The 115099-nt window shown below is 71.5% G+C and carries 101 protein-coding genes and 1 pseudogene (2 of these 102 running past the window's edge); 57 read left to right on the plus strand and 45 right to left on the minus strand.

Features of this window, described 5'->3' with window-relative positions; all coding sequences use genetic code 11:
- On the plus strand, positions 1-62 hold the 3' end of the coding sequence (locus OG322_RS37505; RefSeq protein ID WP_123465180.1) for a TOBE domain-containing protein. Its footprint begins 358 nt before the window's first position; the window shows 62 of its 420 coding nt (coding positions 359-420); its start codon lies off the left edge, out of view; the stop codon is at positions 60-62.
- Between the two features lie 38 nt (positions 63-100).
- On the opposite strand, the gene OG322_RS37510 is transcribed toward OG322_RS37505, so the two are convergent.
- From OG322_RS37510 to OG322_RS37520, 3 genes are all read right to left on the minus strand, one after another.
- The gene (locus tag OG322_RS37510; RefSeq protein ID WP_123465182.1) at positions 101-601 is read right to left on the minus strand and encodes a molybdopterin-dependent oxidoreductase; all 501 of its coding nucleotides are present in this window, start codon (positions 599-601) and stop codon (positions 101-103) included.
- A gap of 155 nt (positions 602-756) precedes the next feature.
- Positions 757-3513: a molybdopterin-dependent oxidoreductase gene (locus OG322_RS37515; RefSeq protein ID WP_329307551.1), complete on the minus strand. Its 2757-nt coding sequence runs from the start codon at positions 3511-3513 to the stop codon at positions 757-759.
- Complete coding sequence (locus tag OG322_RS37520) at positions 3510-4334, minus strand: FAD binding domain-containing protein (protein ID WP_123466419.1); 825 nt, start codon at positions 4332-4334, stop codon at positions 3510-3512. Before OG322_RS37520 ends, OG322_RS37515 begins: the two co-directional genes overlap by 4 nt.
- A gap of 242 nt (positions 4335-4576) precedes the next feature.
- Between OG322_RS37520 and OG322_RS37525 the strand changes: the two genes are divergently transcribed.
- Positions 4577-6097, plus strand: coding sequence for a PucR family transcriptional regulator (locus tag OG322_RS37525; protein WP_124285864.1), 1521 nt, complete (start codon positions 4577-4579; stop codon positions 6095-6097).
- Positions 6098-6113: 16 nt separating this feature from the next.
- Here OG322_RS37525 and OG322_RS37530 read toward each other — a convergent pair whose 3' ends face one another.
- Positions 6114-6521: a TOBE domain-containing protein gene (locus OG322_RS37530; RefSeq protein WP_123465188.1), complete on the minus strand. Its 408-nt coding sequence runs from the start codon at positions 6519-6521 to the stop codon at positions 6114-6116.
- A 102-nt stretch (positions 6522-6623) separates the two neighbouring features.
- Complete coding sequence (locus OG322_RS37535) at positions 6624-7271, minus strand: TetR/AcrR family transcriptional regulator (protein ID WP_123465190.1); 648 nt, start codon at positions 7269-7271, stop codon at positions 6624-6626.
- Positions 7272-7516: 245 nt separating this feature from the next.
- Between OG322_RS37535 and OG322_RS37540 the strand changes: the two genes are divergently transcribed.
- From OG322_RS37540 to OG322_RS37555, 4 genes are read left to right on the plus strand one after another with little or no spacing between them, the layout of a single operon-like run.
- Positions 7517-8089: a 2Fe-2S iron-sulfur cluster-binding protein gene (locus OG322_RS37540; RefSeq protein WP_123465192.1), complete on the plus strand. Its 573-nt coding sequence runs from the start codon at positions 7517-7519 to the stop codon at positions 8087-8089.
- Positions 8086-9078 (plus strand): FAD binding domain-containing protein, encoded by a 993-nt coding sequence (locus tag OG322_RS37545; protein ID WP_329307552.1) that lies wholly within the window; start codon positions 8086-8088, stop codon positions 9076-9078. Before OG322_RS37540 ends, OG322_RS37545 begins: the two co-directional genes overlap by 4 nt.
- Complete coding sequence (locus OG322_RS37550) at positions 9075-11237, plus strand: xanthine dehydrogenase family protein molybdopterin-binding subunit (RefSeq protein ID WP_123465196.1); 2163 nt, start codon at positions 9075-9077, stop codon at positions 11235-11237. Before OG322_RS37545 ends, OG322_RS37550 begins: the two co-directional genes overlap by 4 nt.
- Positions 11230-12375 (plus strand): XdhC family protein, encoded by a 1146-nt coding sequence (locus OG322_RS37555; RefSeq protein ID WP_123465198.1) that lies wholly within the window; start codon positions 11230-11232, stop codon positions 12373-12375. The genes OG322_RS37550 and OG322_RS37555 overlap by 8 nt, the downstream gene beginning before the upstream one ends.
- A 68-nt stretch (positions 12376-12443) precedes the next feature.
- On the opposite strand, the pseudogene OG322_RS37560 reads toward OG322_RS37555, so the two are convergent.
- Positions 12444-12548 (minus strand): annotated as a pseudogene (locus OG322_RS37560) (hypothetical protein); the annotation flags it as partial.
- Positions 12549-13070: 522 nt separating this feature from the next.
- Between OG322_RS37560 and OG322_RS37565 the strand changes: the two are divergent.
- Positions 13071-13838: an NPP1 family protein gene (locus OG322_RS37565; RefSeq protein ID WP_123465200.1), complete on the plus strand. Its 768-nt coding sequence runs from the start codon at positions 13071-13073 to the stop codon at positions 13836-13838.
- A 38-nt stretch (positions 13839-13876) separates the two neighbouring features.
- On the opposite strand, the gene OG322_RS37570 is transcribed toward OG322_RS37565, so the two are convergent.
- A complete protein-coding gene (locus tag OG322_RS37570) occupies positions 13877-15064 on the minus strand; it encodes an ROK family transcriptional regulator (RefSeq protein WP_329307553.1) in 1188 nt (395 codons plus the stop codon).
- Positions 15065-15391: 327 nt separating this feature from the next.
- On the opposite strand from OG322_RS37570, the gene OG322_RS37575 reads away from it, so the two are divergent.
- Positions 15392-17605: an alpha-galactosidase gene (locus OG322_RS37575; protein ID WP_329307554.1), complete on the plus strand. Its 2214-nt coding sequence runs from the start codon at positions 15392-15394 to the stop codon at positions 17603-17605.
- Positions 17606-17662: 57 nt separating this feature from the next.
- Here OG322_RS37575 and OG322_RS37580 read toward each other — a convergent pair whose 3' ends face one another.
- The gene (locus OG322_RS37580; RefSeq protein ID WP_123466421.1) at positions 17663-17893 is read right to left on the minus strand and encodes a hypothetical protein; all 231 of its coding nucleotides are present in this window, start codon (positions 17891-17893) and stop codon (positions 17663-17665) included.
- 71 nt (positions 17894-17964) lie between these two features.
- Positions 17965-19632 (minus strand): IclR family transcriptional regulator domain-containing protein, encoded by a 1668-nt coding sequence (locus OG322_RS37585; RefSeq protein ID WP_124285869.1) that lies wholly within the window; start codon positions 19630-19632, stop codon positions 17965-17967.
- Positions 19633-19807: 175 nt separating this feature from the next.
- On the opposite strand from OG322_RS37585, the gene OG322_RS37590 reads away from it, so the two are divergent.
- From OG322_RS37590 to OG322_RS37620, 7 genes are all read left to right on the plus strand, one after another.
- Positions 19808-20590, plus strand: coding sequence for a CoA transferase subunit A (locus OG322_RS37590; RefSeq protein WP_123465209.1), 783 nt, complete (start codon positions 19808-19810; stop codon positions 20588-20590).
- The gene (locus tag OG322_RS37595; RefSeq protein ID WP_123465211.1) at positions 20590-21237 is read left to right on the plus strand and encodes a 3-oxoacid CoA-transferase subunit B; all 648 of its coding nucleotides are present in this window, start codon (positions 20590-20592) and stop codon (positions 21235-21237) included. The genes OG322_RS37590 and OG322_RS37595 overlap by 1 nt, the downstream gene beginning before the upstream one ends.
- Positions 21238-21358: 121 nt before the next feature.
- Positions 21359-22165, plus strand: a complete 807-nt coding sequence (pcaH, locus tag OG322_RS37600) for a protocatechuate 3,4-dioxygenase subunit beta (RefSeq protein ID WP_124285870.1) — start codon at positions 21359-21361, stop codon at positions 22163-22165.
- Entirely contained in the window at positions 22165-22767 is a 603-nt protein-coding gene (pcaG, locus tag OG322_RS37605) for a protocatechuate 3,4-dioxygenase subunit alpha (protein WP_123465215.1), read from the plus strand. Before pcaH ends, pcaG begins: the two co-directional genes overlap by 1 nt.
- Entirely contained in the window at positions 22736-24229 is a 1494-nt protein-coding gene (locus OG322_RS37610) for a lyase family protein (protein ID WP_124285871.1), read from the plus strand. The genes pcaG and OG322_RS37610 overlap by 32 nt, the downstream gene beginning before the upstream one ends.
- Positions 24230-24324: 95 nt before the next feature.
- Complete coding sequence (gene pcaDC / locus OG322_RS37615) at positions 24325-25530, plus strand: bifunctional 3-oxoadipate enol-lactonase/4-carboxymuconolactone decarboxylase PcaDC (protein ID WP_329307555.1); 1206 nt, start codon at positions 24325-24327, stop codon at positions 25528-25530.
- A gap of 168 nt (positions 25531-25698) precedes the next feature.
- Complete coding sequence (locus OG322_RS37620; RefSeq protein ID WP_329307556.1) at positions 25699-26874, plus strand: 4-hydroxybenzoate 3-monooxygenase; 1176 nt, start codon at positions 25699-25701, stop codon at positions 26872-26874.
- A 64-nt stretch (positions 26875-26938) separates the two neighbouring features.
- Here the strand turns inward: OG322_RS37620 and OG322_RS37625 are convergent, their stop codons facing one another.
- A complete protein-coding gene (locus OG322_RS37625) occupies positions 26939-28411 on the minus strand; it encodes a glycoside hydrolase family 76 protein (RefSeq protein ID WP_329307557.1) in 1473 nt (490 codons plus the stop codon).
- Between the two features lie 429 nt (positions 28412-28840).
- Between OG322_RS37625 and OG322_RS37630 the strand changes: the two genes are divergently transcribed.
- The 3 genes from OG322_RS37630 (at position 28841) to OG322_RS37640 (ending at position 32752) form a co-directional block, all read left to right on the plus strand.
- The gene (locus tag OG322_RS37630) at positions 28841-29842 is read left to right on the plus strand and encodes a DUF1259 domain-containing protein (protein WP_124285874.1); all 1002 of its coding nucleotides are present in this window, start codon (positions 28841-28843) and stop codon (positions 29840-29842) included.
- A gap of 221 nt (positions 29843-30063) precedes the next feature.
- Entirely contained in the window at positions 30064-31269 is a 1206-nt protein-coding gene (locus OG322_RS37635; protein WP_123465225.1) for a cytochrome P450, read from the plus strand.
- A gap of 427 nt (positions 31270-31696) precedes the next feature.
- The gene (locus OG322_RS37640) at positions 31697-32752 is read left to right on the plus strand and encodes a type III polyketide synthase (RefSeq protein ID WP_123465227.1); all 1056 of its coding nucleotides are present in this window, start codon (positions 31697-31699) and stop codon (positions 32750-32752) included.
- 269 nt (positions 32753-33021) lie between these two features.
- Here the strand turns inward: OG322_RS37640 and OG322_RS37645 are convergent, their stop codons facing one another.
- Together OG322_RS37645 and OG322_RS37650 are read right to left on the minus strand one after the other, a co-directional pair.
- Complete coding sequence (locus tag OG322_RS37645; protein WP_124285875.1) at positions 33022-33201, minus strand: hypothetical protein; 180 nt, start codon at positions 33199-33201, stop codon at positions 33022-33024.
- A gap of 175 nt (positions 33202-33376) precedes the next feature.
- Complete coding sequence (locus OG322_RS37650; protein ID WP_123465231.1) at positions 33377-35662, minus strand: glycoside hydrolase family 3 N-terminal domain-containing protein; 2286 nt, start codon at positions 35660-35662, stop codon at positions 33377-33379.
- Positions 35663-35854: 192 nt separating this feature from the next.
- On the opposite strand from OG322_RS37650, the gene OG322_RS37655 reads away from it, so the two are divergent.
- Positions 35855-36454, plus strand: a complete 600-nt coding sequence (locus tag OG322_RS37655) for a TetR/AcrR family transcriptional regulator (RefSeq protein WP_329307558.1) — start codon at positions 35855-35857, stop codon at positions 36452-36454.
- Positions 36455-36571: 117 nt separating this feature from the next.
- On the opposite strand, the gene OG322_RS37660 is transcribed toward OG322_RS37655, so the two are convergent.
- A complete protein-coding gene (locus OG322_RS37660) occupies positions 36572-37474 on the minus strand; it encodes a carbohydrate kinase family protein (RefSeq protein WP_185095569.1) in 903 nt (300 codons plus the stop codon).
- 169 nt (positions 37475-37643) lie between these two features.
- Here OG322_RS37660 and OG322_RS37665 point away from each other — a divergent pair, with 169 nt between their 5' ends.
- Positions 37644-38108, plus strand: coding sequence for a DoxX family membrane protein (locus OG322_RS37665; RefSeq protein WP_123465237.1), 465 nt, complete (start codon positions 37644-37646; stop codon positions 38106-38108).
- A gap of 49 nt (positions 38109-38157) precedes the next feature.
- On the opposite strand, the gene OG322_RS37670 is transcribed toward OG322_RS37665, so the two are convergent.
- Positions 38158-40215 (minus strand): SpoIIE family protein phosphatase, encoded by a 2058-nt coding sequence (locus OG322_RS37670; RefSeq protein ID WP_123466425.1) that lies wholly within the window; start codon positions 40213-40215, stop codon positions 38158-38160.
- A gap of 219 nt (positions 40216-40434) precedes the next feature.
- On the opposite strand from OG322_RS37670, the gene OG322_RS37675 reads away from it, so the two are divergent.
- The 4 genes from OG322_RS37675 to OG322_RS37690 all read left to right on the plus strand — a co-directional run bounded on the left by OG322_RS37675 (position 40435) and on the right by OG322_RS37690 (position 44014).
- A complete protein-coding gene (locus tag OG322_RS37675) occupies positions 40435-40689 on the plus strand; it encodes a WhiB family transcriptional regulator (RefSeq protein WP_123465239.1) in 255 nt (84 codons plus the stop codon).
- A gap of 74 nt (positions 40690-40763) precedes the next feature.
- Positions 40764-41081 carry a YkvA family protein gene (locus OG322_RS37680; RefSeq protein WP_123465241.1) on the plus strand — a complete coding sequence of 106 codons (318 nt, stop codon included), beginning with the start codon at positions 40764-40766 and terminating at the stop codon, positions 41079-41081.
- A 152-nt stretch (positions 41082-41233) separates the two neighbouring features.
- On the plus strand, positions 41234-43402 hold the full coding sequence (locus OG322_RS37685; protein WP_123465243.1) for a discoidin domain-containing protein: 2169 nt from the start codon (positions 41234-41236) through the stop codon (positions 43400-43402).
- Positions 43403-43504: 102 nt separating this feature from the next.
- Positions 43505-44014 carry a mycothiol transferase gene (locus OG322_RS37690; protein WP_123465245.1) on the plus strand — a complete coding sequence of 170 codons (510 nt, stop codon included), beginning with the start codon at positions 43505-43507 and terminating at the stop codon, positions 44012-44014.
- Positions 44015-44019: 5 nt separating this feature from the next.
- Here OG322_RS37690 and OG322_RS37695 read toward each other — a convergent pair whose 3' ends face one another.
- Positions 44020-44829, minus strand: coding sequence for an AraC family transcriptional regulator (locus OG322_RS37695; protein WP_124285878.1), 810 nt, complete (start codon positions 44827-44829; stop codon positions 44020-44022).
- A 131-nt stretch (positions 44830-44960) separates the two neighbouring features.
- Here OG322_RS37695 and OG322_RS37700 point away from each other — a divergent pair, with 131 nt between their 5' ends.
- Complete coding sequence (locus OG322_RS37700; RefSeq protein ID WP_123465249.1) at positions 44961-45392, plus strand: DUF2000 domain-containing protein; 432 nt, start codon at positions 44961-44963, stop codon at positions 45390-45392.
- 60 nt (positions 45393-45452) lie between these two features.
- On the opposite strand, the gene OG322_RS37705 is transcribed toward OG322_RS37700, so the two are convergent.
- From OG322_RS37705 to OG322_RS37725, 5 genes are all read right to left on the minus strand, one after another.
- Positions 45453-46499: a polyprenyl synthetase family protein gene (locus OG322_RS37705; RefSeq protein ID WP_398912470.1), complete on the minus strand. Its 1047-nt coding sequence runs from the start codon at positions 46497-46499 to the stop codon at positions 45453-45455.
- Positions 46499-47563 (minus strand): tetratricopeptide repeat protein, encoded by a 1065-nt coding sequence (locus OG322_RS37710; RefSeq protein WP_123465253.1) that lies wholly within the window; start codon positions 47561-47563, stop codon positions 46499-46501. The genes OG322_RS37705 and OG322_RS37710 overlap by 1 nt, the downstream gene beginning before the upstream one ends.
- A 187-nt stretch (positions 47564-47750) precedes the next feature.
- Positions 47751-49085 (minus strand): phosphoribosyltransferase, encoded by a 1335-nt coding sequence (locus tag OG322_RS37715; protein WP_123465255.1) that lies wholly within the window; start codon positions 49083-49085, stop codon positions 47751-47753.
- A 155-nt stretch (positions 49086-49240) separates the two neighbouring features.
- Positions 49241-49942 (minus strand): formylglycine-generating enzyme family protein, encoded by a 702-nt coding sequence (locus OG322_RS37720; RefSeq protein ID WP_123465257.1) that lies wholly within the window; start codon positions 49940-49942, stop codon positions 49241-49243.
- 48 nt (positions 49943-49990) lie between these two features.
- Entirely contained in the window at positions 49991-50383 is a 393-nt protein-coding gene (locus tag OG322_RS37725) for a nuclear transport factor 2 family protein (protein WP_123465259.1), read from the minus strand.
- Positions 50384-50453: 70 nt separating this feature from the next.
- Here OG322_RS37725 and OG322_RS37730 point away from each other — a divergent pair, with 70 nt between their 5' ends.
- The 5 genes from OG322_RS37730 (at position 50454) to OG322_RS37750 (ending at position 54343) form a co-directional block, all read left to right on the plus strand.
- Positions 50454-51086 carry a PadR family transcriptional regulator gene (locus OG322_RS37730; protein ID WP_123465261.1) on the plus strand — a complete coding sequence of 211 codons (633 nt, stop codon included), beginning with the start codon at positions 50454-50456 and terminating at the stop codon, positions 51084-51086.
- Positions 51087-51153: 67 nt separating this feature from the next.
- Positions 51154-51855 carry an alpha/beta fold hydrolase gene (locus tag OG322_RS37735; RefSeq protein WP_123465263.1) on the plus strand — a complete coding sequence of 234 codons (702 nt, stop codon included), beginning with the start codon at positions 51154-51156 and terminating at the stop codon, positions 51853-51855.
- Positions 51856-52041: 186 nt separating this feature from the next.
- A complete protein-coding gene (locus tag OG322_RS37740) occupies positions 52042-52719 on the plus strand; it encodes an ABC transporter permease (protein ID WP_123465265.1) in 678 nt (225 codons plus the stop codon).
- Entirely contained in the window at positions 52716-53393 is a 678-nt protein-coding gene (locus tag OG322_RS37745; protein ID WP_123465267.1) for an ABC transporter permease, read from the plus strand. The genes OG322_RS37740 and OG322_RS37745 overlap by 4 nt, the downstream gene beginning before the upstream one ends.
- Positions 53390-54343, plus strand: a complete 954-nt coding sequence (locus tag OG322_RS37750; protein ID WP_124285886.1) for an ABC transporter substrate-binding protein — start codon at positions 53390-53392, stop codon at positions 54341-54343. The genes OG322_RS37745 and OG322_RS37750 overlap by 4 nt, the downstream gene beginning before the upstream one ends.
- Positions 54344-54356: 13 nt before the next feature.
- On the opposite strand, the gene OG322_RS37755 is transcribed toward OG322_RS37750, so the two are convergent.
- Together OG322_RS37755 and OG322_RS37760 are read right to left on the minus strand one after the other, a co-directional pair.
- On the minus strand, positions 54357-55286 hold the full coding sequence (locus OG322_RS37755; protein ID WP_124285887.1) for a PmoA family protein: 930 nt from the start codon (positions 55284-55286) through the stop codon (positions 54357-54359).
- Positions 55283-56170 (minus strand): Gfo/Idh/MocA family protein, encoded by an 888-nt coding sequence (locus tag OG322_RS37760; protein WP_124285888.1) that lies wholly within the window; start codon positions 56168-56170, stop codon positions 55283-55285. Before OG322_RS37760 ends, OG322_RS37755 begins: the two co-directional genes overlap by 4 nt.
- 170 nt (positions 56171-56340) lie before the next feature.
- On the opposite strand from OG322_RS37760, the gene OG322_RS37765 reads away from it, so the two are divergent.
- Entirely contained in the window at positions 56341-57489 is a 1149-nt protein-coding gene (locus tag OG322_RS37765; protein ID WP_123465275.1) for a serine hydrolase domain-containing protein, read from the plus strand.
- Between the two features lie 47 nt (positions 57490-57536).
- Here OG322_RS37765 and OG322_RS37770 read toward each other — a convergent pair whose 3' ends face one another.
- Positions 57537-58700, minus strand: a complete 1164-nt coding sequence (locus OG322_RS37770; protein ID WP_123465277.1) for an ABC transporter ATP-binding protein — start codon at positions 58698-58700, stop codon at positions 57537-57539.
- A 105-nt stretch (positions 58701-58805) separates the two neighbouring features.
- Between OG322_RS37770 and OG322_RS37775 the strand changes: the two genes are divergently transcribed.
- Complete coding sequence (locus OG322_RS37775; RefSeq protein WP_123465279.1) at positions 58806-60101, plus strand: alpha/beta fold hydrolase; 1296 nt, start codon at positions 58806-58808, stop codon at positions 60099-60101.
- Between the two features lie 25 nt (positions 60102-60126).
- On the opposite strand, the gene OG322_RS37780 is transcribed toward OG322_RS37775, so the two are convergent.
- A complete protein-coding gene (locus OG322_RS37780; protein WP_124285889.1) occupies positions 60127-60699 on the minus strand; it encodes a rhodanese-like domain-containing protein in 573 nt (190 codons plus the stop codon).
- Positions 60700-60881: 182 nt separating this feature from the next.
- A complete protein-coding gene (gene argG / locus OG322_RS37785; protein WP_124285890.1) occupies positions 60882-62333 on the minus strand; it encodes an argininosuccinate synthase in 1452 nt (483 codons plus the stop codon).
- Positions 62334-62470: 137 nt separating this feature from the next.
- On the opposite strand from argG, the gene OG322_RS37790 reads away from it, so the two are divergent.
- Positions 62471-63202, plus strand: a complete 732-nt coding sequence (locus OG322_RS37790) for a PIG-L deacetylase family protein (RefSeq protein WP_123465285.1) — start codon at positions 62471-62473, stop codon at positions 63200-63202.
- A 66-nt stretch (positions 63203-63268) separates the two neighbouring features.
- Entirely contained in the window at positions 63269-64129 is an 861-nt protein-coding gene (locus OG322_RS37795; protein ID WP_241200332.1) for an enoyl-CoA hydratase/isomerase family protein, read from the plus strand.
- 1 nt (position 64130) lies between these two features.
- Here the strand turns inward: OG322_RS37795 and OG322_RS37800 are convergent, their stop codons facing one another.
- On the minus strand, positions 64131-65093 hold the full coding sequence (locus OG322_RS37800) for an SDR family oxidoreductase (RefSeq protein ID WP_123465289.1): 963 nt from the start codon (positions 65091-65093) through the stop codon (positions 64131-64133).
- A 145-nt stretch (positions 65094-65238) separates the two neighbouring features.
- Between OG322_RS37800 and OG322_RS37805 the strand changes: the two genes are divergently transcribed.
- The 6 genes from OG322_RS37805 to OG322_RS37830 all read left to right on the plus strand — a co-directional run bounded on the left by OG322_RS37805 (position 65239) and on the right by OG322_RS37830 (position 72831).
- Complete coding sequence (locus OG322_RS37805; RefSeq protein ID WP_123465291.1) at positions 65239-67917, plus strand: beta-N-acetylglucosaminidase domain-containing protein; 2679 nt, start codon at positions 65239-65241, stop codon at positions 67915-67917.
- A 175-nt stretch (positions 67918-68092) separates the two neighbouring features.
- Positions 68093-69061 (plus strand): NADPH:quinone oxidoreductase family protein, encoded by a 969-nt coding sequence (locus OG322_RS37810; protein ID WP_123465293.1) that lies wholly within the window; start codon positions 68093-68095, stop codon positions 69059-69061.
- Positions 69058-70245 (plus strand): acyl-CoA dehydrogenase family protein, encoded by a 1188-nt coding sequence (locus tag OG322_RS37815; protein WP_123465295.1) that lies wholly within the window; start codon positions 69058-69060, stop codon positions 70243-70245. Before OG322_RS37810 ends, OG322_RS37815 begins: the two co-directional genes overlap by 4 nt.
- On the plus strand, positions 70242-71360 hold the full coding sequence (locus tag OG322_RS37820; protein ID WP_329307559.1) for an acyl-CoA dehydrogenase family protein: 1119 nt from the start codon (positions 70242-70244) through the stop codon (positions 71358-71360). Before OG322_RS37815 ends, OG322_RS37820 begins: the two co-directional genes overlap by 4 nt.
- A gap of 229 nt (positions 71361-71589) precedes the next feature.
- Positions 71590-72480 (plus strand): phosphatidylinositol-specific phospholipase C/glycerophosphodiester phosphodiesterase family protein, encoded by an 891-nt coding sequence (locus OG322_RS37825; RefSeq protein ID WP_123465299.1) that lies wholly within the window; start codon positions 71590-71592, stop codon positions 72478-72480.
- 156 nt (positions 72481-72636) lie between these two features.
- Positions 72637-72831, plus strand: a complete 195-nt coding sequence (locus tag OG322_RS37830) for a hypothetical protein (RefSeq protein WP_123465301.1) — start codon at positions 72637-72639, stop codon at positions 72829-72831.
- On the opposite strand, the gene OG322_RS37835 is transcribed toward OG322_RS37830, so the two are convergent.
- Positions 72821-73222: a MerR family transcriptional regulator gene (locus tag OG322_RS37835; RefSeq protein ID WP_206432465.1), complete on the minus strand. Its 402-nt coding sequence runs from the start codon at positions 73220-73222 to the stop codon at positions 72821-72823. The genes OG322_RS37830 and OG322_RS37835 overlap by 11 nt on opposite strands.
- 26 nt (positions 73223-73248) lie before the next feature.
- Positions 73249-74010, minus strand: coding sequence for an SDR family NAD(P)-dependent oxidoreductase (locus tag OG322_RS37840; protein WP_123465305.1), 762 nt, complete (start codon positions 74008-74010; stop codon positions 73249-73251).
- A 251-nt stretch (positions 74011-74261) separates the two neighbouring features.
- Between OG322_RS37840 and OG322_RS37845 the strand changes: the two genes are divergently transcribed.
- A complete protein-coding gene (locus OG322_RS37845) occupies positions 74262-75020 on the plus strand; it encodes a hypothetical protein (RefSeq protein ID WP_123465307.1) in 759 nt (252 codons plus the stop codon).
- Positions 75021-75106: 86 nt separating this feature from the next.
- Here the strand turns inward: OG322_RS37845 and OG322_RS37850 are convergent, their stop codons facing one another.
- The 3 genes from OG322_RS37850 to OG322_RS37860 all read right to left on the minus strand — a co-directional run bounded on the left by OG322_RS37850 (position 75107) and on the right by OG322_RS37860 (position 77893).
- On the minus strand, positions 75107-75469 hold the full coding sequence (locus OG322_RS37850) for a DUF779 domain-containing protein (protein WP_123465309.1): 363 nt from the start codon (positions 75467-75469) through the stop codon (positions 75107-75109).
- Positions 75470-75599: 130 nt separating this feature from the next.
- Positions 75600-76298: a response regulator gene (locus OG322_RS37855; protein ID WP_124285894.1), complete on the minus strand. Its 699-nt coding sequence runs from the start codon at positions 76296-76298 to the stop codon at positions 75600-75602.
- Complete coding sequence (locus OG322_RS37860; RefSeq protein ID WP_329307560.1) at positions 76295-77893, minus strand: sensor histidine kinase; 1599 nt, start codon at positions 77891-77893, stop codon at positions 76295-76297. The genes OG322_RS37855 and OG322_RS37860 overlap by 4 nt, the downstream gene beginning before the upstream one ends.
- A gap of 218 nt (positions 77894-78111) precedes the next feature.
- Between OG322_RS37860 and OG322_RS37865 the strand changes: the two genes are divergently transcribed.
- From OG322_RS37865 to OG322_RS37875, 3 genes are all read left to right on the plus strand, one after another.
- Positions 78112-78927 (plus strand): ABC transporter ATP-binding protein, encoded by an 816-nt coding sequence (locus OG322_RS37865; RefSeq protein WP_123465316.1) that lies wholly within the window; start codon positions 78112-78114, stop codon positions 78925-78927.
- On the plus strand, positions 78917-79780 hold the full coding sequence (locus OG322_RS37870; protein WP_123466427.1) for an ABC transporter permease: 864 nt from the start codon (positions 78917-78919) through the stop codon (positions 79778-79780). The genes OG322_RS37865 and OG322_RS37870 overlap by 11 nt, the downstream gene beginning before the upstream one ends.
- Before the next feature lie 65 nt (positions 79781-79845).
- The gene (locus OG322_RS37875) at positions 79846-80883 is read left to right on the plus strand and encodes an ABC transporter substrate-binding protein (protein ID WP_123465318.1); all 1038 of its coding nucleotides are present in this window, start codon (positions 79846-79848) and stop codon (positions 80881-80883) included.
- Positions 80884-81245: 362 nt separating this feature from the next.
- Here the strand turns inward: OG322_RS37875 and OG322_RS37885 are convergent, their stop codons facing one another.
- A complete protein-coding gene (locus tag OG322_RS37885) occupies positions 81246-81563 on the minus strand; it encodes a hypothetical protein (protein WP_123465320.1) in 318 nt (105 codons plus the stop codon).
- 368 nt (positions 81564-81931) lie between these two features.
- On the opposite strand from OG322_RS37885, the gene OG322_RS37890 reads away from it, so the two are divergent.
- Both OG322_RS37890 and OG322_RS37895 read left to right on the plus strand, forming a co-directional pair.
- Positions 81932-83329 carry an APC family permease gene (locus tag OG322_RS37890; protein WP_124285896.1) on the plus strand — a complete coding sequence of 466 codons (1398 nt, stop codon included), beginning with the start codon at positions 81932-81934 and terminating at the stop codon, positions 83327-83329.
- Positions 83330-83407: 78 nt separating this feature from the next.
- Positions 83408-84232 (plus strand): PepSY domain-containing protein, encoded by an 825-nt coding sequence (locus OG322_RS37895; protein WP_123465324.1) that lies wholly within the window; start codon positions 83408-83410, stop codon positions 84230-84232.
- Between the two features lie 67 nt (positions 84233-84299).
- Here OG322_RS37895 and OG322_RS37900 read toward each other — a convergent pair whose 3' ends face one another.
- From OG322_RS37900 to OG322_RS37910, 3 genes are all read right to left on the minus strand, one after another.
- Positions 84300-86201 carry an ABC transporter ATP-binding protein gene (locus OG322_RS37900; protein WP_123465326.1) on the minus strand — a complete coding sequence of 634 codons (1902 nt, stop codon included), beginning with the start codon at positions 86199-86201 and terminating at the stop codon, positions 84300-84302.
- Between the two features lie 74 nt (positions 86202-86275).
- Positions 86276-87754: an ATP-binding protein gene (locus OG322_RS37905; protein WP_123465328.1), complete on the minus strand. Its 1479-nt coding sequence runs from the start codon at positions 87752-87754 to the stop codon at positions 86276-86278.
- Positions 87751-89409: an FAD-dependent oxidoreductase gene (locus OG322_RS37910; protein WP_123465330.1), complete on the minus strand. Its 1659-nt coding sequence runs from the start codon at positions 89407-89409 to the stop codon at positions 87751-87753. The genes OG322_RS37905 and OG322_RS37910 overlap by 4 nt, the downstream gene beginning before the upstream one ends.
- A gap of 189 nt (positions 89410-89598) precedes the next feature.
- Between OG322_RS37910 and OG322_RS37915 the strand changes: the two genes are divergently transcribed.
- The 4 genes from OG322_RS37915 to OG322_RS37930 all read left to right on the plus strand — a co-directional run bounded on the left by OG322_RS37915 (position 89599) and on the right by OG322_RS37930 (position 92817).
- The gene (locus OG322_RS37915) at positions 89599-89760 is read left to right on the plus strand and encodes a hypothetical protein (RefSeq protein ID WP_164494445.1); all 162 of its coding nucleotides are present in this window, start codon (positions 89599-89601) and stop codon (positions 89758-89760) included.
- A 187-nt stretch (positions 89761-89947) separates the two neighbouring features.
- Positions 89948-91780 carry an ATP-binding SpoIIE family protein phosphatase gene (locus tag OG322_RS37920; RefSeq protein WP_123465332.1) on the plus strand — a complete coding sequence of 611 codons (1833 nt, stop codon included), beginning with the start codon at positions 89948-89950 and terminating at the stop codon, positions 91778-91780.
- A gap of 118 nt (positions 91781-91898) precedes the next feature.
- The gene (locus tag OG322_RS37925) at positions 91899-92573 is read left to right on the plus strand and encodes a TNT domain-containing protein (RefSeq protein WP_123465334.1); all 675 of its coding nucleotides are present in this window, start codon (positions 91899-91901) and stop codon (positions 92571-92573) included.
- A 7-nt stretch (positions 92574-92580) separates the two neighbouring features.
- A complete protein-coding gene (locus OG322_RS37930; protein WP_123465336.1) occupies positions 92581-92817 on the plus strand; it encodes a hypothetical protein in 237 nt (78 codons plus the stop codon).
- A gap of 118 nt (positions 92818-92935) precedes the next feature.
- Here OG322_RS37930 and OG322_RS37935 read toward each other — a convergent pair whose 3' ends face one another.
- From OG322_RS37935 to OG322_RS37955, 5 genes are all read right to left on the minus strand, one after another.
- On the minus strand, positions 92936-93901 hold the full coding sequence (locus OG322_RS37935) for an ABC transporter substrate-binding protein (protein ID WP_123465338.1): 966 nt from the start codon (positions 93899-93901) through the stop codon (positions 92936-92938).
- A gap of 1 nt (position 93902) precedes the next feature.
- Positions 93903-95861, minus strand: a complete 1959-nt coding sequence (locus tag OG322_RS37940) for an ABC transporter permease (protein ID WP_329307561.1) — start codon at positions 95859-95861, stop codon at positions 93903-93905.
- A gap of 109 nt (positions 95862-95970) precedes the next feature.
- Positions 95971-97020 (minus strand): quaternary amine ABC transporter ATP-binding protein, encoded by a 1050-nt coding sequence (locus tag OG322_RS37945; RefSeq protein WP_241200333.1) that lies wholly within the window; start codon positions 97018-97020, stop codon positions 95971-95973.
- Positions 97017-98555, minus strand: a complete 1539-nt coding sequence (locus OG322_RS37950; protein WP_123465342.1) for a GMC family oxidoreductase — start codon at positions 98553-98555, stop codon at positions 97017-97019. Before OG322_RS37950 ends, OG322_RS37945 begins: the two co-directional genes overlap by 4 nt.
- Before the next feature lie 14 nt (positions 98556-98569).
- A complete protein-coding gene (locus OG322_RS37955; RefSeq protein WP_329307562.1) occupies positions 98570-100054 on the minus strand; it encodes an aldehyde dehydrogenase family protein in 1485 nt (494 codons plus the stop codon).
- Between the two features lie 413 nt (positions 100055-100467).
- Here OG322_RS37955 and OG322_RS37960 point away from each other — a divergent pair, with 413 nt between their 5' ends.
- Positions 100468-101325 carry a class I SAM-dependent methyltransferase gene (locus OG322_RS37960; RefSeq protein ID WP_123465346.1) on the plus strand — a complete coding sequence of 286 codons (858 nt, stop codon included), beginning with the start codon at positions 100468-100470 and terminating at the stop codon, positions 101323-101325.
- A gap of 132 nt (positions 101326-101457) precedes the next feature.
- Positions 101458-102195, plus strand: a complete 738-nt coding sequence (locus OG322_RS37965) for an SAM-dependent methyltransferase (protein ID WP_123465347.1) — start codon at positions 101458-101460, stop codon at positions 102193-102195.
- Between the two features lie 31 nt (positions 102196-102226).
- Here the strand turns inward: OG322_RS37965 and OG322_RS37970 are convergent, their stop codons facing one another.
- Positions 102227-103351: an MFS transporter gene (locus tag OG322_RS37970; protein ID WP_206432466.1), complete on the minus strand. Its 1125-nt coding sequence runs from the start codon at positions 103349-103351 to the stop codon at positions 102227-102229.
- Between the two features lie 734 nt (positions 103352-104085).
- Between OG322_RS37970 and OG322_RS37980 the strand changes: the two genes are divergently transcribed.
- Positions 104086-104736, plus strand: coding sequence for a fasciclin domain-containing protein (locus OG322_RS37980; RefSeq protein ID WP_123465349.1), 651 nt, complete (start codon positions 104086-104088; stop codon positions 104734-104736).
- A gap of 117 nt (positions 104737-104853) precedes the next feature.
- On the opposite strand, the gene OG322_RS37985 is transcribed toward OG322_RS37980, so the two are convergent.
- On the minus strand, positions 104854-105162 hold the full coding sequence (locus OG322_RS37985; RefSeq protein ID WP_241200336.1) for an RskA family anti-sigma factor: 309 nt from the start codon (positions 105160-105162) through the stop codon (positions 104854-104856).
- Positions 105163-105906: 744 nt separating this feature from the next.
- Between OG322_RS37985 and OG322_RS37990 the strand changes: the two genes are divergently transcribed.
- The 3 genes from OG322_RS37990 to OG322_RS38000 all read left to right on the plus strand — a co-directional run bounded on the left by OG322_RS37990 (position 105907) and on the right by OG322_RS38000 (position 110627).
- On the plus strand, positions 105907-107472 hold the full coding sequence (locus OG322_RS37990) for a DUF4331 domain-containing protein (protein ID WP_124285903.1): 1566 nt from the start codon (positions 105907-105909) through the stop codon (positions 107470-107472).
- A gap of 111 nt (positions 107473-107583) precedes the next feature.
- Positions 107584-108924, plus strand: coding sequence for a tetratricopeptide repeat protein (locus OG322_RS37995; RefSeq protein ID WP_329307563.1), 1341 nt, complete (start codon positions 107584-107586; stop codon positions 108922-108924).
- Positions 108921-110627 (plus strand): urease accessory protein UreH domain-containing protein, encoded by a 1707-nt coding sequence (locus OG322_RS38000; protein ID WP_329307564.1) that lies wholly within the window; start codon positions 108921-108923, stop codon positions 110625-110627. Before OG322_RS37995 ends, OG322_RS38000 begins: the two co-directional genes overlap by 4 nt.
- A gap of 67 nt (positions 110628-110694) precedes the next feature.
- On the opposite strand, the gene OG322_RS38005 is transcribed toward OG322_RS38000, so the two are convergent.
- Both OG322_RS38005 and OG322_RS38010 read right to left on the minus strand, forming a co-directional pair.
- A complete protein-coding gene (locus tag OG322_RS38005) occupies positions 110695-112488 on the minus strand; it encodes an ABC transporter ATP-binding protein (protein ID WP_329307565.1) in 1794 nt (597 codons plus the stop codon).
- A gap of 102 nt (positions 112489-112590) precedes the next feature.
- Positions 112591-113820 (minus strand): benzoate/H(+) symporter BenE family transporter, encoded by a 1230-nt coding sequence (locus OG322_RS38010; RefSeq protein ID WP_329307566.1) that lies wholly within the window; start codon positions 113818-113820, stop codon positions 112591-112593.
- A 157-nt stretch (positions 113821-113977) separates the two neighbouring features.
- Here OG322_RS38010 and OG322_RS38015 point away from each other — a divergent pair, with 157 nt between their 5' ends.
- Entirely contained in the window at positions 113978-114592 is a 615-nt protein-coding gene (locus OG322_RS38015) for an XRE family transcriptional regulator (RefSeq protein WP_123465359.1), read from the plus strand.
- 47 nt (positions 114593-114639) lie between these two features.
- On the opposite strand, the gene OG322_RS38020 is transcribed toward OG322_RS38015, so the two are convergent.
- Positions 114640-115099, minus strand: partial view of an ABC-F family ATP-binding cassette domain-containing protein gene (locus OG322_RS38020; protein ID WP_329307567.1) — the 3' portion only. 1226 nt of this gene lie beyond the right edge of the window; 460 of the gene's 1686 nt are visible here — the last part of the coding sequence; the start codon falls outside the window, past its right edge — the gene reads right to left on this strand; the stop codon is at positions 114640-114642.

The raw sequence follows: 115099 nt of genomic DNA on the forward strand, positions 1-115099 counted from the left end.
CGTCGGGTACGTCCGTCACCGCACTGATCAAGTCGACGGAGGTCTCCCTCGCCGCGGCCTGAGCCGCGGACCGGGCCGGCGGCCGCGCGGACCCTCTCGCCTAGGCGCACCGGGCCGGCTGTACGGAGACCGGCCACGCCCCGACCCACACGTGCGAGATGGCGCTGATGTAGCGCGCGCCGCACCGGTCGGCGGGCACCACCAGCTGGCTGCCTGCCCCGTCCAGACCCCGGCCGTCCATCCGGGTGGCCAGGAGGACCGGGACATTGCCGAAGTCGGCGTCGACCTCCGCCCACGACAGCACCGTGTGGTGTCCGTCGCCGCCGGTGACCGCCACAAGGTAGCGGGACCGGTCCTTGCGCCTGCGGGCGTCGAACACCGGGTGGGCGTCGAGAACCACCTCGCGCAGCAGGGGCCCCTCGAAGCTGTGGTGCTGCGGGCCGTTGGTGGCGCAGTCGAAGACCACCTCGGCCCGGTGCTGCTCCCATCTGCTCCGCAGGTCCGCCACGGTCAGCGTGGCCGGACGCTCGACATCCCCGAGCAGGGCGAAGGGTGTGAGCAGCGGGGGAGGCGTGCGGGGTTGCGCGCTGAGTCGGCTCATGGGGATCCCCAAATCGGACGGCCCGCAGGGCGGCTGTCAGAAGGTATGCCCAGCGGTCGCCCCGCGAAATCGCGAGTACGAGGCAATGTCCGCCAAAAGCCTGGCGTTTGTGAACCGATACCACCGATACCGAGTGTTTCTGCCGCATCCCTGGGTCACTGACCGCCCGGTCGGGCGGACTGGGCGCGGGCCTGTTCGTTCAGCGCCAGCCAGACCCGGTCCCTGGTGAGGGGCAGTTGGGTGAACCGGATTCCGGTGGCGTCCCGCAGGGCGTTCGCGAACGCCGGCGCGACCGGGTTGAAGGGGCTCTCGCTCATCGACTTCGCCCCCAACGGGCCGATCGTGTCGACGGTTTCCATGAAGTGGACCTCCGTGCGGGGGATGTCCGCGTACTGCGGCAGCCGGTACTGGCGGAACGCGGCGGTGGTGACCTCGCCCCGGCCGTTCAGCCGGACGTTCTCGAAGAGCGTGGCCCCCAGGGCCTGGGCGATGCCGCCCTCGACCTGGCCCCGGCACTGCATCGGGTTCATGACCTTGCCCGCGTCCGCCGCGTGCACGCTGCGCAGAATCCTGATCTCGCCGGTCCCCGGGTCGACGGCGAGCCTGAACCACTGTGCGTTGAAGGCGACGGAACGCGGTGTCCCGCCGAAGTGGCCGTCCGCCGCGAGTTCCCGGCCGGCCGACTGTGCCGCCGCGTGCAGTTCCTTCAGCAGGATCCGCGTGCTCGGGTGCTCGACGGCGTCCTCCGCGAGGTGGCATTCGTCGCGGCGCACCCCGAGGTGCTGGGCCGCGAAGGTGAGGAGGGTCTCGGCGAGGGCCTGGGAGGCGCGGAGCGTCGCTTTGCCGGCCACCACGGTTCCGGTGGAGCCGAAGGCGCCGGTGTCGTGCTTCACGACATCGGTGTCGGACTGGCGCACGGCGATCCGGTCGACGGTGGTGCCCAGTTCGCCGGCCGCGATCTGCCGGTGGACCGTGGTGGTGCCGTTGCCGAACTCCGCTGTCCCCACGGCCAGATCCAGGGTTCCGTCCGGCAGAAGGCTGATCCGGGCGTCGGCGATGTGCCCGCCGGGCGGCCCGGTCGCGATCATGGACAGCGCGGAGCCTTCCCCCACGAGCCACCCCTCAGGCGCCGCGCCCGCCGGCTCGGCCTGCGCGCCGCGGACGATGCCCAGGCACTGGTCGAGGCCATAGCTGGCGATGTGCAGGTCCTCCTCCTCGCCGCCCGGACTGATCATGGCCTCACCCGGGCCGATGATGTTGCGTTCCCGGAACTCCAGGGGGTCCATGGCGAGCAGGCGGGCCAGTTCGTCCATGACCGACTCCATGGCGAAGACGACCTGCCCGAGCCCGTAGCCGCGGAACGCGCCCGCCGGGACGGCATGGGTGTAGACGGCGTACGCGTCCGCCTTCTTGTGCGGGGCACGGTAGACGGCCATCGACTCGCCGACGCTGTGGAACATCACGGCCGGCCCGTGGTTGCCGTACGCCCCGGTGTTGGAGACCACCCGCAGCTGGAGCGCGGTCAGGGTCCCGTCGTGACGCGCCCCGGCCTTGACCCGGACGGTGAACGGGTGCCGGGTGGTGGCCCCGTAGAACTGCTCGGCGCGGGTGTACTCAAGCTTCACCGGACGGTGCAGGCGCATCGCGGCGAGGACGACGATGTCCTCGACGATCATCTCCTGCTTGCCGCCGAAACCGCCTCCCACTCGCCCCGCCAGGACCCGCACCTTCTCCAGGGGCAGGTCGAACAGGGCGCAGAGTGCCCGCCGGGTGAGGAAGGGGGTCTGGGTGCTGGAGCGCACCACGACCCGCTCCGGCCTCTCCTGCGGCCGCTCGAACCAGGCGACCGCGCCGTGTGTCTCCAGGCTCGCGTGCTGGACCCGCTGGGTACGGAACGTCTCCTCGTACACCACGTCGGAGGCGGCGAAGCCCTCCTCGACCGAGCCGATCTCGCCGTGCGACTCGCCCACGACGTTGTCGAGCGGCCGGGCGATCCGGGCCGCTGCGCCGTCCTTGGCGTGCACGACCGGTGCGCCCGGCCGCATCGCCTCCTCCGGGTCGAGGACCGCGGGCAGCACCTCGTACGTCACCTCGACGCGCCGGCAGCCCTCCTCGGCCGCCGCCTCGCTGTCGGCGACGACCGCGGCGACCCGCTGGCCGACGAAGCGCACGGTGTCGTCCAGGACCAGGGTGTCGTCGGGGTCCTCGGTGGGGTGCTCGTGCCGGGCGGTGGAGTAGTGCCGTTCGGGGGCGTCGTGGTGCGTGAGCACCAGGTGCACCCCCGGCACGCGCACCGCGGCGGACGTGTCGACGCCGGTGATCCGGGCGTGCGCGTGCGGGGAGCGCAGCAGCTTCATGTGCAGGAGGCCGGGGACGTCGATGTCGAAGGTGTACCGGGCGGTCCCGGTCACCACCTGGGGGCCGGCCGGGGCGGGCAGGTTGCGGCCGACCGCCGCGCCGGCGCACGGGGCCTCGACATGCTTCACGCCGCGCACGGCGTCCTCGATGGCGCGGTAGCCGGTACAGCGGCACAGGTTTCCCTTGAACGCGCGCGGCAGATCACCGAGTTGCTCGTCGTCGAGGGCAGCCGTGGTCATCAGGTACCCGGCGGTGCAGAAACCGCACTGGAATCCCTGCGCGTCGAGGAACTTCTGCTGTACGGGGTGGAGTTCGCCGTCCGTGGCCAGGCCCTCCACCGTGGTCACCGACCGGCCCTGTGCCCGTACCGCCGGATAGAGGCAGCTGTGCACCGGCTCCCCGTCGACATGGACGGTGCAGGCCCCGCAGTCCCCCGCGTCGCAGCCCTTCTTCACCCCGAACCAGCCGTGTTCGCGCAGATAGGTGCGCAGGCACTGACCCGGCCGCGGTTCGGCGTCGAAGGGCTGCTCGTTGACATGGATCCCGAAACTCATCGTGCACCGTCCGTGGTCAGTTCGCGCCGCACTTCCTCGGCCAGCCGCAACGCCATGTGCCGCCGCCAGGCGGGCAGCCCGTGGATGTCGTCGAACCAGTCGGCGTCGCCGATGGCAGCCTCCAGGGCGCCCCGCAGGCCGGTGCGGTCCGGTGGCAGCGGGAACCAGAGCCGGAAGGGGCGGACGGTGGCCGCGGTGACCGTCACGGCCAGCGAGCCGTCCTGCTCGTCGAGCACCCCGATGACCAGCGCGCCGGACCGGCCCAGACCGTAGAGCGAGGCCTGCCGGAATGCGGTGCGCGAGGCCAGCGCCCTGGCGGGCAGCGTGACGGAGCGCAGCAACTCGCCCTCGCCCAGGTCCTTGCGCCCCGCGCCGAGGACGAAATCGGCCACCCGTACCCGGCGGAGCGAGCCGTCCTGCGCCTGGAGCAGGCACTCCCCGTCGAGGGCCGCGGTGAGCGAGATCATCGGCCCGGCCGGCAGGGCGTTGCAGAGGTTCCCGCCGACGGTGGCCATGTTCCAGATCTTGAACGAGGCGAGGAACGCCCGGCAGCACTGCTCGAACAGCGGCGCCGCCCGGACGCGGCTCCGCCTCCCGTGGCGGGACAGCTGGGCGATGGTGCAGGTCGCGGCGAACTCCACGGAACCGTCGTGGTGGTGCGTGACCGGCTCCCAGCCCATCCTGCTCAGGTCCACCAGCCGCCGCAGCCGGGGCTGGGGCTCGGAGAACAGGTAGGTGCCCCCTCCCAGCCAGGCGTCACCGGGCCTCCAGGGCTCGTGGGAACGGGCGTCACGCACGTCCCGCACGGTGTTGAGATCCATGTCGTTCTCCGCTCCGGCCGCTGCGTCGTCGGCCACCGAGAAGCTCAGTGAAGCAACGCGGCGGCCCCGCGCACGACTGGTGCACCACACGGAAATACACGAGTCCCCGCCCCGCGTCCTGGAGGATCGACCAAGAGGTGTATTGATCACTTCACCTGGCATTTACGATGACAGGACTCGCAATCGCCTCGTGAATGTGAGATGCCGGGCCCGGGCCCGGCAGTCGCGCAAGGAGCCAGACCATGCACGTCGAACACCTCCTCCAGCTCGAATCCCTCGGCCTCACCCTGCTCTGGGGCGAAGAGCCCCTGCCGGCCCGGGAGATCAGCGGGGTCACCGCCACCGACCTGGAGGACCCGACCCGCTTCCTCCAGCAGGGCGAGGTCGTTCTCAGCGGCCTGGTGTGGTGGCATCCGAACGATGAACCCGAGAAGGCTGCACGGTTCGTCAGCGCGCTCCGGACGGCCGGGGCCGTGGCCCTGCTCGCGGGCGAGGAAACGCACGGCGCCGTGCCCGATGTCCTCGTCGACGCCTGCCGGACCCACGGCGTCACCCTCATCGCCGTCCCCGCGAGCACCAGCTTCCGGGCCATCACCGAGGCGGTCTACCTCCGGCATTGGGGCGATCTCAGCCGCCGTCCCACCCATCACTACGCACTGCCCGAGAACGTACGCAACGAGCTCAGCGTCCTGCTGGCGGCCGGTGCGGACCCGGACACGCTGCTCGACCGCGCCTTCGCCCACCTGGGAACCCCGGCCGCGTACCTCCTCAGTGCGACAGGACGCACCCTCGCGCGCACTCCGTCGGCCCCGCCGCTGACCGCGCCACGGGGTGCGGAATGCCTGCGCAGGCCCACCGGAGCCACGCTGCGCATCGAGTCGGACGGATCCCCCTACGACGTCTGGCACCTGCATGTCCCCGACACAGCAGGGGCGCCGCCCCGTGTGCTGCACGAAATAGCCGACGTCCTCGCCCAGCACCGGCACCGCACCGCCCCCGGAGAGAAAGCGGCACGCCGCAAGGGCGACGACCTCGTCTCGCTGATCAGCGCCCCGCACACCGACGGGACATCACTGCGCCTCGCACTCCACGGCTGCGGCCTCTTCGACCGGGGCCCCTACCAGGTCATCACGGCGCGGCCGGCCCATGAGGACGACGCGAGCGCGGCGGCGGACGCCCTGACCGAGGCCCTGCACCACGACCCCGGCCGCCCCTTCGCCGTGGGCAGGCTCGCGGGAGGTACGGCCGTGGCCGTCGTCCAGGGCGAACCGGGAGACAGCGAAGGCCGGTTGCGCGCCCTGTGGCCCGTCCTGGACGGCTGCCGCCCCGGCGCGGCACTCCACGGCGGGGTGGGCGCGGAGGTCGCCGGTCCCGAGGGCCTGCACGGCAGTCTCGTGCAGGCGCGCTACGCCCTGACGGCATCCCGCGCCACGGAACCCGCGGCGGCCCGGCTGACCTCCATGGACGGCCTCACCACCCTGCACTCGCTGCTCGCCGGACTCCCCGAGGAGGTGCGCGAGGTCTTCAGCGCCCGGACCCTGGGCCCGCTGACTGACGAGGACGGAGCCTCGCAGCGCATGATGCTGCACACCCTGGAAGTCTTCCTCGCGCACAACTGCTCCTGGGCGCGCGTCGCGGAAGCCCTTCACCTCCATGTCAACACGGTTCACTACCGTGTCCGGCGCATCGAGCAGCTCACCGGTCGCGACCTGTCGCGCCTCGATCACCGCCTCGATCTTCAGGCCGCTCTGATGTGCCGCTGACCGCGGTCGCCAGGGCTCAGTCCCGGCCGCCCGGCCGGTCGATGTGCACGTTCGTCGACTTCACCCGTGCCGTGGCCATGACCCCGACCTCCAGGCCGAGTTCATCGACGGACTCGCGGCTGATCAGTGACACCAGCCGGTGCGGACCCGACTGGATCTCCACCTGTGCCACGACGTCGTCGGCCGTCACCGAGATGACGATCCCGGCGAACGAGTTCCGTACCGACGTCAGCACCTCCCCGGGAACCGGATGCAGCCCCGCGGCACGCTCCGTGGCGAAGCCGGCGAGGCTGACACCGTCGATCACCCGGTTTCCGGAGCCGCCCCGGTCCATCGCGAGGTGACCGCCGTCGGCCCAGCGGCGAACGGTCTCGGGACTCACGGCCAGCAGCTCCGCGGCCTGGCCAATGCTGTACGAAGGCACCCCCGCACTCTAGGCCAACGCCGGGCGCCTCCCGCGCACCGCCGGCCCGCACACCGCCGGTTCCGGGACGCCGCGCCGACGGTCCGCCCGGGTCCTTCGGGCTCAGGCCCGCCTGTCCTGCGGTGAACCCGGCTCCGGCGCATCCGCCGCGCCCTCGTCCTGCGCCGGCCGGTCCCTGCCGGATGCCCCCGCCCGCAGCCCGTCCATCACAAGGTCCAGCAGCCGGGCGGCGCGCGGCGGCCAGTCGCTGTGCGGGTCGATCTGCCAGAGCCCGGCGATGGCGAGCAGGAAGTCCTCTGCGGTCAGCCCGGAACGGATGGCGCCGGCCTTCTCGTTGGCGTCCAGCAGAAGGGTGACGGCCCGGGTCACCGGGCCATGGCCCAGCCGGGCCAGGCCGCCGTGCCGACTGACCGTCGTGCGCAGCGCCTCGGCCAGACCGGCCTTGGCCATGGCGAACTGCGCGAGCCGGTCCATCCACTCCCGCAGGGCCCGGTCGGGATCACGGGTCAGGAGCAACTGGGCGGCGGTGTCGGCGACCTGCTGCATCTCGTAGCGGTAGACCTCCAGGACGAGCGCCTCGCGGTTGGGGAAGTTGCGGTAGAACGTCCCCTGCCCGACGCAGGCCTTCTTCGCTATCACGCTCACCGGGGCGTCCGCGGTCCGCGTCAGCTCGGCCAGCGCGACTTCCAGGATGCGCTCGCGATTGCGCTGTGCGTCCGGACGCAGCGGGGTGCTCTTCTCCTCCTGCACGGGGACTCCTTCCGGGCCCACGGCCGTGGCCACTCTTGATAAGCGGACAGCTGTCCACTACGTTCGATCACTGGTGGACAGCTGTCCGCTTAGCCCTACCTTAGCGGCAGATCCAGCCAGTACGGCCGACCGGTACCCCCGCTCCCACCTGTGCAGATTCACTCGTATCGCCTCTCTCCCCTCCCGGGCCGTCCGCCGGGACCGTCTCGTTCGACGCGCATCAGTAATGCGAAAGAAGGCTGATCATGGGCCCATCGACGTCCAGTGCCATCACCCTGAACATCAATGGCGAAAAGTACACCCTGCCCGTCGACCACCGCACCACCCTGCTCGACGCCCTGCGCGAGCACCTCGATCTGACCGGCACCAAGAAGGGCTGTGACCAGGGCCAGTGCGGCGCCTGCACGGTACTGCTCGACGGGCGCAGGGCCGTGGCCTGCCTGCAGCTCGCGGTCGCGGCACAGGGGCGCGCGGTCACCACCATCGAAGGAGTGGCCGACGGCGACCGACTGCACCCGGTCCAGCAGGCCTTCCTCGACCTCGACGGCTATCAGTGCGGCTACTGCACCCCGGGGCAGATCTGTTCGGCCCTCGCGGTGATCGAGGAACACGCGGCGGGCTGGCCGAGCGCCGTGACCGACGATGTACGGCCGGAGGCGGGGGCGCCCGCGCTCACCGCCGAAGAGATCCGCGAGCGGATGAGCGGCAACCTGTGCCGCTGCGGCGCCTACGTGTCGATCGTGCAGGCGGTCGCGCGGGCGGCCGAGGCCTCCGCGGCCGAGGCCGCCACGTTCCAGGACAAGGAGCCGGTGGCATGAGGGAATTCGGCTACGAGCGCGTCTTCGACGTCTCCGGGGCGGTCGCACTGCTCGGCACGGACCCGGAGGCCAGGTTCCTCGGCGGCGGCACCAACCTCGTCGACCTGATGAAGGCAGGCGTGGAGCGGCCCGCACTTCTCGTCGACGTGCGGGAACTTCCACTGGACACCGTCGAGTTCGCACCGGACAGCGGCCTGCGCCTCGGCGCGACCGTCACCAACAGCGATCTCGCCGCCCACGCCGAGGTACGGCGTCACTACCCGGCACTGGCGCAGGCGCTCCTGGCCGGTGCCTCCGGACAGCTGCGCAACATGGCCACGGTCGGCGGGAATCTGCTCCAGCGGACCCGCTGCGGCTACTTCAGCGACCTCGCCAAGCCGTGCAACAAGCGTGTCCCCGGCAGCGGTTGCCCGGCCATCGCGGGCGAGCACCACAACCACGCGATCCTCGGCGCCTCCGAGCACTGCGTGGCGACCCACCCCTCGGACATGGCGGTCGCGCTCGCGGCCTTCGACGCCGTCGTCTCGTACGAGACGGCCGACGGGCCCGGCGAGCTGCCGGTCGCCGAGTTCTATCTGCCGGTGGGCGACACCCCGCACATCGAGACCGCCCTGCCGCCCGGCGCCCTCGTCACCGGCATCACTCTGCCGCCGGCCGCGGTCGCCGCGCACTCCCGCTACCGGAAGGTGCGCGAGCGCGCCTCGTACGCCTTCGCGGTCGGTTCGATCGCCGCCGCGCTCGACGTCCAGGACGGCGTCGTACGCGACGTGCGCCTCGCGTTCGGGGCGGTCGCGTCCCGGCCGTGGCGGGCCCGTGCGGCCGAGCGGGCACTGACCGGCGGACCGGCGAGTGCCGAGGCGTACGCCGCCGCGGCGGACGCCGAACTGGCGGCCGCCCGGACGCTCCCGGAGAACGGATACAAGGTGACGTTGATGCGCAACCTGGTCGTGGCCGTGCTCACCGAACTCGCCGAGGAGGCCGCCCGATGACCACGACGACCGACAGCGCGGCATTCACCGGGGCCGTCGGCTCCGGCCGCACCCGGGTGGAGGGCCGCGACAAGGTCACCGGAGCGGCCCGCTACGCCGGCGAGATCCCCTTCGCGGAACTCGCCCATGGCTGGCTGGTGCTCTCGACCGTGGCCCGCGGCCGGGTCCGCCCGGTGGAGGACGCAGCCGTCCTGGCCATGCCCGGAGTCCTCGCCGTGCTGCACCACGGGAACGCTCCGCGCGTCGACACCGGCTACGTCGGCATGCTGGGACGGCCCAACCCGGTCGTCGGGCTCTTCCAGCACGACCGGGTGCCCTTCGTGGGCTGGCCGGTGGCGCTCGTCGTGGCCGAGACGTCCGAACAGGCCCGGGAGGCGGCCGAGACGCTGGTCGTCCGCTACGACCAGGAGCCGCACGACGTGGCGTTCGTCGCCGGGCACCCCGGCGCGTACACGCCGCACAACACCACGATGGCCGACGCCGAGACGTCGAAGGGCGACATGGAGGCCGAGCTCCAGGCAGCCGCCTTCGTCGTGGACGAGGAGTACGCCACCCCGGAGGAGCACCACAGCTCGATGGAGCCGCACGCGGCGACGGCTCGCTGGGACGGCGGCCGCCTCGACATCGTCGACTCCAACCAGGGCAGCAGCTGGGTGGCCGCTGAGCTCGCACAGCTCTTCTCTCTCGACCCGTCCTCCGTACGGGTGCGCTCCGAGCATGTCGGCGGGGCCTTCGGATCAAAGGGACTGAGCCCTCATCAGGTGGCCGCCGTCATGGCGACGACCGTCCTCCACCGGCCCGTACGCGTCGTACTGACCCGGCGCCAGATGTTCTCGCTCGTCGGGTTCCGCAGCCCCACGGCACAGCTGATCAGGCTCGCCGCCGACGCGGACGGCCGGCTGCGCGCGTTCGACCACCGGTCGCAGAGCCTGACGTCGACCGTGTACGAGTTCGTCGAGACGAGCGCCGAGCTGGGGCGCGTCCTGTACGACGCCGACGCTCATCACACCCTGCACACACTGGTACGGCTCGACGTGCCGACCCCGACCTGGATGCGCGCACCGGGTGAGGCGCCGGGATCCTTCGCCGTCGAATCGGCGCTCGACGAGCTGGCCGAGAAGTGCGGCGTGGACCCGATCGCGCTGCGCACACGCAATGAACCCGCGGTGGGGCCCGTGTCGGGGCTGCCGTTCAGCAGCCGCAATGTGCTCGCCTGTTTCGAGGAGGGTGCCCGCCGGTTCGGCTGGGCGGACCGGGACCCGCGTCCCGGCCTGCGCCGGGAGGGGCGCTGGCTGATCGGGACCGGAACGGCCGCGGCCACCTACCCCTCGGGGGTCGGCCCGTCCACCGCGGCCGTGACCGCTGAGCCGGACGGAAGCTTCACCGTACGGATCAACGCGGCGGACATCGGGACCGGCGCCAGGACCGCGATGAACCTGGTCGCCGCGGACGCGCTCGAGGTGGACCCGGACCGCATCCTGATGCGTATCGGGGACAGCGATCTGGGCCCGGCGATGATCGCCGGCGGCTCGACGGGCACCCGCTCCTGGGCCTGGGCGGTAAAGCTGGCGGCGGGCGAGCTGCGGGATCGGCTGGCGCTGGGCGGAGGCATTCCGCCGGAGGGAATCACCGCCAGGTCGAACACCGCCGAGGCCATCGGCGCCCTCGCGAAGATGGAACGGCACTCCTTCGGAGCGCAGTTCGCCGAGGCCGCGGTGGATGTCACCACCGGCGAGGTGCGGGTACGCAGGCTGCTCGGCATCTACGCCGCAGGCACCATCGTCAACCCGCTCACCGCCCGGAGCCAGTTCATCGGCGGAATGACCTGGGGGCTGTCCATGGCCCTGCACGAGGAGGCGATCAGGGACCGGGCCTCCGGCGGCCATGTCGGCGCCGACCTCGCCGGCTATCACTTCGCAGCCCACGCCGACGTGCCGGTCATCGAGGCGGACTGGGTGGAGGACCATGTGCCCGGCGACCCCGTCGGGATCAAGGGCATCGGTGAGATCGGCGTCGTCGGCGTCGCCGCCGCGATCGCCAACGCGGTGTGGCACGCCACCGGCGTACGCCACCGGGAGCTGCCGATCCGTCCCGACCGTGTCCTGCGTGCGGCGGAGGAAGCCCGGCGGGCGGCGGCGGGGGAAGCTCCGAGTGCTTGACATAGCGGACGCCCTGCGCCGCTGGTTCGAGGAGGGCCGGGACTTCGCGGTCGCCACCGTCGTGGCCGTCGGCGGCAGCGCACCGCGCGGTCCCGGCGCCGCCCTGGCCGTCGACAGCGACGGCACCGTCATCGGCTCCGTCTCCGGCGGCTGCGTGGAAGGGGCGGTGTACGAGCTGTGCGTCCAGGCGCTCCTGGACGGACGGACAGCGCGCGAGCGGTTCGGCTACAGCGACGAGGACGCCTTCGCGGTGGGGCTCACCTGCGGCGGCGTCATCGAGGTCCTGGTGACACCGGTGCGCTCGGCAGCGCCGGTGTTCCGGGCGGCGGTGTCGGCCGCGGACCGGGGGGCGTCCGCGGCGCTCGCCCGGGTGGCCCGGGGACCGGGCGAACTGCTCGGCAGGGCGCTGCTCGTGCGCGCCGACGGCTCGTACGAGGGCGGCCTCGGCGGACATCCGGAGCTCGAACGGGCGGCGGTGGCGCAGGCCCGCGCGATGCTGGACACCGGCCGCACCGGCACGGTCGAGATCGCCGAGGACGGCTCGCACTGTCCCGGCGGCGTCACGCTGTTCGTGGAGTCGAGTGTGCCGCCGCCCCGGATGATCGTCTTCGGCGCCGTGGACTTCGCCACGGCGCTGGTGCGGGCGGGCAAGTTCCTCGGCTACCACGTGACCGTGTGCGACGCCCGGCCGGTCTTCGCCACCCGCGCCCGTTTCCCCGAGGCCGACGACCTCGTGGTCGACTGGCCGCACCGATATCTGCGCGACACCGCGACCGACGGACGAACCGTGCTGTGCGTGCTCACCCACGACGCGAAGTTCGACGTTCCGCTGCTGGAGACGGCCCTGCGGCTGCCGGCCGCGTACGTCGGCGCGATGGGCTCGCGCCGCACCCATGAGGACCGCGACCGGCGGCTGCGCGAAGTCGGGCTCACCGAAGACGAGTTGGCCCGTCTGCGCTCCCCGATCGGCCTCGACCTCGGCGCCCGCACGCCGCAGGAGACCGCGCTGTCCATCGCCGCGGAGATCGTCGCCGCGCGCCGGGGCGGATCGGGGGCGCCGCTGACCGGCTCGGGTACGCCCATCCACCACGACGACGGGCGGCAGGAGGGCGGGTCCCGCTCCTCGGCGGCGGCGTGACCTGGACCGGCCACGCCGCCCGCCGTCCGTTCCTGGATACGGCGCACGATGGCCGAGTCCGAGGCGATCGCCTCGACACAGCCCCGGTTGCCGCAGTGGCAGAGCGGCCCCCGCGGGACGGCGTCCTCGACGAAGTACCCGGTCCCCGGCAACGGGCGCACGGCCCTGGTCACCGCGGGCCGAGGACAACCCGGTCCTGGGGGGCGGTCTCCACCCGGGAGAGCGGCCCTTGGGACAGGGCTGTGGTGAACACCGGAGAGGCAGCCGGCGTGGGCGCCGGGAACGTCTCGACGAGGTTGGCCGATGACCTGGCCGGAAACGTGAGCCAAGTTAATTTCCTCTGTCAAGAAAAAAAGTCAGCCCGACCGGGCTTCGCGCCGGCGGCCCGGAACCGCCAGGAACGGGTGCGCGGGGCGGGGGTGACATGTGATCGGACGGGGCGGTTGTCTGTGTGCCGCCTGACCGTGTGGCGCCTTGTCCGGTGGCGCGGCGGCTGTCGCGGCGCCACCGGTTCGTGCGTGGGCCGGGTTCAATTCGTGTCCGGGCGAACCGGGTTGAGCGGGCGCCGGGCTTTTGGCCGAGCCTTCATCGCTGCGGAATCCCCTGTACCAGGCAGGGCTTCGGGGTTCCCTGAGTGTGGGCATGGGCATGTCACCTCATGACTCGGCCCGACACGCTTCGACCAGGAGGAAGCAGTGAAGAACAGACGACGGATCCGCAAGGTGTCACTCGTGCTGGCCGCGGCCGGGGTGTTGGTCCTGGCCTCGCCGGGCAGTGCCTTCGCGGACGTGCCGGGTGCTCTGCCCGCGAACGCGGACGGACTGGAGCAGACCTTCCAGCCGGCTTACGACTACGACGGCGACGGCTGCTATCCGACCCCCGCCATCGGCCCCGACGGCACCATCGCCCCCGGGCTGAAGACCACCGGCGCCGTCAACGGCAGCTGCCACGACTCCTGGGACCTGGACAACACCAACGGCTACGCGCGCTCCAAGTGCAACAACGGCTGGTGCGCCATCATTTACGGCCTCTACTTCGAGAAGGACCAGGCCGTGGCCGGGAGCGGTCTCGGCGGGCATCGCCACGACTGGGAGCACGTCGTGGTCTGGGTGCAGGGCAACGAGGCGAAGTACGTCTCCACCTCGGCCCACGGCGGATTCAGCGTCTACGGCCGTGACCGGATCCAGTGGGACGGCACCCACCCCAAGGCCGTCTATCACAAGGACGGGATCGGTACGCACTGCTTCCGTCCCGCGACGTCGGGCGACGAGCCGCCTGAGAACCACTACCACCAGTGGCAGTTCCCCGACCTGGTTGGCTGGAACGGATACCCCGAAGGCATCCGGGACAAGTTGGTGCAGGCCGACTTCGGCAGCGCCGTCTTCGGCCTGAAGGACGGAAACTTCGCCGCTCACCTGGCAAAGGCGATGCCCGCAGGCATCCCCTTCGACCCCAACGCCTGACGGGGACGAGGCGTGCGGCGGGGCGCGGCGGGCGCCGGTCAGCGTGCCGCCGCCCCGGCCGGCCGGCCGGGAAGCGGGGCGAAGACGCGGTGGGCCGCCATCGCAGCGCCGCCGCGCGCCCATGTCTCGAACGACAGTGGCCGCACGAGGAGTTCACATCCGGCGGCGGCGCCGAAGGCCTGGTCGGCGAAGGCCCGGCGGATCTCGTCGGCGAACAGGTCGTACGCCGCCACGCCCTCGCCGGAGATGATGATGCGCTCCGGGCCGAAGAGGTTGGCCACCGAGGCGATGCCCAGACCCAGCGCCCGCCCCGCCCGGGTGAAGACGGCGCGAGCCGTGGCATCCCCGGACCGAGCCAGGCGCACGGCGTCGGCGAGGGACAGATCCGCGTCCCCTCTCTGTTCCTGCACCTGGTCGACAATGGCCTGCGTCGACGCGACGGCCTCGATGCAGCCGGTGTTGCCGCAGGTGCAGACCCGGTCGGCATCGCCGACGGGGAGATGTCCCAGTTCGCCCGAGACCCCGAACGCGCCCGAGAGCACCCGGCCGTGGACGGACATCCCGCATCCCACCCCCGCGCCGACCGTGACCAGGGCGAACGAGGAGAGCCCGACCCCGGCGCCGAACCACTGCTCGGCGACGGTGAGGGCCCGTACGTCGTTCTCGATCACCGCCGGAATGCCGGTGGCCTCCTCGACCAGTGCGGCGAGCCGTACTCCGTGCCAGTCCAGGAAGGGCGAGTACCGGACCGTGCCGCTCGGGCCGTCCACATCGCCGGAGACCGTCACGCCGATGCTGTGCGCCGCGGGGCCGGACTCGCCCTCCCCGTGTCCGGCCCGTCCGGACAGCGTGCCGACCAGCCGGGCGACGGCCCTGACCACCGTGCCGACATCCCGGGCGCGGAGCGGGGTCCGGTGGGTGGTCAGCGGTGCGGCCGTGAGGTCGACGAGCATCCCGATCAGCTCGTCCGACGTGATCTTGATTCCGATGAACCTGGCCCGCTCGGGCCGTACCGCCACCAGTGTGGCCGGGCGGCCGGGCTGCCGGTCACCGGACGGGCCGAGCTCGGTGATCCAGCCGTCGTCGAGCAGCGGTGCCGAGGCCTTGGTGACGGCTCCGGAGGAGAGTCCGGTGCGGCGTCCGAGCTCCGCCCGTGTCAACGGGCCCTGAGTCAGCAGGGCCTGGAGGACAAGGGCTGCGGACGGTGGCTGTCGGGAGAGGTTCACCCCGCGGAGGTTACCTTCTGGCCGAAAGCAAGGGGGTGGGTCCGAGGCGGTGGAGCGACCCGGAGCGGGAACGGACCCTCGGATCGGTGCTGAATATATTGACGATGGAAGGAAATGATCGTTACAGTCGCCGCGCTTTCGCCGAAGGCGACAGGCATCGGCCGGATCACCCTGAAGCAGCTGTCACGAGGAGTGTGTCGTGGTGCAGTTCGTGAACCGTCCGTCGGGGTAGGACCGGTGCGATTCCGGTCCTCGGCAGGGGACCGGTGGCACGGGGGCGCCGACGCGGAGCCACGCACCCACCTCCTGGTTTCGAGAGGACACGCCATGACCCGCATCACCACCCGGATCGCGCACCTGCGCGCGGCCGGGGTGAGTTTCGTCGTCGAACTCCGCGCTCCGCTGCCCCGTGTCCTGCACTGGGGTGAAGACCTCGGTGAGCTGACCGGCGACGGTCTCGCTGCCCTCGGGCTGACGGCGGACGCCGCCGTGCTCCGCAGCGCACCCGACGAACCACAGCAGTTCACCGTCTGGCCCACCGAGGCCGACGGCTGGCTGGGCACCCCCGCCCACCAGGGTCACCGGGCCGGGACGGCCACCGCGCCCCGGGTCGCGATGACCGGCGCCGAGGAGCGCCCCGGCGAACTGGTCATCGCCCTCCATGACGCGGACGCCGCCCTCGACATCACCCTCACCTACCGGCTGGACCCGTCCGGCGTGCTGGGGGTGCGCACCAGCGTGTCGTGTCCGGCCGATGCCGATGCCGATGCCGATGCCGACGTCGCCGGCCTCGTCCCGTACGACCTCGCCGCCACCACCGTGCTGCTCCCGCTGCCGAACCGGGCCCAGGAGATCCTGGACTTCTCCGGGAAGTGGTGCCGCGAACGCTCGCCGCAGCGTGGCCGGCTGGCGTTCGCCGGCCATGTCCGCGAGGTGCGCCGGGGCAAGCCCGGACCGGACGCGCCGCATCTCCTGACGGTCGGTGTGCCCGGGTTCGGGTTCCGTACGGGCGAGGTCTGGGCCCTGCACGTGGGGTGGAGCGGCAACCAGCGCTGGCTCGCCGAGCGGCTGCCCGAGGGCGCGGGGGTGCACGGGGGAGTCCTCGGCGGCGGCGAGCTGCTGGCGCCCGGCGAGATCCGGCTGGCCCCGGGCGGCCGGTACGACTCGCCCGAGTGCTTCTTCGCCTGGTCCGGGGAGGGCCTGGACGGACTGGCCGGGCGCTTCCACACGATGCTCCGCGCCCGCCCCGGGCATCCGTCCACGCCGCGTCCGCTGACCCTGAACACCTGGGAGGCGGTCTATTTCGACCACCGCCCCGAACGGCTCCTGGCGCTGGCCGACGACGCCGCCGCCGTCGGGGTGGAACGCCTGGTCCTGGACGATGGCTGGTTCCTCGGCCGCCGGGACGACACGGCGGGACTCGGCGACTGGACGGTGGACCCGCAGATGTGGCCCGAGGGGCTGACGCCGCTGGTGGACCGGGTGCACGCCCACGGGATGCAGTTCGGGCTCTGGGTGGAACCGGAGATGGTGAACCTCGACTCGCGGATGGCCCGGGAGCACCCCGAGTGGATTCTCGGCCCGTCCGCGGGAGTGGGGCCGAGCTCGCGTCATCAGTACGCGGTGAACGTCGCCGACGAGCACGCGTTCGCCCACCTGCTGGAGCGACTGGACGCCCTCGTCACCGAGTACGGCATCGACTACCTGAAGTGGGATCACAACCGGGACCTGCACGAAGCGGTGCAGCGCGGTGCGCACGGCGCCGACCGGCCCGGTGTGCACGCCCAGACGGCGGCCCTCTACCGGCTGATGGACGCGCTGAGGTCGCGCCATCCCGCGCTGGAGATCGAGTCGTGCTCCAGCGGCGGCGGACGCGTCGACCTCGGCGTCCTCGCCCGTACGGACCGGGTCTGGGCATCGGACTGCAACGACCCGTTGGAGCGCCAGTCGATCCAGCGCTGGACCGCCCAGCTGCTGCCGCCCGAGCTCGTCGGCGCCCATGTCGGAGGCCCGCGCAGTCATACGACGGGGCGGGTCGCCGACGACTCGTTCCGGCTGATCACCGCATTGTTCGGCCACGCGGGCATCGAGGACGACCTGACCGCGCGCACCCCGGCGCAGCGCGCGGCGCTGGGCCGGTGGGCGGCGCTGTACAAGGAGTTGCGCGGGCTGCTGCACGGCGGACAGGTCGTCAGGGCGGACCTCGGCGACGAGGCGACGCAACTGCACGGCGTGGTCGCGCCGGACGGCGGCGCGGCGCTGTACTGCTGGGCACGGACGGAGACCTCGGTGGCGGGTCAGTCGGGCCGCGTCCGCCTCCCCGGCCTCACCCCCGGCCGGTCTTACCGGGTCCGGATCCGTACGGAGGCGGGGCTGCCGGCCCTCCACCAGGTCACCGGTCCCCTCTGGTGCACGGCGGCACTCGACGGCTGGGTGCCGATGCCGGGCGCCGTACTGACCGGCGCGGGGCTGCCGATGCCGACGCTCAATCCCGGGCAGGCCCTGCTGATCGAGATCGCGGCCCAGGTGCCCGCGAACTGACCGGCGGCACACCGGTCCGGCCCGACGCGTGCCGGGCCGGTGTGCCGCCGGGCGGCGTCACGGGCTCGCCGCGTCGTAGCCGTAGCTCAGCGGGCCCTCGCCTGCGGGCAGGCCGAGCCGGTAGACGTACAGGGCCTCGGCCCGGACGCCACCCGGTGCGGCCTCCACCTCGCAGGGGCGGGTGACCTGTACGACGGGCGGCCGGTCGGTGACGCGCAGGCGCAGGCCGTGGGCGGGGCCCCCGACGAGTACCGCGTGCTCCTCAGGTGTCGTGCAATCGGTATCCATGCCCATACTTTAAAGGTTGCGCAATAAAAGAACTGTGCTCATGTCCCGACCCGGCTCACCGCACGCCGGGTTCACATCGCCGGGACCCGTACGTACCGTTCGGTGATGTGCAGGTCGGCCTCGATCCGGTCAGCGGCCGAGCGGAGTTGGGGCAGCACATCCGCGACGCACTCCCGCACGCTGCGGCTGCCGCTGTGCATCGCCACGTTGACCGCCGCCACGACCGCGCCGCGGCGGTCGTGAAGGGGGACGGAGACCGAGCGCAGCCCCACCTCCAACTCCTCGTCCACCAGCGCGTATCCCTCCTCGCGGACGCGGTCCAGGGCCGCGCCGAGCAGGCCGGTCCGGGTGACCGTGAACGGGGTGAGGGCCCGCGGTTCGGCCCGGGTGAGCCGGATTTCGCGTTCGGCCGGCGGCAGCGCCGCGAGCAGGACCCGCCCCATGGAGGTCGCATGGGCGGGGAAGCGCGTCCCCACGGTGATGTTGACGCTCATGATGCGGCGGGTCGCGACGCGAGCGGTGTACTGGACGTCGTCGCCGACGAGGACCGCCAACGAGGCCGAGTCCTGGACCCGGTGTGTCAGCGCGGCGAGATGGGGCTGCGCGATCTGCGGCAGGGTCACCCGGGACAACGGGGGGTAGCCGAGGGCCAGTACGCGTGGGGTGAGGCGGTGGGCCCGGTCGTGCGTGGTGACGTACCCGAGGTGCTCCAGGGTGATCAGGGCGCGACGGGCGGTCGCCCGGGCCAGGCCGGTCGCCCGCGCGACATCGGCCAGGGTCAGTGCCTCCCGGCCCTCTCCGAAGACCGCCAGTACGGTCAGGCCGCGCGCGAGGGACTCGATGAACTCGCGGCCCAGCTCCTGCTTGGACGCCCCGGTCCAGGAGGCGAGCGCGGTGGGGGAGTGCGGGGTCCCGGCGGGCGGTGCCTGCCTCAGTCCGTCCTCCATGGCCGCCGCGGCTGCGAGCATCCTGGGCAGCAGGGTGTCGCGCAGGGACGCGGCGGTGTGCCGGCTGGTGTGGCTCACGACGCTGACGAGGCAGGCCACGTCGCCGTCGGGTGAGCGCACCGGCGCGGCGACGGCCACGAGGCCCGGTTCGATCAGCTGGTCGTCCAGGGCCCATCCGTCGCAGCGCGCCCGTTCGACGCGCGCCGCGAAGTCCTTCTCGTCCAAGGGCTGTCGTACGGGTGCGGCGGGGAAGGCCGAGCCCTCGGGGTCCGCGGCCCGGCGCGCCCGCCACCGCTCCCATTCCTCCGCGTCCCAGGCGGCTGCCAGCAGCGGGCCGGGTGCGGTGCGTTCCAGGGGCAGCAGGTCGCCGATGCGGAAGCTCAGGGACATGGCGCGCCGCCGGGTGGCCTGGTGGATGAACCGGATGCCGTCGCCGTCGCCGACCGCGAGGGACACCGATTCGTCGAGTTCGTCCGCCAGCGCGTCCGCACGTGCGCCGAGGAGCGACGGAAGCCGCAGGGCCGCCAGATACGCGTTGCCCAGCTCCATGAGCCGCGGGGCGAGCGTGACATCGCGCCCGTCCAGGCGCACGTACTCCATCCGGGCCAGGGTCGCCGTGATCCGGTCGACGGTGGACCGGGCCAGACCGGTGGCGCGCTCGATACCGCTCGGGCTCATGGTCCCGCCCGCGTCGGTGAGGCGGCGCAGGACCGTGATGCCGCGCATCAGCGGAGCGACCGCCTCGGCCGGCGCCGGCGTCTCGGTCTGCTGGAGCGGGTGGATCGGTGGCATCGGCTCTCCGTCGGGCGTCGTGGGGGAGTCACAGTAATGAATACCGGCAGATGAGGGGCGGGGTGTCCGGAGGCGGTGGGGCGCGAACCGTTGACAGTCGCCCGGCCGGGCGGCAGACTCCGCGTCAACAATAGTGAAGGAAACTTCACCACGCGAACAAATGAGGGGAGGTCCGATGGACAAGGTGGTCGCCTCCGCCGCACGAGCCGTGGCCGACGTACCGGACGGCGCCTCGATCGCGGTCGGTGGATTCGGACTCAGCGGGGTACCCGCCGCACTCATCGGGGCCCTGCACGAAAAGGGAACCGGCGGCCTCCACGTCGTCTCCAACAACTGCGGCGCCCAGGACTCCGGGCTCGCGGTCCTGCTGGCCGCAGGCCGGATCAGCAGGGTCACCGGCTCGTACATCGGCGGCAACAAGGAGTTCGCCCGCCAGTACCTGGCCGGCGAGCTGGAGCTCGAACTCATCCCGCAGGGCACCCTCGCCGAACGGCTGCGGGCCGGCGGAGCCGGCATCCCCGCGTTCTACACCCCGGCCGGGGTCGGCACCCTCGTCGCGGAGGGCGGTATGCCCTGGCGCCATGACCGCGACGGCGGCGTCGCGATCGCCTCACCGGCCAAGGAGGTACGCGACTTCGACGGCACCCCGTACGTCCTGGAGCGGGGTATCCGCACCGACTTCGCCCTGGTCAGGGCAGCCAAGGGGGACCGGCACGGGAACCTCGTCTTCAACAGGGCGGCCCGCAACTTCAATCCGCTCGCGGCCATGGCCGGCCGGATCGCGATCGCCGAGGTCGAGGAACTGGTCGAGCCCGGCGGGATCGACCCCGACCACGTACACCTGCCGGGGATCTTCGTGCGGCGCGTGGTGGCACTGACTCCCGAACAGGCCGCCGACAAAAGGATCGAGCAGCGCACGGTGACGGCACGGACGAGCCCGCGGAAGGACGGCAGCTGATGCCCTGGAACCGCGAGGAGATGGCCGCCCGGGCGGCCGCCGAACTCCGCGACGGCGAGTACGTCAATCTGGGCATCGGCCTCCCGACCCTGATCCCCAACCACCTGCCCGAAGGCGTCCACGTCGTCCTCGAATCCGAGAACGGCATCCTGGGCACCGGACCCTTCCCGTACGACGACGAGGTCGATCCCGACCTGATCAACGCGGGCAAGGAGACGGTCACCGTCCTGCCGGGAGCCTCGTTCTTCGACTCGGCGCTCTCCTTCGGCATGATCCGCGGCGGCCACATCGACACGGCCGTGCTCGGCGCCATGCAGGTCTCCGCCCGCGGCGACCTCGCCAACTGGGCGGTGCCCGGGAAGCTCGTGACCGGCATCGGCGGTGCCATGGACCTCGTGCACGGCGCCCGCCGGGTCATCGTGACGATGACCCACACCGCCAAGGACGGCAGCCCGAAGATCGTCGAGGAGTGCACGCTCCCGCTCACCGGCCGGGCCTGCGTCCACCGGATCATCACCGATCTGGCCGTCCTGGAGGTGACCGGCACCGGACTGGTGCTGACCGAGACCGCGCCGGGCGTCAGCACCGCCGACGTACTCGACCGGACCGCCGCCCCGGTCCGCGTCGACGAGGAAATCGAACCGTGAGTCATTCGCCCCGCACGCTCCGGGGCCCGGAATCGCGCGCCGAAGGCTCCCGCGCGGCCGCGCCGCGCACCGGCGCCGGGCGTGCACCCGCCCCCGTACCGGAAAGGCAGGACCGACACGCATGACCACCCCACCCGCTCCGGCCGGCACCATCGAGCCCCCCGCGCTCACCCAGGCCCGCATCAGTGCCGAGATCGCCGCCGCGCGCGACGACTACGCCAGGTCGATCGCCGCCGGCGCACCCGTGCGACCGCACCCCGACCGGGACTACGCCCCCTATCGCAGCAGCACCCTGCGCCACCCGCGCCACCCATTGACACCCATGGCAGCCGACCCGGAGGACGTCGAGCTCTCCGGCCCCGTCTTCGGGGTCACCGACATCACCGACCTCGACCACGACCTCACCCGCCAACACCGGGGAGAGCCCCAGGGGGAGCGGATCACGGTCACCGGCCGCGTCCTCGACCGGTCGGGCCGTCCCGTACGCGGCCAGCTCGTCGAGATCTGGCAGGCCAACGCCTCCGGCCGCTACGCCCACCTGCGCGACCAGCACCCCGCACCGCTCGACCCGCACTTCACCGGCGTGGGCCGCTGCCTGACGGACGATCAGGGCACCTACTCCTTCGTCACCGTCAAGCCCGGCGCGTACCCGTGGCGCAACCACGACAACGCCTGGCGCCCCGCCCACATCCACTTCTCACTGTTCGGGTCCGCGTTCACCCAGCGTCTGATCACTCAGATGTACTTCCCCGGCGACCCGCTCTTCGCCTACGACCCGATCCTTCAGTCCGTCACCGACGACGACGCCCGCGGCCGTCTCGTCGCGGCGTACGACCACGACCTGTCCACCCCCGAATGGTCGCTCGGCTACCGCTGGGACATCGTCCTCGACGGCCCGTCCGCGACCTGGACAGAGGAGGGCCGCTGATGTCCGCCCCCACTCCCACCGCCGCTCCGGGGGCGCTCGCGCCCACCCCGTCGCAGACCGTCGGCCCCTTCTACGGCTACGCCCTGCCCTTCGCGGGCGGCGGCGACATCGCCCCCGCCGGCCATCGCGGCGCCCTGGTCCTGCACGGCCAGGTCCTCGACGGGGCCGGTGCACCGGTGCCGGACGCCGTCGTCGAGGTGTGGCAGCCCGCCCCCGACGGTTCACGGCACGGCGCGCCCGGCTCGCTGCGCCGCGACCCGGTCACCGGAGCGGTCACCGGCCGCCACGGCCTCGCCTTCACCGGCTTCGGCCGGGTGCCGACGGACGCCGACGGGCACTACGCCGTACGGACCCTGCCGCCGGGTGGAGTCCCCTACGTGGCGATCATCGTGTTCGCCCGCGGGCTGACACACCACCTGCACACCCGGGCCTATCTCCACGACGCCGCAGGTCTCGTGGAGGACCGGCTGCTGTCGGGCCTGCCGGAGCGGCGCCGGGCGACGCTCGTGACCACACCGGAGGACACCGGCGTCCACCGCTTCGATATCCGTCTGCAGCACGACGGTGTGCATGAGGAGACGGTCTTCCTTGACTTCGGCTGACGTATCCGCCGACACCGGCCTGCTCTCACCGGTCCGTGCCGGAACGGCCGTCGAGGAGGCGACGGGCGATGCCGCGTACGTACGGGCGCTGCTCGCCGCCGAGGTGGCGCTCGTGCGCGCCCAGACCTCGCTCGGACACGCACCGGCCGGGGCGGCGGCTGCCGTCGCGTCGGCCGCCGCCGACACCGCCCGGTTCGACGCGCGCTCGCTGGCCCTGCGGGCCCGCACCGGCGGCAACCCGGTCATCCCGCTGGTGGCCGACCTGACCGCGGCCGTCGCCGAGGAGGCCCCGGAGGCGGCGGCCCATGTCCATCGCGGAGCGACCAGCCAGGACATCCTCGACACCGCCGCCATGATGGTGGTGTCCGAGGCCCTGGGCCTGATCCTGGCCGACCTGGACCGGGTCGCCGCCGCCCTGGCGCGGACAGCCGCCGAGCACCGCGACACCCCGATGGCGGGCCGCACCCTCACCCAGCACGCCGTGCCGACGACCTTCGGGCTGAAGGCCGTCGGCTGGCGCAGCCTGGTCCTCGACGCATCAGCCAGGCTCACCGCCGTCCGGTCCACCCTTCCGGCCCAGCTGGGCGGAGCGGCAGGGACCTTGGCGGCTTTCGAGGCCTTTGTGCCCTCCGGGAATCCGGAGTCAAGGCCCGATGCGTCCTTCCCCGATGCGTCCACCACCAATGCCTCCGCCCGTGTTGCGTCCGCCGCCGATGTGTCCGCGACTCAGGACGTCGGCGTCCGGCTTGTCGAGGCGTACGCCACCGCGACCGGACTGGCCGCACCCGCACTGCCCTGGCACAGCCTGCGCACCCCGGTCGCCGACCTCGGCGGGGCGCTGGCCTTCGCCTCGGGAGCGCTCGGCAAACTGGCCGCCGACGTACTCCTGCTCTCCCGCACCGAGATCGGCGAGCTCTCCGAGAAGACCGGCGGGCCGTCGTCCGCGATGCCGCACAAGGCGAACCCGGCCCGTGCCGTCCTCATCGCCTCGGCCGCCCGCCAGGTCCCCGCACTCGCGGGCATCCTGTACGGCTCCCTCGCGGCCGAGGACGAACGCCCGCCGGGAGCCTGGCACGCCGAATGGCAGCCGCTGCGCGAAGCCCTGCGCACGGTCGGCGGAGCCGCCGACGCGGCGGCCGCACTCGCCGAAGGACTGCGTGTCCACCCTCGGCGCATGCGCGAGAACCTCGGCATCACCGGCGGACTGATCGTCAGCGAACGACTCGTCGCCGCACTCTCGGACCTGGTCGGACGGGCCGCGGCCCGCACGGCGGTGACCAGTGCCGCCGGTCGCGCCGCCCGTGACGGGACGGAACTCCGCGAGGCGCTGCGTCAGGAGCCCGCGCTGGCAGACGTCATCTCCGACGACCGGCTGCGTACCCTCACCGACCCGGCCGGCTACACGGGCTCGTCCGGCGTCCTCGTCGACCGCGCACTGCGCCGCCCGAACGCTCCGTCCTGAAGGTGCGGCCACCCGCCCTCTCCCGGCGCCCCGTCGCATCCGGCCGCGCCCGCCCTCTCTGCCAACCCGTCCGCACCCGCCGACCCAGGAGCCCCATGACAGCCCCGCTCTCCTCCGGCACCCCCGCCCCGCGCCTCCTGCACCATCAGGTGGACGGCCCGCTCTCCGCCCCGCCCCTCGTCCTCGGGCCCTCCCTCGGCACCTCGCTGGCCGTCTGGGACGGTCAGGTCGCCGGGCTGGCCCGCAGCCACCGGGTGGTCCGCTGGGACCTGCCCGGACACGGCGGCACCCCGGGCGCCCTGCTCGCCGGAGCCGGGGGCGTCGCCGAGCTCGGCGCCCATGTGCTGCGGCTCGCCGACGCGCTCGGCATCGGCCGGTTCGCGTACGCGGGCATTTCCCTCGGCGGCGCCGTGGGCACCTGGCTGGCCGTCCACCATCCCGACCGGATCACCTCGCTCGCGCTCGTGTGCTCGTCGGCCCGGTTCGGCGAACCGCAGGCGTGGCGCGAACGCGCCTGTCTGGTGCGGGACGAGGGCATCGGTCCGGTCGCGGAGACCGCGACGGGCCGCTGGTTCACCGCGGACTTCGCCCGGAGCCCCGCCGCCCGTGCCGCCCTCGATGACCTGCGGGCCGTCGACCCCGAGGCGTACGCCACGCTGTGCGACGCCCTCGCCGCCCACGACCTGCGCGGCGAACTCGCGGGCATCACGGCTCCCACCCTCGTCGTGGCCGGCCGGGAGGATCCGGCGACCCCGGTCGCCCACGCCCGAGAACTGGCCGACACCATCCCCGGATCGACACTGATCGAGCTTCCGGGTGCCTCACACCTGGCCAACGTCGAACGGCCCGAACCCGTACGGACCGCGCTGCTCAGCCACTTCGCACCCGGCACCGCACCCGGCGCCGACGACGCCTCCCGGCACGCCGCGGGGCAGGCCGTACGCCGTGCCGTCCTGGGTGACGCGCATGTCGACCGGGCCACGGCCCGGACCACGCCCTTCACCGCAGTCTTCCAGGACTTCATCACCCGCTACGCCTGGGGCGAGGTGTGGACCAGGCCCGGTCTCGACCGCCGGACCAGACGCTGCCTCACCCTCACCGCCCTGGTGGCCCTCGGGCATCACGGAGAACTGGCCATGCACCTGCGGGCCGCGCTGAGCAGCGGTGACCTCACCCCCGAGGACGTCCAGGAAGTCCTGTTGCAGGCAGCCGTCTACTGCGGAGTCCCGGCGGCCAACGCCGCGTTCGCCGCGGCGGACCGGATCCTCGCAGAGATCACCCACGCCGCAGCGGAGAACTAGGCCGTGTCCGCGAAGTCCCGCCCGGCCCGCGACGCCCGGCACTTTCCCCAAGCTCTCGGCTCCGTTCGAGCAGGGGAGACCCCACCCGCCTCAGTCCTCCGCCCCGCAGCTGTACGCACCAGACCCGGCTCGCTGATCCGGCCTGATCCAAACGAGAGGCTCCAGCCCATGCACACAACCGTCGGGATCATCGGCGGCGGACCGGCAGGTCTCCTGCTCGCCCGTCTGCTGTACCGCGCAGGCATCGACTGCGTGGTCCTGGAAAGCCAGGACCGCGCGTACGTCGAGCAGCGCCAGCGCGCCGGAATCCTTGAGCAGGCCACCGTCGACGCGCTCCGCGAGGCCGGTGCCGCCGGGCGTCTCGACGCCGAGGGGCTGGTGCACGACGGCATCGAGCTGCGCTGGGACGGCCGGGCGCACCGTATCGATTTCCCCTCCCTCACCGGCGGCCGCCGGGTGTGGGTCTACGCCCAGACCGAGGTCGTCAAGGACCTCATTGCCCTGCAACTCGCGGACGGCGCCCCGCTGCACTTCGGAGCCCGGGTCACCGCGGTCGAGGGGGCCGACACGGACCGGCCGACCGTCCACTACACGCACGAGGGCCGCAACGCCGAGCTCACTTGCGACTACGTGGTGGGCTGCGACGGATTCCACGGGGTGACGCGCACGGCGGTCCCCGCCGACGTGCGGCGTACGTACGAGCGGACGTACCCGTACTCATGGTTCGGAATCCTGGCCGATGTCCCGCCCTCCTGCGACGAGTTGGTCTACGCCCACTCCCCGCGCGGGTTCGCCCTGCACAGCATGCGCTCACCGGAGGTCAGCCGCCTCTACCTCCAGGTGCCCAACGGAACCGACCCCACCGACTGGCCGGACACACGGATCTGGGACGAGCTCGACGCCCGGTTCGCCGTCGAGGGCGACTGGAAGCTGCGGCGTGGTCCCATCACGTCGAAGTCCGTCGTGCCGATCCGCAGCTCCGTCACCGAACCCATGCGGTACGGCCGGGTCCTCCTCGCGGGCGATGCCGCCCACATCGTCCCGCCCACCGGTGCGAAGGGGCTCAACCTGGCGGCAGCCGACGTCGTCGTCCTGGCCCGTGCGCTGGTGCGGAAGCAGCGTACGGGTTCGGCCGATCTGCTGGACGCCTACTCCGACACCTGCCTGCGCCGGGTGTGGCGGGCCGAGCACTTCTCGTACTTCATGACCACCACGCTGCACACCGACCCGGAACAGACAGGCTTCGACACCCGGCTGCAGATCTCGCAGCTGGACAGGATCGCCGCCTCGCCGCACGCCGAGGCGGAGCTGGCGCAGAACTACACAGGTCTCCCACTGCCGTAAGGATCTCCGCGGATGTCACGGTCAGCTGTCGCGCGATCCCGTAGCCGTGGCCGCCACCGGGCCGTCAGCCGTCCTGGGCCGCGTTCAGCAGGTCCAGGGCGCTGTGCTGGCAGCCGTTGCCCGTCACGGTGAAGGGCCCGGCCCAGTGCGGGCCGTACTGGTCCAGCGAGTTCCGGTTCCGCGCGTACAGGGTGCCCGCCTGCCGGTCCAGATAGCCGCTGTACGGGTGGTCCGCCAGCTCCTTGTCCAGGATGCCGAGGCCGCGTGCGTAGGCACCCTTGAACGAGTCGCCGTCCGAGGTGCACCCGGTTCCGTCGGGCTCGTACGGCTCGTGCAGGGTGCCACCCGGATTGAGGTAGCCCGAGGACGTCGAGGCGTCGGCGAGGGTGCGGGCGCTGCTGAGCAGTGCCGCGTCACCGGTGGCGCGGTGCAGTTCCGCCAGGCCGGCCAGGATCACACCCTGGTTGTAGGTCCAGGTGGTGTCGCCGTTGTTCGCGCACGCCGACGTGAGCCCGTCGTTGACGGTCCCGCCGGAGTTGATCATTCCGGTGCCCCGGAACCACGCCCACTCGTCCTCGGCGCGCTGGAGGTACGCGGTGTCCCCGCCGATCCGGTTGTGCAGCGACGCGTTCAGCTGGAGGTAGAGCTCGTTGGTCACGGCGTTCTTGTAGGGCTTGTCGGTGGCCCACTGCACGCCGCCGCCGCACGTGGAGGTCCAGTAGTCGTGCATGTGGTCGGCGTCCTTGCGCGCGGTCTCCAGATACCGCGCGTCGCCGGTCACGTCGTACGCGGCCACCCACGCCAGTCCCCACCAGCCGGTGTCGTCCAGGTACGAGTTGGTGAAGTCGCCGTCCTCGGCGCCGATGAGCTTCTCGTACGTGGTGGAGATCGCGTACCGGTAGCTCTGCATCCCGCTGATCCGGATGTTGTCGATCAGGGAGGTGAGGGCGGTCGCCGACGTCCACCAGCCGGCGAACTTCCCGGTGTCCCGGTGGTACTCCATCATGAGCGAGGTCGCGGCGGCGGTGCTCCTGCTCGCCGCGTTCCAATCGGTGCGCGCCCAGCCGGTGCAGGAGATCTCCGCCCGGTTCCCGGCCTTGCCGCACGCCCGGAGTGCGCCGATCCCACCAGTGTTCCACTCGTCCACGTTGTACATCTGCGAGCGCCAGCCGGTGGCGCCGGCCGGGACGGCGGTCGCACCGAGCCTGCTGCCGGAGGACCACGTCCGGCCGCCGTCGAACGACCGGTCCAGCCAGACCTGGTCGCCCGCCACGGCGCCGTCGATGGACGCCCAGCCCATGACATCGTTGTCGGAAAGGTGGAGCGCTATGCCGCGCCCGTAGATGGAGGCGGTGACCGAGGTACGGTCGCCCGTGGCGTTCTGCGGGTCGCGGGCGTCACAGAACTTGTTGCACACCGCGCCGTCGGCCGCCTTCGCGGTGGCCGGTGCCGTACCGACGGTCAGTGCGGCCGTCACGGCGAGCAGCGAGGCGAGCAGAGCGGCTCTTGCGGGGCGGTCGGGCCTCGTGGGGGGCATCGCCAGGTCCTCCGTCATTCGTGCGGGGCTTGTGGTTACCGCAAGCAAGGGAATCCGGGCGCCTTGTGCATGTCAAGATGCCACGAGAGGCCGCCTGCCCGGGACTTCCCTCGATTGGCGGGGGTCGACGGGCAGGACTGGCGACCTTGGGGGAAATTGAGGTCGGGGCATGTTGGCCTGGCGGTTTGGCTAGGGGGTGATCAGGTGGCCGTGGTGAGGACGGGCACGAGTTCGGTGCTCGTGCGACGTCGGGTCGCTCGTCGGGCTGCGCGCGGTCGGAGACCAGGTCGGCGATGGCGAGGCGGGTCGGCGCGTGTATTCCCCCCAAGGTCGTTAGTCCATCCAGCCCCACCCGCTGACGATGTATCCGTTTTCATCCTTCTGTCAACGTTTCGCATGATTTCATCTCGCCATGGAGGCGAACAAGTGATGACTGGAGACCGACAGCAGGACACGAATACCCGGGCGATCACGTCACGGCGACGCGTACTGGCCGCAGCCGCACTCGCACCGATGCTGACCGCAGCAGGGCCGGCCGCCGCTCGCACCCTGCCCGCCGGGATGACCGGGCCGGGGCACGGCAAGCGGGTCAAGCCGGTGCCGACCGGCCTGGCGGACTGGGCGGGCGTGGCGAGAGCGCTGGGCCGCCCCGGCAACATGCTGCGCGGAACGACGTACCACACGGGTTTCCCCCGACGGGACCTCCACGTGGTCTCCGACGGCGTCGTCGTCACACCGGGGCTCGCGCTGGGTACGCATGTGGCCTTCGTCCGATACGCCGACGGCAGCACGATGCTGATGGGCGATGTGGTGGTCACCGAGAACGAACTGCAGTGTGTGACCGACGCCTGGCAGGCACACGGAATCGAGCAGACCGCGCTCCACAAGCACCTGCTCGCCCAGACCCCCGACATCTGGTGGACCCACGTCCACGCACACGGTCACGACGCGGTGGCCCTGGCCCGCGGCCTGCGCGCCGGATTCGACCGCACCGGGACCCCGCCCGCCCTGCCGCCCGGCCCGCCGGCCCCGGTCGGCCTGGACATCGCCGGAATGGAGGCGGCGCTCGGCGCCAAGGGCTCCACCGAGGACGGGCTCTACAAGGTCATCTATGTCCGCCGCGAGACCATTGCGGACGGCCATCTGATCCTGCCCCCCGGCCTGGGCTCGACCAGTGCGTTCAACTTCCAGCCGCTGGGCGGCGGCCGGGCCGCGCTCAGCGGTGACTGCGTCATGCTCGCCGATGAGGTCCAGAACGTGCTGAAGGCGTTGCGGCGCGGGGGGATCAAGCTCGTCGAGCTGCACAACCACCACCTGGCGGAGGACCCCCGCCTGTTCTTCACCCACTTCTGGGCCGTGGGCGACGGCGTCGAGCTCGCCCGTGCGGTGCGCCCCGCGGTGGACGCCACCAACGTCGTACCGTCCGGCTGAGACCGGCTGTTCACTCCGACCCCGGTGAACGCGCCCGACCGGCTGGGCAGGGTCGCTGGACCGATTGCGCCGGTCCAGCGACCCCGGCCGGCGAATCCGTTCTGCATATGGACCAATCGGCCCGGAGTGGCGCGTGCCTGTGCGGGTGACCGGGCACCCATGTCCCGTCCAGCCCGCAGATTCCTCGAAACACCCGTCAGATCCCCCCTCTGGAGCCCCGTATGGAACCAGTCGCCGGCGCACGGCACTGCCCGTTCGACTATGCCGAAGCCCTCGAATTCGACCCGGTACTCAGGCACTTGATGACCAAAGAACCCGTCTCCCGCATCCGGCTGCCGCACGGCGACGGCGAGGCATGGCTCGTCACCGGCTACGACGACGTGCGCACGGTGACCACCGACCGGCGCTTCAGCCGGAGCGCCATCATCGGCCGGAACTTCCCGCGCATGACCCCTGAGCCGATCGTTCAGGACGAAGCGATCAACGTGATGGACCCGCCGGGCAGCAGCCGCCTGCGCAGCCTGATCTCGAAGGGCTTCGCGCCTCGCCACATGGAGCGCATGAAGGTACGTACCCAGCATGTCGTGGACGAGCTGCTGGACCGGATGGAGGAGCACGGCGCCCCGGCCGACCTCTTCGAGCATCTGGCGGCCCCGCTGCCCCTGACCACCATCTGCGAGGTCCTCGACATTCCCGAGGCCGACCGCGCACAGCTGCGCACCCATGCCCGGACCATGATGGACACGACCGTCCAGAACCGGGACGCCGCGGTACGGGCCAAGGCCGATCTCCGCGCCTACTTCCAGAAGCTGACGGCGCAGCGGCGCGAGAACCCGGGCGACGACCTGATCAGCGCGCTGGCCACGGCCCGCGACGGGGACGAGATCCTCAACGCCCAGGAACTGACCGTGATGGCCATGGTCCTGCTCATCACCGGCCAGGACACCACCACGTACGAGATCGGGAACATTGCCTACACGCTGCTCACCAGGCCCGACGAGCTCGCGATGTTGCGCGACCGCCCCGGCATGCTCCCGCAGGCCATCGAGGAACTGCTGCGCTTCATCCCCTTCCGCAAGGGTGTCGGCATCCCTCGTGTCGCCACCGAGGACGTGGAACTGAGCGGGGTGATGATCCGGCAGGGGGACATCGTGCATGTCTCCTATCTGACGGCCAACCGCGACGCCCGGAAGTTCGACCGGCCCGACGAGCTGAATCTGGAACGCGACAATCCGTCCCATATGACCTTCGGCTGGGGCGGCCATCACTGTCTCGGCGCCCCGCTCGCCGCCACGGAGCTCCAGGTCGCCATCGGAACTCTGCTCGAACGCTTCCCCGCTCTGAAGCTGGCGACTCCGGCCGAGGAAGTGCGCTGGAACAAGACCTCGATCTGGCGCTATCCACTCGAACTGCCTGTCACCTGGTGACAGGGGCGGTCCGGCAGCTCACCGGGCCTCTGTGCACGGACAGTGGCTGTCATCGATGATGCGTCGCTCCAGGACGCCCGGCAACCCGGAGGAATCCCGGGGTGCCGGGCGTCCTGTCACGCCCGGCTGCGCGCTGTGCGCCGGCTCGACGTGCGGCCCTGATCCGCCTGCCGTAGCGTGATCTCGACGGCCACCCACCCAAGCCGTGGCGGATCAGCATCCGCCCACGAACGGCTAGAACTCAGTCTTCGACGGTCGGCCCGTCCGCGCCCGTATCAGGGGTACCGAACCCGGCGAAGGAATCCACCAAAGCTCTGTTCCGCGCGGCACCGCGCGTGCGGAGCCGCGGTGGCCACTCCCGCGTCGGCGAACCCCCGCAACCGTTCCGGGCCCGGAGGTGTGGACCAAGTCCGCTAGGAGGAGTTCCATGGCGGTTCTCTGCAAGCCGGCAATCGAGGTTCCCGAGTACGTCATCACCAACGAGGAAACGCTGGAGCTGGCTCAGCGGTTGCACGGCGACCATCCGCAGATCGATCTGGTCCTTCGTCTGATCGAACATACCGGGGTACAGAAGCGGCACCTGATCCAACCGATCGAGAAGGTGCTGCAGCACCCGGGCTTCGACGCCCGCAGCATCACCTACGAACAACACACCAAGGCCCGGGTGCCGGCAGTGGTACGCCGGGCACTCGACCAGGCCCAACTGGAGCCGCGCCAGATCGACTTGATCGTCTACGTCTCCTGCACCGGTTTCATGATGCCTCCGCCGACCGCATGGCTCATCGACGAGATGGGATTCCGGCCGGAGACACGACAGCTGCCGATGGCCCAACTCGGCTGTGCCGCAGGCGGCGCAGCCGTCAACCGGGCCCATGACTTCTGCAAGGCGTACCCCGACGCCAATGCTCTGATCGTCGCCTGCGAGTTCTGCTCGCTGTGCTACCAGCCCACCGATCTGAGTGTCGGATCGCTGCTGTCCAACGGCCTGTTCGGCGACGGCATAGCCGCCGTCGTGGTCCGGGGCAACGGTGGCACCGGAGTCCGCCTGGAACGCAACGGCTCGTACATCATTCCGGACACCGAGGACTGGATCTCCTACGCGGTCCGGTCCACCGGATTCCACTTCCAGCTCGACAAGCGTGTGCCCGGAACCATGGAGCCCCTCGCCCCGGCCCTGCATGCCGTCGCGGAGGAGCACCAGTGGAACGCCGGCAAGATGGACTTCTACATCATCCACGCGGGCGGCCCGCGCATCCTGGACGACCTGAGCCTCTTCCTCGACGTGCCGCCGGAGGCGTTCCGCTTCAGCCGCGCCACGCTCACCGAGTACGGCAACATTGCCAGCGCGGTGGTGCTCGACGCCCTTGGCCGCATGTTCGATGAGGCTTCGGCGCTCGACGGCCACCGCGGCCTGATGGCCGGCTTCGGCCCCGGTATCACCGCCGAGATCTCCCTGGGCACCTGGACGACGGCCTCCGAGTAGGTTTCAGCCCGTCCGGCGCTTGTGGCCCCCGGCCCCTCCAGTCCGTCCTTCGCGCGAGGACAGAGGGGGCCAGGGGCCGGAGCCCCCGGTTTCAGGAAGGGGCGGCGTGAAGCCCCGCACAACGGCCCACCACGCACCGCCCCACACCGGCCGCCCCACACCTTCCCGCCCGGGGAATACGGACTCGGTTCGGCCGTGACATGAGAAAGGCCGTACGGGTTGGGTGAGTGGTGAGACCGACCTGGGCCCGTACGGCCTGTACGCGCAGGTCAGCGCCCGAAGACCGGACCCTGCGTCTGCGCACCCCGTACCCCGTGCGCGCGCACCGTTCGCAGCTGTCGCGCGTCCCGGGCGATCCGGGAGCGATCCGCCCCGGTGAGGCCGCCCTCACGGGCGTAGACGACGACGGTGATGACGGCCTCGGGCCTGAAGTCCTTTGACGTCGTCATCGAGGGGACGGCGGCCACCGTGTCGCCTGTACAGCACCGCTCCCGGGTTCCGTGCCGGTGACAGTAGCCCGCAGCCCGCGGGGTACCCCGGCGACCCGCCGCCGGGCGGCTGCCGGGCCCCGGTAGGACTGTCCGGGCGCCCGGACGCTCGACGGGCGCCCGGCGGGTTCGGGGCTCAGCCCTTGACGGTGAAGGCCGCCCGCAGCAGTGCCTCGTCGCGCGAGGACGGACCGACGAGCAGCTCGAACGCGCCCGGCTCCACGACACGGTTGCCCCCGGCGTCCACCAGACTGCAGTCCGCGACCGGCAGTTCGATGGCGACCTCACGCGACTCGCCGGGTTCGAGCGTCACCTGACGGTAGGCCTTGAGCTCCTTCTCGGCCCACGTCACCGACGTGACGGTGTCGCTCACGTACGCCTGCACGGTCTCCCGCACCGGACGGTCGCCGGTGTTGCGGACGAGGACGCGCGCCCGCAGGGTGTCGCCCGCCCCGAGGACCTCGGTGAGCACCTCCAGCTCCGTGTACGCGACAGTCGTGTAGCTCAGGCCCTCGCCGAACACGAATGCCGGACTCTGCGTCAGGTCGGCGTAGCGGGAGCCGTGCTGGCCGCGCACCTGGTTGTAGTACGTCGGCTGCTGCCCTGAATGACGTGCGAAGGAGACCGGCAGCCGGCCGGACGGCTCGACGAGGCCGAGTGCCAGTTCGGCGACGGCCCGGCCGCCGAGCATTCCCGGGTTGAAGGCGTGCACGATCGCCGACGCGTTGTGCGCGGAGGGCGGCAGCACGAGCGGCTTGGAACTGATGACGACCACCACCAGCGGCTTGCCCGTCGCGGCGAGCGCGTCGAGCAGCGCGACCTGGCCGCCGATCAGTTCCAGGGTCGCGGTCGAGCGCCCCTCACCGACCAGCTCGATCCGGTCACCGACGACCGCGACGACGTAGTCGGCGTCCTGCGCCGCGGCGACGGCCTCGCCGATCAGCGCCTCGGAGGGCTCCGCCGGGATGACGATCTCCGGCCGGGGCTGCCCGTCGGGGAAGAAGGCTCCCTGGGGGTCGGGCCCCACGGTGAGGATGTCGGCCCCGCGCGCGTGGGTGACGGTCCAGCCGTCCGGCACGTGCTCCCGGAACCCGTCCAGCACGGTGCGGATCATGTCGCGCGGATGACCGTTCGGCAGCCAGTCCGCCTGACCGGAGGACCCCGCCCAGTCGCCGAGCTGGGTCTGCGCGTCGTCGGCGTTGGGCCCGATGACCGCGACCGTGCGCGGCGCGGCGCCGGCGAGCGCGCGGCCGTCCGTTCCGGCCCCGAATCCGCCGGCCAGCGGCAGGGTGCCGTCGTTGGTGAGGAGCACCAGCGAGCGGCGGGCCGCTTCGAGGTTCAGCCCGGCGTGCCCGGCGCTCCCGATGACCGCGGCCTGCCGGTCGCGGTCGGGGTGGCGCGGGTTCTCGAACAGGCCCAGCTCGAACTTGAGCGTAAGGATCCGGCGGACCGCCGCATCGATCTCCGCCTCGTCGAGCGTGCCCCCGGCGACCGCCTCCTGGGCACCGTCGAAGAAGCCCGGCGTGGTCATCACCATGTCGTTGCCCGCGCGGACCGCGGCGGCGGCCGCCTGCGCGTGGTCGGCGTAGACCCGCTGCTCCCACACCATCCGGCCGACGTTGTCCCAGTCGGTCACCAGCGTCCCGGTGTAGCCCCACTCACCGCGCAGCACCTCGTTCAGCAGCCAGCTGTTGACCGTGATCGGGACCCCGTCCATCGACTGGTACCCGAGCATGAACGTCCGGCAGCCCTCCCGGGCGACCCGCTCGAACGGGGGCAGGAACCACGAACGGAGCTTGCGGCGCGAGATGTCCGCCTCGCTCGCGTCCCGGCCGCCCTGGGTCTCGGAGTAGCCCGCGAAGTGCTTGGCGCACGCCAGGACCGCCGTCGGGTCGTCGAGGCCGTCCCCCTGATACCCGCGCACCATCGCCGAGGCGAGCTCGCCGATGAGGAAGGGGTCCTCGCCGAACGTCTCGCTCACCCGGCCCCAGCGCAGGTCCCGGGTGATGCACAGGACCGGGGAGAACGTCCAGTGGACACCGGTCGCCGCGACCTCGACGGCCGTCGCCCGAGCGATGCGCTCCACGAGCTCCGGATCCCAGGTCGCGGCCATGCCGAGCTGGGTGGGATAGATCGTGGCCCCCTCCCAGAACGAGTGCCCGTGGATGCAGTCCTCGGCGACGAGCAGCGGAATCCGCAGCCGGGTCCGCTCGGTGAGGGCGGCCGCTTCCAGGACGCGGTCGGGGGAGGCGTGCAGGATCGAGCCCGCGTGCATGTCCTCGATGAGGTGCCGGACCCCGTCCTTCGCGTTCAGCTGGAGCATCTGGCCGATCTTCTCGGGCAGCGTCATCCGGCCGGTCAGGTCGGCGACGCGCTCGGGGACGGACAGCGCGGGGTCGAGATAGGGCAGTGAGGAGCCCACAGGAGTTCCTTTCACAACGTCGGTGACGTTCTCATCGGGCGGATGCCTGGGTGGTGGAGGGGCCGGCCGGTACGGCACGGCTCAACTCGGCCGCCCGGACCCACCGTACGCCGAATCCCGACCGAGTGGTAAGTATGTGGGTATGCGACTGTACTCAGTGATGCCGTCCGAGACGGGCGGGGAGGGTGGCACGTGACCGGCGATACGCGGCGTGGCTACGCCAAGGGCCGGGCCAAACGGGTGGAGATCCTCGACCAGGCCATGGCCATGTTCGGCGAGGTCGGCTACCGGGGTGCCTCGCTGCGCGTGATCGCCACCCGCTGCGGGATCTCGCACCCCGGGCTGCTGCACCACTTCCCGACCAAGCAGTCGCTGCTGCTCGCGGTGCTGGAACACCGTGACGAGGTGGACGGGGAATGGCTCGGCCTCGGCGGTCCGAGGGGCGTCGACCGGCTGCGCCGCTTCGTCGACCTCGCCGCACTGAACGCCGAACGCCGGGGGATCGTCGAGCTGTTCTCCGTACTCGCCGCCGAGGCGACCTCCACCGGTCACCCGGCGCACACGTACTTCGTGGAGCGCTACCGCACCTCGGTGCTGACCACGGCCGTCTCCTACCGGGAGGCGTGGGACGAGGGTGCGCTGCGCTCCGGGATCGCACCCGACGAGGCGGCGCAGCAACTGATCGCGCTGATGGACGGACTCCAGATCCAGTGGCTCCTCAGCGGCTGCGCGACGGACATGGCGGGTGTGCTGCGGGCGCATGTACAGGCGCAGTTGACCGTGGAGCTCTGAGCCGGGTACCCGGTCCCCCGCGGGCCGTGGATGCCCGCGGGGGACCGGGCGGGATCAGGGCCCCAGGCCCCTCTGAACCGGTCCGGGGCCTGGGACTCCTGACCTGGGGTCAGCTCGTCATGACCCGTGTTCCTGGGAACCGCTGCCGTCCGCCGCGAGCAGGGCCTCCCGGCCGATGAGGGCCGTCGAGCCGGGTGCCGTGCAGGCGTAGGCGCCCGCCACCGCGCCCAGCCGGGCGCAGTCGCGGACGTCCCGGCCGTCGAGCCTTCCGTACAGGAAGCCGGTGACGAACGCGTCGCCGGCCCCGTTGGTGTCGACCACCGGGGCGGGCGGCACGGTCGCCGGGACGTGGTGCGGGTCCGGTCCGCCATCGCGGGTGAGGAGGTAGGAGCCCTCGGCGCCCGCTGTGGCGACCACGGTCTCCGCGCGGCCCTCGCGCAGGATCTGCCGCATCAGCGCGGGGGTGCGGTCGCCGGCTGTCGCCGCGCTGAAGAAGACGAGATCGGAGCGGAGGGCGAACTCCCGCTGGTGCTCGTCCCGTCCGTCCCAGTCGTGCAGATCGGTGGAGACGGGGACACCGAGGGCCTCGATGTCGTCGTAGAGGAAGCGAGTGAAGTTCGTGATGGAGAGATGGACATGGCGGGTGCGCCGCAGCCGGGGCAGATAGAAGTCCTGCGGCATCCGCAGATCCTCCGGGTCCCGGGCGTCGTAGAACGACATCCGCCGGCCCTTCGCATCCACCAGGTTCACCGCGCGGCGGGTGCCCGCCGCGGAGATCAGGGGATGGAACTCAACGTCCCCCTCGGCCAGCCGCTCACGTACCCGGACGCCGGTCGGGTCGTCGCCGATGCAGTCGAGCAGGGCCACATCCAGACCCAGCGCCCGCGCACCGAGGGCCACATTGCCCCCGGTCTGGCCGGGCCACTCCTCGATCGGACCGACCATCACGGAGTCGGCGAGCGGAACCGGCAGGGCGTCGACGCGGACGATCGTGTCCACCCCGCTCCCGCCGACCACCACAACGTCGTACTCGGGCTGTCGTTGGATCACTGTGCCGCCTCTCTTGTCCCGCCGCGGCCCAGTATCGCCGACCGGCCGGCGTCACCGCGGCCGATCTCTGCGAGCGGTCCGGCAGCTCGCTGATTATGATCGGCAAGGGGCCTTGGACCTGATCTGTGGAGGCTTTTCGATGCTGTCGGTGCTCGAACCGCGTGACATTCCTCCGCGCCTTGCCACTGGCGCGTTCATCCTGAACTCCGGCCTGGGCAAGCTCAAGGCCGACGAGGCGACCGCGCAGGCCCTGCACGGCATGGCCTGCACCGCCTACCCCTTCCTCGAGAAGCTTGAGGCCGAGCGGTTCGCCCGGCTGCTCGCCTGGTCCGAGATCGCGGTCGGCAGCGCGCTGCTGGTCCCCGTCGTGCCGACCAGGCTCGCCGGACTGGCGCTGGCCGGGTTCTCCGGCGGGCTGCTCGGCCTGTATCTGCGGCTTCCCGGGATGCGTGAGCCGGGCAGTCTGCGCCCGAGCCAGGCCGGTGTCCCGATGGCCAAGGACGCCTGGATGTTCGGCATCGGGCTGGGCTTCCTCGGTGCGGGAGGACACCGGTGCGGCACACCGCGCCGCCGTTGCCGCCGGCACCGCAGGTGCGGCCGCTGAACCGTCCCCGTACCGGGCGGTGGCACGGGCGCCGCGCCACCGGCCGGTGTCAGTCGCGCACCCGGGCCATCAGCAGCGCCACGTCGTCGTGGTGACGGGGGTCCCGGAGCTCGCGCAGCAGCCGGTCGCAGCACTCCTCCAGCGATGGATCCGGCTCGCGGAGCAACGTCCGCAAGGCGTCCAGCCGGGTGTCTATGTCCTGGTCACGGGTCTCGACCAGGCCGTCCGTGTACAGGACGAGCCGGTCACCCGGCCCGAGGGCGAACGTGACGTCGCTGAACGGCACACCGCCGACGCCGAGAGGCGCCCCGGCCGGCAGATCGAGCAGCTGCGGCGGGCCCCCGGCCGGGATCAGCACCGGCGGAAGGTGCCCGGCGGTACTCACCTGGCAGGTGTTCCGGCCCGGGTCGTACACGCCGTACACACAGGTGGCGAACCACGGGTCCAGATCGGCGGTGATCTCGTCGAGATGCCGGAGCACCTCGGCGGGCCGGAGACCGATCCTGGACAGGGTCTGGGTGGCGGTGCGCAGCCGCCCCATCGTGGTGGCCGCGTTGATGCCGCTGCCCATGACATCGCCGACCACCAGGGCGGTCCGGCCCTCTCGCAGCGGTATGACGTCGAACCAGTCGCCGCCGACCTCGTACCGGGAGGCGGCCGGCCGGTAGCGGGACGCCACCTCCAGCCCGGCCGGAGTGTGGTGGTTGTGCGGCAGCATGCTGCGCTGGAGGGTGAGCGCGGTCTCCCGCTGCTGCCGGAACAGCCGGGCGTTGTCGATGCAGACCGCCGCGCGGGCGGCCAGGTCGCAGGCCAGCACTTCGTCGTCCTCGGTGAACGGCAGCGGATTGTCCGTCCGTACGAGGTCGAGAGCGCCGAGGACCTCGCCCCGGGCGATCAGCGGCACCGCCAGGTAGGAATGGGCACCGGCCTCCGCCAGCAGTCCCGCCGCACGGCTGTCGCGGGCGATGCGCGACAGCTTCTCCGCGTCGAGGTACGGCACCCGGACCGCCTTGGCCGTGCGCACGCAGCGGGTGATCAGCCGGTCGGCGCCGTAGTGGGCCGCGTGGCCCGGTGGATCCGCCGCCTCCACGGCCGGCGTGGGCCGGGCGGCGACAACGGCCAGCGCCTGGATGAGGGCCGGGCCCTCGGTCCGGCGGGGGTTCCCCGTCAGCACACTGTCCAGGACATCGACGGCTGCGAGGTCGGCGAGCTCCGGAACCGTGACCTCGGCCAGCTCCCTCGCGGTCTGTTCCAGATCCAGGGTGGTTCCGATGCGCACCGAGGCGTCGGCGATCAGTGCCAGGCGGTGCCGGGCCCGCTCCGTCTCGGCCTCGGCCCGGTGGTGGTCGGTCATATCGATCAGTGAGACGGCGAGTCCCAGCACCCGACCACCGGAGTCGTCCAGCCGGTACAGCGACATCGACCAGGCGCGGTCGGTGTCCGGATCGGCCGCGGTGCGGCCTTCCACCTGATGGCCCACCTGCGGTACACCGGTCTTCAGTACCTCGCTCATCGCCGCCTCGACCACGTCGCCGTCGAGGAAGGGCAGCGCCTCCCCGGCCCGGCGGCCGAGGTGCTCGGCCGTGCTCAGACCGTTCATCCGCTCCAGTGCGGGATTGGCCGCCAGATACCGCAGATCGCTGCCCAGGACCGCCAGACCGATCGGGGACTGGTCGACCAGCCGCACGGACAGCGCCAGATCGCGCTCCACCTGCCGCAGCGTCGCCCCGTCCGTGGCCAGACCCAGCGCGTAGAAGTCACCGCGGTCGTCCTGCAGCCGCATGTTGCGGAACTCCAGCAGCCGGGTGGTGCCGTCCTTGCACCGTACGGGGAAGCTCCCCGCCCAGGTCTCGCCGCTGCTCATCACCTCGGCGAACAGCCTCAGCACCAGCTCGAAGTGCTCGCCGTCGACCAGGATGCGGGCGGCGAACCTGCCCAGCGCCTCCTGCGGTGTGTAACCCAGCAGCCGCTCGGCCTGCGGGCTCCACAGCGCGATGCGGCCCTCGGCGTCCAGCACCATCGCGGCCGTCCCCAGGACGTCCACCAGACCGCCCTCGGGGGAGCGGCGCACGCCTGCCCGGTGGGCTTCGCCCTCGCCGGTCCGCATGTCATCAGTGCCGTCCACGGACCATCCTTCCCAAGCCGTCACCGTGCCCGGAGACAAGGTTCGCTGTCTCCCATGGTCGCCCTGGACCCGCCGCCCCCGCAGCTTCGGCGGATCCAGCGGATCAGAAGATCCTGCCGCGGGGGGTTTCGGAAGCCTCACGACGGTCACCCGCAGCGTACTGATCCGAACAGCCGAACACGACCGTCAGGAGTGAGACACATGCAGAACTGGCGCGAGCATGCGGCCTGCCGCGACGCGGACCCCGACCTCTTCTTCCCCATCGGAACCACCGGCCCCGCGCTCGTACAGGCCGAGGACGCCAAGGCGGTGTGCCGCGGCTGTCCGGTACGGGAGGTGTGTCTGCGGTGGGCCCTGGAGAACGGCCAGGACTCCGGTGTGTGGGGCGGCCTGGGGGAGGACGAGCGGCGCGCGCTGAAGCGCCGCAGCCGCAGGCGGGCCAAGGAGCACGGATGAGGACGAGCGCACCGTCACACCACCGGCAGCCCGCCCGCGTGATGATTCGCCGGCCGCCGGGTACACGATGAGACATGGACACCACGGCCTGGCTCATCATCGGCGCAGTTCTCGCCCTGCTCACCATGGTTGTCGCCGGCGTCCTCCTGGTGCGGGTGTTCCGGGCCAGGAAACTGCTGGTCGACGCAGGAATCCCGCTGCACAACAAGGCGCTGGTCTGGGCGGCGGTGATCTACACCGTGTCGCCCGTCGATCTGCTGCCGGACCCCGTGTACCTCGATGACATCGGCTTCCTGATGCTGGCGCTGCGCTCACTGCACGCCGCCGCGCGGGCTGCCGCAGCCGGCGGTCGCGCCGAGCGGGGGACCGAGGCCCGGCACCCCGTGCCGTAGGACCCGTTCCCGGCCTCCCCGCGTCGGCGGTCCACCGAACCGGACGCGTCAGGCTCGTTGACAGCTGAACGGGTACACGTCACTCTCCTGGGAGAGCGCTCTCCCATTCGGTTACGGGACATCGGTCCCGCACTCTTCTGCCAGGAGAGAATGTGCACAGACCTTGCGCAGCCCTGCCCGCGAGACCGCGTACGGGCACGCTGCTGATCACCCTTCTCGCCCTTCTCGCCTCGTCGCTCGTGATGCTCACGGCGTCGTCCGCCGGAGCCGCCGAGACCCTGCTCTCGCAGGGGAGGGCGGCCACCGACTCCTCCCACGAGGGGGACGGCTACGCGGCCTCCGCCGCCGTGGACGGGAACCTGACCGGCACCCGCTGGGCCAGCGAATGGCGCGACCCGCAGTGGATCCAGGTGGACCTGGGCGCCACCGCGGCCCTCAGCAGGGTCGTACTGACCTGGGAGTCCGCCTATGGCAGGGCGTACGAGATCCAGGCGTCCGACAACGGCTCCGACTGGCGCACCCTCAAGGCGGTGACCGACGGCGACGGCGGCACCGATGAACTGGCCGTCTCCGGCTCCGGACGGTACGTCAGGATGTACGGCACCGCCCGCGCCGGCGGGTACGGCTACTCCCTGTGGGAGTTCCAGGTGTACGGCACCACCGGCACGCCGCCCGCCACCGGCGGCGCCGTCCGGGTCACCGGCTCGCAGGGCAACTGGCAGCTGACCGTCGACGGCAGGCCCTACCAGGTCAAGGGACTGACCTGGGGACCGTCCGTCGCCGACGCGGCACGCTACCTGCCCGACCTGAGGTCGATGGGCGTCAACACCATCCGTACCTGGGGCACCGACGGCTCCTCCAAGCCGCTGCTGGACGAGGCCGCGGCCAACGGCATCCGGGTCGTCAGCGGCTTCTGGCTCCAGCCGGGCGGCGGTCCCGGCAGCGGCGGCTGCGTCGACTACCTCACCGACGACGCGTACAAGGCCTCCTCGCTCACCGAGTTCGCCAAATGGGTCGACACGTACAAGAACCACCCCGGCGTGCTCATGTGGAACGTCGGGAACGAGTCGGTTCTCGGCCTCCAGAACTGCTACAGCGGTGACCAACTGGAGAAGCAGCGCAACGCCTACACCACCTTCGTCAACGACGTGGCGAAGAAGATCCACACCGTCGACCCCAATCACCCCGTGACCTCCACCGACGCCTGGACGGGAGCCTGGCCCTACTACAAGCGCAACGCCCCCGACCTGGACCTGTACTCGGTCAACTCCTACGGCGACATCTGCGGGGTCCGCGGCACCTGGGAGTCCGGCGGCTACACCAAGCCCTACCTCATCACCGAAGGCGGCCCGGCCGGTGAGTGGGAGGTCCCCGACGACGCCAACGGCGTCCCGGACGAGCCCACCGACGTGGCGAAGGCCGAGGGGTACACCAAGGCCTGGAACTGCGTCACCGCCCACCGGGGCGTGGCCCTGGGCGCCACGCTCTTCCACTACGGAACCGAGCACGACTTCGGCGGCATCTGGTTCAACGTGGTGCCCGACGGCAAGAAGCGGCTCTCGTACTACGCGCTGAAGAAGGCGTACGCCGGTTCCACCGCCGGCGACAACACCCCGCCGGTCATCAGCGGTATGACGGTCCAGAACGCCACCGGGGTGCCGGCAGGGCGTGAGTTCACCGTCGGCGCGGGCATCCGGGACCCGGACAACGACCCGCTGACGTACCGGATCTACCTGAGCGGCAACTACGCCACCGGTGACAAGGCCCTGGTCGAGGCCACCTGGCGGTCCACCGGCAACGGCACCTTCGCGGTGACGGCGCCGGAGCGGCTCGGGGTGTGGAAGGTCTACATCCAGGCCGAGGACGGACACGGCAACGCCGGCATCGAGACCAAATCCGTGAAGGTCGTGGTGCCGCCGGTCAGCGGCACCAACCTGGCCCTCGGACGGCCGGCCACCGCCACCTCCGCCCAGTCCGGCGGCACCGGCTGCCCCTGCACCCCCGCGATGGCGGTCGACGGCAGGACCGACACCCGCTGGGCCAGCGACTGGAGCGATCCCCAGTCGATCCAGGTCGACCTCGGCGAGCGGAAGTCCTTGCGCCACCTCCAGCTGGTGTGGGACCCCGCCTATGCCAAGTCGTACGAGGTGCTGGTCTCGGACGACGGCGGCAACTGGCGTTCGGTGTACTCCACCACCAGCGGGAACGGCGATGCCGACGATCTCGACATCGCCCAGACCGCCCGCTACGTGAAGCTCAACCTCACCCAGCGGGGGACTGGTTGGGGATACTCGCTCTGGGAGTTCGGCATCTACGGCTGATCGCCCGGCGGCGCCGGTGAGGAACGTTCACCTCATCGGCGCCGGCCGCCGCGGCGCGTGTCGATGGCGGGGCCGGGGCAGGAGAGCGGACATGGTGAGGACATGAACGTCGCAGACATTTTGGTGGATGGGTTCACCCGTGTCCGGGAGACAGTGCGCTCGGCCGTGGAGGGCCTCGAACCCGACGACCTCCACGCCCGCCTCGACGAGGGTGCGAACTCGATCGCCTGGCTGGTGTGGCACCTGACCCGCATCCAGGACGACCACATCGCGGATGCGGCGGGGGTCGAGCAGATCTGGTTCACCCAGGACTGGGCCGCCCGCTTCGATCTGCCCTTCGCCAGGGAAGCCACCGGCTACGGGCAGAGCAGCAAGCAGGTCACGGCCGTACGGGTGGGATCGGCGGAGCTGCTGCTCGGATACTACGACGCGGTGCACCTCCAGACCGTCGGCTTCGTCCAGGGCCTCGACGGCAAGGCACTGGACCGGGTCGTGGACGAGGCCTGGTCACCGCCGGTCACCCTGGGCGTACGGCTGATCAGCGTGCTGTCGGACGATCTCCAGCACGCCGGGCAGGCCGCCTTCGTCCGCGGCTCGCTGGAACGCCGGTAGCGCCGTCAGGCGGCGAGCGGTCCGCGGGTGCGGGCGTAGTGTCCCGGGCTGGTTCCCACGACGCGCTTGAAATGGCGGGCCAAATGGGACTGGTCGTAGAAACCGGCGGACGTCGCCACGTCGGGCGCCGGCAGCCCCTGGAGCAGCAGCCGGCGCGCGAGATCGACACGGCGCCCCGTCATGTACTGGTGCGGGGCCATCCCGAACTCCCGGCTGAAGGCCCGCACCAGATGCGTGTGGTGGGCGTGCAGACGCACCGCCGCCTCCTGGAGCGTGATCCCCTCCACGAACCGTTCGTCCAGGAGATCACGCAGCCGGTGTGCGACCCGGCGGTCGTGCACGTGACGGACGGGTTCCAGCCGGTTGCGCAGATGCTGGTCGAGCCGCTCGGAGACCAGGGCGAGCCGGCTCGCCGCCTCCAGTTCGTCGCCCGGTTCGGCGAGCGTCGTGTGGAGCCGGGCGATCCGGCGCCGCAGCGCCGGATCGTGCAGCACGGGGCTGTCGACGGCCATGCCGATCAGCTCCTCGTCGACCTGCGCGGTGTTGAGGTACAGCACGCGCTTGCGGAAGCCCTCGGCCGTAGCGGCGCCGCCGTTGTGCGGAACGTGCGGCGGCAGGAGCGTCACCACATGGGTGAGCACCCCGTGCTCGTGGTGGTCCAGGTCGTAGCGGACCATGCCCTCGTCCACGATGAGCAGGGTCCACGCGTCGTGCGTGTGCATGGGGTAGGAGTGATCGATGAAGTGGGCGTGGAAGACCTCTTCGATCCCTTCCACGGGCGGACGCCACGCGGTGATGTCCGGACGAGCAGCCATGACCCGATCGTACGCCCGGCGGTCGCGGTGCCCGGCGGTCGCGGGCGGGCGACCCGGACAGCGGTGCATTGGGACAGCCATGCAAAGTTCGTACAAGACGGCCGGGGGGACGGCCGGGCAGGCTCGGAGCCATGACAGATGATCTCGCCCCCGTCCGCTTCGACACCAAGATCGCCGTCCTGCTCCGGGACGACCTGCAGACCTGGCAGCGACTGAACGTCACGGCCTTCCTGGTCAGCGGCCTCGGCACGGCGGTGCCCGAACTGGTCGGCGAACCGTACGCCGACGCCGACGGCACCCCGTACCTGCCGATGTTCCGTCAGCCGGTCCTGGTCCTCGAAGGAGGGAAGGAGATGCTGGCGACGGCCCACACCCGGGCGGTCGGCCGGGGTGTGACCCTGTCGGTGTTCACGTCCGACCTCTTCTCGACGGGCAACGACCGGGACAACCGGGCCGCGGTCCGGGCCGTGCGGCGGGACGGGATGGACCTGGTCGGGCTGGCCGTGCACGGTCCCCGCAACGCCGTGGACAAGATCCTCAAGGGCGCGTCCATGCACTCCTGAGCGGGGCACCGCCCGGCCGCGTGGCATGCCACCCGGTGCGTGCGGTGCGGCCGAGCCCTGTCACACGGTGCGTTCGACGAAGAACGGCAGGAGCGCCAGGAGTTCCCCGACGGCGTCCGGCTCCAGCGCGACGCTCTCCAGGCAGGCGCGGGCGCTCTCCAGGTTCCGGTGGGCCTCGGCGACGGAGGCCGAGCGCCCGCCGGCCTCCTCGACCAGACCGGCCGCCCGCCGGGCCGTGCTGTCGTCGAGCGGCTCGCCGGTACGCAGCAGCGCGCCCAGTTCCAGCGCCGCCCGGTCGCCCGCGGCGAGGGCGGTGAGGACGGGGTACGTCTTCTTCTGCCGGCGCAGATCGCTGTGCACCGGCTTGCCCGTGACCGCCGGGTCGCCCCAGATGCCGAGCACGTCGTCCATGACCTGGAAGGCCACCCCGAGATGGCGTCCCGCCGCGGTGAGGGCGTCGGACTCTGTCCGCCCGGCCCCGCCGAGCACGGCGCCCAGACCGGCGGCGCAGCCGAGCAGCGAGCCCGTCTTGTGCTCGGCCATCAGCCGGTACTCGTGCGGCCGCACGGCATCGGGCCCAGTCCAGGGACGGGCCTCGAAGAGCAGGTCGTCGGCCTGACCGCGGACCAGGTCGTTCAGCGTCCCGGACAGCAGCCGGACCGCCGGCACACAGTGCGCGCCGGGGGCGTCGGCCAGGGTCTGCACGGCCAGTGCGAAGAGCGCGTCACCCGCGAGGACTGCGGGCCCGGTCCCGTAGGCCTTCCAGGCGGTGGCGCGCTGTCTGCGGGTCTCGTCGCCGTCCATGATGTCGTCGTGGAGCAGGGAGAACGTGTGGATCAGCTCGACCGCGACGGCGCCCCGGACCGCGCTCCGCGCCTGCGCGCCGACGGCCTCGGCACCCAGTACGGCGAGGGCCTGCCGGATCCCCTTGCCCTGCGCCCCCGGGACGGCCCGGCCGTCGGGCCCGTCCCAGCCGAGCGAGAACGCGGTGATCTCGGCGTGCCACGGATGCAGTTGCCGCACGGCCCGGCCGAGAGCGGGACGGACGAGAGCGCGGCAGCGGGCGAGTATCTCCGGCGCTGTGGCCTGCTGGGTCACCCGGGGCATCATCGGTGGCCGTCTTCCCCGGCCACCGTGTCACCGGCCGGTGCCACGCCGAGTTCCGCGTAGGCCTTGTCGACCATGTCACGGGCGTTGAGCAGTCCGATCCGGTCGAGCGTGACGCGCAGTCCGTCCAGCTCCGCAGCGGTCTCCGCACAGTCGCGGCCCAGCCGGGCGAGCGACTTCACCAGACCGAGGCGGGCCAGCGCCTCGCCCCGGGGTTCCGTCATCGCCCGGAACTCTTCCAGCGCCTCCTGGTAGACCTGCCGGGACTCCTCGTACCGTCCGGCGCGGTAGAGCACATTGGCGCGCATCTTGTGGTTGTAGGCGAGGGCGCTGGACAAGTTCATTTCGCGGCAGGTGAGTTCGGCCTCGGCGAGCAGGTCGAGCGCGCGTTGCGGGGCGTTGTCCCGTACGGAGATGATGTCGGCCATGCCGCGCAGCGCCCAGGCCCGGCCGCGTCGGTCGTCCGCGTCGCCGGCCAGCTGCGCCGCTTCCTCGAACATCTCCAGGGCGGTGTCGAACGAACCGGTGTTGCGGTGGATCTGCGCGATGCCCTCCAGCGCCCAGACGGTGTGGCGCGCCTCGCCGCGGGCGCGCGCCTCGGCGAGCAGCTGCTCGTGGAGTGCGGCAACGGTCCGGTAGTCGCCCTGTATGCGCCCGGTCTCCGCGAGTCCGGCGAGCGAATAGCCGCGGGCCACCACATCGCCGCCCTGCTTGCCCAGGTCGGCCGCCAGGCCCAACAGGCGGAAGGCGAGGCGCAGTGCGCCCCGCTGGCGGGCGAGCGTCCCACCGCTCCACAGCGCCCAGGCCATCGCCCCGGTGTCCTCGGCCGACCTGGCCGCCCGGTAGCTGGCCTTCCAGGCGCGGTCGGCGTCCTGCACATGGCCCAGCCTGCGGTGGGCCTCGGCCACCGCGAGGCCGGTGCGGGCCACCTCCTGCTGGGAGCCGGAGAGTTCGGCCGCCCTCAAGTGGCGTTCCCCCTCGGCCAGTACGTCGGTGAGAGAGGCGTTCACGGACATCTTGGTGAGGGCGCCCTGGTACTCGGGCGCCAGCGCTTTGTTGTGCATGGGAGCCTTTCGCGAGCGAACGGGCCGGTCGGACGCATCGACTATGCTCTCCATGTATACATGCAGCGTATAGTCGTTCGATGCTCGGACCTGTGCGCTCATGGGGGGTCGGCGAGGCTTGTCGTGTGCGGCGTTCCGCCTTGTTGTGGATCAAGACGGCTGATGCGCGCCAAGGGTTGCTTCGCGATCAGGCAATCCGTGAAGATCCTTCTCCGCGGCGGTCGCCCGGTCGGCCGGGCCGGTCCGCCAGGTGGGTGACGAACCACTCCCGGGCCAGTTCGGCGACCTCGTCCAGCGCGCCCGGCTCCTCGAAGAGGTGCGTCGCACCGGCGACGACGTCGAGCCGGTTCTCGCAGCGCAGTTGAGCCTGCGCCTGCCGGTTCAGCTCCAGGACCCGGGTGTCGCGGCCGCCCACGACGAGCAGCGTCGGCGACCGGACGTCGCCGAGGGAGGGCTCCGCCAAGTCGGGCCGGCCGCCGCGGGAGACGACCGCACCGATCCCCGTGCCGCGCTCCGCTCCGACGGCCGCCGCCGCTCTCAGCGCGGCGGCGGCTCCGGTGCTCGCCCCGAAGAGGCCGATGGGAAGGGACTCGCGACGTCGCAGCCAGCAGGTGGCGTCCACCAGCCGTTCCGCCAGGGTCCCGATGTCGAAGACGTTGGCGCGGACCGCCTCCTCGGCCGGTGTGAGCAGGTCGAAGAGGAGGGTGCCGAGGCCCGCCCGGTGCAGCGCCGCCGCCACCGAGCGGTTGCGCGGGCTGTGCCGGCTGCTGCCGGAACCGTGGGCGAACACCACGAGAGCGCGGGCGTGACCGGCCGGGGTGAACTCACCCGGCAGGACGACGCCGCCCGCCTCCACGCCCACCTCGACGGCTGTCCGGGCGGAGGCCCGCTCCGCGGCTCGCGCCAGCAGCGCGACGACCTCCTCGTCCGGGGTCTGGCCGAAGTCCCGGTACCACTCACCCACCGCGGAGAACCGGAGCGGTGTGGACAGGCACACCAGTTCGTCCACCTGGCCGCGCAGCCTCTCGGCGGCGTCCGGCGGCGCCACCGGAACGGCCAGCACGACACGGGCCGCACCCTGCGCACGTGCCACCTCGCAGGCGGCCCGGGCGGTCGCGCCGGTCGCGATGCCGTCGTCCACGATGATCACGCGTCGCCCGTCGAAGCGGATGCGCGGCCGGTCGCCGCGGAAGGCCCGGGCCCGCCGCAGCAACTCGGCCGTCTCGGCGCGTTCGACTGAGGCGAGATCCGCCGAGGATGCCCCGCTGCGGCGCAGGATGTCCTCGCTGATGACCCGTACACCGCCCTCACCGATGGCGCCGAAGCCCAGTTCCGGATGGTGGGGGACGCCGAGCTTGCGGACCACGATCACGTCGAGCGGTGCGTCGAGCTCCTGGGCGACCCAGAAGGCCACCGGGACTCCGCCGCGGGGCAGGCCCAGTACGACGGGATCGCTTCCTGCCAAGGGGCGGAGAGCCTCGGCGAGCCGATGTCCCGCGTCGGCGCGGTCGGAGAACAGCACGGGGATTCACCCCAGACCGGGAGAGGGGAGGCGGTCACCTCCACCTGCTTCGAATCAACACCGTGCACCGCCGGTCCGCAAGCCGGCGGTGGCCGCCCTTCCGCAGGGAACGACGCCGGAAGCGGCTGAAGCGCCGGACGACGCCGTGCGGATCGTCACCGGACGGAACGTGCCACCCGGAACCCCGTGTCGTCGATCCGGAAGGTCGGGTGGCTGCGGCGCCGCACCGAGGCCCGGCAGCTCCAGCGCTCGTCGAACCAGCCGCCGCCGCGCAGCACCCGGTAGCTGCCGTAGACCTCGGCGTCGTAGACGTCCCAGCACCACTCCCAGACATTGCCCAAGGTGTCGTGCAGTCCCCAGGCGTTGGGCTGCCTTGTGCCCACCTCGTGCATCCGCTCGCCCGAATTGCCGCGATGCCAGGCGATGTCGTCGAGCGGGCCGTACCGGGCGCCCGTCGTGCCGGCGCGGCAGGCATGTTCCCACTCGGCCTCGGCGGGCAGCCGGTACCCGTCGGCGGCCGCGTCCCAGCTGACGCCCTCGGCGCCCGCCCCGTCCTCGGTGCCGGTGCCGGTGCCGGTGCCGGTGCGGTACGCGGGCGTCAGCCCCTCGTGCAGGGACAGGGCGTTGCAGAACCGGACCGCGTCCAGCCAGGAAACGCCCTCGACGGGCAGCCGGTCGCCCTGCGCGGTACTCGGGCGCTCGCCGGTGACCCGCGCGTACTGGGCCTGGGTGACGACGGAGGCCGCGAGCCGGTACGGGGCCAGCTCGACGGCCCAGCTCCGCTGTGTGCGCCGGTCCGACAGGGTGACCTGCCCCGCGGGGACGGTGATCATCTGGATTTCCGTGCCTGTGTCCATGGGACGTTGATCGTATCAACGCTGTTGGCGCGGCCCGCCCGGCCGCGATCAGCCCGCCGATGCCTCGCGGGTGATCTCGTCGAACCGCGCGCCCATGGCCGCGGCCAGCGCCTGTGCGGCGGAGAGGGGCCTGACCATCACCATCAGGTCGTCGATCTCGCCCGCCTCGTTCATGTGCAGGAAGTCGCAGCCGTTGATCTCCCGGTCGCCCACCTTCGCGACGAAGACGAGAGCGTGGTCCCGTCCGTCCTCGCTCGCCATCTCCCGGACGTACCGGAAGTCCGTGAACACCTCGGAGACCGCCCGCAGGATCGCCGCGGTGAAGGGCTTGCCGGGGTACGGCTTGAACACCACTGGGCTGGTGAAGACGACGTCCTCGGCCAGCATCGCCTCGACCGCGCCGAGGTCGTGCGCCTCGACGGCTTTGCGGAAGGGATGCATGTGCCGCTCCTTGGTCAATTCGTTGAATAGGTGTGAAAGAGATTAATCATATCGGTGGTAGCCTGTCCAGATGTCTCTCAAGTACGCGGTCCTGGCGGCGCTGCTGGAAGGTGAGGCCTCCGGCTACGACCTGGCCAAGGTCTTCGACGTATCGGTGGCGGACTTCTGGTCCACCACGCCGCAGCAGCTCTACCGGGAGCTGGACCGGCTGGCGGAGAGCGGCCTGATCGAGGCCCGGGTGGTCGAGCAGCAGCGCAGGCCGAACAAGAGGGTGTTCACCCTCACGGAGGCGGGCCGCGCCTCGCTGGGCACCTTCACCGCCGAACCGCCCCGCCCCACCGCCATCCGGGACGAACTCCTGGTCATGACCCAGGCGGTGGACGTGGGCGACCAGGAGGCGGTACGCGCCTCGGTCGAGGAACGCATGGAGTGGGCGCGCGCCAAGCTCGCCCGCTACGAACGGCTTCGGGAGCGGATGCTCGACGGCCGCGACGAGGAGACCTTCGTGGCGGAGGCCGGTCGCATCGGCCCCTACCTGACGCTGATGCGCGGACGGTCCTTCGAGCAGGAGAACCTGCGCTGGGGCGAGAAGGTGCTGGAGCTCCTGGAGCGACGGGCGGCCTCCAGGGCCCGCACCCCCGCGGACCCCGGGCCCGCCGGGCGCCACGCCGACGCCGCCGCACCGGGCCGGCCGCGGGGCTGAGGTCCGGGGGAGCGCGCTCGACGGGCTGTGCAACGGCTTTGTCAGACCCGTCGGTTAGGTTTTCCCCATGACTGAATTCGTATTGGTGGCCGGTGCCTGGCTGGGGGCGTCGGCATGGGACGATGTGGTGCCCGGGCTGCGTGCGGCCGGGCACGGCGTCCACCCGGTGACCCTGACCGGCGTCGGTGAGAAGCAGGGGCTGCCGGTCGGCCCGCAGACCCATGTGGCCGACATCGTCGACGAGGTGGAGCGCCTCGGTCTGCGCGATGTCGTTCTGGTCGGCCACAGCTACGCGGGCATCCCGGTCGGTCAGGCCGCCGGCCGTATCGGCGACCGGCTGGCCCGTGTCGTCTTCGTGGACGCCGGCGTCCCGGCGGACGGGGAGTCCTTCGTCTCCACCTGGTGGCAGGGCCCGGCGGCGCTGGAGGCCGAGATCGCGGGCAACGGAGGCTTCTGGGCGCCGCTGACCGCGCCCGACTTCGCGGGCCAGGGGCTCACCGACGAGCAGATCGCGCGGATCGTGGCCGGATCGACGCCGCACCCGGGCGCCTCGCTGGGTGATCCCGCCGTGCTGACCGGCCCGCTCGGCAGCCTCCCGGCCACCTACGTCAAGTGCCTGCTCGACGGTCCCGAACCGACCGACGACGTAGCCTCGTTGCTGAGCGGAGAGAGCTGGGAGCTGGTCACCATGGACACCGGGCACTGGCCGATGTTCTCCCGGCCGCAGGAGCTCGTCCGGATCCTGACCGGGGCGGCCGCGCAGCCCTGATCCGTGCCGGGCGGCGAGACCCGCGTGTCCGGCACGAGTACGCCGGGCACACCGGGGACCTGACGGGGCCGGTGTGCCCGGCACCCCATGAGCGGAACCACAGCCGTCCGCCCGGCGTCGCCCACCGCGTCCACGAACAGTCGATCAGGACGCGCGCCCGCGCGGTGTTCCGGGCTCAATGGACAGGTGACCGCGCCTCCGGACGACTGCCTCGCGCGCAACGAATGGATCTGCGGCGCCTATCTGACCAGCCGTCGGCACATCCTGTGGGACGCCGTGCTCCAGCATCTCCAACTGACCGTGATCGCCGTGCTCATCGGCCTGGTCCTCGCGCTTCCGCTCGCCCTCGCCGCCCGCCGCCGGCGCTGGGCGGCCGGTCCGGTGCTCGGGGTGACCACCGTCCTCTACACCGTCCCGTCACTCGCCATGTTCTCGCTGCTGCTGCCGGTGTACGGGCTCTCCGCCGCGCTCGTCGTCTCGGGCCTCGTCCTGTACTCCCTCACGCTGCTGGTACGCAACATCCTGGCCGGACTCCGCGCCGTACCGGAGGAGACCCGTCAGGCGGCTCGCGGCATGGGATACGGACCGGTACGGCTCCTCGTCGCCGTGGAACTGCCACTCGCGCTGCCCGCCGCCATGGCGGGCCTGCGCATCGCCACCGTCTCCGCGGTCTCGCTGGTCACCATCGGCGCGATCGTCGGCTACGGCGGGCTCGGCAACCTCATCTACGCCGGGATGAACACCTACTTCAAAGCCCAGGTGCTCACCGCGTCCGTGCTCTGCGTCGTCATCGCCGTCCTCGCCGACCTGCTGCTCCTCCTCGTGCAACACCTGCTGACCCCCTGGACGCGGAGGCAGTCGTGAACACCCTCACCAAGGCCTGGTCCTGGCTCACCACCTCCGCACACTGGTACGGCGACGACGGCGTCTGGACCCGCCTCGGCCAGCACCTGTACCTCACCGTCGCCTGTCTGCTGATCAGCTGTCTCATCGCGCTGCCGGTGGCGCTGGTCCTCGGCCATCTCGGAAAGGGCGGCGCCCTCGCCGTCAACATCTCCAACGTCGGCCGGGCCGTCCCCACCTTCGCCGTCCTGGTGCTGCTCCTGCTCACCCCGGTCGGACGGTTCGGGGAGGGGCCGACCATCGTCGCCCTCGTCCTGTTCGCCGTTCCGCCGCTGCTGACCAACGCCTACGTCGGTATGCGGGAGGTGGATCAGGACGTCGTGCGGGCCGCCCGGGGCATGGGCATGACGGGCAGCCAGCTGCTGTTCCAGGTCGAGGTGCCGCTCGCCCTGCCGCTCATCCTCACCGGCGTACGGATCGCGGCCGTGCAGCTCGTCGCCACCGCGACCATCGCCGCACTGGCGGGCGGCGGCGGCCTGGGCCGGATCATCACCGCCGGTTTCAACCTCGCCTCCACCGCCCAGGTGGTCGCCGGAGCGGTCCTGGTCGCCGCGTTCGCCCTGATCGTCGAAGGGCTCTTCGAGGTGGCGCAGCGGTTCGCCCCCGACTGGGTGCGTGACGGGAACGCCGGATGAGGGCCCGGCGCACGGCCCCCGCGATCCTGCTGCTCCTGCTGCCGGTGACCGCCTGCACCAGCGGACCCGCGCTGGAGAACCAGGGCGAGGTCACCGCACCGCCCGGCGACAGCAAGCACCTGACCATCGGCTCGGCGGGCTTCACCGAGAGCGATCTGCTCGCCCAGATGTATGCCCTGCTGCTCGACCGGGCCGGATACTCCACGAAGATCATCTCCGTCACCAACCGGGAGATCTACGAACCGGCCCTGGAGAGCGGCCAGATCGACGTCGTACCGGAGTACGCCGCCACGTTCGCCGACTGGCTGAACGCCAAGGAGAGCGGCGCCGACGCCGCGCCAGTCGGCTCGCCGAACCTCGCCACCAGCATGAAGGCCCTGCGCGCCCTGGCCGCACCGCGCGGCCTCACCGTTCTGGACCCCGGTCGTGCCGTCGACCAGAACGCCTTCGCGGTCACCTCCGCATACGCGACGAAGCACCACCTGAAATTGCTGAGCGACCTGGGGAAATCAGGGCTGGCGGTCCGGCTGGCGGCAGGTGACGAATGCGTGCAGCGCCCTTACTGCGCACCCGGGCTGAAGAAGACGTACGGCATCGACATCACCGCCGTCGACCCCAAGGGCGTCGGCACCACCCAGGCCAAGCAGGCCGTCCAGAGCGGCCGGGACCAGATGGTGCTGACCACCACCACCGACGCCACCCTGGACAACTTCGGGCTCGTCCTGCTCGCGGACGACAAGCACCTGCAGAACGCCGACTACCTCGTCCCCGTCGTCAACCGGTCCCGGGCGGGCAGCGAGGGCGTGCGCACGGCGCTGGGCAAGCTGAACACCGTACTGACCACCGCTGACCTGGCCCGGCTGAACGAGCAGGTGGACAGCTGGCGACGGCTCCCCGAGGACGTGGCCCGCGGCTACCTGCGGTCCGAGCACCTCATCCCCGCCGGCTGACCGCGCCGCCGGGTCACCAGGGCAGCTCCGAGAGCCGGGCCGAGATCCGCTCCCGGTCCCACGCGCCGTCCGCGACCACCACCCGGTAGCGCCGGGTCAGCGTGGCACCCGGTTCCAGGACGAGCTCGTCGTGGAACGCGAAGGACGGTGCGACCGCGGCGAACGGGTCGTTGCGGACGAACCAGTGCGCGGGGTGCCCTCCGTCCGCGCCCGCGTGGTCGTTCTCCGGGGCGTGCGCGAAGACGAGCGTCGCGTGTCCGTCCGCGCCGTCGTGCTCGCCGCTGAACGCCAGCCACGGCGCCTGCCGCCCCATCACGTCGGGCCCCTCGCCGTCCGGGGTGAGGATGCGGCCGTCACGGAAGGCGCGCGGGCCGCGCCAGAACAGCCCGGTGTAGCCCGCGTCGGGCCGGCCCTGCGTGGTCGGGCTGCCGAACCGCAGGGGTTCGTCCCGGCGGTTGGTGACGGCGGACGACCACGTCAGCACCCAGCTGCCGTCCAGCGGATCGACGTCGTGCACCTCGACCCTGCGCAGTTCGTCCGCCCACAGCTCACCGCTGTACGGGTGCCAGCTCAGCCGCTCCGCGACCACGACGCCGTCCGCCCGCAGCGCCAACTCGTCGAAGCCGCGGTGCGCCATGGAACCCACCCGCTCGGGCAGCGGCTGATAACCCCCGCCCCGCACATAGGTGTTGCCGCCCCACAGGTTCTGCCCCGACAGCTGCGAGGCGGTCAGCTGCAGGCCCTTGTGCCAGCGGTGGTCGTTGGGCCGGTAGTCGGTCACCACCCGGTCCGACAGGGTGCGCAGCGGGTGGATGTACGGCTTCGGGGCCTCCCAGGCCGCCTCGGGCCGGTACACGTACCGCAGGAGCTCCACCCCGCTGCCCGCCACCGAGACGGCGATGTGGTCGCCGTGCCGGTGCACCAGGTCCAGCCTCCCGGTCACGCGCCCGCCTCCGCCGGTTCGGGCGCCCAGCCGGGGGCATCGCCGTGCAGGGCGCTGTAGTACGGATCGCCGGGGCCGATCTCGCCGGCCCGGACGGTCTTCCCGGTGAAGGCGGCCTTGTACAGCGCGGCGACCAGCTCAAGGCTGGTACGGCCGTCGGCGCCGCTGCTGCGCGGCCGGCGCCCGGCGCGCAGGTCGGCGAGCAGACCACGCAGCTGCGCCTCGTGCGAACTGGGTACGTCGGCGCCGAAGTCCTGCCAGGCGGAAGCGAGTTCGGGGGAGACCCCGGGGGCGGGGGTGATCCGCCAGTCCGCGTTGCGGTGGCCGTACAGATGGGTGAGCTCGACCGTGGCCCGCTCGCAGTCGATCCGGATCCGGCTGACCTCGTCGGGACTGAGCACACTGTTGACGATCGTGGCCATCGTGCCGTTCTCGAAGCGGACCAGCGCGGTGGAGACGTCCTCCGTCTCGACGATCGCGGCGTACGGACCGCCGTGCTCCGGCCCCTCCGCCGCCTCGATCGCGTCGAAGTCCTCCAGCGAGGGGCAGGGCGGCTTCTCGCACCACACCCAGGCGCCCGCCCGCAGCGCGGCGATGGTCTGGTCGCGGTGGAAGCGGGGCGGCGTACCGAGCGTGACCAGGCCGGGGCGTTGCTCGGCGAGCATCAGATCCAGATCGGTGTACGGACGTCCGGTGCCGGCGTCGGCGCAGAACGCCTCGGCGGAAGCGGCGTCGACATCCACCGCCGCGACGATCTCCAGCGGCTGTTCGGCGGCCAGCGCACGCAGCGCGGGCAGATGACTGCCGCGTGCGATCGCGCCCGTGCCGACGATCGCGACCCGGACCGGCGTGCTGGGGGAAGCCTGGCTGGGCGTGACAAACACCTCCGCGGTGAGGGGGCGCCCACCGGATAGCAAGCGCTTTCTCCCAGCGGAAACCTAGGCTTTGCGCCGGGGTCCGGTCAAGAGATCCGGACCGTGGTCGGCGCGGTCCGATGAGTTCCCACCTGCGGTGGAGTCATCCTGTTGACCCCGACAGCTGAGAAGGCGGAGCGATGAGCACCCTGCGCGAAGTACTCGAAACGCACGTCCGTCACGGATCGGTGCCCGGAGCGGTGGGCCTGGTGGCCCGCGGCGCACACATCGAGGTGGAGGCGGTCGGCTCCGCCTTCACGGACGGCAGCGCTCCGATGGCCCGGGACTCCCTCTTCCGGCTCGCTTCGATCACCAAGCCGCTCACCGCGGCGGCGGCCATGATGCTGATCGAGGACGGCCGGATCGCCCCGGCCGACCCGGTCGCGCGGTGGCTGCCCGAACTGGCGTCACCGAAGGTGGTACGCACCCCGGACGGCCCGGTCAACGACGTGGTGCCGGCCGTCCGGGCGATCACCGTGTTCGACCTGCTCACCTTCCGCGCCGGGTACGGATTCCCGTCAGACTTCTCGCTGCCCGCTGTCGCGCCCCTGTTCAGCGAATTGAACCAGGGTCCGCCGGAGCCGCAGGCCGTCGCCGCCCCGGACGCGTGGATGGCGGCCCTGGCCCGGGTGCCGATGCTCCACCAGCCGGGGGAGGCGTGGCTGTACAACACCTGCTCCGACATCCTGGGTGTGCTGATCGCGAGGGTTTCGGGGCAGTCGTTGGCGGAGTTCATGGCGGAGCGGCTGTTCGAGCCGCTCGGTATGACCGACACCGGATTCGCGGCGCCGGCGGACCGGCTCGACCGGTTCACCGGCTACTACCGTGCCGGTACGGAGGGGGCCCTGGAACTGGTGGACGCCCCGGACGGGCAGTGGAGCAGCATGCCGGAATTCCCGTCCGGTGCCGGCGGACTCGTCTCGACGGTGGACGACTGGTACGCCTTCGCCCGGATGCTGCTCGACGGCGGGGCCGTGGGCAGCCGCAGCCTGCTGACGCCCGAATCGGTGCGGCGGATGACGACCGATCACCTGACACCCGCGCAGCGCGCGGCCAGCGGACTGTTCACCGAAGGGCAGGGCTGGGGGTTCGGCGGCTCGGTCGACGTCGAGACGCTCGATCCCTGGAACGTTCCGGGGCGCTACGGCTGGGTCGGCGGCACCGGCACGACGGCGCACATCATCCCGGCCACCGGTACGGTCGCCATCATGCTCAGCCAGGTGGCGATGGCCGGCCCCACCCCGCCCGTGCTGATGCGGGACTTCTGGCGGCACGCCGCGAGCGTCTGAACCACGAACCCCGTACTCCGAGGTGCGATGGTGGGCGCCGGTACCCGTCAGGCGTCCGCCACCGAGTCGAACTCCACCTCGTCGCGCCCGACTCCCTGCGCGTCCGCGTCCACCGACCGGCGCAGGGCCTCGTGGAGCTTCGCCGGGGTCAGCACCCCGAGGAACCGTGCCCCGTCCAGCACCGCCACCCAGCCGGCGTCGTGCTGGAGCATCTCGCTGAACGCCTTCTTCAACGGGGCGCCGACCGGCACCCACGCGTCCATCCGGCGGGCGAGTTCACCCACCGTGCCGTGCTCCCCGGCGATCCGCAGCGCATCCGCCGCCACCCAGCCGTGCAGCTCGCCGGCACCGTTCAGGACGACCGCCCACCGCGATCCCGCGGCGCCGAGCCGGGCCGCCGCCATCCGGGCGGGCTCGTCCAGCCGGGCCACCGGTGGCTCCTCCAGGTCCTCCGGTTCGATCGTGGTGACCGACAGCCGCTTGAGCCCCCGGTCGGCACCGACGAACCGCGCCACGTACGGGGTCGCCGGGGCCCCGAGCACCGCCCCCGGGCTGTCGAACTGCTCGATGCGCCCCTCCCCGTACACCGCGATCCGGTCACCCATCCGTACCGCCTCCTCGATGTCATGGGTGACCATCAGGACCGTCTTCCTGACCGTGGCCTGCAGGCTCAGGAACTCGTTCTGCAGCCGCTCCCGCACCACCGGGTCCACCGCGCCGAACGGTTCGTCCATCAGCAGCACCGGTGGATCGGCGGCCAGGGCCCGTGCCACGCCGACCCGCTGGCGCTGGCCGCCGGAGAGCTGGGCGGGGTACCTGGAGCCGTACGTCGCCGGATCGAGGCCGACCAGATCCAGCAGTTCGGCCGCGCGCTCCCGCGCCCTGGACCGCTTCCAGCCGACCAGCGCCGGGACCGTGGCGGTGTTGTCGAGGACCGTCCGGTGCGGGAACAGCCCGACCTGCTGGATGACGTAGCCGATCCCGCGGCGTAGCTTCACCGGGTCGACCGTCGAGATGTCCTTGCCGTCGACCAGGATCCGTCCGGAGGTCGGCTCGATCAGCCGGTTGACCATCATCATCGTGGTGGTCTTGCCGCAGCCGGACGGGCCGACCAGGGTGACGAGCTCTCCCTCGGCGACCTCGAAGGACAGTTCGTGGACTGCCGTCGTACCGTTCGGATAGACCTTGCCGACCTGCTCGAACCGGATCATGACTGCACGTTAGGAGGCGGCCGGACCCGCCGCACACGGGCCGGGACTGTCCGGGTCACACAGGTGTGCTGAACTGTCCGGGAAACATCGGATTCAGGAGCACCCTTGAACAGCTACCGTCAGCCCGGCCTCGTCCTCACCGACCGTCACTTCACCGTACCGCTCGATCACACCGACCCCGGCGGTGAGCAGATCGAGATCTTCGGCCGGGAGGTGGTGGCAGGCTCCAGGACCGCCGAAGAGCTGCCGTGGCTGCTGTACCTGGAGGGCGGACCCGGCTTCGGCGCCCGGCGTTTCACCGGCGCGGAGGCCTGGCTGGGCCGCGCGGTGCAGGAGTTCCGGGTGCTGCTCCTGGACCAGCGCGGCACCGGACTGTCCACCCCGGCCAACCGGCAGACGCTGCCGCTGCGCGGCGGTCCGCGGGAGCAGGCCGACTACCTCGCGCACTTCCGGTCCGACAGCATCGTGCGGGACTGCGAACTGATCCGGCCGCAGCTGACCGGCGGCGCGCCCTGGACGGTCCTCGGCCAGTCCTTCGGCGGCTTCTGCGCCGTCCGCTACCTCTCCGCCGCGCCGGAAGGGCTCAGCACCGTCCTGATCACCGGCGGTCTGCCCTCGCTCGACGCCCACGCGGACGACGTCTACCGGGCCGCGTACCCGAGGATCGAGCGGAAGGTCGCCGCGCACTACGCCCGCTACCCGCAGGATGTCGAGCGTGCCCGCGCAATCACCGCACACCTCGCGGAGCACCGCCCGGAGAGCGCCGGACACCGGCTGACGCCCGAGGGGTTCCAGTCGCTGGGCATCCTGCTCGGTGGCGGCAGCGGCAGCCACCAGCTGCACTACCTGCTGGAGAACGCCTTCGTCCGCACCCCGCACGGCACCGAGCTCTCCGACACGTTCCAGGAGGCCATGCGCACGGCCGCCTCGTTTGCCGGACATCCGCTGTACGCGCTGCTGCACGAGGCCATCTACGGCCAGGGCGAGCGTCCCACCGGCTGGGCGGCCGAGCGGGTCCGTGCCGAGTTCCCGCAGTTCGACGCGGCGACGGCGCTCCAGGGCGACGGCCCGGTCCTCTTCACCGGCGAGAGCATCCACCCCTGGCACTTCGACGTGGACCCGGCGCTGCGCCCGCTGCGCGAGACGGCCGAACTGCTCGCCACCCGCGGCGACTGGGCGCCGCTGTACGACACCGAGCGCCTGGCCGCCAACGACGTACCGGTGGCCGCCGCCGTCTACCACGACGACATGTACGTGGACACGGCCCACGCGTTGCGTACCGCCGCCTCGATCCGCGGATTGCGCACCTGGGTGACCGACGAGTACGAGCACGACGGGCTGCGCGCCGGCGGCCCGAGGGTCCTGGACCGGCTGCTCGCCCTGGTCCGCGACGAGGTCTGAGCCGTTCCTCCAGGGCCGGCCGGGGTCAGCCCTGGAGGGCGTCCAGCGTCGCGTTCAGGCTCGCCGCCGCACGCGGGTCACGGTTGTAGGGGAGCCTGGACAGGACCGCCGCGATGCCGCGGGTGTCGGTCACCGCGGAGAACACGAGACCGGAACCGATACCGGCGGACAGCCAGCGTGCGGCCGGGTACCGGACCCCCGCCAGCAGGCCGGCCACCACCAGCGAACCGGCGGCGAGCCGCACCTGCCGCTCCAGCGGCCAGGTGTCCCGGGCGCCGGCGGGACGGTCCAGGCCGCGGCCCTCGCCCTCCCAGGCTGAGGTGCCGCCGGTCAGCGTGGCGGCGTCGATGTCGGCGGCCGAGAGGATGTCGCAGGCCCGGGTGGAGCGGACGCCGGAGGCGCAGACCACGAGCAGGGAGCCGCGAGCCGAGGCGGACTTGAGGGCCGCCACCGCCTCGGAAAGGCGGTCGAGCGGGATGTTCAGGGCGCCGGGAACGTGCCCGGAGGCGTACTCGCCCGGGGCCCGCACATCGATGACGGTGAACTCCGTGAGACGGGCCGCGGCCTGGGCTGGTGAGAGGGATACGGGGCTGGTCACGAGCAGTGTTTCCTTTCGTTCACCGAGCGGGGCGGGTTCTCGGTCTCTCCTGCCCCGGACAGGCCAGGGTACCCGTCGGGGTATCCGAAGCCGCGGCGTACGAAGCCCGGCGGGCCGTGGTCCGCCCGGCCGGGGGCCGGCGAAGCACCCCGGCCCGGCGGACGGACCCGTACAGGCCCCAATCAGTCGGTGCCGAACTCCATGGCGGCGCGGTCCAGCATCTGGTCGTCGTCGCCCTCGGCCCGGTCGCGGGAGGCGATGATCTCGGCGCCGCCCTGCGGCATCGCGCCGATCAGCCCCGTCGAGGCTGCCTGGGCGGCCCCGATGAGCGTCGCGTGCGTGTTGCCGACGATGCCGAGATCGGCGTACTGCTCCAGCTTGGCGCGGGAGTCGGCGATGTCGAGGTTGCGCATGGTGAGCTGGCCGATCCGGTCCACCGGGCCGAACGCGGAGTTCTCGGTGCGCTCCATGGACAGCTTGTCCGGGTGGTAGCTGAACGCCGGACCGGAGGTGTTCATGAGCGAGTAGTCCTCGCCGCGCCGCAGTCGCAACGTGACTTCTCCGGTGACCGCCGCGCCCACCCAGCGCTGGAGCGACTCCCGGATCATCAGTGCCTGCGGGTCGAGCCAGCGGCCCTCGTACATGAGACGGCCCAGGCGCCGGCCCTCGTTGTGGTACTGCGCGACGGTGTCCTCGTTGTGGATCGCGTTGACCAGACGTTCGTACGCGGCGTGCAGCAGGGCCAGGGCCGGGGCCTCGTAGATGCCGCGGCTCTTGGCCTCGATCACCCGGTTCTCGATCTGGTCCGACATGCCCATGCCATGGCGGCCGCCGATGGCGTTCGCCTCCATCACCAGGTCGACCGCGGAGCCGAACTCCTTGCCGTTGATCGTCACAGGGCGGCCCTGGTCGAAGCCGATCGTCACGTCCTCGGTGGCGATCTCGACCTCGGGGTCCCAGAACCGCACGCCCATGATCGGGTCGACGGTCTCGACGCCGGTGTCGAGGTGCTCCAGGGTCTTGGCCTCGTGGGTGGCGCCCCAGATGTTGGCGTCGGTGGAGTAGGCCTTCTCGGTGCTGTCGCGGTAGGGGAGGTCGTGGGCGAGCAGCCACTCCGACATCTCCTTGCGGCCACCCAGCTCGGAGACGAAGTCCGCGTCGAGCCACGGCTTGTAGATCCGCAGGTGCGGGTTGGCGAGCAGGCCGTAGCGGTAGAACCGCTCGATGTCGTTGCCCTTGAACGTGGAGCCGTCGCCCCAGATCTGTACGTTGTCCTCGAGCATCGCCCGGACCAGCAGGGTGCCGGTGACGGCGCGGCCGAGCGGCGTGGTGTTGAAGTAGGCGCGCCCGCCCGAGCGGATATGGAACGCGCCGCACGTGAGCGCCGCCAGGCCCTCCTCGACCAGCGCCGCGCGGCAGTCGACCAGGCGCGCGATCTCGGCGCCGTAGGCCGACGCGCGGCCGGGCACCGACGCGATGTCGGGCTCGTCGTACTGGCCGATGTCGGCGGTGTAGGTGCACGGGACGGCACCCTTGTCGCGCATCCAGGCGACGGCGACGGAGGTGTCGAGGCCGCCGGAGAAGGCGATGCCGACGCGCTCGCCGGCGGGCAGGGAGGTAAGAACCTTAGACATGGGAAGAGTATGCGCTATTACGCATGATCATGCAAAGTTGCGCTTGTGGGCGCGCCGCCGTGGGTCCGGGGGAGTGGGCTCGGTGCCGGGTCGTGCGACAGCGGGCCGGGTCCGCCAGGTCCGGTTAGCCTGCCGATATGACGGTGCAGCTGGAATCCATGCCCGAGGACTGGCAGCGCGCACTCGCCGTCGTCGCTCATCCCGACGATCTGGAGTACGGCTGCGCGGCGGCCGTCGCCGTGTGGACCGACGCCGGGCGCGAGGTCACCTATGTGCTGGCCACCCGGGGCGAGGCCGGCATCGACACCCTCGAACCGGAGGAGTGCGCACCGCTGCGCGAGCGGGAGCAGCGCGCGAGCGCGGCGGTCGTCGGGGCCTTGGGAGTGGAGTTCCTGGATCATCGCGACGGGGTGATCGAGTACGGCATGGACCTGCGCCGCGACATCGCGGCGGCCGTCCGCAGGTACCGGCCCGAGCTGATCGTGACGCTCAATCACCGCGACACCTGGGGCGGGGTCGCCTGGAACACCCCCGACCACCGTGCGGTGGGCCGCGCGACCCTGGACGCGGCGGCCGACGCGGGCAACCGCTGGATCTTCCCGGAGCTGACCGGGCAGGGGCTCGAACCGTGGAACGGGGTGCGCTGGGTGGCCGTCGCCGGATCGGCCACGCCTACGCACGCCGTCGACGCGACGGCCGGGCTGGAGCGCTCGGTGCGGTCGCTGCTCGCCCACCGCACATACATCGAGGTGCTCACGGACCAGGACCCCGAGGAGTACTGCCGCGCCTTCCTCACCGGCAACGCCGAGGCCTCGGCCGAGCGGTTCGGCGGCCGGCCCGCCATCACCTTCGAGCTCTTCGCGCGCTGAGTCGGACGGGCTCTGGCCGCCTCCGGGCGAGCCGCCGTACTCTGTTCTGCGCAAAGCATTCTGACGTTGCGTCAGTTAGAGGAGGAGGCGGCCGTGCTCGACATCCTCGATCGCGACATCGCGCACGGCGAGGAGCGGATCACGCTGCGGATCGAGGACGGTGTGGGTGTGCTGACCCTCTGCCGGCCCGACCGGCTCAACGGCTGGAGCTGGGAGTCCAGCAGGCAGCTCGGCATCATGGCGGACCGGATCCGTTTCGACGACTCGGTCCGGGCCGTTCTGCTGCGCGGCGAGGGCCGGGCCTTCTGTGCCGGGATCGACGTCACCGCGCCAGGTGGCGACATCACCGGGCGTTCCCCCGCTGAGCGCACCCATCGCTACTACGAGGGCATCCGCTGGGTCCACGAACGCTTCGCCGCGTTCGCCGGGCTTCCGCAGCCGGTGGTCGCCGCGGTCCAGGGCTACTGCCTGGGCTTCGGCTTCGAACTGGCACTGATGGCCGATATCCGGATCGCCGCCGACGATGCCGTGTTCGCACTGCCGGAGGCCGGTATCGGGGTCGCTGTCGATGCGGGCGGCGACATGCGGATCGCCCGCGAGGCCGGGGCGGGCTGGGCGAAGTACCTCGCGCTCACCGGCCGCCGGATCGACGCGGCGACGGCCGAGCGGATCGGGCTGCTCCAGGGCGTCACGCCGCCCGGTGAACTGGAGCGCACCGCGCGGTCCGTGGCCGACGCCGTGGCGGCCAACGCCCCCTTGGCCGTACGCCACATCAAGCGTTCGGTCGACGCCTTCGCGGATGCCGGGATGGCGGACGCGCTCGACCGGACGGCGCTGGCGGCGGCGCTCACCCTCACCTCGCAGGACTGCGCCGAGGGCTATGCGGCCAAGGCCGCCCGCCGTCCACCGCGCTTCGAGGGCCGCTGACTCACCGCCCGCCGTCCGCCGCGCTTCGAGGGCGGCCGACTTGCCGCCCGCCGGGGCCGGGCGGCGCGAACGGGCCTCGGCCCAGCTGCTCGCGCACCGGCACCACGGGCGGGGTGACCAGGGAGCGCCGCTGCCAGTTAGCGCCGTCGACCACGAGCGAATGGCCGGTGATGAATCCGGCGTACGGCGAGGCGAGGAACGTCGCCGCCCAGCCCAGTTCGCGCGGCAGCCCCACCCGTAGCGCCGGCTGTCGTGTGCCGTGCTCCGGGTCCGCCTCCCCGGCCCGGTCCAGGTGGCCGCGGATGTCGGCGGTCATGTCCTCGTGCGGCATCAGCCCCGGCACCAGCCCGTTGATCCGGATTCCGTACGGGCCCCACTCCACGGCAAGGGTCTCGACCAGGTTCTTGACCCCGGCCTTCGCGGCGGCCGAGTGGGCGTAGCCGGGGCCGCCGGTCCAGGCGTACGAAGCCCCGACGCTGACGATGGACCCAGCCGTTCCGGCCGCGAGATGGCGCCGCCCGAACTCCCGGGTCATGAACCAGGTGCCGGTCAGCGTGATGTCGAGCACTGCCCGCCAGGCGTTCGGCGACAAGTCCTCTGCGGGGGAGGGGAAGTTGGCCGCCGCATTGTTGACCAGCACGTCCGGCGGCCCCAGTTCGGCCTCGGCCGCGTCGAACACCTCGGTGATCCGGTCGGGGTCGCGGATGTCGCCCGGCGCGATCATGACCCGGCCGCGGGTCAGGGGAGCGAGTTCCTCCCGGGCCGCGGCCAGCCGTTCGGCGTTCCGGCCGACGAGCACCAGATCCGCGCCCAGCCGGGCGAACTCGGCCGCGATCGCCTTGCCGAGCCCCGAGCCGCCGCCGGTCACCAGCACCACGCTGCCGTCGTACGTGCCGGGTGGCAACGCGCTCGCACCCAGCGGCGGTGGAGCGGCGAGTCCGGGGGTGCGCATGATCTCTGTCATGGCGCATAAGTACCGCTTCCGAAGGAAGAACTCCAGGTCCACGCAGTGATGTTGTCCAGACCATTGACATGTAAGCGCCAGGATGTTGAATTCGGTGCAGTTGTGTTGCGCGACTCTGATGACTTGAGTGATCAATGGAGGATCTGTGACGCCTCGCCCACCCCGCCTCACCGCACTCGCCGCGGCGGCGACCCTGCTCGTCGGCGGCCTGCTGACCGCCGGGCCGTCCGCACAGGCGGCCGGCACCACCGGGACCGGCACCCCGGCGAAGGCCCAGGACGGCCCCGGGACCCCGGCCATCACCCCGACCCCGCAGTCCGTGAAGAGCCGGTCCGACCGGATCACCATCACCCCCACCGTCACCATGGTGGCCGGCGAAACGGCCGACGAGTCCGCGCTCGCCGTCGTGGAGAAGGCCCTCGAACAGGCCGGTGCGCGGCGCGTCGTCCGGAGCACCCGGGCGTCCGCGAGCGGGCTCACCGTCCATGTGGGCGATACCGGTGCGCTCGCCGCCCAGAAGCTCGAAGGGCCCTCCGCGCTGCCCGCCGACGGATACGTCCTCGGCATCGGCGCCGACCGCATCGTTCTCGCGGGCAAGGACACCACCGGCACCTACTACGCCGCGCAGAGCCTGCGCCAGGTCCTGCCGCACCAGAAGCAGCCGGGTGCCCGGGTGGGCGGACTCGCGGTTCGCGACTGGCCGGGCACCGCCCTGCGCGGCGTCATCGAGGGCTTCTACGGCACCCCCTGGTCGCACAAGGCCCGCCTGGACCAGCTGGACTACTACGGCGAGCACAAGATGAACATCTACGTCTACTCGCCCAAGGACGACGCCTACCTCCGCGAGAAGTGGCGCGACGCCTACCCCGCCGACCAGCTGGCGCAGATCAAGGACCTCACCGACCGGGCGGTCCGGCGGCACGTCGAGTTCACCTACGCGCTCTCTCCCGGGCTGTCGGTCTGTTACAGCTCGGACGAGGACGCCAAGGCTCTCGTCGACAAGTTCCAGACGATCTGGGACATCGGGGTACGGACCTTCGCGGTGCCGCTGGACGACATCAGCTACACCGACTGGAACTGCGACGCCGACAAGGCGAAGTGGGGGACCGGCGGCGGTGCGGCGGGAGCCGCGCAGGCATACCTGCTGAACCGGGTCAACAAGGAGTTCATCGCCACCCACCCCGGCGCTCAGCCGCTCCAGATGGTCCCCACCGAGTACTACAACGTCAGCGAATCGGCGTACAAGACGGCCCTCTCCGAGCAGCTCGACCCGGATGTGCTCGTCGAATGGACCGGCGTGGGAGTCGTCGCACCGACCATGACGGTGGCTCAGGCCGACGCTGCCCGCAAGGTGTTCGGGCACCCGATCCTGACCTGGGACAACTACCCGGTGAACGACTACGCGACCGACCGGCTGCTGCTCGGCCCGTTCAACGGGCGCGAGAAGGGGCTGCCGGGCAGGCTCGCCGGGATCACCGCCAACCCGATGATCCAGCCGTACGCCTCGAAGCTCTCGCTGTACACCGTCGCGGACTACTCCTGGAACGACGCCGCGTACGACCCGCGCACCTCGTGGGGCAGGGGACTCAAGGAGTACGCGGGTGGCGACGCCCGCACCGAGCAGGCACTGCGCGCCTTCGCCGACGTCAACTACAGCTCCGCGCTCAACACCGACAAGGCACCCGAACTGGCGGCGGAGTTCGCTCGCTACTGGAAGTCCGGCGACTCGAAGCGGCTCACCTCCGTGCTCGGAAACCTCGGCGCGGCCCCCGCACGGCTGCGCGCAGGCCTTCCGGACCGCGGCTTCATCGAGGACTCCGGGCCCTGGCTGGACGCCACCGAGTCCTGGGCGACCGCGTCCCGCACCGCCCTGCGGATGGTCGACGCGGCCCGCGCGGGAAACGGTGCGCGGGCCTGGGAGCTCCGGCAGCAGCTGCCCGCCCAGGTCGAGCGGGCCAAGTCCTTCGTGTACACCGGCCTCGACGGCCGCAAGGTGCCGGTCCACGTCGGTGACGGGATGCTGGACGCGTTCGTCGAGGCGGCCACCGCCGAGCACGACCGGATCCTCGGCGTGAGCGGCCGGCCCACCGCGTCGACGAACCTCGGCACCTACCAGGACAACACCGCAGCCCGGATGCTCGACGGCGACGACTCCACGTACTTCTGGAGCGACGGCGCGCCCGCCGCGGACGACCAGCTCACCGTCGACCTGGGCGAGTCCAGGGACATCGGTGACATCACGCTCGCCATGGGCAAGCCCGGCAGCACCGACGACTACCTCCACGAGGGGGTGCTGGAGCACTCGGCCGACGGCAAGAACTGGCAGCAGCTCACCGCCTTCTCCGGCAAGCCGGACGTCACCACGACCGCGCCCGCCGGTACGAAGGCCCGCTATGTACGGGCGCGGGCGACCGCGGGCCAGACCAGCTGGGTCGTCGTCCGTGAGTTCCACGTCGCGACCACGGACGGCGCGGTCACGGGCAATCCGCCCGCGGCCACCGGATCCGCGCTGAGCTCGGCGGCCGACGGGGACCCGGGCACGGTCTACCGCGCCGCGCGCGGCCCGCAGGCCGGCGAGTTCCTTGAGGTGGGGCTCGGCGCGGCGCGGGCGGTCGGCTCGGTCACGGTCCTGCGGCCGGCCGGCGCCAAGGGCGCCGCGGACATCCAGCTGCGGAACGCGGACGGCGACTGGCGGACCGTCGGCAGGCTCGGCGGGTCGTACACCGACGTCGACGCGCACGGCCGGACCGCCGACGCGGTGAGGCTGGCCTGGCGCGAGGGAGCCGCGGCGCCGCAGATCGCGGAGGTGGTGGTGGGGAAGTAGCGGGTACCTCCCGCCGTGCGCCCGGCGCCCCCGCACCTCCGCGGGCGGGGCCGGGCGCACAGCCAGGTCACGTTCCGGCCGAAACGGTCACCCGCAGGTTGTTCCCAGAGGAGCAAGCGACCGCTTAGTATGCGCCGGAGCAGTGGTAATGCCGACAGTGTTGTGGAGGCCCCTCATGCAGGCATGGCGAGTGCACCGGAACGGCGAGCCGAGCGAGGTGATGCGGCTGGAGGAAACGGACCGGCCCACGCCCGGCGACGGGCAGGTGCTCATCGAGGTGCTCGCGGCGAACATCAACTTCCCCGATGCGCTGCTCTGCCGCGGCCAGTACCAGGTGCGGCCCCCGCTGCCGTTCACGCCCGGCGTGGAGATCTGCGGCAGGACCGCGGACGGGCGCCGGGTGCTCGCCACCCCCGCCCTGCCGGACGGCGGATTCGCCCACTACGTCGTCGCGGACGAGGCGTCCCTGCTGCCCGCCCCGGACGCCCTGGACGATGCCGAGGCCGCCGCCCTGCACATCGGCTACCAGACCGGCTGGTTCGGACTGCACCGGCGGGCGCACCTGCGGGCCGGTGAGACGTTGCTCGTCCACGCGGCGGCCGGCGGTGTCGGCAGCGCCGCCGTCCAGCTCGGCAAGGCCGCCGGCGCGACCGTCATCGGTGTGGTCGGCGGCGCGGAGAAGGCCAAGACCGCCACCGCGCTCGGCTGCGACCTGGTCATCGACCGGCATACCGAGGACATCGTCGCGGCCGTCAAGGAGGCAACCGGCGGGCGTGGCGCCGACGTCGTCTACGACCCGGTCGGCGGCGACGCGTACGCCAAGTCCGTGAAGTGCATCGCCTTCGAGGGCCGGGTGATCGTCGTCGGCTTCGCCAGCGGCGTCATCCCCGCCCCGGGCCTCAACCACGCCCTGGTGAAGAACTACTCGGTCCTCGGACTTCACTGGGGCCTGTACAACACGAAGGACCCGCAGGCAGTCCGCGACTGTCACGAGGAGCTGACCCGGCTCGCCGCCGAGGGCGTCATCAAGCCGCTGATCAGCGAGCGCGTCGCGATGGACGGGGCGGCGGCCGCCGTCCAGCGCGTGGCCGACGGCACCAGCACCGGCCGCATCGTCGTCCTGCCCTCGGGGGCCACCCGATGACCGCCCCCGACGCGGCCGGACTGCGCCGTCTCACCCGGGAACTGCTCGCCGCCCACCCCCCGGCCACCACCGGCCGCACCGACTTCCTCAAGGCGCGCTTCGACGCCGGACTCGCCTGGGTGCACTACCCGGCCGGACTCGGCGGCCTCGACGCGCCGCGCTCCCTGCAGCCCGTCGTCGACGCAGAACTCGCCGCGGCGGACGCGCCCGACAACGATCCGCGCCGCATCGGCATCGGTCTCGGCATGGCCGCCCCCACCGTCCTGGCCTACGGAACCGACGAGCAGAAGCGCCGCTTCCTGCGCCCGCTGTGGGTCGGCGAGGAGGTGTGGTGCCAGCTCTTCAGCGAACCGGGCGCCGGATCCGACCTGGCCGCCCTCGGCACCCGCGCCGTCCGCGACGGCGAGGACTGGGTGGTCGACGGGCAGAAGGTGTGGACGTCCAGCGCCCATGTGGCCCGCTGGGCGATCCTCATCGCCCGCACTGACCCCGACGTGCCCAAGCACCGCGGCATCAGCTACTTCGTCTGCGACATGACCGACCCCGGTGTCGAGGTGCGCCCGCTGCGCCAGATCACCGGCGAGGCCGAGTTCAACGAGGTCTTCCTCACCGGGGTGCGCATCCCTGACAGCCACCGGCTCGGCCCGGTCGGCGAGGGCTGGAAGGTCGCGCAGACGACGCTCATGAACGAGCGCGTCTCCATCGGCGGAGCCCGTATCCCCCGCGAGGGCGGCATGATCGGCCCGGTCGCCCGGACCTGGCGCGAACGCCCCGAACTGCGCACCCGCGATCTGCACCAGCGTCTGCTCACCCTCTGGGTGGAGGCCGAGGTCGCCCGGCTCACCGGGGCGCGCCTGCGCCAGCAGCTCGTCGCCGGACAGCCGGGCCCCGAGGGCTCCGGGATGAAGCTCGCCTTCGCCCGGCTCAACCAGGAGATCAGCGGCCTCGAAGTCGAACTTCTGGGCGACGAGGGGCTGTTGTACAGCGACTGGACGATGCGCCGGCCGGAGCTCGTCGACTTCACCGGACGTGACGCCGGCTACCGCTACCTCCGCTCGAAGGGCAACTCCATCGAGGGCGGCACGAGCGAGGTACTGCTCAACATCGTCGCCGAACGCGTGCTCGGCCTGCCCGTCGAGCCGCGCAACGACAAGGACGTCGCCTGGAAGGACCTGTCCCGATGACCGCACGGACCGAAGAGAGCCAGCCGCCCGACCTGCTGTACTCGCAGGCCGAGGAGGACCTGCGGGCCGCCGTCCGCTCGCTCCTCGACGACCGGTGCGACGTGCCGGAGGTGATCGCCCGCACCGAGTCCGACGCGCCGTACGACCCACAGCTCTGGAAGGCCCTCGCCACCGGCATCGGCGCCGCCGGACTCCTGGTGCCCGAGAAGCTCGGCGGGCAGGGGGCCGGCCACCGCGAGGCCGCGGTGGTCATCGAGGAGCTCGGACGCAGCGTGGTCCCGGCGCCGTACCTGACCAGCTCCGTCGTCGCCACCGAGACGCTGCTGGCGCTCGGCACCCAGGACGGGCCGGCGGCCGAACTCCTCACCGAACTGGCCACGGGCCGCAAGGTCGCCGTGCTCGCCGTACCGTTCTCCGCCGCCGGGCCGGACACAGTCGCCGTGACCGCCGCCCTCGACGGCACGCTCGGCCCGGTCGCCGACGCGGTCGCCGCCGATGTCCTGCTGGTGCCCACCACCGACGGCCTGTACGCCGTCGAAGCGGGCACCGCAGGCGTCGTCGTCGAGCCGCTCATCGCGCTCGACCTGACCCGCCCGCTCGCCACCGTCACCCTGACCGGCGCCAGCGGAACCCGCCTCGCGGATGCCGGGACCGCCCGGGCGGCGGTCCGCAGAGGGCTGCTGGCCGGAGCCGGACTCCTCGCCTCCGAACAGCTCGGGCTCGCCGAGTGGTGCCTGACCGAGACGGTCCGGTACACCCGTGAGCGTCACCAGTTCAACCGCCCGGTCGGCTCGTTCCAGTCGCTCAAGCACCGGATGGCGCACCTCTGGCTGGAGGTCGTCTCGGCGCGGGCGGCCGCGCGCAACGCCGCGGACGCGCTGGCCACCGGCAGCCCCGAAACGCCGCTGGCGGTTGCCGTCGCGCAGGCGTACTGCTCCAGGGTCGCCGTCCACGCGGCGGAGGAGTGTGTCCAGCTCCACGGCGGCATCGGGATGACCTGGGAGCACCCCGCGCACCTGTACCTGAAGCGCGCCAAGGCCGACTCGATCGCGTACGGCTCGGCGGGACGCCACCGCGAGACCGTCGCGGAGCTGATGGAACTGCCCGCGCCGTAACACTGCCGGCCGGTGGTGGGGCACGGTCCCGGGGCGGGAGCACATTGATACAAGCTCCCGCCCCGGGGCCGTGCACCGGCGGAGCCGTGGCGGACAACGGGCGGAACGGCAGCCGAAGAGCGGGCGGCGAACGAGACAACTCTCCTCAAGCAAAGGCAAGTTGGTTGCCGTCGGCTCCATACTCGGTCGCGTCCGCTCGTCCGGCACGCCCTCGCAACCGGGAGAATCCATGGCGTTCCCCACCCGCCGCCGCGCTGTCACCACCGCCCTGGCCACCGCGGCCGCAGGCACCCTCCTGCCCCTGCGGACCGCCACCGCGGCCGAAACCCCCGCGGCGGCCCGGCCGGTCCGGGGCCCGCGGCCGCTGCGCCGCGCCCACGCGCACAACGACTACCTCCACCCGCGCCCGCTCCACGACGCGCTCGGGCACGGCTTCACCAGCGTCGAGGCGGACATCTTCCTCGTTGACGGGGAACTGCTCGTCGCCCACGAGGCGACCGACCTCGATCCGGCCCGCACGCTGTCCGCGCTCTACCTCGAACCGCTCCTCGCCAGGGTCCGGGCCAACCACGGAACCGTGTTCCCCGGTGACCGCACCCCCGTACAGCTGCTGATCGACATCAAGACGGACGGGGCAGCGGCCTACCAGGAGCTCGACCGTCAACTCCGGCGCCACCGGCAGATGCTCACCGCCTTCCACCACGGCCGGGTCCGGCCCGGAGCCGTCACGCCGGTCGTCTCCGGTGACCGGGCGGCCCGCGCGCCGATGGAGGCGCAGGGCTCCCGGTACGCCTTCTACGACGGCCGGCTCGACGACCTCGGCACCGCGGCGACGGCCTCGTTCATCCCCCTCATCAGCAGCAGTTGGACCGAGACCTTCGGCTGGCAGGGCGCCGGTCCGTGCCCGCCTGCCGAGCGGGACACGCTGCGCTCCCTCACCGCCGCCGCCCATCGCCGGGGGCAGCGCGTGCGCTTCTGGGCCACCCCCGATGTGCCGGGTCCCGAGCGTGATGCGGTCTGGGCCGAGCTGCTGGCCGCCGGGGTGGATCACCTCAACACGGACGATCTGGCGGGGCTCGCCCGCTTCCTGCGCCACCACGACCGGGACGAGCGGGAGTGAGCCCCGGTACGACTGGCTGACCGGGGCCGCTCCGACCTGTCGGCGACCGTGCGTCCGTACCCGTTTGGCGGACACGCCAGTGCGCCGGATGGCTCCTCCGCTGCGCCAAACTGGCGGCCGAATGCCGCAATTCAGGCGCGGCGGAGGAGGTTGGCCATGGCCATTTCGATCTCACTGGTGCTGCTTCTGCTGATCCTGGCGGTGACCTTCCTCCGCAACTGCGGACTGAAGATCTCACACGCGCTGGTCTGCGGCCTGCTGGGGTTCTTTCTCGCGGGGACGAGCATGGCGCCCACCATTCAGGAGGGCATCACGGCCACCGCCGATGTCGTGAGCAGTATCAGGCCCTGATCTCGTCACCGGTCCGCCGGCTCCCGCCCGGCGGGGCCGGGTCACCGGACAGCGCCCGAAGCGCCGCGGCCAGCCGGTCCCGCGCCTGTGTCTGGGCGGCGATCCGTGCTTCGAGGACCGCCAGCCGCTTGCGGGCGATCCGCAGCCCGCGAGGGGAGGGCGGGGCCGCGGCGACGTCGCCGTCCAGACAGGGCAGGAAAGCCCGCACGTCATCCAACGTGAGCCCGGCGGCCAGCAGATGACGGATATTGCGGACCCGGACAGTCGTTCGCGCCTCGTACACGCGGTAGCCATTGGCTGCCCGCCGCGAAGTGATCAGCCCGGCCTGCTCGTAGTGGCGCAGCGCACGCGCGGTCGTGCCGGTGGCCCCGGCCAGTTCACCGATCAGCACCCCCACCACCTCCCCGTTCACTCTTATCACGCGACCACCGCACCACCGTCGACCGGGAGAACCGCACCGGTGATGAACGAGGCGTCGGGCGAGGCGAGATACGTGATCGAGCGGGCGACTTCCGCGGGTGTGCCGCGCCGGCGCATGGGGGTGTGCGCCAACTGCCATTCCCGGAGCGCCGCCAACTGCTCGGGCGTCAGCCCCTGGTGCTTTCCGATCGGGGTCCCGATCGCGCCGGGTGCGACCGCCACGACGCGGATGCCGCGCGGCGCGAGCTCGACCGCCCAGGTGCGGGTGAACAGCTCCATGGCCATCTTGGTCGCCGCGTAGACGGATCCATGGGGCCACCCCCGCTGCCCGATCGAGGTACTGATATTCACGATGACGCCGCCGGAGGCCTCCAGCAGGGGCAGTGCGGCCTGGGAGAGCAGGAGGGGCGCGACCAGGTTGGTGGCGATCTGCGGCTCGATCATCTCGGTGGTCATGGTGCCGAGCGCGCCGCTGCGGACCACGGCGGCGTTGTTGACCAGTACATCGAGCCGCCCGTACGTCTCCCGCGCGGTGCGGATGATCCGCTCGGGTTCACCGGGGCCGGTGATGTCGGCCACCAGCGGCACGATCCGCTCGTGCCCGGCGGCGGTTTCGTCGAGCGGTCCGGGGCGCCGCCCGATGACGAGTACGGTGGCCCCCTCGGCGGCGAAGGCGTGGGCGGTGGCGCGGCCTATGCCGGTGCCGGCTCCGGTGATGGCGACGACGCGGCTGTCGGAAGAAGCTGAGCTGCTGTTCATGGGCCCATCGTTCAACCCTGCCGCCAGCGGTAAGGTCAAGCAGCGGCGCGGAATCGCGCACGGACGGTCGCGGCCCGCACGAGAACGTGATCATTCCGGTCATCCGGTTGCATCGTGCAGCCATTCACCGACCCTGGGCATTCAGGCATGAAACGGTTCGGTGGGGTGCGGGACAGCGCGTACCGTGGCCCCGTCCGGCACGGCAACGGCTGCCGGGCGCCGCACCGAGCCGGGACCCGGAGAACGCAGCCATGTCATTGCCCTCACTTGGACGCGAACCGGGCGCCGTGCACCATGAGCACTGCAACAGCAGCCGCTGCTGCCGCTGCCAGCAGCGGCCCTGGACGACGGCCGTCGGCTTCGAACGGCTCTGCGGTCTGTGTGCCTCCTGTTGCCGGGAGTGCGGCCGGGCGCCCGCCCGGCATCTGGACGGGCTCGACCACGGACTGTGCGGCGACTGCCGCGGCCTGTGCACCCGGTGCCGCACACCGCTGTCGGCGGACGGCGACTGCCAGTGCCGGAAGTGGCAGCGGGCCGGGGCGGATCCGGTCGGCTATCTCCTGCACGCGCTTCCGCAGCCCCTGATGAGGGAGTTCGGCGGCCGTTATCCGACCGAACTCGTCGAGTTGATCCACCGGGAGCTGGGTCGGCGCAGCGCGGATCAGCTCCTGGACCGGGTCGAGCGCCGGTGGAACGCCCGCTGGGCCCACACCCTCCAGGAGAAGGACGAGGACGGCCGGCGCCGCTGGCCGCCCCTGGAGATCGCCGGACATCTGCTGCGCGCGACGCTCTGCGACGACCCGCAGTGCGAGGACGGCCGGCTGCTCCACACCGACACCGCGTGCCCGCGGTGCGGGCACGCGCTGCACCGGTTCGTGCCCGCCCAGACGGACCGCAGGGCGACCTCGGACCGGGCCAGGAGCACGGCCGCCGAGATCCGGCGCGAGCTGCTCGACCGCCGGACCGGTGCGCGGCGCAGGGCCGCAGGATCACGGCGGGGCGAGGCCTGACACACGGCGTACCCGGGCGTGGTCAACACCACCGTGTCGGTGCGCGGCACCTACCGGCCCCGGGACCGCTGGTGACCGGCGCCTGATCAGCCGCCCACCAGCCGTGAGCGGATCAGGAACCGCACCCCCTCCGGGGCCTCCAGCGAGAAGCCGCTGCCCCGGCCCTCCACCACGTCGACGATCAGCCGAGTGTGCGCCCACACCTCGAACTGGCTCCTCGACATCCAGAACGGAATGCTCTCCGCCACCCCGCCGACCTCCAGGGAGGCGAGCAGCACATCGGAGCCGCCGGTACGGAACTCACCGTCCTGGTAGCACATGGGCGCACTGCCGTCGCAGCAGCCGCCCGACTGGTGGAACATCAACGGACCGTGCAGCTCGCGCAGTCGCCGCAGCAGATCGGCGGCTGCGGGTGTGAGCTCCACCGGCGGCGCGTCCGCGGAGCTCATGGCTGCGGTACCTCGGGTCGGTTCACGTATCGGCCTCTCTCCGGGCGCACTGCGGGGAACGTGGTTCGTGCGCGGCCCTCATACAACCCGGCCGTACGTTGCAGCGGGGTTGCGCGGACGGGGACCGCCCTCAGCCCGCCGCCGCCCAGGCGTAGCGGTGTTCCGGGCGGCCGGTGTCCCCGTACTTGAGACTGAGGCTGATCCGGCCCGCCCCCTCCAGGTACTTGAGGTACCGGTGGGCGGTCGAGCGGCTCAGGCCGGCCCGGGCGGCGACCTCGTGCGCGGACAACGGCTCACCGGCCGCCGACAGGACCTGGCGGATGACATCGGTGGTGGGTGCCGAGTGCCCCTTCGGGAGTCCGGCCGCCGAAACGGCCTCCGAGGTGCGCAGTGCCCCGAAGATCTGGTCGACCTGCTCCTGACCGGCTTCGCCGCGGCGGCTCTCCACACCTTCCAGGGTGCGGCGCAGCGTCGCGTAGCTCTCCAGCTTGGAACGCAGACCGCCGAAACTGAACGGCTTGACCAGGTACTGCAGAGCGCCGTACCGCATCGCGGTCCGTACGGTCACCACATCACGGGCGGCCGTCACCATGATCACGTCGGCCGGATGGCCGAGCTGGTGCAGCTGACGTACCAGAGTGAGGCCCGTCCGGTCCGGCAGATAGTGATCGAGCAGGATCAGATCGATATGCTCGCGTTCGAGTACGGACAGCGCCTGCGCCGCCGTGTGGGCGCGGGAGACGACGCGGAACCCCGGCACCTTGGCCACGTACGCCGCGTTGATCTCCGCCACCCGGAAGTCGTCGTCCACCACCAGAACATCTATCACTGCGGCTCTCCCACTTCGGTCAGCTGCCGGACGGTGAGCGCCTCCGGCAGAACGACGGTGAAGACGGCGCCGCCGCCGGCCCGGGCCGTGACCCGGGCCGCGCCGCCGTAGCGCTCGGCGAGGCGGCGCACCAGCGCCAGTCCGAGCCCGCGCTCCCGGTGGGCCGGGGACTCCTTGGTGGACCAGCCCTCGGCGAAGATCTGCTCCCGCATGGCGACGGGCACTCCGGGGCCGTTGTCGCTGACCCGCAGGACGGCGGTGGTGCCCTCGGCGAGCAGCTCCACCTCGACCAGCGTGGCGACGTCCAGGGCGTTGTCGATGAGATTGCCCAGCACGGTCACCAGATCGCGCGGGTCCACCACGACGTCGGGCAGCCGGGTGGCGGGGGACACCAGCAAGGACGCGCCGCGTTCGGCGGCGACGGCGGATTTGCCCACCAGCAGGGCCGACAGCAGCCGATCGTTCACGCGCTCGGCGACCTGCTCGGCCGAGGCCCGGTGCCCGTCGGCCACCTCGGTGACGAACTCCACCGCCGCCTCGTGCCTGCCGAGCTCCAGCAGACCCAGCAGGGTGTGCAGCCGGTTGGCGTGCTCGTGGTCCTGGGCGCGGAGCGCGTCGAGCAGTCCGTGCGTGGAGTCCAGCTCGCGGCCGAGCAGTTCGAGTTCGGTGCGGTCGCGCAGCGTCACGACGGCCCCGCCGTCGCCGGTGGGCATCCGGTTGGCGATCAGAACCCGCCCCCGGGAGACGGTGAGCAGATCGGCGCCGTCCACCCGGCCCGCCAGCACCTCCGCCGTACGCCCCGGCGGCAGCATCTCGCCCAGCGGGCGGCCGACGGCGTCCGGGGTCAGCTCCAGCAGCCGCTGCGCCTCGTCGTTGAGCAACCGGATCCTCCCGCGGGAGTCGAGCGCGAGCACCGCCTCCCGGATGCTGTGCAGCATCGCCTCACGCTCGTCCAGGAGCGCGGAGATGTCCGCGAAGGCCAGACCATGGGTGTTGCGCTGGACGCGGCGGGAGACGGCGAGCGCCGCCAGCACCCCGGCGGCCAGTGCGGCTCCCGCGTACTGCAGGAGCACCGGAATGGTGCTGAGCAGCCCCTGCCGGACGCTCTTGTACGCGATGCCCACGGAGACGGCCCCGACCACGGTCCCGGTCCGGTCGCGCAGCGGGACCTTCGCCCGGGCCGAGCGTCCCAGGGTGCCGATGTCGATCTGCATGACCTCGCGGCCGGCCAGGGCCGTGCTCGGATCGGTCGAGACGCGCTCGCTGATCCGGTCGGTCTCGGTGTGCGACCAGCGCACTCCCCGGGTGTCCATCACCACGATGTACAGCGCTCCGGTGGCCAGCCGGATCCGCTCCGCCTCGGCCTGCACGGGCCCGGACGGGCTGGGCCGGGTGCTCAGCAGTTTGTCCACCAGGCCGGGTTCGGCGGCGGTGGTCTGGGCGATGGACAGGGCCCGGCGCATCGCCTGGTCATCCAGCTCGTGGCTGAGCGGGGCCAGGAAGAGCCCGGTGACGAGCATGACGACTCCCGTCGTGATGACCACCTGGGTGAGCAGGACCTGGGCGAAGACACGGCGGGGCCAGTGAATCCGCATGTCCGTGTCCTCTGCTCTCCCGCGGTCCTCGAATCCGGTTCTCCGATCCCTTCGGTGTAAACGCAAGGTAAACGCCGCTGACCTCGCTGCCTACCCCTCGTCTCCGCTTCGTTGTACGGGCGTGAGCACAATGAGCACAACCGCGGGTAACGGGCAGAACCCGGAGTTGTGAGCGCAAGGCTCCCGCCGCGGCCGGACCGCCCCTAGCGTCCCGCCCCATGAACAGCGAAACGAGCCCCGCCATCGAGCTGCGGGGGGCGAGCAAAGCGTTCCGGACTCCGTCGGGGGCGCTCCACACCGCCGTACGGGATCTGGATCTGACGATCGGCAGGGGAGAGTTCGTCGCCGTCGTCGGCCCGACCGGATGCGGCAAGTCGACCACCCTGACCCTGATCAGCGGACTGGAGGAGCCCACCGAGGGTGAGGTCCTCGTCTCCGGCGAGCCGGTGAGCGGCATCGGCGACAAGGTCGGCTTCGTCTTCCAGCAGGACGCGGTCTTCCCCTGGCGGACCGTCCTGTCCAACGTCATGGCCGGCCCCCGCTTCCGGGGCGTGCCGAAGGCGGAGGCGAAGGAACGTGCGCGGGCCTGGCTCGACAGGGTCGGCCTGTCCTCCTTCGAGGACCGCTATCCGCACCAGCTCTCCGGGGGCCAGCGCAAGCGGGTCGCGCTCGCGGCGACGTTCGTCAACGACCCGGAGATCCTGCTGATGGACGAGCCGTTCTCGGCTCTCGACGTACAGACCCGGGCCCTGATGTCCGACGAGCTGCTGGAGCTGTGGGCCGGCACCGGAGCCTCCGTCGTCTTCGTCACCCACGACCTGGAGGAGTCCATCGCGCTGGCCGACAAGGTGGTCGTGATGACCGCGGGACCGGCCACGGTCAAGGAGGTCTTCGAGATCGGCCTGCCGCGTCCGCGCAAGGTCGAACAGGTGCGGCTGGAGCCCCGGTTCCTGGAGATCTACCGTGAGATCTGGTCCTCGCTCGGCGAAGAGGTCCGCATCACCCGCGAGAGGGGTGCGGCCGATGCCGCCTGAGACCGTCACCATGGATGTCGCCGTGAGCGGGACCCGGCGGACCGAGGCCAGGGCGCGGGCCGCCCGCAACCGCAGGATGCTGGTGCTGGCCAGCCGGATCGCCGTGCTCGTCGCCGTCGTCGGGCTGTGGGAGTGGCTGGCCAGGACGGCCGTCATCGATCCGTTCAACTTCTCCATGCCGTCGAAGATCTGGGACCAGATCCGGACCTGGGTGACCGACGGCACCGCCCAGGGCTCCCTGTGGGAGCAGATCTGGTACACGCTCTACGAGGCGCTGCTGGGCTGGGTCATCGGCGTGATCGCCGGTGTACTGCTCGGCATCGCACTGGGCCGTGTCCGCTTCGCCGCCGACGTGCTCGGCCCGTACATCAAGGTCCTCAACGCCCTGCCGCGCATCGTGCTCGCCCCGATCTTCCTGATCTGGTTCGGCCTCGGCCCGGCGTCGAAGGTCGCCTCCGCGGTCGTCCTGGTGTTCTTCCCCGTCTTCTTCAACGCCTTCCAGGGCGCCAGGGAGGTCGACCGCAACCTCGTCGCCAACTCCCGCATCCTGGGCGCCAGCAACCGGCAGGTGACCCTTCAGGTGGTCATTCCCTCGGCCACTTCGTGGATCTTCACCAGCCTGCATGTCAGCTTCGGCTTCGCGCTGATCGGCGCCATCGTCGGTGAGTACATCGGCGCCACCAAGGGACTCGGTCTGCTGGTCGCCGCCTCGCAGGGCACCTTCAACGCGGCGGGCGTCTACGCAGCCATGGTCATCCTCGCGGTCGTCGCCCTGCTCGCCGAGGGGCTGCTCACCTTCCTGGAGAAGAAGCTCTTCCGCTGGAAGCCGGCCGAGGCCGACACCGCGCGCTGAGCCCGCGCCTCCCCTCCCTCCTTCCCTCCCCTCCCGGGAACCCTCTTCACAAGGACGTGAACCAGATGCGTATGTCCCCCCGGATCCCGGCACTCGCCGTCGCCGGAGTGCTCGCCGCGGCGAGCCTGACCGCCTGCGGAGGCGACTCCACCTCCGCGTCCGGCGACAAGAACGACAGGGTCAAGATCATGGTGGGCGGCCTGGACAAGGTCATCTACCTGCCCGCGATGCTCACCGAGCGGCTCGGCTACTTCAAGGACGAGGGCGTCGCGGTCCAGTTGCTGACCGAGCCCGCCGGCGTCCAGGCGGAGACCGCGCTGGTCTCCGGCGACGTGCAGGGCACCGTCGGCTTCTACGACCACACCCTCGACCTCCAGGTGAAGGGCAAGCACGTCGAGTCGGTGGTCCAGTTCTCCCAGGCTCCGGGTGAGGTCGAGATGGTCTCCAACAAGGCGGCGGGCGACATCGGCTCGGCGAAGGACTTCAAGGGCAAGAAGCTGGGCGTGACGGGACTCGGCTCCTCGACCGACTTCCTGACGAAGTACCTCGCCGTGAAGAACGGAGTGCAGACCAGCGAGTTCACGCCCGTCGCGGTCGGAGCCGGCCAGACGTTCATCTCCGCGCTCCAGCAGGGCTCCATCCAGGGCGGCATGACGACCGACCCGACCGTGGCCACCATCCTGGACAAGAAGCTGGGCAGGATCCTCATCGACATGCGGACCCCGGAAGGCTCCAAGAAGGCGCTCGGCGGGCTCTACCCGTCCTCCAGCCTCTACATGCAGACCGACTGGGTCAACGGCCACAAGGCGACCGTGCAGAAGCTGGCCAACGCCTTCGTGAAGACCCTGAAGTGGATGTCCACCCACAGTGCGGACGAGATCGCCGCGAAGATGCCGGCCGACTACGCGCAGGGCGGCGGCGCGGCGCTCTACGCGCAGTCCATCAAGAACACCCTGCCGATGTTCACCACGGACGGGGTGATGCCCCCGGACGGGCCGGCCACCGTCGAGCGGGTCCTGAAGGCCTTCAACCCCAACCTCAAGAACGCGGACGTGGACCTCTCCAAGACGTACACCACGGAGTTCGTGAAGAAGGCGCACTGACACACCGGTGCCCGCCCGCGCGCTCGTACGCCTCCGCGTGCGGGCGCGCCGACGGGTATCGACTACGTCGGTCGACGCTCGGCGGCCAGACAGGCGGAGATCGCGGTCGTGGCCTGGGCCAGGGTCGCGATGCCGCCTGCGGGTCCGGCCTTCCGCAGTCGTGCGCGCAGCTCATCCTGAGTCCATCCGCCTCCTGAGTCCATCCGCCGAGTCACCGCCGGCCTGGCAGGCGGGCGGTGGAGGAGACCGGGTGGTGGTGGGCGATGCCGCCCACCACCCCGTACCGCACGGACGTCTCGGCGCGCAGGCTGTCGAGTTGCCGTCGGACGGTGTTGCGAAACGATCAGTAGGACGGTACGCGGTTACTCCGAGGCGATTTCGCCGGTCTGCCGGTCCGGCTCCGGGGCAGGAGCCGGCACCGTGGCCGCGGACCCGAGCCGGACAGCCTTCACCACGGCCTCGTGCAGCGCGCGGCTCTCCTCCTCCGAAGAGCACGGCACGGGGCTGCCCGACATGGTGAACCAGTCGGCGGCGCCGGTGTACTGCACGGTGATCTGTGCCGTGTCCTCGGCCCATGTGGTGTGGACGGTCAGGTCGCCGGACAGCGGCCCGACCTCCTCGGTGAGCACGCCACCGTGCCCCGAATAGATTCCGCGAGTCGTCCAGGACGCCCAGGTCATGTATCCAGGCTCGCACCAAAGGGGCTGAATCGCGACCCGCGGGAACCAATATCCCGTGGCGCGCGGGCAATCGGTCCGTCGCGCACCGTGCCGCTCCGGACGGTCCACGGATTTGAACGAAACTTTCTGTGCGCCGCCGCTGCGGTTACCGCAGTGGCCGATCCCGTTGCCCTGACGCGATTTTGACGTCAAACCGTTGACTGGAGGTCGATCGGCAACGAATTTCGAAGCAAAAGAGCTCTTGACCTGCGGAACGCGTCGGTATTGCATGACGCGCCGGGAGTAACGGAACCACCCACCACCCCTCGTCCGGAGGCGATACCGCTCCCGCGCTCAGATCTCGCACCTGTTGATCGGAAACCGCCACGATGACCGACACGCTCAGCGCTCCCCCGGCGCCGGCCCCCGCGACCGGACCCACCCCGCAGAAACTCAAGCGTTCCATCGGCGTCGTCGGTGGCACCCTGCTCACGCTCTCCTGCGTGACACCCGCCTCCACCCTCTTCGTGGTCGTGCCCGACCTGTTCGCCACCCTCGGCACCTACACGGCCCTCACCATCGCCGTCGGCTCGCTGCTCTGCATCGCGGTGGCCTTCTGCTACTGCGAGCTGGGCACCCTCATCCCGAGCGCCGGCGGCGAGTACGCCATGGTGTCGACGATGGCGGGACGGCTCGCCGGCTGGCTCGTGTTCGTGCTCTCGCTGCTCGTCGTGATGATCGTGCCCCCGGTCATCGCCATGGGGACCGCCGACTACCTCTCTCCCGTGGTGCACATCCCGGCCCCCCTCGCCGGTGCGGGCGTGATGCTCCTCGCCACGCTCGCGGGCCTCCTCGACCTGCGCGCGAACGCGTGGATCACCGGGATCTTCCTCGTGCTGGAAGTGATCGCGGCGGGCGTCGTCGCCGTGCTCGGTCTCGCCCATTCCGAGCGGGGCGCCTCCGCGCTGCTGCACGGCTCGGTGGCCCCGTCCGGAGGCACGGGTTCCACCGTCACCGCCATGATGGTGATCTCCGGTCTCGCCATCGCCCTCTTCATCACGCAGGGCTTCTCCACGGCCGTCTACCTCTCCGAGGAGCTGGAGGACCCGCGGCGCAATGTGGCCCGCACCGTCCTCGCCACCCTGGCGATCTCGACCGCGGTCATCCTCGTCCCCGTCATCGCCATCACGCTGGGCGCCCCCGACCTCGCGGCCCTGACCACGGGCGACCTGAGCGGCATGGTCCGGGCCTGGTCCAACTCGGCCGTGGGCACGTTCGTCAGCCTCTGCGTCGCCCTCGCCATCATCAACGCCGGCATCGTCATGGTCATCCAGAACTCCCGGGTGCTGTACGCCTCCGCCCGCGACAAGGCCTGGCCCGCCCCGGTCAACCACGCCCTGTCCCGGCTCGGCCGGTTCGGCTCGCCGTGGGTCGCGACGCTGATCGTCGGTGTGCCGGGCGCCGCCCTCTGCTTCGTCAACCTCGACACCCTCTACGGCGTCACCGGGGTCTCGGTCACCGCCATGTACCTGCTGGTGGCCGTGGCCGCCCTGCTCTGCCGACGCGGCGCGCACCGCGGGGCCGCGGCCTGGCGCATGCCGCTGTGGCCCGCGATACCCGTGCTGCTCATCGTCGTGCTCGCGTACATCCTGACCCGGCAGGACACCGAGTACCTCGTGTGGACGGGCGGGATCACCGCAGCCGCCACGCTCTACTGGGCGCTGTATCTGCGGCCCCGCCGGGAGACCCGCTGGCTGGTCAGCGTTCCGGAGGACGAACAGGTCTGAGACCGGAACGCGGTTGATCGGGTGACTCCGACCCGTCACCCCACATGCCTGAGCCGCACCGCGGTTAGGCATGTCGGCATGACATGTGATTCCCGACCGAAGAACACCGGACTCCTCCGTGCCCACCGCCTCCGCGCGGCCGGTGCCGCCTGCGTCGTCCTGACCGCCGCCCTGCTCACCGGCTGCGGCCAGGACAGCGGCAGCACGTCGACGGCGACGGAGACCTCCGAAGCCGCGCGCGCCGTCCCGGAGCGGACGGCCAGCCACTCGCCCAGCCCGAGCGCTTCGCTGACCCAGGACCAGGAGAAGCGCAAGAAGCTGCTGGCCTCCACCAAGATCGCCTTCGACAAGGCCGTCACCACGGCCGAGGGAGCCGTCGCAGGAAGCAAGCTGATCGAGATCGACCTGAAGGGTCCGGGGAAGTCGGGCGGCACCGACGAGTCCCCGTCCGCGAGCCCCAGCGGTTCCCCGACCGGTGCCAGTCCCTCACCGAGCGGCTCCAGCGCGTCCCCCTCGGGAACCGGCTCCCCGTCCGCGAGCCCCGCCTCCACCGGCCCGGAATGGGTCGCGACCGTCGCCGCGAAGGACGGCACCGAGCACACCGTGCGCATCGACGCGGTCTCCGGCAAGGTCCTCCAGTCCTTCGAGGACCAGGGCCAGGACGCGCAGGAGAAGAGCCGGACGGCCGACCGGATCGCCAAGGCCACGCAGACGCCGCAGCAGGCGGCCAAGGTCGCGGCGGACAAGGCCAAGGGCACCGTGACGTCCGTCGATCTCGAAGACAACGACAACAACGTCCTCGTCTGGTCCGTCGACGTCGTCACCAAGGACTGGAAAAAGACCACCGTCGACGTGGACGCGGCCAGTGGCTCCGTCACCGGTGAGCACGTCGACAACGACTGACACCTCCACGGCACCGCGTCCCACGGAAAGCCGCCCCCGGCCCGCACGGACCGGGGGCACTGCCATGTCATTCGGCCGGGACGGACTCCGGGTGTGCCTCGTCCGCCGTCGGCGACTCGAACTGCGTCCGGTACAGCTCCTCGTACCGCCCGCCCGCGGCCAGCAGTTCGGTGTGCGTACCGCGTTCCGCCACCCGGCCCTCCTCGATGACCAGGATCAGGTCGGCCGCCCGCACGGTCGAGAGCCGGTGGGCGATCACCACGGCGGTACGTCCCTCCAGCGCCTCGGCCAGCGCCTCCTGCACGGCGGCCTCCGAGGTCGAGTCCAGGTGCGCGGTCGCCTCGTCGAGGATGACGACGCGCTGACGGGCCAGCAGCAGCCGGGCGATGGTCAGCCGCTGGCGCTCACCGCCCGAGAGCCGGTAGCCGCGCTCGCCCACCACCGTGTCGAGCCCGTCGGGCAGCGAGGCCACCAGCCCGTCGAGGCGGGAGCGGCGCAGGGCGTCCCAGATGTCGTCCTCGGTCGCCCCGGGCCTGGCGAGGACGAGATTGGCGCGGACCGACTCATGGAAGAGGTGCCCGTCCTGGGTGACCATCCCGAGCGTCTCGCGGATCGACTCGGCGGTCAGATCGCGTACGTCGACGCCGTTCAGCCGTACCGAGCCGGCATCGGCGTCGTACAGCCGGGGCAGCAGCTGAGCGATCGTCGACTTGCCGGCGCCGGAGGAGCCGACCAAGGCGACCATCCGGCCGGGTTCGGCCCGGAAGGAGACCTCGTGCAGGACCTGCGTACCGCCCCGGGAATCGAGCGTCGCGACCTCTTCGAGGGAGGCGAGGGAGACCTTGTCGGCGGACGGGTACCCGAAGGAGACGCCGTCGAACTCCACCGACACCGGCCCCTCCGGCACCTTGCGGGCATCCGGCTTCTCGGCGATCAGCGGCTTCAGGTCGAGGATCTCGAAGACCCGCTCGAAGCTCACCAGGGCGCTCATCACCTCGACCCGGGCACCGGCCAGCGCCGTCAGCGGGGCATAGAGCCGGGTGAGCAGCAGAGCGAGCGCCACGACCGCCCCCGGTTCCAGACTGCCGCGCAACGCGTAGTAGCCACCGAGTCCGTAGACGAGCGCGAGAGCCAGCGCGGACACCAGGGTGAGCGCCGTGATGAACGTCGACTGCGCCATGGCCGTACGGATACCGATGTCCCGGACCCTGCTCGCGCGGGCGGCGAATTCGGCGGACTCGTCGGCCGGCCTGCCGAAGAGCTTGACCAGGGTCGCGCCGGGGGCCGAGAAACGTTCGGTCATCTGGGTGCCCATGGCGGCGTTGTGACCGGCGGCCTCACGCTGCATCCGGGCCATTCTGGAACCCATCCGCCGCGCGGGCACGACGAACACCGGCAGCAGGACGAGCGCGAGCAGCGTGATCTGCCACGAGATGGTGAGCATCACCCCGAGGGTCAGCAACAGGGTGACCAGGTTGGAGGCCACACCCGACAACGTGTTGCTGAACGCCCTCTGCGCCCCGATGACATCGTTGTTGAGCCGGCTCACCAGGGCGCCGGTGCGGGTCCGGGTGAAGAAGGCGACCGGCATCCGCTGCACATGGTCGAAGACCGCTGTGCGCAGGTCCAGGATCAGCCCCTCGCCGAGGGTCGCCGACAGCAGGCGGGTCAGCAGGCCGAGCGCCGCCTCGGCCACGGCGATGACGGCGATCAGCAGGGCCAGCCGGATCACCGTCCCGCTCTCCTTGCCCTGCACGATCGCGTCGACCACCCGCCCGGCCAGCACCGGCGTGGCCACCGCCAGCAGGGCGGTGACCACGCTCAGCACGAGGAAGCGGTAGAGCTCACGGCGCCGCGGCCGGGCGAAGGAGCCGATCCGGCGCACGGTGGCCCTGGAGAAGGGCCGGCGGTCCTGTTGGGCGTTCATCGCACTGTGCAGCGATGACCAAGCGGTGACTTCCATACTCATGCGGTGCCTCCGGGAACGGGTTGATGCTCCCGGAGGCCGGACACGGCCCGGGGCGCAGACAGAACGCTAAGGTCTCAAGGTGACTTGAGGTCAACCGCCTTCTCCGCGCCCGGCGCAGGATCTTGACTCTCGTCCGGCGGACCGATCGGCAGGCACACCTGAAACCGGGTATCGCCCGGCTCCGAGGAGACCCGGATGTCGCCGCGGTGCTTGTTCACGACAATGCGGTAGGAGATGTCCAGCCCCAGTCCGGTGCCCTCACCGACCGGTTTGGTCGTGAAGAACGGCTCGAAGATCCGCGGCCTGATCGCGGCCGGGATGCCGGTGCCGGTGTCGGCCACCTCGACGAGCAGCCGGGAGTCCTCCCGCCAGGTCCGGATCGTCAGCGTGCCGCCGTCCGGCATGGCGTCGACCGCGTTGACGATCAGATTGGTCCACACCTGGTTGAGCTCGGCGCCGAACGCCGAGATGGGCGGCAGCTCACGGTCGTAACTCCTGACCACCCGGACCCCGGAGGGGATCTTCGCCTGGAGCATCGTCAGGGTGGCGTCCAGCAGGGTGTGCACATCCACCGTCTGCTGCGGCGCCCGGTCCAGCTGGGCGTACTGCTGGGCGGCGCCGACCAGGCCCGAGATACGGGTCACGGCGTCGTCGATCTCACCCATCAGCAGCTCCGCGTCCACCGTGTACGCCAGCCAGTGGACCGTGGAGCCGAGATTGTCCGTTCCGATGGCCTCGGCGGCCGAGGACAGCCACGGAACGCCGATGTCCGCGGAGACCAGGGTGGGTGCCAGGTCCCAGCCGTCCGCGACCCCGTGTTCCTCCAGCCAGTCCCCGACGCTGTCCTCGGCGTCGGCGGCGGCCAGGGCGGGCAGTCCGGTTGCCTCGGCGGCCCGGTGCACCGCGTCGTCCTGGAGCTCGACGAGCCGGTGCAGTTCGGAGCCGTCCAGCCGGCCGTCGGCGATCATGGCGAGCTTGTGGCGCATCCCCGCGACCCGTTCCCGCAGCGCCGCCGTGGCCCGCACGGCGGCGGCCGCGGGATTGTTCAGCTCGTGGGTGAGGCCCGCCGACAGCGAGGCCAGGGCCAGCAGCCGCTCGCGCTCGCTGACGATCGCGTTGGCCGCCCGGGTACCGAAGAACAGGCCGTCCAGCAGATGCAGCGCCATCGGGAACCAAGTCCTCACCGCGTACGCGAACTCCCGCGCCGGCAGTACGAAGAAATCGGCGTCGGTGACCGCCCGCAACGTGTGGGCGTACCGCTGCTCGACCCGGTCACCGAGGTACGCGCGGGTCGCACCCGTGTACACCCCGCGCTGATCGGTGCGGTTCACCTCCACGTCGTCGCCGTGCAGCACGCGGCTGAGCGCGATCGCCCCGCCGAGCAGCACATAGAAGCAGGTGGCGTCCTCGCCCTCCTCGTACACCACCCCGCCGGCCGGGCGCCGTTCGGTACGGCCCCGCTCCGCCAGCCAGCCGAGCTGCTCGTCGCTCAGCTCCTCGAACAGGAACAGGGTCCGCAACTGCTCCGGTGACAGCCGGTCCGACTCGGTCACTGCGCCTCCAGATAACGGTGCACCAGGGAGACCGCCATGGCTCCCTCGCCGACGGCCGAAGCGACCCGCTTCACCGACGAGGAACGCACATCCCCCGCGGCGAACACACCAGGCACGCTCGACTCCAGGTGGTACGGGTCCCTCGGCAGCCGCCAGCCGGCCGGACGGTCGCCCCCGGCAACCAGATCCGGTCCGGTCACGACGAACCCGTGCTCGTCGCGCGTGACGACCCCCTCCAGCCACTGCGTGTGCGGCTCGGCCCCGATGAAGACGAACAGCCACGAGGCGGCCACGGTGCGCTCCGCGCCGGAGCGGCTGTCGCGCAGGGTGAGCTGCTGCAGATGCCCCTCGCCCACACCGCCCGACACCTCGGTCCACGGGTGGATCTCGATGGTGCCGATGCCGTTGATCTGGTCGATCAGGTAGCTGGACATCGAACGCGTTAGATCGCCCTGGCGCACGAGGATGTGGACCCGCCGTGCGTAGCGCGAGAAATGGACCGCCGCCTGGCCCGCGGAATTGGCGCCGCCGACGATATAGACGTCCTCTCCGGAACAGCTCGGTGCCTCGGTGACGGCGGAGCCGTAGAAGACACCCGCCCCGGCGAACTCGTCCAGCCCGGTGGCGGCCAGCCGCCGGTAGGAGACGCCGGTGGCCAGCACCACGGTGTGCGCGGCGATCGAGCTGTCCGGACCGAGATGCAGCACCCGGCCCGCCCCTGCCGCCTCCAGTGCGACGACCCGCTGGGCGCTCAGGATCTCCGCGCCGAACTTCAGCGCCTGGCGGCGGGCCCGGTCGGTGAGCTGTGATCCGGAGACACCGTCGGGGAAGCCGAGGTAGTTCTCGATCCGGCTGCTCTGCCCGGCCTGCCCGCCGGTGGCCCGCTCCTCCACCAGGATGGTGCGCAGCCCCTCCGAGGCACCGTAGACGGCCGCGCCCAGTCCGGCCGGTCCGCCGCCCACCACCGCCAGGTCGTAGAAGTCCGAAGCCGGCACGGTACTGAGCCCGGCCTGCGCGGCGAGCTCCCGCTCGGTGGGGGAGACCAGGGGCTTCCCCTCCGGGGTGACGACCAGCGGCACGTCCGCCGCGGACAGCCCCGCGGCGGCCAGCAGCCGCAGCCCCTCCGGCTCGTCCGACAGCAGCCACCGGTAGGGCACCAGATTGCGGGTGAGGAAGTCGCGGACCGCGAACGACGGTGCCGACCAGCGGTGCCCGACCACCCTGATCTCAGTCTCGCCCGGATCCGGTGTCGCGTGCCACAGCTCCAGCAGACTGTCGATCACCGGGTAGAGATGCTGTTCCGGCGGGCTCCAGGGCTTGAGGAGGTAGTGGTCCAGGTCCACGACGTTGATCGCGTCGATGGCCGCCTCGGTGTCCGAGTAGGCGGTCAGCAGCACCCGGCGGGCCAGCGGGAACAGGTCCATCGCCGCTTCCAGGAACTCGATGCCGTTCATGTGCGGCATCCGGTAGTCGGCCAGCATCAGGGCCAGCCGGTCGCCGCGGAGCTTGATCTCGCGCAGCGCGTCGAGGGCGTCGCCACCGGAGAGCGCCCGCACGATGCGGTAGCGGTCGCCGTACTGACGACGGAGGTCGCGGGCGACCGCCCGGGAGACCGCCGGGTCGTCGTCGACGCTCAGAATCGTGGGATTCGCCATGGCTCCATCATTCCCGCACGGACGCGAAAACGGCGGCGGAGGATCGAAAGCGGGGGAGCCGGCAGAGGCCGGTCCGCGGCGGAACGCTCACTCCTCGGTGCCGCCCGCGGTCCCGACGGCGGACCACGTAGAATCAGCCCCTGTTTCCGGCCGAACGATGGCATACCCAACCGATTGAGGCAGTTCGACGTGAGTTTCACAGACAGTTCCGAGGCACCGATCTACGCCGGTCTCGTGGAGGAGCACGGGGACGTCCTGGCGGAGGTGCGCCGAGTGGCTGAGGAGACTCTGCGCGAGGCCGACCGGGCCGTCGACTTCAGCGATGTGCGCAGGTCGGCGGCGTACCGGTAGCAGCTGACCGGCCCCGTTCGGGCGGCACTGCCCCCGGTCCATGCGACCCCTTCGATCTTCCGCGTTCCGGCACCCGGCACGGCCCCGCGCCGTGCGCCGTCACGGCCTCTCGCACTGCGGACCGGGCTCCCCCGTCGGAGCATGGAACGAACAGGCGGCGAGGGACATCGGGACGAAGGGATGCCGGATGGGTGGTGAACGGCAAGAACCGCCGCCGGACGAGTTCGAGGCCGAGCTTGACCAGATCGCCGCGCTGAACCGGATGGAAGCCCCTTCCCCGGCGCCGCCGGGCGGCCCGGGGCCCGCTGCCGACGCCATCCGGCCCGGCGAGGCGGCCAGGCGCCGCGACTCGCTCCTGCTGTCCGCCGGTCACACGGTCGCGGAGTCCGGCTCGCTCGACGAGGCGCTGAGGCTGGCGGCCGGGCTGTACGCGCCGGACTTCCCGCTGGACGGCCAGAGCGTGTTCGGCGTCGGCGACGATTCGCTCAGCGCCCTGGCGCAGTACGGATTCAGCCCCGGCGGCGGAGTCGACCAGGGATTCCGGCTGCCGATGACGACCGGCCACCCGGCCGCCGAGGTCGCCAGAACCGGCCGCGCGGTGTTTCTGGCCTCGACGCATGAGTACCGCAGCCGATTCCCGGCCGGCTGGCACATGTCGGCCCGCAAGGACCGCGATGCGTGGGCCTTCCTGCCGCTCGTGACCGCCGGGCGGGTCGTCGGAGTGTGGCTCGCGGCCTTCCGCTCACCGGTGGCCTTCACGAAGAGCGAGCGCACCCTGCTGACCGTGACCGGCCGGATGATCGCCCAGGTCCTCGAACGCGCCCGGGCCGGCAGAGCGGAACTGGCCCTCTCCCGTGGCCTGCGGGGGAGCATGCGCGCCGCCGGTCCGGCCCTGACCGGCCTGAGTGTCGCGACGCGCTACGTGCCGACCGGGGGAGGGCTCATGGCCGGCGGGGACTGGTACGACAGCATCGACCTGCCCAACGGCCGCCTCGCCCTGGTCATCGGCGACGTGCAGGGACACGATGTGCACGCCGCGGGGCTGATGGCCCAGCTTCGCACGGCCGTGCACGCGTACGCCGCCGAGGGGCACGGACCGGACGCCGTACTGGCACGGGCCTCGCGCTTCCTGACCACCCTCGACGAGGACCGGTTCGCCACCTGCCTCTACATCGAGGCCGACCCGTCCACCGGCGACCTGCACATCGCACGCGCCGGCCACCCGCACCCGGTACTGCGCACGCCGGACGGCACCTGTCTGATCAAGCACATCAGCGGCGGCCTGCCGCTCGGGCTGATGCCCGGCGAGGAGGACTACCCCGTCGACATCCTGCGCCTGCACGAAGGCGAGGTCCTGATGCTGTGCACGGACGGCCTGATCGAGAACGGCGGCCATGACATGTACAGCGGCTGGGTACGGCTGCGCGACGCGTTCTCACCCGGCCCCGCCGAGGACCTCGAAGGGATGGCCGACCGGCTGATGTCGGCCGTACTCAGCCCCGGACCCGGGGCCCGGGAGGGCGCCGCCGCACGCGACGGCGACGACATCGCCCTCCTGCTCCTGCGCCGCGACTCCGGACAGCCGCGCGTCGAGGTGAACCAGCGCCGGCTGGTGCTGACCATCGGGCAGGACCAGGGCGAGGGACTGTCCGAGGCACGCGCCGAACTGAAGGCGCTGCTCTACGACTGGGCGCGCCCGGACCAGGTGGACACCGCGGTGCTCCTGGCGACGGAACTGCTCGGCAACGTACTCGTGCACACCGATCAGGACGGCTCACTCAACGCCTACGTCACCGGCGAGACCGGCCGGCGCCGGCTGCTCGTCGAGGTCATGGACCGCGGCGACGAACTGCCGCACCAGCGGACTCCGGTCGAACTGGCCTCGTCGGGACGGGGGCTGCTGCTCCTGGACATCCTGGCCGACCAGTGGGGGGTGCGGCCCGAACCCGAGGGCAAGACCGCCTGGTTCGCGCTCACCGAGGGACCCCCGGCCGACACCGGGGGCGGCGCCACGGTCTGAGACCGGACACGGCATGCCCCTGGTGCGCGAAACGGCATGGTGTCGAATCTCAGGGTGATCGTGCGGATACTCTTTGTCACCTCACTGGTAGATCATCAGTACTTGAGGGGACATCCGAATGCACCGTATGCGCACGGTACTTGCCGCGCTGGGCATCACCGCCGGACTGATCACGGCCCCCGCGGCGAGCGCCGCGGCGAAGCCGGAGAACCGGCCCGCCGGCAGCACGGCCCGGCACGAGCCCTGCACCGGCGAGTTCCACGACGACGCCCGGCTCGGCCCCCAGTGGCTGCCGAACAAGAACCGGGCTCCCGTGGGCCCGCTCCTGAAGGGCTACCAGCGCACCGGGGGCCTCTCCCCGCAGGCCTTCCTGAAGAAGTACTGGGAAGGGCCCGCCGACTCCGGCAGCTGGAAGTACCCGCCCAACGACGGCTTCGGCGAGGTCAACGGCCGGATCGACAAGGAGCCGTCGAAGCTGCGCCCCGGCCAGCGCCTGGACCGCTTCGGCTCGGAGTACGGCGGCTACCTGGCCCCGGCCGGTGACTCGTACGCGGAGCGGGCACTGCCGCCGCAGAACCTCAACACCCGCGAAGCGGCCTTCCCCTGCGACTACCGGGTGTACAAGGTCGCCAAGCCCTTCTGGGTCTGGCAGGGCAGCATCGCCCCCTGGTTCGAACAGTCGGGCGGAGGCCGGCAGATCAAGCTCGACGCGGTCTTCCTCGACCCGGGCGAGGGTCAGCGGCTGAACGTCAAGTGGCTGCTGGAGCACGGCTACCTCGCTCCCGCCGCCTAGCACCGGCGTGGAACGCCGGGAACTGCGGGCCGCGCTGAGCGCCGCGGGAGTGGCCGACGGCTACTACCGCATCGAGGGAGTCCATGAACCGGCCCCCACCCCCACCGACTTCCTGTTCCTGCGGCAGGCGTCCGACGGGGCATGGGAGACCGGGGCGTACGAACGCGGTACGTACGAGGTGATCGCCCGGCACCCGAGCGAATCGGCCGGCTGCGCCCACCTGCTCCACCTGCTGGTTACGTAGCGTGCGGGTACCGGCGCCCGGCAGGCCGACCGGACGGGATCCGTCCGGTCGGCCTGCCCCGCCGGGGCGCCGCGCGGCTACGGCCGATTCGCCGGTGGCCGGGACCGCAGCGGCATCGTCAGCGGGGAATCCAGGCCCGCCACTTCTGCTCGTTCCCGTCCACCCACTTCTTCGCCGCGTCCTCGGGCGACAGCTTCCGATCGGCGATCAGCAGGGCGACCTCGTTCTGGTCCTCGGTACTCCAGGAGAAGTTCTTCAGGAACCGGGCCGCCTTCCCGCCGCTGCCGGCGAAGCGGGCGTTGAGGTACTTCTTCAGCGGAGTCTGCGGGTAGGCGCACTTGACCTTCTTCACGTCGGCGTCGCAGCCGTCCTTGTACGGCGGCAGCTTCACCTCCGTCATCGGCACCTTCTCGAACAGCCACTGCGGCTTGTACCAGTAGGAGAGGAAGGGCTTCTTCTCCTTGGCGAACTGCTTGATCTGCGTGATCTGCGCAGCTTCCGACCCGGAGAACACGACCTGGTAGTCCAGACCGAGATTCTGCACGAGCGCCTTGTCATTGGTGACGTAGGACGGAGAGCCGTCCAGCAACTGGCCCTTGCCCCCGCTCTCCGCGGTGCGGAACCGGTCGGCGTACTTGTCGAGGTTGTGCCAGTCCGTGACGTCGGGGTGTTCCCTGGCGAAGTACGTCGGGACGAACCAGCCGATGTGACCGGTGACCCCGAGCTCGCCGCCCGGACTGATCGTCTTCTTGTCCTTGACGTAACGCGCCTCCTGGTCCGGATGACCCCAGTCCTCCAGGATCGCGTCGACCCTGCCCTGGCTGAGGGCGTCCCAGGCGGGCACCTCGTCGATCTGGACGGTGTCGACGCGGTAGCCCAGCTCGTGCTCCAGGAGGTACTGGGCGACGGCCACGTTCGCCTGGGCGCCGACCCACGACTGCACGGACAGGGTCACGGTCCTGGCGCCCTGCGCGTTGGCGAACGGCGAGGACTGCTGTGTCATGTCGGCCGCGCCGCAGCCGGCCACGGCGACCAGGGCCGTGGCGGAGACGAGCGCGATGAGCGGAGTACGCGGACGAGCCATCTCAGGCCCCCTTTCCGGAGTGACGCCCGGTCGGCTGGGTGACGCGGTCGAGCACCAGGCCGAGCATGACGATCGCGGCGCCGGCTACCAGCCCGGTCGCCAGATCGCCCTGCGCGAGGCCGAACACCGCGGCGTAGCCGAGCGCGCCCCCGCCGACGAGACCCCCGATGACCACCACGGCGAGCACCAGGACGACGCCCTGGTTCACGGCGAGGAGCAGCGCGGGGCGTGCCAGCGGAAGCTGGACCTTCAGCAGTTGCTGGACGCCGGTCGCGCCGAGGGAGCGCGAGGACTCCATGGTGACCGGGTCGACGCCGTTCAGGCCCTGGGTGGTGATGCGGACGACGGCGGGCAGCGCGTAGATGACGGCGGCGGCCACCGCCGGTGCACGGCCGACGCCGAACAGGGCGACGACGGGGATGAGATAGACGAACTGCGGCATGGTCTGGAACACGTCCAGCACCGGACGCAGCAGCCGTTCCACCCGTTCGCTGCGGGAGGCGGCGATCCCGACGGCGAAACCGGCCACCAGGGTCACCGCGACACCGGCCAGCACCTGGGAGAGCGTGTCGAGCGCCGGGTCCCAGACACCGAGTACCCCGATGGCGGCCATCGCGAGGACGGCGGTCACCGTGGTGCGCCAGGTGCCGATCAGCATGGCGAGCACGGCGGTCAGCAGCAGCACGGACCACCAGGGCAGCCACTGCAGTCCGTCGCGCACCGGGTCCAGGACCCAGGTGGTGAAACGTCCGGCCCAGTCCGCCGTGCCGCCGATGACCGGGACGCCGGAGTACAGGTGGTCGGTCATCCAGCCGACGGCCCTGTTGACGGGCTCGGCGACGGCGACCGTCCAGCCGCCCGGCCAGGTCGTCCCGGAGGCGAGGCGTGCCACCACGGCGACGAGCACGGTGCCGGCCGCGGCGACGGCCCAGCCCAGCCGGGCGGATCCGGTCCGCGGCGCGGTGTCGAGTCCGTTGCCGGCCGCGCCGGTGACCCGGTCGAGGACCACGGCGAGCAGCACGATCGGGATACCGGCCGCGAGCGCGGCACCGACATCGACGGAGGCGAGCGCCTGGTAGACGCGGTCACCGAGACCGCCGGCGCCGATCACGGAGGCGATGACGGCCATCGAGAGGGCCATCATGATCGTCTGGTTGAGACCGAGCAGCAGCTCCTTGCGCGCCAGCGGAAGCCGGGCCGTCAGCAGCCGCTGCCGTCCCGTGGCACCGAGTGAGGCCGCGGCCTCCATGACGCCCGCGTCGGCGCCGCGCAGCCCGAGAGCGGTCAGCCGGGCCATCGGCGGCGCCGCGTAGACGACGGTCGCCAGCACGGCGGCCGGCACACCTATGCCGAAGACGAGCACCACCGGCAGCAGATACGCGAAGGCCGGCATCACCTGCATGGTGTCGAGCACCGGCCGCAACATGCGGAAGATCCGGTCCGACAGCCCCGCGGCCAGGCCGAGGAGCGCTCCGAACGCCACGGAGACCAGGACCGCGACCACCATCAGCGCCAGGGTCTGCATGGTGGGCACCCACATGCCGAGAAGCCCGCAGAGGAGGAAGGCGACGACGGCGGACAGCGCGAGCCCGACGCCCGCCACCCGCCAGGCGATCAGTCCGGCGGCGGCCGTGACACCCGCCCAGCCGGCGGCGAGCAGGACCAGGTAGACACCGCGCACCGAGAGCACGACGCCGTTGCTGATGTGCCCGAAGAAGTAGAGGAACAGCGGGTGGGTGTCGCGGTTGTCGATGATCCAGTCGCTGACGCTGCCGAGCGGACCGGTGAGGTCGACGGTGAGATCCCCCGGCCACGCACCCCCGCCGATGAGGAAGGTGCCCAGTACCAGCAGCGCGACCGCCGCGGCCAGCAGGAGAGCGGTGCGGTGCCGTGCGAGGGAGACAACGGACCCGGAGGAGCCGAACTCGGTGGGTCGTGCGGTAGTGGCGGTCGCGGTCATCGCGGGCACCTCACGCTCATGGCGCCGGGCATCGCGGCCGGCCGCGCCCCGTGCCGCGGGCACCGTGCGGCGGCGCGGCGCGGCGGGGCCGGTGCATGGACTGTCCGCATCACGCGGCCTCCTTCACGGCCGGAATCCCGGCCACGACGCCGAGCAGGCATGCGTGGTCGACCACGCCCAGGCAGCGGCCCCCGTCGACCACACGCGCGGTCTCGCCGGTGCGGACGACCGCCTCGATCGCCTCGGAGACCGTGGTACCCGGTGTCAGCGCCGGACCCGAGACGCTCTCCGCGCCGTCGGCGGGACGCATCGCCGCCCGCACGGTCAGGACCTGTTCGCGCGGAACGTCGCGGACGAAGTCCCGGACGTAGTCGTCGGCCGGCGATCCCACGATCTCCTCCGGAGTGCCCAGTTGCACGATCCGGCCGTCCCGCATCAGGGCTATACGGTCACCGAGCTTCAGCGCCTCGTTCAGGTCATGGGTGATGAAGACCATCGTGCGGCCCTCCTCGCGGTGCAGCCGGACGACCTCCTCCTGCATGTCCCGTCGGATGAGCGGGTCGAGGGCGCTGAACGGCTCGTCGAACAGCAGCACTTCGGGATCGACGGCGAGTGCCCGCGCCAGCCCGACCCGCTGCTGCTGACCGCCGGAGAGCTGCCCGGGGCGGCGGTTCTCCAGACCCTCGAGGCCCACCTTGGTGATGAACTCCGCCGCCCGAGCCCGCCGTTGGGCCCGGCCCATGCCCTGGATCTCCAGCCCGTACGCGACATTGTCGACGACCGAGCGGTGCGGCAGCAGACCGAAGTGCTGGAAGACCATGGCCGCACGGTGGCGGCGCAGTTCACGCAGCCGTCCGGCGTTCATCGACAGCACGTCCTCGCCGTCCATGGTGATCTCACCGGACGTCGGTTCGATGAGCCGGGTGAGGCAGCGTACGAGAGTGGACTTCCCGGACCCGGACAGGCCCATCACGACGAACACCTCGCCCTTGCGGACGTCGAACGAGACATCGCGCACGGCGGCTGTGCAGCCGGTTCGCTCGCGCAGTTCGGCGCCGTCGAGCTCGGCCAGTTCGGCGTCACCCGGCACCCGGTCGGCCTTCGGTCCGAAGACCTTCCAGAGGTTGTTCACTGAGAAGACGTGCGGCGGTGTGTTCATCGGGCATGACCCCCAGTAGTGGCGCCGAGCAGATCTGCGCATTTTTCCCCGACCATCAGCACCCCGATCATCGGGTTGACGGTCGTCATCGTCGGGAAGACCGACGCGTCGGCTATCCGGACGGCGTCCAGGCCACGGATGCGCAGGTCGGGTGCGACCACGGCGAGCGCGTCGTCGGCCGCGCCCATCCGGCACGTTCCCGCCGGGTGGTAGACGGTGTGCGCGACCCTGCGCGCGTACTCGCTCAGATCCTCGTCCGAGGTGACCTCGGGCCCCGGGCAGACCTCGCGCTTCAGCCAGCCGGCCAGTGGTTCCCGCGCGGCGATCTCACGGGCGATCCTGATTCCGTCGACGAGCGTCCGCCCGTCGTAGTCCTGCGCGTCGGTGAAGTAGCGGAAGTCCAGGGCAGGTTTGACCTCGGGATCGGGGCTGGTCAGATAGAGGCGCCCGCGGCTGCGCGGCTTCGGGATGTTCGGCGTCATGGACACTCCGTGCTCAGGACGCTCGTACCCGAGCCGCTCCGGATTGTCCGTGAACGGAATCTGGTAGAAGTGGAACATCAGGTCGGGTCCCGGGCTCTCGGGGTCCCGCCGTACGAACAGCCCGGCGTCGCTGTCCATCGCGGAGTTCTCGGGGATCGGCCCGTGCGTCTCCCAGACGATGACCGACTCGGGGTGGTCGAGCAGGTTCTCGCCGACACCGGGCAGGTCGTGCACCACGGGAATGCCGAGCTTCTCCAGCTCCGCGCGGTGACCGATCCCGGAGTGCATCAGCAGCCGCGGGGTGTCCACCGCGCCCGCGCACACCACCACTTCGCGCCGGGCGCGGACGAGACGCTCCTCGCCGTCCGCGGTTCGCACCCGCACCCCGGTCGCGCGGCGGCCGTCGAGCTCCAGCCGGAACGCCCAGGTCTCCAGGGCGATATGGAGGTTCGGCCGGTCGAGGAACGGGTGCAGATACGCGACCGAGGCGGAGGAGCGCTTGTTGTTCTCGGGATGGTAGGCGAGGTCGAAGAACCCCACACCGTCCTGGAAGGCCGCCTTGTTGAAGCCCTCGACGCGCGGTACCCCGAGCGTCGTCTGCGCCGTGTCGACGAAGTCGCGGGCGATGGCGTTGCGGTCCGCCTCGTCGACGGGGACGATGTTGTTGCGCAGCCGGTGGAAGTACGGGTCCATCGACGAGGCGTCCCAGCCCTCCGCGCCGGCCGCGGCCCACTCGTCCCAGTCGGACGGCAGTGGCTTGAAGGCGATCAGGGTGTTGTGGGACGAACATCCACCGAGCACCCTGGCCCTGCTGTGCCGGATGTTCGAATTGCCCCGGGGCTGCTCGGTCGTGGGGTAGTCGTAGTCCAGTTCGCCGCCGAGGAGGCCCATCCAGCGGCGCAGCGTCAGGACGTCGTCCCGGCCCACGTCACTGGGTCCGCCCTCGATGAGGGCGACGGTGATGTCGGGGTCCTCGGTGAGCCGGGAAGCGATCACCGAGCCCGCGGTGCCGCCGCCGACGATGACGTAGTCGTACTGGGTCGTGTTCTCCATCGCCTCTGCTCCCGTCAGCCCGCGAACCAGCGCACCGGGCGCGGGGCGAGGTTCTGGTAGATGTGCTTGGACTCGCGGTACTCGGCGAGACCCGTCGGACCCAGCTCCCGGCCGATGCCGGACTTGCCGAAGCCGCCCCACTCGGCCTGCGGCAGGTAGGGGTGGAAGTCGTTGATCCACACGGTGCCGTGGCGCAGCCGGGCGGCGACCCGGCGTCCGCGGCCCGTGTCCGCGGTCCACACACCGCCGGCCAGCCCGTACTCCGTGTCGTTGGCCAGGGCCACGGCCTCGTCCTCGGTACGGAACGTCTCGACGGTCAGGACCGGTCCGAAGACCTCCTCGCGCACCACGCGCATGGTGCGGTCGCAGTGGTCCAGCACGGTGGGCCGGTAGAAGTATCCGGACCCTTCGGGGCGTTCGCCGCCCGCCCGCAGCACCGCACCCTCCTTCAGTGCGGAGGCGACGAACTCCTCTGTCCTGGCGAGCTGTTGAGCGGAGACGAGCGGACCGCACTCGACACCCTCGTCCGTGCCGCGGCCGATCCGGATCCGCTCGGCGCGCCGGGCGAGTTCGGTGACGAACCGCTCGCGCACCGACTCCTCGACGATCAGCCGCGATCCGGCGGAGCAGACCTGACCGCTGTGGATGAAGGCGGCGTTGAGCGCCTGGTCGACGGCGGTGTCGAAGCCCTCCTCGGTGACGCAGGCGTCCGCGAACACCACGTTGGGGTTCTTGCCTCCGAGTTCGAGCGCGACCTTCTTGACCGTGTCGGCGGCGGCCCGCATCACCTTCGTCCCGCTGGCGAGCCCGCCGGTGAAGGAGATCAGGTCGACATCGGGGTGGTCCGCGAGCCGGGCTCCGACGGTGGCGCCCGGACCCGTGACGATATTGGCCACACCGGCCGGCAGTCCGGCCTCGGCGAGCAGCGAGATGAGCGCGACCGTGGTCAGCGGGGTGATCTCACTCGGTTTGATCACAAAGGTGTTGCCCGCGGCGAGAGCAGGTGCGATCTTCCAACTGGCCTGGAGCAGCGGGTAGTTCCAAGGGGTGATGAGCCCGCAGACGCCGACGGGTTCATGCACCACGACACTGTGGATCTCCTCGGACCCCGCATCGACGACCCGCCCGCCGCTCTCGTTCATCACGAGGTCGGCGAAGTAGCGGAAGGCGTCGCGCACGCAGTCGACGTCAACCCGGCCCTCTTCGAGGGTCTTTCCTGCGTCACGGCACTCCAGCGCGCCGATCCGCTCCCGGTCGCGCTCCAGGAGGCCGGCCACGCGCCTGAGCAGTGCGGCGCGTTCCGCGACGGGCGTGCGCGGCCAGGGTCCCGAGTCGAAGGCGGTCCGGGCCGCGGCGACGGCGGCGTCCGCGTCCACCGTGCCACCCTCGGAGACGACCGCGAACGCGGTCGCGTCGACAGGATCGAGGATCTCGCGCGTGGCGCCGGATGCGGCGGCTCGCCACTCTCCCGCTGCATGGATCGTGTGTTGTGCCGACACGTCGTGTGCTGCCCTTTCGGTGGCCGTGCGTCTGACGCCGGGTGAACCCCAGCGGTCTGGCCCTCTTCCCCGGAAGGGCGAAGCCATGCGCGGCGATCGTCGCGAAGTGACCCGGTTCACGGGATCCGCACGTCAGGGCGGGGCGCGGTCAACTCGGAGGGGGCCGCGACCACGGTCTCGCGGCCCTCTCCGGCGCAGCATGGAGCAACCGCCGGTCAGTTCGCCCGTGGTGGCTGTTTCCGGTGACGCTCGTACTGCCTGGGTGAAATAACTGGAGAGTCTGAATATGGAGCCATTTGGGTAACGCGGGGATGGCTCTGCCGAGCCGCTGGGATGACCGTCCGTGACCCGGCGGACATACTCGGAGCTTCCGGGCCCCGGCCGGGATCCGACCGTAAGGAGTGGAAGCAGCCATGGCGGACGAGCAGTACGAGGTGCCGGACAGCACCGCGGTACGGGTCGCACTCTGGCGGGCGATGCACGTCCAGATCGACGCGGAGCCACACCTGTTCGAGGACGAGATCGGCCTGCACCTGGTGGCGCCCGACGAGGAGTGGCGGAGCCGCCAGGACATGGACCCGCGCGGCACCAGCGGGTTCCGGGCCTCCACCGTGGCCCGCGCCCGTTTCGTCGAGGACCTGGTTGCCGAGCAGGTCGGCCACGGCATCGACCAGTACGTCATCCTGGGGGCCGGGCTGGACACCTTCGCCCAGCGCCGGCCGGAGACCGCCTCCCGGCTGCGGATCTTCGAGATCGACCAGCCGGCCACCCAGGCCTGGAAGCGCCGGCGGCTGATCGAGCTCGGCTACGGGATCCCGGACCGGCTGCGACTGGTGCCGGTCGACTTCGAGGCGGGCGGGGACTGGTGGCAGCAGTTGTCGGACGCCGGCTTCGACACCGGCCGGCCGGCGCTCGTCGTCTGCGCCGGCGTCACGGTGTACCTCACCAAGGAGACCATCGCGGCGACCCTGCGCCGGCTCGCCGGGCTGGCCCCCGGTTCGACGCTCGCCATGACGTTCATGCTGCCTGCCGAACTCGTCGATGACGCCGATCGCGCCGGACTGGAGGCGACCAAGCCGCGGGCACGGGCATCCGGAACGCCCTTCATCAGCTTCTACACCCCGCAGGAGATGCTCGCACTGGCCCGCGCCGCCGGTTTCGAGGACGCCCAGCACGTGTCGGGCACCGAACTGGCCCACCGCTATTTCGCCGGTCGGACCGACGGTCTTCGCCCGTCGAGCGGAGAGGATCTGCTGGTCGCCACCACCTGAAGCCCGCTCCGCCACTGCCACGGAATGTGGGGGGGATCTGGCGAACCCGGCCCTGCCGAACCCTGATGCCGTTGTCGTGCACCGGTCGGAAAAGCAGATGCATGTGGTCTTCGGTGCTGTCACGATGCGCCGGTGGACCGAGAAGAGATCTCCAGAATCGCGCATACCCACCACCCGATCAAGTCCCCGCTCAACGACGACTCGGTACGTCAACTGCTGGACCACGGCATCTCGCGCGGCGACGAGCGCGTACTCGACCTCGGCTGCGGCGGCGGGGAGTGGCTGCTGCGTGCGCTGTCCTCCCGGCCGGACCTGCGGGCCGAGGGCGTCGACATCTCCGAAGTCGCCCTGGCGGATGCCCGTACGCGTGCCACCGGGCTCGGGGTGCGGGACCGCCTGGTCCTGCACCACCGGCCGGCTGCCGAATTCGTCTCCCCGCACGCGTTCGACCTGGTACTGAGCTTCGGGGCCGCTCATGCTTTCGGCGGGCTGCTCCCCACCCTCGCGGCGGCACGCGAGTACCTGGCTCCGGGCGGGCGTGTCCTGGTCGGTGACGGGTTCTGGGACCGCGAGCCCTCCCAGGAGGCCATCGAGATGCTCGGTGACTTCGCCGACCTGGCGACGACCGTGGACCGGGTCATGGCCGACGGCTGGACGCCTGTCCACGGCCACGTCAGTACGCGCCAGGAGCTGGACGACTACGAATGGGCCTGCTGGGGGACCCTGGCCGACTGGGCACTGGACCACCCCGCCCACCCGGACGGCCCGGAGGCGCTCGCCCTGTCCGCCACCCGCCGCACCGAATGGCTGCGCGGCTACCGCGACACCTGGGGCTTCGTCAGCCTGGTCCTGCGCCGGACCTCCGACTGAGGTTCGTGACGGTGACCGTCCCGCCTGGCGGTCACGCCCCCGGCGGCGGCCTGAGTGCGGCGTACGTCCCCGCTCCGGCCGCCAGCAGCAACACGCAGCCCGTGAAGACGAGTCCGGCGTCGCGCAGCCCGAGCCGGGTGGCGATGGCGCCGACCCCCACCACCGGTACCGAGATCCCGGTGTACGCGACGACGAAGAAGGCCGAAATGGTGCCGCCGCGGTGCTCGGCCGGGGCCGCACCGCTGATCAGGGTGAGTGCCGCGCGGAAGGCGAGGCCCTGGCCGGTGCCACCGCACAGCGCTCCCAGGACCAGCAGGAGCAGGGATTCGGCGACCAGCGACGATGCCACCAACAGCAGGCCTGCGATGAGGATGCCGCAACCGACCGGGAGCGCGCGGCGTGCGCCGATACGTTGCGTCAGGGACTGCCCGAACGTCGAAGCCAGGAACACGGAGAACACCACGGCCCCGGTGACGGCCACGTTGTGCACGCCCAGCGTCTTCGCGGCGAAGCTCGGCGCGACCGCCGTGAACAGCCCGAGCAGTGCGAATCCGGCGAAGGCCGCCAGCGAGGCGGGCAGGAACACGCTCCTCACCCCGGGCGGCACCGCCACCCCCTGCGGCGTCGGACGCGGCCACCGCTTCGGCTCCGCCACGGTCTCCGGCAGGAACCAGGTGATCCCGGATGCCACGGTCACCAGTCCGAGATGGACCCAGAAGGGCAGTGTCAACGGCCAGGGCGTGTACTGCGCGAGGAGTCCGGACAGCAACGGCCCGCAGCCCAGACCCCCCATGTTCGCGGCCGTGGCGGCGAACCCGGCCCGCGCCTTCTGCGCGGGCCCGGCCAGTTCGATGACCGCCGCCGTCGCCGCGCCGCTCAGCAGCCCCGCCGCGCAGCCGGACAGCAGTCGTCCCGCGAAGAGCAGCGGCAGACCGCCCTCCAGGAGGAAGCATCCGGCACTCGCGGCCGACAGGGCCATGGCGCACAGAAGCACGGGTCTGCGGCCGACCTTGTCCGAGTAATTGCCCACCACCAGCAGCACGGTGATGACCGCGACGGCGTAGACGGCGAAGACGACGGTCACCATCAGCTCGGAGAAGCCGATCTGCTTCTGGTAGAGCCCGTACAACGGCGTGGGCAGGGTGGTGCCGGCCATCCCGATGGCGAACACCACCGCCGCAGCCGGATAGCCCGGTCGCCGATCACCACGTGTGTTCAGTGCATGCTCACGAACGATCACGTATGTCACCCTATGATCGGCCGCCCGGCGAGGCGGCGTTCGGCGCGAGGACGCGTGCGACTCGGCCGCTCGCCCCGGTCCGCGGGGCGGACCTCGAAGGGGCCGCGCGGGGGTTCCTGAAGCAGAGGTGGACCGGCGCCGGGCTGCCTCGCGGAGCAGCGGAAGCGCCTGCGCGGGCCTGGACGCCGCAGAGGCGACGACTCATATACCCGCATCGCCCCTTCCTGTCTGTGTTTCCGGAAAACTTCTCCTGATCGAGTGAATGACCAATCCGCCGAGCGGTCGGCACCGAACCAGCTGCGTGACGATCTCCCGGACCACCTCGATCCGTAACGTGCCGGCCGCGCCGAGCGGCCTGAGCGCCGGTTCCGCCGCGCTCACGGTCGCCGAGCCCGCATCGGCTGCCGTACGGCCCCAGGTCGCTCCGGTGACCGCAGTGGGCGGTGCGGCGGTCGGCCGGACCGCTGCCGCTGACCGAGCCACCGGCCGAGCCGGTGCGGTCCGGACCGGAAACACGTCAGAACCCCACTCGACAGTGCGCGCGGTTGGCACTCGGTCGTCGTGACCGGCCACCGCCCGGCACCCGTCGCAGACGCAGCCGCCGGCTGCGACCTCTGTCCCCCTCCCCGCATTCCCTCAAGGAGAACACCATGAACGCCCTTCGCTACCGTCGCGCAGCCGTTGCCGTGGCCGCGGCCGCCGTGCTTCCTCTGGCGCTGACCGCGTGCTCGGACGACAGCTCCGACAAGGCGTCGGACAGCAAGTCCAGCGCGGCTGCCGCCGCTCCGGAGGCTTCGGACCCGGCCACGGCCGACTCCGCCTCGATGGACAAGCCGTTCGGTCCGGCCTGTGCGGGTGTCCCGAAGGAAGGCGCCGGCAGCTTCGACGGCATGTCCAAGGACCCGGTTGCCACGGCTGCTTCCAACAACCCGGACCTGTCCACCCTGGTGACCGCGGTCAAGAAGGCCGGCCTGGTCGACACGCTCAACAACGCCAAGAACATCACCGTGTTCGCGCCCACCAACGAGGCCTTCGCGAAGATCCCGAAGGCCGACCTGGACAAGGTCCTGAGCGACAAGGCGACTCTCACCAAGATCCTCACCTACCACGTCGTGGGGCAGAAGCTCACTCCGAAGCAGCTGGAGAACGGCAGCTTCGACACGCTGGAGAAGTCCAAGCTCACCACCGCCGGTTCCGGTGAGTCCTACAAGGTCAACGACACCGCCAGTGTGGTGTGCGGCAACGTGCCCACGGCCAACGCCACCGTGTACATCATCGACACGGTCCTGATGCCCAAGTAGCCACGGGCGAAGCCAGATAGCCGCCCCGCTGCGGACCGGCCGGAATCAGCCCCCCGGTCCGGGCCCGCAGCGGGGCTCTCCCGTGCGAGGACCCCGGCAGCGTTTGCCCGCACCCGGTCACCGCAGCGCGCGGCGCGGCAGCCGCACGGCCGCGCGACGGCGAAGCCGCCACCCCAGGCCGCTCATCCGCCGCCGCCACACCGGCTGCCGGGGCGTGGCGCGGACGATGTCGAGTACGCGTCCCTTCAGGGCCGCGGGCGGAGTCGTCGCCGACGCGATCCCCAGACGGGCAGCGGTCGCCCGGAACTCCTCGCATTCGCGGAGGCATGCGGGACATCCCGCGCAGTGCGCCTCGACGGCTGCGCGCTCCCGCCCCTGCAGCGCATCCAGTGCATACGCACCTGTCAGCATATGAACGTCAGACACCAATTTCTCCTGTGTTTACGGGCGGGTGTTTATCGGGTCCGGTGATTCCGTGTGCGGACCCGATATCCGGGTGTCGGGCAGCAATGAAAATGGGTATGCGAAACCGTGGCATCGACTTTTCGGTCACCCCGAATACTCGATCGCCGGATAGGCGTGAGCGGAAAAGAAGTTCTCTCTGTTCGAATTCCTTTCTGGAGCTACCGCGGGAACCGTCTGTCCGGCAGGTCTCGGGTGATTCGTAGCCGAACCGGTCGCGGATTGCCTCCGGGAGGGAATCGGTGAAGGTTTTCCGTAACTCCTTGGCGTTCAGGTGATTTACGGACTCCGCGACGGGCCGCTCGGGTGAACGTACGTACTGTCGCGCCGAATGAATGGCGGCCGCTTAGTGCAAAAGGCTCGCAATAAGCGGCGAATGACGCTTTTGGTCTACACGGGGCTCCGTGTTCCTCGTTTGATTGCCGTGGCCCCGGGTGGTCGCATTCGCGCGTTCATCTGCGGTTATGCCCGAGGGGGGAACATGCTGTCGAAAACCCTTCCGGTGGATTCGTGAATCCATGCCGGAGAAATGTGATTCGCTGTCGCTCCGACGGTCGGCGAGGGCCTCGCCCCGCGTGAAAGCCGTGCGGAATTCATTTCGTGCACGGGATCGTCGGCCCGTTCCACCCACCCCATGGATCGCTCCGTATCCGCTCCTGAGCCCCGGCCAGGCGGTGCTGCGGTGATCCGTTGTCGAGAGGACCAGTCTTGACGTCCCCCACTCCGAGGCCGCGCAGCCGGCGCGTCCTCGACCACTCCCTCGTCGTCCTCGGTGCCGGTGCGCTGGCCACCGGGCTCGGCATCCTCACGCTCGCACCCGGAATCAGCGCGGCCTCCAGCCACCGCGAGGCTCCGCTGATCGCCGGTGACCCGCGGGCGGACAACACCGATGTGTACGCGTTCACCAGCCCCGACCGCCCCGACACGGTGACGCTCGCCGCCAACTGGATTCCGTTCGAGGAGCCCAACGGGGGCCCGAACTTCTACCAGTTCGCCGACGACGCGCGCTACAACATCAAGATCGACAACACCGGCGACGGCAACGCCGACGTCACGTACAGCTGGCGCTTTCGCACTCTGACCCGGGACGCGGGCGGCCAGTTCCTCTACAACACGGGGCCGGTCACCTCGCTCAATGACCCGGACCTCAACATCCGTCAGGTCTACGACCTCACGGTGACCACCTCCCGCGGCACCTCAACGGTGCTGCGCGGGGCCCCCGTGGCGCCGTCGAACGTCGGCAAGGCGTCCATGCCGGACTACGCCACCCTGCGCGCGCAGGCGGTACGCAACGCCCCGGGCGGCGGCAAGGCGTTCGCCGGACAGGCGGAGGACCCGTTCTTCGCCGATCTGCGTGTCTTCGACCTGCTCTACGGCGGGGACCTCAGCGAGCGCGGGCAGGACACCCTCGCCGGGTACAACGTCAACTCGGTCGCACTCCAGATCCCCAAGAAGGACCTGGCGCTGCGGGGCAACGCCACCCGGAACCCGGTCGTCGGGATCTGGTCGACCACCGAGCGCCGCGGCGTCCAGGTAACGGACTCCCGGACCGCGAGCGCCGACACCGGGTGGAAGCAGGTCTCCCGCCTCGGCAACCCGCTCGTCAACGAGGTCGTCGTACCGCTCAAGTACAAGGACGCCTTCAACACCCTCAACCCCAGCCAGGACCGGACCGTCCAGCCGGTCGTGGACAAGGTGCTGGACCCGATCCTGCCGAAGCTGATTCAGAAGGTGTACGGCGTACCGGCACCGAAGCCCCCGCGCAAGGACCTGGCGGAGATCTACCTCACCGGTATCTGCAAGGCCTGCGGACCGGTCAAGGCCGATCTGAACGCGCACCGGCTGAACAAGGACGCCTCGCTCCGGAAGATCGTCCCGGCCGAGGAACTGCGGCTGAACATGGCCGTACCGCCCACCGCGAAGCCCAACAGGCTCGGTGTCCTCGCCGGCGACCTGGCCGGCTTCCCGAACGGCCGCCGGCTTGCCGACGACGTCATCGACATCTCCCTCCAGGCGGTCGAAGGAGCCGCCCAGACCGGCAAGCTCGTCCCCGCGCTCGCGGCCGGCGACAAGGTCGACGCCAATGAGGTGCCCTTCGGCACCCGCTTCCCGTACCTGGCGCTCCCGCACACCAAGAGCGTCAACAGCGGCCCGTCCGGTGGAGCCCGGCAGTCGGCGATGACGCCGTCGCACGCCGCCGCGATCGGCACCGCGGGCGTCGCCCTGCTGGGTGTCGGAGGACTGCGCCTGCGCCGGCGCCGCGCCACGAGCTGACCGGCCGCCCCTGCTCCAGGGGTGCCCCCGGGTCACACCGGTGTCCGGGCCGGTCCTGCCGGTCCGGACACCGCCTTTGCATCAGCCCGTCCCACACCACCGGGAGAACCAGTGCCAGCCCCGACCGACCAACTCCCCGCGTCCCCCGCCCGCGGCGGCAGACGACGACTGCGCAGCACGGCGGTCACGCTCGCCCTGGGGGGCGCCCTGTTCACGGTCGGGGCACTGGGCCTGGCTCCCCAGCAGGCGCCCACGGTCGCCTCCGGCCCGGAGGCACCCCGCAGCACGGACCCGGCCGAAGCCCTGCGGACCCGCGTACGCAAACTGCCCGCCGACCCCGACGGCTGGTCGTCCCTCGGCATGGCCTACGTACAACAGGCCCGCAGCACGGCGGACGCGGCCACCTACAACCGGGCCCGGACCGCCCTGCGCAAGTCCCTCGCCCTGCGGCCGGCCGGCAACTTCGCGGCGGAGACCGGGATGGGCGCCCTGGAATCCGCCCGCCACCACTTCGCCGAGGCCCTGACCTGGGCGCGGCGGGCCACCTCAGCCAACCCCTACAGCGCACCCGCCCAAGGCGTCCTGGCCGACGCACTCACCCAGCTCGGCCGCTACGAGGACTCCTACGCGGCGGTCCAGCGCATGACCGACCTCAGACCCGACAGCAGCGCCCTCGCGCGCGCCTCGTACTGCTGGGAACTCCGGGGCGACACCGCGCGGGCGCGCGAACTGATGAACAAGTCCCTCCAGGCGGCCGGGACTCCGGCCGAGAAGGCGTTCGCCCTGACCCACCTCGCCACGCTCGCCCTGGAGACCGGAGATCCGCACACCGCCCTGAAGCTGGCCGGCACCGGACTCGCCGCACTGCCCGGCGACGCCGCCCTGCTGGAGGCCCGCGCACGCGCCCACACCGCACTCGGCCACCCCCGGCAAGCCGTCACCGACTTCACCGCAGCCGTCGCCGCCGCACCCCTGCCGCAGTACCTCCTCGGCCTCGGCGACCTCCAGCGGTCACTCGGACACCGGGAGGAGGCCGAGGAGCAGTACGACGTACTCAGGGCGCAGGAGACGCTGCGGAGGGCGAGCGGCGGGGCGCCGGACGCGGACGCCGTCCTCTTCGAGGCCGATCACGGCAACCCGGAGACCGCGGTCGAGATGGGGCGCGCCGCACTGCGCCAGCGGTCCTTCATCGCGGTCCACGACGCGTACGCCTGGGCCCTGCACCGGGCCGGACGCGACACCGAGGCGGTCGAGCAGGCCGGCCTCGCACTGGCACTGGGCACCGTGAGCGCACCGTTCCACTATCACCGGGCGCTGATCAACCAGGCGCTCGGCCGGACCCTGGCCGCTCGCGCGGACCTCCGCCGGGCCCTGGACACCGATCCCCACTTCCATCCGGTGGACGCCCCCAGGGCGCGCACCGCGCTCAGCAGAATCGAAGCCGCCCGATGAACCGAAAGCCCCCGCGCGTCCTCGCCTCGCTGACCCTCACGGGAACGCTGACCGTGCTCCTGGCAGGCCTCGCCACCACGGCGCACGCACACCCCCTGGGCAACTTCACGGTCAATCACCACACCGGACTCACCTTCCGGAAGGACGGCGTCGACGCGCTGATCGTGGTGGACCGTGCGGAGATCGCCACCGCACAGGAACGCCCGCGTGCCGACCGGGACCACAGCGGCGCGGTCGACGCTGCCGAAGCGCGGTCCTTCGCCGCCGCCGACTGCGCCGTGCTCACCCGGCAGCTGCGCCTGGACATCGCGGGCACACCGGTGCGCTGGAAGACCGCGAGCAGCACGTTCACCTTCCAGCCGGGCGAAGCCGGTCTGCGGACCAGCAGGCTCAGCTGCACCCTCAGCGCCCGTGCGGACCTGGACGCCGCGGCGGACATCGACGTGCGCACGGAGTACGACGAACGGCGTGTCGGCTGGCAGGAGATGACCGCACGCGGACAGGGCGTCACACTCACCCGGTCGACGCTGCCCACCACCTCGCCCACCGGCGAACTACGCCACTATCCCAAGGACCCGCTGGCCACACCGCTGGACCAGCGGTCGGCCCGGCTGCGCACCGAACCCGGCGAAGGCCGCTCCGCCGCCGCCCCGCGTACGGTCCTGCCGGGCGCGGGCCCGGTCACCGCGGTGTTGGACAAGGTTTCCGGAGTCTTCGACGGACTTGTGGGGCGACGCGAACTGACCATCCCCGCAGGACTCCTGGCCCTGCTGCTCTCCCTCGTGCTCGGCGCCTCGCACGCCGCTCTTCCCGGCCACGGAAAGACGATCATGGCCGCGTATCTGGCAGGCCGCCGCGGTACTCCGCGGGACGCCGTCACCGTCGGAGTCACCGTCACCTTCACCCACACCGCAGGGGTGCTGGCGCTCGGTCTCGCCCTGCCGCTGGCGACCTCGCTGGCCGGTGAGACCGTCCTGACCTGGCTCGGCCTCATCAGCGGGCTGATGGTCACCGGGATCGGTCTGTGGCTCCTGCGTGCCGCACTGACGAAACGACCGGTTCACGGTCACGGTCACGGTCACGGACACGGACACGGTCACGATGACGACCCGGCGTCCGATTCGGAGGGCCATGAGCACCACCACGACCACGATCACGCTTCGGAGACGGCGTTCCCGGTCGGCCCGCCCGCCCCGGCACGGTTCGTGCCGAGGCGGCGCCGGCCGCAACCGCTGGTGGCCGAGCAGAGCGGTACGGTCCTCGCCCCGGCCAGGGAGCGTACTCACAGCCACAGCCACAGCCACAGCCACAGCCACAGCCACACCCCCCAGCCGGGGGAGCGGGCCGGCGGCCCAGCCCGGACCAGAAAGTCACGCACCGGCCTGATCGGGATGGGGGTCGCGGGAGGCCTCGTTCCCAGCCCCTCCGCCCTGGTCGTCCTGCTCGGCGCGGTCGCCCTCGGGCGAACCGCCTTCGGTGTGCTGCTCGTTGTCGGCTACGGCCTGGGAATGGCCGCGACGCTCACCCTCGCGGGCCTGCTGCTGGTGCGGCTGCGGGACAGGTTCGAGGCGCGTGCGGACAAGTACGTTCGTCTGCGCGCTCCGTTCGCCCGGCTCGCGGGGATCGGTCCGGCCGCGTCCGCCGCGCTCGTGCTGGCCGTCGGCGCGCTCCTGACCCTGAGGGCAGCGGCGGGCCCCTGGTAGGCCGGCCGAGCGTGATCCGGTGGTTCCGCCGGGCTCAGGTCGAGGCGTACGGGATCGGCTCGCCGCGTCACGGGCGGGCCGGATGCAGTCCCGCGTACACCCCGCCCCTGTCCAGCAGTTCGCTGTGGGTCCCCACCTCCGCGATCCGGCCGCCCTCCATCGCCACGATGCGGTCCGCGCCCTGGATCGTGGAGAGGCGGTGGGCGACGACGAAGACGGTCCGGCCGTGCACCAGACGGGAGAGGGCCTCCTGGACGAGGGCCTCCGAGCGGTTGTCGAGTGCGGAGGTCGCCTCGTCGAGTACCAGCACCCGGGGGTCGCGGATCAGTGCCCTGGCGATCGCGAGCCGCTGCCGCTGCCCGCCCGAGAGCCGTGCGCCGCGCTGGCCGACGACCGTGTCCAGGCCGAGCGGCAGATCCCGCACGAAGTCCAGCGCGTTGGCGTCCTCCAGGGCGCGCATCAGCGTGGCCTCGTCCGTGTCGCCCATTCCGTACGTCACGTTGTCGCGGACGCTGCCCTCGAACAGGATCGACTCCTGCGGCACCACCGACAGGAAGCGCCGGTAGCTGCGCAGGTCGAGCCCGGCCATATCGGTGCCGTCGAGCATGATGCGGCCGGAGGTGGGCCTGATGAAGCCGATGAGCAGGTTGAGGACGGTCGACTTGCCCGCGCCCGAGGCGCCGACCAGCGCGATGGTCTCTCCCGGCCGCGCGGAGAGGGTGAATCCGTCGACCGCCGGCTCCGCGTCGTCGTAGGCGAATCCGACGTCCTCGAAGTCGATGCGGCCGGTGACCCGCTCCACCTGCGCCTTGCCGGCATTGCGTTCAAGGTCGGGGGCCTGGAGTACCTCACCCGCCGAACGCACCGACTCCAGGCCCTTGGTGAGTACGGGGGCCAGGCCGAGCAGCGTGGTCACGGAGCCGGTCAGCACCGTGAAGAAGGAGCTGAGCATCACCACATCGCCAGGGGTGATCGGCATCCAGCCGTGATAGGCGACCAGGGCCGAACCCGTCAGACACAGCACGCCGAGCGTGTTGAGGATGACCCAGGCCAGTGACCCGAACCGGCCGTTGACCGTGTCCAGACGCAGTCCGGCCGCGAACACCTGGCGCAGTGAACCATCGACCCGTCCCAGCGCGGTCCGCTCCAGGCCGTGGGCGCGGGTGATGGGGATGAGCGTGGTCATCTCGCCGACCCGGGAGGAGAGTTGTTCGACCTCGCGGCGGAAGGACTCGTTGTGGCTGCGCAGCCGCGCGCGCAGCTTCATCACCAGGAATCCGGCCGCGGGCACCACGACGAGGAAGACGGGCAGGAACGCGGGCACGCGCACGCCGATGACGACGAGGCCGCCGACCAGGGTCACGACGGCGCCGAGGCCCATGTCCGCGCTCTGCTGCATCATCTGTTCCACGGACTCCACGTCGCGGACCACCTTGGCCTGCAGGACGCTCGAACTGACCCGGGCGTGGTAGCCGATGGACAGCTGCTGCATCCGGCGGCACAGCGCGGAGCGCAGGGTCGTGCCCATCCGGCGGATGCTGCCGCCGAGGAGCCGTACGTACCACTGGTGGAGCGGATAGTTGATGACGAGGATGAACAGCAGGACGCCGGTGGACTGCCACAGCCCGGACTCTGGCCCGTGCTGGACGACCACGTCGAGGACGGTGGCGGTGATCAGCGGGAGCAGCCAGACGGGGCTGTGCTTCACGACGAAGATGAGGGCCGCGAGCGCCAGCCGGCTGCGGTCGGGGCGGAACAGATGGCCGAGGGTGCGTACCGGGTTCTCACCGCGGTAGCGGTGGTCCAGGTGATCGAAGGGTGCCAAGGATTCGGCAGAGACGGGGGAAAGCGCTTTCTGCATGGAGTCCATCCCACCGTGCTTCCGCCGTGCGCGGCAACCCCCGTCCCGCGGACGGGACGGGGGAGTGCCGGCGGACCTGTCGGGAGGCGGGCCCGACAGGCCTCACGGGACGCGGAGTTCGCGCGGGGACGGTTCGGGTGAGGGGGTTTTGCGGCCGGTCCGTCCCAATGAGGCGATCGCGCTGGTGATCAGGCCGGCGAGGAGCCCCCAGAACGCGGATCCGATCCCCAGGAGCGTCACACCGGAGGCCGTGGCGAGGAAGGTCACGACAGCCGCCTCCCGCGACGACTTGTCGGCCAGGGCCGTGGACAGGGATGACTCGATGGTGGCGAGCAGACCGATTCCGGCGATCGCCAGGACCAGCGCGTGCGGCATCGCGGTCAGGAGCGTGGCGACTGTCGCGCCGAGCAGGCCGACACAGAGGTAGAAGACGCCGGCCCAGACTGCCGCCAGGTAGCGCCGGTCGCGGTCGGGGTGTGCCTCCTCGCCCGTGCAGATGGCGGCCGTGATGGCGGCGAGGTTGAGGCCGAACGCACCGAACGGTGCCAGTACGGCGTTGGCCGCCCCGGTCCATGTCATCAGCGGGGACACCGGTACGTCGTAGCCGGCGCCGCGGATCGCCGCGACACCTGGCAGATTCTGCGATGCCATCGTGACCACGAACAGCGGGGCGCCGACGCTGACAAGGACCTTCCAGTCGAACTCCGGGGTGACGAACACCGGTGTGGCCAGGGCGAACCGGACCTTGCCCAACTGCCATCCGCCGGTGAACGCCGTGGCCACCACCCCCGCGCCGAGGGCCAGCAGCACGGCGTACCGGGGGAGCAGGCGCCTGCCGAGCAGGTAGAGCACGAACATCGGGAAGGCGACCGCGAAGCTGCCGTGCATCGTGCTGAACAGACCCGTGCCGAACCGCAGCAGGACCCCCGCCAGCAGCGCTGCCGCCAGCGGTACCGGGATCCGGCCCATGACGCGGCCGAACCACCCGGTCACCCCGCTGAGGAAGATGAGCAGCGCGGAGAAGACGAACGCACCGACCGCCTGGGCCATGGACACGCCGCTCAGTCCGGTCGTCAGGAGCGCCGCTCCGGGCGTCGACCACGCGGTGACGACAGGTGCCCGGTAGCGCAGCGACAGCCCGATGCAGGTGCAGGCCAGGCCGACGCCGAGGGCGAGCATCCAGGAGGAGATCTCGCGCGGGTCGGCGCCCGCCGCCTTCGCCGCCGTGAACACCAGGGCTGCCGAGCTGGTGACCCCGACCATGACGGCGATCAGTCCGGCGGCCACGGCCGAGGGAGGCGCGGCCGAGCGTATGCGGGCGATCACGAACATGAGTGAGCCACTTCCCCTGTGCGGTGCGGGACGCCGTTGACCAGCAGAGGAGCCGGCGCACCACGAGCATGTTCCGTATACTGAACGTTCTGTTTATGGAACACTAGAGAGGCGGGCTGACACCCGTCAACCCGGAATGCGGAGTGGGTGGACGCCGGTGGGACTGAACGAGGACCTGGGGCGCAGACTGCGGGCGCTGCGGCACGAACAGGATCTGTCCCTCTCGGAGTTGTCCCGGCGCTCCGGGGTGGGCAAGGGCACGCTCTCCGAGCTGGAGAGCGGCCTGCGCAACCCGACCCTGGAGACCCTGTACGCACTCGCCACCGCGCTCGGCCACCCGCTCAGCGCCGTGATCAGCGACCCGGCGCCGGAAGGCGGCTCCGGCTCCGGTGCCGGCCTTCCCGGGGTTTCGGGCAGCGCCGTCAGCGCGACTCTGCTGGAGCGGCACGAGGACGCGGCAGCGGTCACCGACGTGTTCCGCGTGACCATCCGCGCGGGCGCCACCCAGGAGTCCGCGGCGCACGTCCCGGGCACGGGGGAGAGCCTGATGGTGCTGACGGGCACCGCGGTCGTCGGCCCGCCGCACGCCCCCCTGACGGTCGGCCCCGGGGCCTCCGCGCAGTGGCGGGCCGACGTGCCCCACATCTACAGCGCATCGGACGCCGACGTGCACGGCATCCTCTTCGTGCGCTACCCGACGGCCGCCCGGCGGGGAAGAGGGACCGGGCAGCGAAGGGTGCGCCCGGAGCCCGGCCCTGCCGGACAGGCCTGACCTGTGGGAGCCCCCGTGCCTCCGCACGGGGGCTCCCACAGGTGCGGTCACAGCAGCCCGGATTCCCCACCGGGTACGACACCGTCGGACCCGCCCCGCGAACCCGATCCGTCCCCCTGCTCCGGGTGCAGCCGGATGCCACGGCCCTGCCACCGCTTGCGCAGCCAGCGGTCATGGCTGGCCAGGACGACGGCACCGGGCCCCGTTCCCAGGGCCTCCTCCAACTCGTCGCAGAGCCGCGGGGACAGATGGTTCGTGGGTTCGTCGAGCAGCAGGAGTTGTGGCGGCCGGGCCGTCAGCAGGGCCAGGGCGAGCCTGCGGCGCTGGCCGGCCGACAACTGCCCCACCGGCTTGTCCAGGTCTCCCTCGTGCAGCAGGCCGAGCGAGGCCAGCGGCACCTCCTCGGCCCGGTCGATGCCCAGGGCGCGCTCGTACGTCTCATGGACGGCACGGTCCGGCCGCGCGAACCGGGTGTCCTGCGCGAGCACCCCGACCGTCAGCCCGGGA

Source organism: Streptomyces sp. NBC_01260 (assembly GCF_036226405.1).
Taxonomy (GTDB): Bacteria; Actinomycetota; Actinomycetes; order Streptomycetales; family Streptomycetaceae; genus Streptomyces; species Streptomyces laculatispora.

Bases quoted from the DNA above. Each gene is read 5' to 3' on its own strand.
- OG322_RS37510 (WP_123465182.1), bottom strand. From the start codon at position 601: ATGAGCCGACTCAGCGCGCAACCCCGCACGCCTCCCCCGCTGCTCACA.
- OG322_RS37515 (WP_329307551.1), bottom strand. From the start codon at position 3,513: ATGAGTTTCGGGATCCATGTCAACGAGCAGCCCTTCGACGCCGAACCG.
- OG322_RS37520 (WP_123466419.1), bottom strand. From the start codon at position 4,334: ATGGATCTCAACACCGTGCGGGACGTGCGTGACGCCCGTTCCCACGAG.
- OG322_RS37525 (WP_124285864.1), top strand. From the start codon at position 4,577: ATGCACGTCGAACACCTCCTCCAGCTCGAATCCCTCGGCCTCACCCTG.
- OG322_RS37540 (WP_123465192.1), top strand. From the start codon at position 7,517: ATGGGCCCATCGACGTCCAGTGCCATCACCCTGAACATCAATGGCGAA.
- OG322_RS37545 (WP_329307552.1), top strand. From the start codon at position 8,086: ATGAGGGAATTCGGCTACGAGCGCGTCTTCGACGTCTCCGGGGCGGTC.
- OG322_RS37550 (WP_123465196.1), top strand. From the start codon at position 9,075: ATGACCACGACGACCGACAGCGCGGCATTCACCGGGGCCGTCGGCTCC.
- OG322_RS37575 (WP_329307554.1), top strand. From the start codon at position 15,392: ATGACCCGCATCACCACCCGGATCGCGCACCTGCGCGCGGCCGGGGTG.
- OG322_RS37580 (WP_123466421.1), bottom strand. From the start codon at position 17,893: ATGGATACCGATTGCACGACACCTGAGGAGCACGCGGTACTCGTCGGG.
- OG322_RS37585 (WP_124285869.1), bottom strand. From the start codon at position 19,632: ATGCCACCGATCCACCCGCTCCAGCAGACCGAGACGCCGGCGCCGGCC.
- OG322_RS37590 (WP_123465209.1), top strand. From the start codon at position 19,808: ATGGACAAGGTGGTCGCCTCCGCCGCACGAGCCGTGGCCGACGTACCG.
- OG322_RS37595 (WP_123465211.1), top strand. From the start codon at position 20,590: ATGCCCTGGAACCGCGAGGAGATGGCCGCCCGGGCGGCCGCCGAACTC.
- pcaH (WP_124285870.1), top strand. From the start codon at position 21,359: ATGACCACCCCACCCGCTCCGGCCGGCACCATCGAGCCCCCCGCGCTC.
- pcaG (WP_123465215.1), top strand. From the start codon at position 22,165: ATGTCCGCCCCCACTCCCACCGCCGCTCCGGGGGCGCTCGCGCCCACC.
- OG322_RS37610 (WP_124285871.1), top strand. From the start codon at position 22,736: ATGAGGAGACGGTCTTCCTTGACTTCGGCTGACGTATCCGCCGACACC.
- pcaDC (WP_329307555.1), top strand. From the start codon at position 24,325: ATGACAGCCCCGCTCTCCTCCGGCACCCCCGCCCCGCGCCTCCTGCAC.
- OG322_RS37620 (WP_329307556.1), top strand. From the start codon at position 25,699: ATGCACACAACCGTCGGGATCATCGGCGGCGGACCGGCAGGTCTCCTG.
- OG322_RS37625 (WP_329307557.1), bottom strand. From the start codon at position 28,411: ATGCCCCCCACGAGGCCCGACCGCCCCGCAAGAGCCGCTCTGCTCGCC.
- OG322_RS37630 (WP_124285874.1), top strand. From the start codon at position 28,841: ATGACTGGAGACCGACAGCAGGACACGAATACCCGGGCGATCACGTCA.
- OG322_RS37635 (WP_123465225.1), top strand. From the start codon at position 30,064: ATGGAACCAGTCGCCGGCGCACGGCACTGCCCGTTCGACTATGCCGAA.
- OG322_RS37640 (WP_123465227.1), top strand. From the start codon at position 31,697: ATGGCGGTTCTCTGCAAGCCGGCAATCGAGGTTCCCGAGTACGTCATC.
- OG322_RS37645 (WP_124285875.1), bottom strand. From the start codon at position 33,201: ATGACGACGTCAAAGGACTTCAGGCCCGAGGCCGTCATCACCGTCGTC.
- OG322_RS37665 (WP_123465237.1), top strand. From the start codon at position 37,644: ATGCTGTCGGTGCTCGAACCGCGTGACATTCCTCCGCGCCTTGCCACT.
- OG322_RS37670 (WP_123466425.1), bottom strand. From the start codon at position 40,215: ATGCGGACCGGCGAGGGCGAAGCCCACCGGGCAGGCGTGCGCCGCTCC.
- OG322_RS37675 (WP_123465239.1), top strand. From the start codon at position 40,435: ATGCAGAACTGGCGCGAGCATGCGGCCTGCCGCGACGCGGACCCCGAC.
- OG322_RS37680 (WP_123465241.1), top strand. From the start codon at position 40,764: ATGGACACCACGGCCTGGCTCATCATCGGCGCAGTTCTCGCCCTGCTC.
- OG322_RS37690 (WP_123465245.1), top strand. From the start codon at position 43,505: ATGAACGTCGCAGACATTTTGGTGGATGGGTTCACCCGTGTCCGGGAG.
- OG322_RS37695 (WP_124285878.1), bottom strand. From the start codon at position 44,829: ATGGCTGCTCGTCCGGACATCACCGCGTGGCGTCCGCCCGTGGAAGGG.
- OG322_RS37700 (WP_123465249.1), top strand. From the start codon at position 44,961: ATGACAGATGATCTCGCCCCCGTCCGCTTCGACACCAAGATCGCCGTC.
- OG322_RS37705 (WP_398912470.1), bottom strand. From the start codon at position 46,499: ATGCCCCGGGTGACCCAGCAGGCCACAGCGCCGGAGATACTCGCCCGC.
- OG322_RS37710 (WP_123465253.1), bottom strand. From the start codon at position 47,563: ATGCACAACAAAGCGCTGGCGCCCGAGTACCAGGGCGCCCTCACCAAG.
- OG322_RS37720 (WP_123465257.1), bottom strand. From the start codon at position 49,942: ATGGACACAGGCACGGAAATCCAGATGATCACCGTCCCCGCGGGGCAG.
- OG322_RS37725 (WP_123465259.1), bottom strand. From the start codon at position 50,383: ATGCATCCCTTCCGCAAAGCCGTCGAGGCGCACGACCTCGGCGCGGTC.
- OG322_RS37730 (WP_123465261.1), top strand. From the start codon at position 50,454: ATGTCTCTCAAGTACGCGGTCCTGGCGGCGCTGCTGGAAGGTGAGGCC.
- OG322_RS37735 (WP_123465263.1), top strand. From the start codon at position 51,154: ATGACTGAATTCGTATTGGTGGCCGGTGCCTGGCTGGGGGCGTCGGCA.
- OG322_RS37750 (WP_124285886.1), top strand. From the start codon at position 53,390: ATGAGGGCCCGGCGCACGGCCCCCGCGATCCTGCTGCTCCTGCTGCCG.
- OG322_RS37765 (WP_123465275.1), top strand. From the start codon at position 56,341: ATGAGCACCCTGCGCGAAGTACTCGAAACGCACGTCCGTCACGGATCG.
- OG322_RS37770 (WP_123465277.1), bottom strand. From the start codon at position 58,700: ATGATCCGGTTCGAGCAGGTCGGCAAGGTCTATCCGAACGGTACGACG.
- argG (WP_124285890.1), bottom strand. From the start codon at position 62,333: ATGTCTAAGGTTCTTACCTCCCTGCCCGCCGGCGAGCGCGTCGGCATC.
- OG322_RS37790 (WP_123465285.1), top strand. From the start codon at position 62,471: ATGACGGTGCAGCTGGAATCCATGCCCGAGGACTGGCAGCGCGCACTC.
- OG322_RS37800 (WP_123465289.1), bottom strand. From the start codon at position 65,093: ATGACAGAGATCATGCGCACCCCCGGACTCGCCGCTCCACCGCCGCTG.
- OG322_RS37810 (WP_123465293.1), top strand. From the start codon at position 68,093: ATGCAGGCATGGCGAGTGCACCGGAACGGCGAGCCGAGCGAGGTGATG.
- OG322_RS37815 (WP_123465295.1), top strand. From the start codon at position 69,058: ATGACCGCCCCCGACGCGGCCGGACTGCGCCGTCTCACCCGGGAACTG.
- OG322_RS37820 (WP_329307559.1), top strand. From the start codon at position 70,242: ATGACCGCACGGACCGAAGAGAGCCAGCCGCCCGACCTGCTGTACTCG.
- OG322_RS37825 (WP_123465299.1), top strand. From the start codon at position 71,590: ATGGCGTTCCCCACCCGCCGCCGCGCTGTCACCACCGCCCTGGCCACC.
- OG322_RS37830 (WP_123465301.1), top strand. From the start codon at position 72,637: ATGGCCATTTCGATCTCACTGGTGCTGCTTCTGCTGATCCTGGCGGTG.
- OG322_RS37840 (WP_123465305.1), bottom strand. From the start codon at position 74,010: ATGAACAGCAGCTCAGCTTCTTCCGACAGCCGCGTCGTCGCCATCACC.
- OG322_RS37845 (WP_123465307.1), top strand. From the start codon at position 74,262: ATGTCATTGCCCTCACTTGGACGCGAACCGGGCGCCGTGCACCATGAG.
- OG322_RS37850 (WP_123465309.1), bottom strand. From the start codon at position 75,469: ATGAGCTCCGCGGACGCGCCGCCGGTGGAGCTCACACCCGCAGCCGCC.
- OG322_RS37860 (WP_329307560.1), bottom strand. From the start codon at position 77,893: ATGCGGATTCACTGGCCCCGCCGTGTCTTCGCCCAGGTCCTGCTCACC.
- OG322_RS37865 (WP_123465316.1), top strand. From the start codon at position 78,112: ATGAACAGCGAAACGAGCCCCGCCATCGAGCTGCGGGGGGCGAGCAAA.
- OG322_RS37870 (WP_123466427.1), top strand. From the start codon at position 78,917: ATGCCGCCTGAGACCGTCACCATGGATGTCGCCGTGAGCGGGACCCGG.
- OG322_RS37875 (WP_123465318.1), top strand. From the start codon at position 79,846: ATGCGTATGTCCCCCCGGATCCCGGCACTCGCCGTCGCCGGAGTGCTC.
- OG322_RS37885 (WP_123465320.1), bottom strand. From the start codon at position 81,563: ATGACCTGGGCGTCCTGGACGACTCGCGGAATCTATTCGGGGCACGGT.
- OG322_RS37890 (WP_124285896.1), top strand. From the start codon at position 81,932: ATGACCGACACGCTCAGCGCTCCCCCGGCGCCGGCCCCCGCGACCGGA.
- OG322_RS37895 (WP_123465324.1), top strand. From the start codon at position 83,408: ATGACATGTGATTCCCGACCGAAGAACACCGGACTCCTCCGTGCCCAC.
- OG322_RS37900 (WP_123465326.1), bottom strand. From the start codon at position 86,201: ATGAGTATGGAAGTCACCGCTTGGTCATCGCTGCACAGTGCGATGAAC.
- OG322_RS37910 (WP_123465330.1), bottom strand. From the start codon at position 89,409: ATGGCGAATCCCACGATTCTGAGCGTCGACGACGACCCGGCGGTCTCC.
- OG322_RS37920 (WP_123465332.1), top strand. From the start codon at position 89,948: ATGGGTGGTGAACGGCAAGAACCGCCGCCGGACGAGTTCGAGGCCGAG.
- OG322_RS37925 (WP_123465334.1), top strand. From the start codon at position 91,899: ATGCACCGTATGCGCACGGTACTTGCCGCGCTGGGCATCACCGCCGGA.
- OG322_RS37935 (WP_123465338.1), bottom strand. From the start codon at position 93,901: ATGGCTCGTCCGCGTACTCCGCTCATCGCGCTCGTCTCCGCCACGGCC.
- OG322_RS37940 (WP_329307561.1), bottom strand. From the start codon at position 95,861: ATGACCGCGACCGCCACTACCGCACGACCCACCGAGTTCGGCTCCTCC.
- OG322_RS37945 (WP_241200333.1), bottom strand. From the start codon at position 97,020: ATGAACACACCGCCGCACGTCTTCTCAGTGAACAACCTCTGGAAGGTC.
- OG322_RS37950 (WP_123465342.1), bottom strand. From the start codon at position 98,555: ATGGAGAACACGACCCAGTACGACTACGTCATCGTCGGCGGCGGCACC.
- OG322_RS37960 (WP_123465346.1), top strand. From the start codon at position 100,468: ATGGCGGACGAGCAGTACGAGGTGCCGGACAGCACCGCGGTACGGGTC.
- OG322_RS37970 (WP_206432466.1), bottom strand. From the start codon at position 103,351: ATGGCCGGCACCACCCTGCCCACGCCGTTGTACGGGCTCTACCAGAAG.
- OG322_RS37980 (WP_123465349.1), top strand. From the start codon at position 104,086: ATGAACGCCCTTCGCTACCGTCGCGCAGCCGTTGCCGTGGCCGCGGCC.
- OG322_RS38000 (WP_329307564.1), top strand. From the start codon at position 108,921: ATGAACCGAAAGCCCCCGCGCGTCCTCGCCTCGCTGACCCTCACGGGA.
- OG322_RS38005 (WP_329307565.1), bottom strand. From the start codon at position 112,488: ATGCAGAAAGCGCTTTCCCCCGTCTCTGCCGAATCCTTGGCACCCTTC.
- OG322_RS38010 (WP_329307566.1), bottom strand. From the start codon at position 113,820: ATGTTCGTGATCGCCCGCATACGCTCGGCCGCGCCTCCCTCGGCCGTG.